The sequence below is a fragment of the Ornithinimicrobium cavernae genome (assembly GCF_003121625.1).
GTDB classification, from domain to species: Bacteria; Actinomycetota; Actinomycetes; order Actinomycetales; family Dermatophilaceae; genus Ornithinicoccus; species Ornithinicoccus cavernae.
In genome coordinates this window covers 55,823-170,477 of record NZ_QDDJ01000002.1, presented here as the reverse complement: position 1 = coordinate 170,477, position 114,655 = coordinate 55,823, and the positions used below count along the sequence as shown (strand labels likewise).

Annotated in this window: 112 protein-coding genes and 1 riboswitch (2 of these 113 cut by a window edge); of the genes, 49 read left to right on the top strand and 63 right to left on the bottom strand. The window is 71.0% G+C overall.

The genetic code is table 11. From position 1 onward, the window contains the following. The 5 genes in view from DA085_RS02580 to DA085_RS02560 are tightly spaced (at most 55 nt apart) and all read right to left on the bottom strand, a layout consistent with a single transcriptional unit that may run on beyond the window. Positions 1-200 carry the 5' portion of a sodium/solute symporter gene (locus DA085_RS02580; RefSeq protein ID WP_109471369.1) on the bottom strand. It extends 1,558 nt beyond the left edge of the window, so the window shows 200 of its 1,758 coding nt (coding positions 1-200); it begins with the start codon at positions 198-200; the stop codon falls past the left edge of the window. Beyond that, the gene (locus DA085_RS02575; RefSeq protein WP_109471368.1) at positions 197-559 is read right to left on the bottom strand and encodes a DUF485 domain-containing protein; all 363 of its coding nucleotides are present in this window, start codon (positions 557-559) and stop codon (positions 197-199) included. The genes DA085_RS02580 and DA085_RS02575 overlap by 4 nt, the downstream gene beginning before the upstream one ends. Beyond that, positions 556-1,281, bottom strand: coding sequence for a LytR/AlgR family response regulator transcription factor (locus tag DA085_RS02570; RefSeq protein ID WP_109471367.1), 726 nt, complete (start codon positions 1,279-1,281; stop codon positions 556-558). The genes DA085_RS02575 and DA085_RS02570 overlap by 4 nt, the downstream gene beginning before the upstream one ends. A gap of 55 nt (positions 1,282-1,336) precedes the next feature. Further along, positions 1,337-2,518 (bottom strand): sensor histidine kinase, encoded by a 1,182-nt coding sequence (locus tag DA085_RS02565; protein ID WP_109471366.1) that lies wholly within the window; start codon positions 2,516-2,518, stop codon positions 1,337-1,339. A gap of 11 nt (positions 2,519-2,529) precedes the next feature. After that, positions 2,530-2,874: a DUF3054 domain-containing protein gene (locus DA085_RS02560; protein ID WP_109471365.1), complete on the bottom strand. Its 345-nt coding sequence runs from the start codon at positions 2,872-2,874 to the stop codon at positions 2,530-2,532. Positions 2,875-3,008: 134 nt separating this feature from the next. Here DA085_RS02560 and DA085_RS02555 point away from each other — a divergent pair, with 134 nt between their 5' ends. The 19 genes from DA085_RS02555 (at position 3,009) to DA085_RS02465 (ending at position 23,373) form a co-directional block, all read left to right on the top strand. Further along, positions 3,009-5,054 carry an MFS transporter gene (locus DA085_RS02555; protein ID WP_109471364.1) on the top strand — a complete coding sequence of 682 codons (2,046 nt, stop codon included), beginning with the start codon at positions 3,009-3,011 and terminating at the stop codon, positions 5,052-5,054. Further along, positions 5,051-5,632: a TetR/AcrR family transcriptional regulator gene (locus DA085_RS02550; RefSeq protein WP_109471363.1), complete on the top strand. Its 582-nt coding sequence runs from the start codon at positions 5,051-5,053 to the stop codon at positions 5,630-5,632. Before DA085_RS02555 ends, DA085_RS02550 begins: the two co-directional genes overlap by 4 nt. A 9-nt stretch (positions 5,633-5,641) precedes the next feature. Next, positions 5,642-7,156: a depupylase/deamidase Dop gene (gene dop, locus DA085_RS02545; protein WP_109471362.1), complete on the top strand. Its 1,515-nt coding sequence runs from the start codon at positions 5,642-5,644 to the stop codon at positions 7,154-7,156. A gap of 40 nt (positions 7,157-7,196) precedes the next feature. After that, positions 7,197-7,391, top strand: coding sequence for a ubiquitin-like protein Pup (locus DA085_RS02540; RefSeq protein WP_109471361.1), 195 nt, complete (start codon positions 7,197-7,199; stop codon positions 7,389-7,391). Beyond that, on the top strand, positions 7,388-8,215 hold the full coding sequence (gene prcB, locus DA085_RS02535) for a proteasome subunit beta (RefSeq protein ID WP_109471360.1): 828 nt from the start codon (positions 7,388-7,390) through the stop codon (positions 8,213-8,215). The genes DA085_RS02540 and prcB overlap by 4 nt, the downstream gene beginning before the upstream one ends. Continuing rightward, positions 8,212-9,051, top strand: coding sequence for a proteasome subunit alpha (gene prcA / locus DA085_RS02530; protein WP_109471359.1), 840 nt, complete (start codon positions 8,212-8,214; stop codon positions 9,049-9,051). The genes prcB and prcA overlap by 4 nt, the downstream gene beginning before the upstream one ends. Continuing rightward, positions 9,052-10,428: a Pup--protein ligase gene (pafA, locus tag DA085_RS02525; protein ID WP_109471358.1), complete on the top strand. Its 1,377-nt coding sequence runs from the start codon at positions 9,052-9,054 to the stop codon at positions 10,426-10,428. A gap of 141 nt (positions 10,429-10,569) precedes the next feature. After that, positions 10,570-11,574 (top strand): FKBP-type peptidyl-prolyl cis-trans isomerase, encoded by a 1,005-nt coding sequence (locus DA085_RS02520; protein WP_161958395.1) that lies wholly within the window; start codon positions 10,570-10,572, stop codon positions 11,572-11,574. Between the two features lie 95 nt (positions 11,575-11,669). Next, complete coding sequence (locus DA085_RS02515) at positions 11,670-12,047, top strand: FKBP-type peptidyl-prolyl cis-trans isomerase (RefSeq protein WP_109471356.1); 378 nt, start codon at positions 11,670-11,672, stop codon at positions 12,045-12,047. An 82-nt stretch (positions 12,048-12,129) separates the two neighbouring features. Beyond that, the gene (locus DA085_RS02510; protein WP_154402077.1) at positions 12,130-12,630 is read left to right on the top strand and encodes a hypothetical protein; all 501 of its coding nucleotides are present in this window, start codon (positions 12,130-12,132) and stop codon (positions 12,628-12,630) included. Positions 12,631-12,683: 53 nt separating this feature from the next. After that, positions 12,684-13,871, top strand: a complete 1,188-nt coding sequence (locus DA085_RS02505; RefSeq protein ID WP_109471354.1) for a DUF3866 family protein — start codon at positions 12,684-12,686, stop codon at positions 13,869-13,871. A gap of 48 nt (positions 13,872-13,919) precedes the next feature. Then, positions 13,920-14,912: a helix-turn-helix transcriptional regulator gene (locus DA085_RS02500; protein WP_109471353.1), complete on the top strand. Its 993-nt coding sequence runs from the start codon at positions 13,920-13,922 to the stop codon at positions 14,910-14,912. Further along, the gene (locus tag DA085_RS02495) at positions 14,912-15,883 is read left to right on the top strand and encodes a helix-turn-helix transcriptional regulator (RefSeq protein WP_109471352.1); all 972 of its coding nucleotides are present in this window, start codon (positions 14,912-14,914) and stop codon (positions 15,881-15,883) included. The genes DA085_RS02500 and DA085_RS02495 overlap by 1 nt, the downstream gene beginning before the upstream one ends. Positions 15,884-15,941: 58 nt before the next feature. Continuing rightward, the gene (gene tatA, locus DA085_RS02490) at positions 15,942-16,232 is read left to right on the top strand and encodes a Sec-independent protein translocase subunit TatA (protein WP_109471351.1); all 291 of its coding nucleotides are present in this window, start codon (positions 15,942-15,944) and stop codon (positions 16,230-16,232) included. Between the two features lie 47 nt (positions 16,233-16,279). Beyond that, the gene (tatC, locus tag DA085_RS02485) at positions 16,280-17,059 is read left to right on the top strand and encodes a twin-arginine translocase subunit TatC (protein WP_109471350.1); all 780 of its coding nucleotides are present in this window, start codon (positions 16,280-16,282) and stop codon (positions 17,057-17,059) included. 43 nt (positions 17,060-17,102) lie between these two features. Further along, on the top strand, positions 17,103-17,984 hold the full coding sequence (locus DA085_RS02480) for a diacylglycerol/lipid kinase family protein (RefSeq protein WP_109471349.1): 882 nt from the start codon (positions 17,103-17,105) through the stop codon (positions 17,982-17,984). 81 nt (positions 17,985-18,065) lie between these two features. Beyond that, complete coding sequence (locus DA085_RS02475; RefSeq protein WP_109471348.1) at positions 18,066-20,975, top strand: DEAD/DEAH box helicase; 2,910 nt, start codon at positions 18,066-18,068, stop codon at positions 20,973-20,975. A gap of 226 nt (positions 20,976-21,201) precedes the next feature. Continuing rightward, a complete protein-coding gene (locus DA085_RS02470; RefSeq protein ID WP_154402076.1) occupies positions 21,202-22,509 on the top strand; it encodes a multidrug effflux MFS transporter in 1,308 nt (435 codons plus the stop codon). 315 nt (positions 22,510-22,824) lie between these two features. Next, positions 22,825-23,373: a PH domain-containing protein gene (locus tag DA085_RS02465; protein ID WP_109471346.1), complete on the top strand. Its 549-nt coding sequence runs from the start codon at positions 22,825-22,827 to the stop codon at positions 23,371-23,373. 3 nt (positions 23,374-23,376) lie between these two features. Here DA085_RS02465 and DA085_RS02460 read toward each other — a convergent pair whose 3' ends face one another. Beyond that, entirely contained in the window at positions 23,377-24,309 is a 933-nt protein-coding gene (locus DA085_RS02460) for a 5'-3' exonuclease (RefSeq protein ID WP_109471345.1), read from the bottom strand. A 21-nt stretch (positions 24,310-24,330) separates the two neighbouring features. On the opposite strand from DA085_RS02460, the gene DA085_RS02455 reads away from it, so the two are divergent. From DA085_RS02455 to DA085_RS02440, 4 genes are all read left to right on the top strand, one after another. Continuing rightward, the gene (locus DA085_RS02455) at positions 24,331-24,783 is read left to right on the top strand and encodes an Lrp/AsnC family transcriptional regulator (RefSeq protein WP_109471344.1); all 453 of its coding nucleotides are present in this window, start codon (positions 24,331-24,333) and stop codon (positions 24,781-24,783) included. Positions 24,784-24,786: 3 nt separating this feature from the next. Then, positions 24,787-25,659, top strand: coding sequence for a hypothetical protein (locus tag DA085_RS02450; protein ID WP_109471343.1), 873 nt, complete (start codon positions 24,787-24,789; stop codon positions 25,657-25,659). Between the two features lie 114 nt (positions 25,660-25,773). Continuing rightward, positions 25,774-26,688, top strand: a complete 915-nt coding sequence (locus tag DA085_RS02445; protein WP_109471342.1) for a sulfite exporter TauE/SafE family protein — start codon at positions 25,774-25,776, stop codon at positions 26,686-26,688. 40 nt (positions 26,689-26,728) lie between these two features. Beyond that, the gene (locus tag DA085_RS02440; protein ID WP_109471341.1) at positions 26,729-27,193 is read left to right on the top strand and encodes an RrF2 family transcriptional regulator; all 465 of its coding nucleotides are present in this window, start codon (positions 26,729-26,731) and stop codon (positions 27,191-27,193) included. A gap of 66 nt (positions 27,194-27,259) precedes the next feature. On the opposite strand, the gene DA085_RS02435 is transcribed toward DA085_RS02440, so the two are convergent. Genes DA085_RS02435 through DA085_RS02425 form a run of 3 tightly spaced genes read right to left on the bottom strand, consistent with a single transcriptional unit; the run spans position 27,260 to position 30,086 of the window. Next, entirely contained in the window at positions 27,260-28,030 is a 771-nt protein-coding gene (locus DA085_RS02435) for a class I SAM-dependent methyltransferase (RefSeq protein WP_109471340.1), read from the bottom strand. A gap of 55 nt (positions 28,031-28,085) precedes the next feature. Continuing rightward, positions 28,086-28,580 carry a Cys-tRNA(Pro) deacylase gene (gene ybaK / locus DA085_RS02430; RefSeq protein WP_109471339.1) on the bottom strand — a complete coding sequence of 165 codons (495 nt, stop codon included), beginning with the start codon at positions 28,578-28,580 and terminating at the stop codon, positions 28,086-28,088. A gap of 51 nt (positions 28,581-28,631) precedes the next feature. After that, positions 28,632-30,086 carry a KamA family radical SAM protein gene (locus DA085_RS02425; protein WP_109471338.1) on the bottom strand — a complete coding sequence of 485 codons (1,455 nt, stop codon included), beginning with the start codon at positions 30,084-30,086 and terminating at the stop codon, positions 28,632-28,634. Positions 30,087-30,168: 82 nt separating this feature from the next. On the opposite strand from DA085_RS02425, the gene kdd reads away from it, so the two are divergent. From kdd to DA085_RS02380, 9 genes are all read left to right on the top strand, one after another. Beyond that, complete coding sequence (gene kdd, locus DA085_RS02420) at positions 30,169-31,257, top strand: L-erythro-3,5-diaminohexanoate dehydrogenase (RefSeq protein ID WP_109471337.1); 1,089 nt, start codon at positions 30,169-30,171, stop codon at positions 31,255-31,257. Then, on the top strand, positions 31,254-32,849 hold the full coding sequence (locus tag DA085_RS02415) for an amidohydrolase (RefSeq protein ID WP_109471336.1): 1,596 nt from the start codon (positions 31,254-31,256) through the stop codon (positions 32,847-32,849). The genes kdd and DA085_RS02415 overlap by 4 nt, the downstream gene beginning before the upstream one ends. Then, positions 32,850-34,439 carry a lysine 5,6-aminomutase subunit alpha gene (gene kamD, locus DA085_RS02410; protein WP_109471335.1) on the top strand — a complete coding sequence of 530 codons (1,590 nt, stop codon included), beginning with the start codon at positions 32,850-32,852 and terminating at the stop codon, positions 34,437-34,439. Further along, positions 34,436-35,281: a lysine 5,6-aminomutase subunit beta gene (gene kamE, locus DA085_RS02405; RefSeq protein ID WP_237565261.1), complete on the top strand. Its 846-nt coding sequence runs from the start codon at positions 34,436-34,438 to the stop codon at positions 35,279-35,281. The genes kamD and kamE overlap by 4 nt, the downstream gene beginning before the upstream one ends. Then, positions 35,278-35,670 carry a 3-aminobutyryl-CoA ammonia lyase gene (kal, locus tag DA085_RS02400; RefSeq protein ID WP_109471334.1) on the top strand — a complete coding sequence of 131 codons (393 nt, stop codon included), beginning with the start codon at positions 35,278-35,280 and terminating at the stop codon, positions 35,668-35,670. Before kamE ends, kal begins: the two co-directional genes overlap by 4 nt. A 781-nt stretch (positions 35,671-36,451) precedes the next feature. Then, complete coding sequence (locus DA085_RS02395; RefSeq protein ID WP_109471333.1) at positions 36,452-37,528, top strand: 3-deoxy-7-phosphoheptulonate synthase; 1,077 nt, start codon at positions 36,452-36,454, stop codon at positions 37,526-37,528. A 30-nt stretch (positions 37,529-37,558) separates the two neighbouring features. Next, positions 37,559-39,103: an apolipoprotein N-acyltransferase gene (gene lnt, locus DA085_RS02390; protein ID WP_237565260.1), complete on the top strand. Its 1,545-nt coding sequence runs from the start codon at positions 37,559-37,561 to the stop codon at positions 39,101-39,103. Between the two features lie 67 nt (positions 39,104-39,170). Then, positions 39,171-39,965: a polyprenol monophosphomannose synthase gene (locus DA085_RS02385; protein ID WP_109471332.1), complete on the top strand. Its 795-nt coding sequence runs from the start codon at positions 39,171-39,173 to the stop codon at positions 39,963-39,965. A 134-nt stretch (positions 39,966-40,099) separates the two neighbouring features. Further along, positions 40,100-40,621, top strand: coding sequence for an FxsA family protein (locus tag DA085_RS02380; protein ID WP_161958394.1), 522 nt, complete (start codon positions 40,100-40,102; stop codon positions 40,619-40,621). A gap of 83 nt (positions 40,622-40,704) precedes the next feature. Here DA085_RS02380 and DA085_RS02375 read toward each other — a convergent pair whose 3' ends face one another. Continuing rightward, entirely contained in the window at positions 40,705-41,064 is a 360-nt protein-coding gene (locus DA085_RS02375) for an RNA polymerase-binding protein RbpA (protein ID WP_109471330.1), read from the bottom strand. Between the two features lie 258 nt (positions 41,065-41,322). Next, on the bottom strand, positions 41,323-42,723 hold the full coding sequence (locus DA085_RS02370) for an MFS transporter (RefSeq protein ID WP_109471329.1): 1,401 nt from the start codon (positions 42,721-42,723) through the stop codon (positions 41,323-41,325). 118 nt (positions 42,724-42,841) lie between these two features. Here DA085_RS02370 and DA085_RS02365 point away from each other — a divergent pair, with 118 nt between their 5' ends. Continuing rightward, entirely contained in the window at positions 42,842-43,027 is a 186-nt protein-coding gene (locus DA085_RS02365; RefSeq protein WP_109471328.1) for a CsbD family protein, read from the top strand. A 109-nt stretch (positions 43,028-43,136) separates the two neighbouring features. Here the strand turns inward: DA085_RS02365 and DA085_RS02360 are convergent, their stop codons facing one another. The 11 genes from DA085_RS02360 to DA085_RS02315 form a co-directional block, all read right to left on the bottom strand. Next, a complete protein-coding gene (locus DA085_RS02360) occupies positions 43,137-44,510 on the bottom strand; it encodes an AI-2E family transporter (protein WP_237565259.1) in 1,374 nt (457 codons plus the stop codon). A 30-nt stretch (positions 44,511-44,540) separates the two neighbouring features. Continuing rightward, positions 44,541-45,380, bottom strand: a complete 840-nt coding sequence (locus DA085_RS02355; protein WP_109471327.1) for a D-hexose-6-phosphate mutarotase — start codon at positions 45,378-45,380, stop codon at positions 44,541-44,543. Beyond that, positions 45,380-45,835, bottom strand: coding sequence for a hypothetical protein (locus DA085_RS02350; protein ID WP_109471326.1), 456 nt, complete (start codon positions 45,833-45,835; stop codon positions 45,380-45,382). The genes DA085_RS02355 and DA085_RS02350 overlap by 1 nt, the downstream gene beginning before the upstream one ends. Before the next feature lie 69 nt (positions 45,836-45,904). Beyond that, positions 45,905-46,207 (bottom strand): hypothetical protein, encoded by a 303-nt coding sequence (locus tag DA085_RS02345; RefSeq protein WP_237565258.1) that lies wholly within the window; start codon positions 46,205-46,207, stop codon positions 45,905-45,907. Continuing rightward, entirely contained in the window at positions 46,204-47,796 is a 1,593-nt protein-coding gene (locus tag DA085_RS02340) for a radical SAM protein (RefSeq protein ID WP_109471325.1), read from the bottom strand. Before DA085_RS02340 ends, DA085_RS02345 begins: the two co-directional genes overlap by 4 nt. After that, entirely contained in the window at positions 47,793-48,662 is an 870-nt protein-coding gene (locus DA085_RS02335) for a prolipoprotein diacylglyceryl transferase (RefSeq protein ID WP_109471324.1), read from the bottom strand. Before DA085_RS02335 ends, DA085_RS02340 begins: the two co-directional genes overlap by 4 nt. 58 nt (positions 48,663-48,720) lie before the next feature. After that, positions 48,721-50,286 (bottom strand): aspartate:alanine exchanger family transporter, encoded by a 1,566-nt coding sequence (locus DA085_RS21785; protein ID WP_109471323.1) that lies wholly within the window; start codon positions 50,284-50,286, stop codon positions 48,721-48,723. 45 nt (positions 50,287-50,331) lie between these two features. Further along, positions 50,332-50,499 carry a hypothetical protein gene (locus DA085_RS20855; RefSeq protein WP_154402075.1) on the bottom strand — a complete coding sequence of 56 codons (168 nt, stop codon included), beginning with the start codon at positions 50,497-50,499 and terminating at the stop codon, positions 50,332-50,334. Next, positions 50,499-51,707: a multidrug effflux MFS transporter gene (locus tag DA085_RS02325; RefSeq protein ID WP_237565257.1), complete on the bottom strand. Its 1,209-nt coding sequence runs from the start codon at positions 51,705-51,707 to the stop codon at positions 50,499-50,501. The genes DA085_RS20855 and DA085_RS02325 overlap by 1 nt, the downstream gene beginning before the upstream one ends. Next, positions 51,704-52,600, bottom strand: coding sequence for a patatin-like phospholipase family protein (locus tag DA085_RS02320; RefSeq protein ID WP_109471321.1), 897 nt, complete (start codon positions 52,598-52,600; stop codon positions 51,704-51,706). Before DA085_RS02320 ends, DA085_RS02325 begins: the two co-directional genes overlap by 4 nt. Positions 52,601-52,641: 41 nt before the next feature. Next, on the bottom strand, positions 52,642-54,090 hold the full coding sequence (locus DA085_RS02315) for a DHA2 family efflux MFS transporter permease subunit (protein WP_109471320.1): 1,449 nt from the start codon (positions 54,088-54,090) through the stop codon (positions 52,642-52,644). A 109-nt stretch (positions 54,091-54,199) separates the two neighbouring features. On the opposite strand from DA085_RS02315, the gene DA085_RS02310 reads away from it, so the two are divergent. From DA085_RS02310 to DA085_RS02300, 3 genes are read left to right on the top strand one after another with little or no spacing between them, the layout of a single operon-like run. Further along, positions 54,200-55,723, top strand: a complete 1,524-nt coding sequence (locus tag DA085_RS02310) for a hypothetical protein (protein WP_109471319.1) — start codon at positions 54,200-54,202, stop codon at positions 55,721-55,723. 55 nt (positions 55,724-55,778) lie between these two features. Then, on the top strand, positions 55,779-56,288 hold the full coding sequence (locus DA085_RS02305) for a hypothetical protein (RefSeq protein WP_154402074.1): 510 nt from the start codon (positions 55,779-55,781) through the stop codon (positions 56,286-56,288). A gap of 56 nt (positions 56,289-56,344) precedes the next feature. Continuing rightward, entirely contained in the window at positions 56,345-56,608 is a 264-nt protein-coding gene (locus DA085_RS02300) for a hypothetical protein (RefSeq protein WP_202619076.1), read from the top strand. Here DA085_RS02300 and DA085_RS02295 read toward each other — a convergent pair. Both DA085_RS02295 and DA085_RS02290 read right to left on the bottom strand, forming a co-directional pair. Next, positions 56,574-57,899 carry an ISL3-like element ISPfr2 family transposase gene (locus DA085_RS02295; RefSeq protein ID WP_026138135.1) on the bottom strand — a complete coding sequence of 442 codons (1,326 nt, stop codon included), beginning with the start codon at positions 57,897-57,899 and terminating at the stop codon, positions 56,574-56,576. The two genes, DA085_RS02300 and DA085_RS02295, sit on opposite strands and share 35 nt — an antisense overlap. Before the next feature lie 990 nt (positions 57,900-58,889). Beyond that, positions 58,890-59,201, bottom strand: a complete 312-nt coding sequence (locus tag DA085_RS02290; protein ID WP_006247389.1) for a putative quinol monooxygenase — start codon at positions 59,199-59,201, stop codon at positions 58,890-58,892. Positions 59,202-59,308: 107 nt separating this feature from the next. Here DA085_RS02290 and DA085_RS02285 point away from each other — a divergent pair, with 107 nt between their 5' ends. From DA085_RS02285 to DA085_RS02275, 3 genes are all read left to right on the top strand, one after another. After that, a complete protein-coding gene (locus DA085_RS02285) occupies positions 59,309-60,250 on the top strand; it encodes a GlxA family transcriptional regulator (protein ID WP_109471317.1) in 942 nt (313 codons plus the stop codon). Between the two features lie 299 nt (positions 60,251-60,549). Then, positions 60,550-60,795 (top strand): MmcQ/YjbR family DNA-binding protein, encoded by a 246-nt coding sequence (locus tag DA085_RS21275; RefSeq protein ID WP_202619075.1) that lies wholly within the window; start codon positions 60,550-60,552, stop codon positions 60,793-60,795. A gap of 111 nt (positions 60,796-60,906) precedes the next feature. After that, on the top strand, positions 60,907-62,508 hold the full coding sequence (locus DA085_RS02275; RefSeq protein WP_109471315.1) for an alkaline phosphatase D family protein: 1,602 nt from the start codon (positions 60,907-60,909) through the stop codon (positions 62,506-62,508). A gap of 58 nt (positions 62,509-62,566) precedes the next feature. Here the strand turns inward: DA085_RS02275 and DA085_RS02270 are convergent, their stop codons facing one another. From DA085_RS02270 to DA085_RS02225, 10 genes are all read right to left on the bottom strand, one after another. After that, entirely contained in the window at positions 62,567-63,151 is a 585-nt protein-coding gene (locus tag DA085_RS02270) for a dihydrofolate reductase family protein (protein WP_109471314.1), read from the bottom strand. Positions 63,152-63,487: 336 nt separating this feature from the next. After that, on the bottom strand, positions 63,488-64,570 hold the full coding sequence (locus DA085_RS02265) for an acyltransferase (protein WP_109471313.1): 1,083 nt from the start codon (positions 64,568-64,570) through the stop codon (positions 63,488-63,490). Next, positions 64,567-65,394: a class I SAM-dependent methyltransferase gene (locus DA085_RS02260; RefSeq protein ID WP_109471312.1), complete on the bottom strand. Its 828-nt coding sequence runs from the start codon at positions 65,392-65,394 to the stop codon at positions 64,567-64,569. The genes DA085_RS02265 and DA085_RS02260 overlap by 4 nt, the downstream gene beginning before the upstream one ends. 4 nt (positions 65,395-65,398) lie before the next feature. Continuing rightward, positions 65,399-65,965 carry a nitroreductase family protein gene (locus tag DA085_RS02255; RefSeq protein ID WP_109471311.1) on the bottom strand — a complete coding sequence of 189 codons (567 nt, stop codon included), beginning with the start codon at positions 65,963-65,965 and terminating at the stop codon, positions 65,399-65,401. 93 nt (positions 65,966-66,058) lie between these two features. After that, entirely contained in the window at positions 66,059-66,388 is a 330-nt protein-coding gene (locus DA085_RS02250) for a hypothetical protein (RefSeq protein ID WP_154402073.1), read from the bottom strand. 235 nt (positions 66,389-66,623) lie between these two features. After that, a complete protein-coding gene (gene glsA / locus DA085_RS02245; RefSeq protein WP_109471309.1) occupies positions 66,624-67,592 on the bottom strand; it encodes a glutaminase A in 969 nt (322 codons plus the stop codon). 57 nt (positions 67,593-67,649) lie between these two features. After that, a complete protein-coding gene (locus tag DA085_RS02240) occupies positions 67,650-68,561 on the bottom strand; it encodes a siderophore-interacting protein (protein WP_109471308.1) in 912 nt (303 codons plus the stop codon). A 15-nt stretch (positions 68,562-68,576) separates the two neighbouring features. Continuing rightward, positions 68,577-70,709: an iron ABC transporter permease gene (locus tag DA085_RS02235; RefSeq protein WP_109471307.1), complete on the bottom strand. Its 2,133-nt coding sequence runs from the start codon at positions 70,707-70,709 to the stop codon at positions 68,577-68,579. Next, positions 70,706-71,755, bottom strand: coding sequence for an ABC transporter substrate-binding protein (locus DA085_RS02230; protein ID WP_202619074.1), 1,050 nt, complete (start codon positions 71,753-71,755; stop codon positions 70,706-70,708). Before DA085_RS02230 ends, DA085_RS02235 begins: the two co-directional genes overlap by 4 nt. Positions 71,756-71,870: 115 nt before the next feature. After that, positions 71,871-72,716: an ABC transporter ATP-binding protein gene (locus tag DA085_RS02225; protein ID WP_109471306.1), complete on the bottom strand. Its 846-nt coding sequence runs from the start codon at positions 72,714-72,716 to the stop codon at positions 71,871-71,873. A gap of 110 nt (positions 72,717-72,826) precedes the next feature. Here DA085_RS02225 and DA085_RS02220 point away from each other — a divergent pair, with 110 nt between their 5' ends. The 3 genes from DA085_RS02220 (at position 72,827) to DA085_RS02210 (ending at position 75,529) form a co-directional block, all read left to right on the top strand. Further along, positions 72,827-74,641 carry an alpha/beta hydrolase gene (locus DA085_RS02220; RefSeq protein WP_109471305.1) on the top strand — a complete coding sequence of 605 codons (1,815 nt, stop codon included), beginning with the start codon at positions 72,827-72,829 and terminating at the stop codon, positions 74,639-74,641. Between the two features lie 102 nt (positions 74,642-74,743). Continuing rightward, positions 74,744-75,100 carry a single-stranded DNA-binding protein gene (locus DA085_RS02215; protein ID WP_109471304.1) on the top strand — a complete coding sequence of 119 codons (357 nt, stop codon included), beginning with the start codon at positions 74,744-74,746 and terminating at the stop codon, positions 75,098-75,100. Positions 75,101-75,109: 9 nt separating this feature from the next. Next, the gene (locus DA085_RS02210; protein WP_202619073.1) at positions 75,110-75,529 is read left to right on the top strand and encodes a GNAT family N-acetyltransferase; all 420 of its coding nucleotides are present in this window, start codon (positions 75,110-75,112) and stop codon (positions 75,527-75,529) included. A 7-nt stretch (positions 75,530-75,536) separates the two neighbouring features. On the opposite strand, the gene DA085_RS02205 is transcribed toward DA085_RS02210, so the two are convergent. Beyond that, a complete protein-coding gene (locus DA085_RS02205; protein ID WP_109471303.1) occupies positions 75,537-76,361 on the bottom strand; it encodes an alpha/beta fold hydrolase in 825 nt (274 codons plus the stop codon). A 34-nt stretch (positions 76,362-76,395) separates the two neighbouring features. On the opposite strand from DA085_RS02205, the gene DA085_RS02200 reads away from it, so the two are divergent. Next, entirely contained in the window at positions 76,396-77,544 is a 1,149-nt protein-coding gene (locus tag DA085_RS02200; protein ID WP_337189756.1) for a methyltransferase domain-containing protein, read from the top strand. Positions 77,545-77,618: 74 nt separating this feature from the next. Continuing rightward, on the top strand, positions 77,619-78,119 hold the full coding sequence (locus DA085_RS02195; RefSeq protein WP_109471302.1) for a hypothetical protein: 501 nt from the start codon (positions 77,619-77,621) through the stop codon (positions 78,117-78,119). A gap of 11 nt (positions 78,120-78,130) precedes the next feature. On the opposite strand, the gene DA085_RS02190 is transcribed toward DA085_RS02195, so the two are convergent. The 12 genes from DA085_RS02190 to DA085_RS02135 form a co-directional block, all read right to left on the bottom strand. Beyond that, positions 78,131-78,721, bottom strand: a complete 591-nt coding sequence (locus DA085_RS02190) for a GNAT family N-acetyltransferase (RefSeq protein ID WP_109471301.1) — start codon at positions 78,719-78,721, stop codon at positions 78,131-78,133. After that, positions 78,714-78,953, bottom strand: a complete 240-nt coding sequence (locus tag DA085_RS02185; protein ID WP_109471300.1) for a MoaD/ThiS family protein — start codon at positions 78,951-78,953, stop codon at positions 78,714-78,716. Before DA085_RS02185 ends, DA085_RS02190 begins: the two co-directional genes overlap by 8 nt. Positions 78,954-78,986: 33 nt before the next feature. After that, positions 78,987-79,640 (bottom strand): molybdenum cofactor guanylyltransferase, encoded by a 654-nt coding sequence (gene mobA, locus DA085_RS02180; RefSeq protein WP_109471299.1) that lies wholly within the window; start codon positions 79,638-79,640, stop codon positions 78,987-78,989. After that, positions 79,640-80,788: a molybdopterin-synthase adenylyltransferase MoeB gene (gene moeB, locus DA085_RS02175; protein ID WP_202619072.1), complete on the bottom strand. Its 1,149-nt coding sequence runs from the start codon at positions 80,786-80,788 to the stop codon at positions 79,640-79,642. The genes mobA and moeB overlap by 1 nt, the downstream gene beginning before the upstream one ends. Next, complete coding sequence (gene narI, locus DA085_RS02170; RefSeq protein ID WP_109471297.1) at positions 80,781-81,518, bottom strand: respiratory nitrate reductase subunit gamma; 738 nt, start codon at positions 81,516-81,518, stop codon at positions 80,781-80,783. The genes moeB and narI overlap by 8 nt, the downstream gene beginning before the upstream one ends. Continuing rightward, positions 81,515-82,291 carry a nitrate reductase molybdenum cofactor assembly chaperone gene (gene narJ, locus DA085_RS02165; protein WP_109471296.1) on the bottom strand — a complete coding sequence of 259 codons (777 nt, stop codon included), beginning with the start codon at positions 82,289-82,291 and terminating at the stop codon, positions 81,515-81,517. The genes narI and narJ overlap by 4 nt, the downstream gene beginning before the upstream one ends. Continuing rightward, positions 82,291-84,042 (bottom strand): nitrate reductase subunit beta, encoded by a 1,752-nt coding sequence (gene narH / locus DA085_RS02160; RefSeq protein WP_109471295.1) that lies wholly within the window; start codon positions 84,040-84,042, stop codon positions 82,291-82,293. Before narH ends, narJ begins: the two co-directional genes overlap by 1 nt. A 41-nt stretch (positions 84,043-84,083) precedes the next feature. Next, on the bottom strand, positions 84,084-87,809 hold the full coding sequence (locus tag DA085_RS02155; protein WP_109471294.1) for a nitrate reductase subunit alpha: 3,726 nt from the start codon (positions 87,807-87,809) through the stop codon (positions 84,084-84,086). Next, on the bottom strand, positions 87,806-88,648 hold the full coding sequence (locus DA085_RS02150; protein WP_161958393.1) for a helix-turn-helix transcriptional regulator: 843 nt from the start codon (positions 88,646-88,648) through the stop codon (positions 87,806-87,808). The genes DA085_RS02155 and DA085_RS02150 overlap by 4 nt, the downstream gene beginning before the upstream one ends. Before the next feature lie 223 nt (positions 88,649-88,871). After that, on the bottom strand, positions 88,872-90,143 hold the full coding sequence (locus DA085_RS02145; RefSeq protein ID WP_109471519.1) for an MFS transporter: 1,272 nt from the start codon (positions 90,141-90,143) through the stop codon (positions 88,872-88,874). A gap of 139 nt (positions 90,144-90,282) precedes the next feature. After that, positions 90,283-91,509 carry an MFS transporter gene (locus tag DA085_RS02140; RefSeq protein ID WP_237565256.1) on the bottom strand — a complete coding sequence of 409 codons (1,227 nt, stop codon included), beginning with the start codon at positions 91,507-91,509 and terminating at the stop codon, positions 90,283-90,285. A 56-nt stretch (positions 91,510-91,565) separates the two neighbouring features. Next, entirely contained in the window at positions 91,566-92,303 is a 738-nt protein-coding gene (locus tag DA085_RS02135) for a helix-turn-helix transcriptional regulator (protein WP_109471292.1), read from the bottom strand. Positions 92,304-92,357: 54 nt separating this feature from the next. On the opposite strand from DA085_RS02135, the gene DA085_RS02130 reads away from it, so the two are divergent. From DA085_RS02130 to DA085_RS02115, 4 genes are read left to right on the top strand one after another with little or no spacing between them, the layout of a single operon-like run. Next, positions 92,358-92,645: a DUF2249 domain-containing protein gene (locus tag DA085_RS02130; RefSeq protein ID WP_109471291.1), complete on the top strand. Its 288-nt coding sequence runs from the start codon at positions 92,358-92,360 to the stop codon at positions 92,643-92,645. A gap of 26 nt (positions 92,646-92,671) precedes the next feature. Continuing rightward, positions 92,672-93,226: a hemerythrin domain-containing protein gene (locus tag DA085_RS02125; RefSeq protein WP_109471290.1), complete on the top strand. Its 555-nt coding sequence runs from the start codon at positions 92,672-92,674 to the stop codon at positions 93,224-93,226. Then, on the top strand, positions 93,223-94,305 hold the full coding sequence (locus tag DA085_RS02120) for a hypothetical protein (RefSeq protein WP_109471289.1): 1,083 nt from the start codon (positions 93,223-93,225) through the stop codon (positions 94,303-94,305). The genes DA085_RS02125 and DA085_RS02120 overlap by 4 nt, the downstream gene beginning before the upstream one ends. Next, on the top strand, positions 94,302-97,019 hold the full coding sequence (locus DA085_RS02115) for a multicopper oxidase domain-containing protein (protein WP_109471288.1): 2,718 nt from the start codon (positions 94,302-94,304) through the stop codon (positions 97,017-97,019). The genes DA085_RS02120 and DA085_RS02115 overlap by 4 nt, the downstream gene beginning before the upstream one ends. Here DA085_RS02115 and DA085_RS02110 read toward each other — a convergent pair. The 8 genes from DA085_RS02110 to DA085_RS02080 all read right to left on the bottom strand — a co-directional run bounded on the left by DA085_RS02110 (position 97,009) and on the right by DA085_RS02080 (position 106,106). Further along, complete coding sequence (locus DA085_RS02110; RefSeq protein WP_109471287.1) at positions 97,009-98,439, bottom strand: hypothetical protein; 1,431 nt, start codon at positions 98,437-98,439, stop codon at positions 97,009-97,011. The two genes, DA085_RS02115 and DA085_RS02110, sit on opposite strands and share 11 nt — an antisense overlap. After that, entirely contained in the window at positions 98,436-99,815 is a 1,380-nt protein-coding gene (locus DA085_RS02105) for a CHAT domain-containing protein (RefSeq protein ID WP_161958392.1), read from the bottom strand. The genes DA085_RS02110 and DA085_RS02105 overlap by 4 nt, the downstream gene beginning before the upstream one ends. Beyond that, entirely contained in the window at positions 99,812-101,128 is a 1,317-nt protein-coding gene (locus DA085_RS21105) for a hypothetical protein (protein WP_161958391.1), read from the bottom strand. The genes DA085_RS02105 and DA085_RS21105 overlap by 4 nt, the downstream gene beginning before the upstream one ends. Before the next feature lie 4 nt (positions 101,129-101,132). Beyond that, entirely contained in the window at positions 101,133-102,392 is a 1,260-nt protein-coding gene (locus tag DA085_RS02100; protein WP_154402072.1) for an alpha/beta fold hydrolase, read from the bottom strand. Positions 102,393-102,705: 313 nt separating this feature from the next. Beyond that, positions 102,706-103,326 (bottom strand): L-threonylcarbamoyladenylate synthase, encoded by a 621-nt coding sequence (locus tag DA085_RS02095; RefSeq protein ID WP_109471284.1) that lies wholly within the window; start codon positions 103,324-103,326, stop codon positions 102,706-102,708. Positions 103,327-103,449: 123 nt separating this feature from the next. Beyond that, positions 103,450-104,382: a GNAT family N-acetyltransferase gene (locus DA085_RS02090; RefSeq protein ID WP_161958390.1), complete on the bottom strand. Its 933-nt coding sequence runs from the start codon at positions 104,380-104,382 to the stop codon at positions 103,450-103,452. A gap of 72 nt (positions 104,383-104,454) precedes the next feature. Next, positions 104,455-105,687, bottom strand: coding sequence for an APC family permease (locus tag DA085_RS02085; RefSeq protein ID WP_272914467.1), 1,233 nt, complete (start codon positions 105,685-105,687; stop codon positions 104,455-104,457). Then, the gene (locus DA085_RS02080) at positions 105,684-106,106 is read right to left on the bottom strand and encodes an OsmC family protein (protein WP_109471282.1); all 423 of its coding nucleotides are present in this window, start codon (positions 106,104-106,106) and stop codon (positions 105,684-105,686) included. The genes DA085_RS02085 and DA085_RS02080 overlap by 4 nt, the downstream gene beginning before the upstream one ends. Positions 106,107-106,124: 18 nt before the next feature. On the opposite strand from DA085_RS02080, the gene DA085_RS02075 reads away from it, so the two are divergent. After that, positions 106,125-106,706 carry a histidine phosphatase family protein gene (locus DA085_RS02075; protein WP_109471281.1) on the top strand — a complete coding sequence of 194 codons (582 nt, stop codon included), beginning with the start codon at positions 106,125-106,127 and terminating at the stop codon, positions 106,704-106,706. Here the strand turns inward: DA085_RS02075 and DA085_RS02070 are convergent. The 8 genes from DA085_RS02070 to DA085_RS02045 form a co-directional block, all read right to left on the bottom strand. Next, the gene (locus DA085_RS02070; RefSeq protein WP_109471280.1) at positions 106,696-108,228 is read right to left on the bottom strand and encodes a glutamate-cysteine ligase family protein; all 1,533 of its coding nucleotides are present in this window, start codon (positions 108,226-108,228) and stop codon (positions 106,696-106,698) included. The genes DA085_RS02075 and DA085_RS02070 overlap by 11 nt on opposite strands. Positions 108,229-108,430: 202 nt before the next feature. Beyond that, complete coding sequence (locus tag DA085_RS20845; protein ID WP_154402071.1) at positions 108,431-108,622, bottom strand: hypothetical protein; 192 nt, start codon at positions 108,620-108,622, stop codon at positions 108,431-108,433. 275 nt (positions 108,623-108,897) lie between these two features. Beyond that, a complete protein-coding gene (locus DA085_RS21985) occupies positions 108,898-109,167 on the bottom strand; it encodes a trypsin-like serine protease (protein WP_419866489.1) in 270 nt (89 codons plus the stop codon). Between the two features lie 139 nt (positions 109,168-109,306). Beyond that, the gene (locus DA085_RS20840; RefSeq protein WP_154402070.1) at positions 109,307-109,717 is read right to left on the bottom strand and encodes a hypothetical protein; all 411 of its coding nucleotides are present in this window, start codon (positions 109,715-109,717) and stop codon (positions 109,307-109,309) included. 223 nt (positions 109,718-109,940) lie between these two features. Next, positions 109,941-112,754 carry an aminomethyl-transferring glycine dehydrogenase gene (gene gcvP / locus DA085_RS02060; protein ID WP_109471278.1) on the bottom strand — a complete coding sequence of 938 codons (2,814 nt, stop codon included), beginning with the start codon at positions 112,752-112,754 and terminating at the stop codon, positions 109,941-109,943. 51 nt (positions 112,755-112,805) lie between these two features. Beyond that, a riboswitch (glycine riboswitch) is annotated at positions 112,806-112,895 on the bottom strand. A gap of 78 nt (positions 112,896-112,973) precedes the next feature. Next, on the bottom strand, positions 112,974-113,528 hold the full coding sequence (locus DA085_RS02055; protein ID WP_337189754.1) for a MerR family transcriptional regulator: 555 nt from the start codon (positions 113,526-113,528) through the stop codon (positions 112,974-112,976). A 139-nt stretch (positions 113,529-113,667) separates the two neighbouring features. Beyond that, the gene (locus DA085_RS02050) at positions 113,668-114,165 is read right to left on the bottom strand and encodes a bifunctional nuclease family protein (RefSeq protein WP_109471276.1); all 498 of its coding nucleotides are present in this window, start codon (positions 114,163-114,165) and stop codon (positions 113,668-113,670) included. 9 nt (positions 114,166-114,174) lie between these two features. Continuing rightward, positions 114,175-114,655 carry the 3' portion of a MerR family transcriptional regulator gene (locus DA085_RS02045; protein WP_237565255.1) on the bottom strand. Its footprint extends 356 nt past the window's final position, so only the last 481 of its 837 coding nucleotides appear in the window; its start codon lies beyond the right edge, outside the window — the gene reads right to left on this strand; the stop codon is at positions 114,175-114,177.

The window sequence follows — 114,655 nt, the reverse complement described above, 5'->3', positions numbered from 1 at the left end:
ACGAGCCCGGCAACACCGAGGAACGAGGCTGCCGAGAGGTACTCGCCACCGATGGCCGACGCGTTCCACCAGGGGGTGACGGTCCGGGAGGCGACGTAGAAGTCGCTGGTGGTGCGCGCCGCGCGCACCCCCACCACCCCGACGAGGATCGTGGCCAGCGCCGTCAGCAGGATGGCGGCCAGCCCGGTGCTCGCGCTCATCGACGGTCGAGGAGGTCCACGAAGTCACGCTCCACCCGCTCGGCGTTGCGGGCATAGAACCAGGCCGCGCCGAGCAGGGCGGGGTAGACGACAGCGCCGAGGACGAGCCAGGGGAGGGTGATCCCGAACACGCTGATGCCGGTGACCTCTGGGAACAGCCGGAAAAAGAGCGGGAGGGCGGCCAGCACGCCCAGGGACACGGCGAGGACGGCCAGGCTGAGGCGCAGCTGCGAGCGGATCAGCGAGGAGAGATAGACCTCACCGAGACCGGTCTGCTGGTCGATCTCACGGGTGAGCGGCGTCGGTCGCATCCGTGGCCGTTGCCGGCTCGGGTGGGTGACCGTGACCCGCTCGGTCATCCGCCGGCCCGCCTCACCAGCAGGTCGCGGAGCTGGCGCGTGTGCCTCCGGCTGACGGCCAGCTCCCGCCCACCGACCACCACCGTGTAGCGCCCGCCGTCCACCCGGATCTCCTCCACGTGCTGCAGCGCAATGAGGTGGCTGCGGTGGATCCGGACGAACCCGGCCTCGGCCCAGCGCTCCTCCAGCGAGGCCAGCGGGGCACGGAGCAGATGGCTCCCCTCGACGGTGTGCAACCGGGCGTAGTCTCCCTGGGCGGTGACATAGCGGATGTCGCTGCGCCGCACGAACCGGGTGACGCCGCCCAGCTCCACCGGGATGGACTCGTCCTGCGGCTCGCTCGGTGCCGCGCCCGGGCCCTCGATGTGCTCCAGGGCACGCCCGAGAGCGGCCTCCAGACGCTCAGGGCGGTAGGGCTTCATGACATAGTCCACCGCCTGCACGTCGAAGGCGTCCACGGCATGGTTCTCGTAGGCGGTGACGAAGACGACGGCCGGCGGGCGCCGGAACCGGGCGAGGACGCGCGCCAGGTCCAGGCCGGACAGCCCCGGCATGCGGATATCGAGAAAGACGATGTCGACCTCCTCCTGCTCCAGCACCAGCAGAGCGCCGGCGCCGTCGGTGGCGGTGAGCACACGTTCGACGCGATCGTCCCGCGACAGCAGGTGCGCGAGCTCGCGCAGGGCTGGCGGTTCGTCGTCGACGGCGAGGACGCACGGCATACGAGGCAGGTTAGTCCCACGGTCAAGAGACGGGGCAGGCCCACGGGGGGATCGCTCAGGTGGCGTGGACACCCGGGGCGTACTTCGGCACGCGCAGGCTGATCCTGGTGCCGGCACCCGGTGCGGTCTCGACCACCAGGCCGTGCTGGTCGCCGAAGACGCTGCGCAGTCGCTCGTCGACGTTGCCGAGCCCGACGTGGTCGCCGCCCTCTCCCAGGAGGTTCTCCAGCACCCGCTCCGGCTCCATGCCGACCCCGTCGTCCTCGATGCTGATGCTGGCCTCGTTGCCCGCGTCCTCGGCGACGATGGTGATCCGGCCCGTGCCCTGACGACCCTCCAGCCCGTGCCGGACGGCGTTCTCCACCAGAGGTTGCAGGCACAGGAAGGGCACCGCGACGGGCAGCACCTCCGGCGACACCCGCAGCGTGACCTGGAGCCGCCCGCCGAAGCGCGCCTGCTCCAGGGTGAGGTAGCGCTCGATGGACCGCAGCTCCTCGGCGAGGGTGGTGAACTCGCCGTGCCGGCGGAAGGAGTAGCGCGTGAAGTCGGCGAACTCCAGCAGGAGCTCGCGCGCGTGCTCGGGGTCGGTGCGCACGTAGGACGCGATCGCGCCGAGGCTGTTGTAGATGAAGTGGGGGGAGATCTGTGCCCGGAGGGCCCGGATCTCGGCCTCGGCCAGCTTGGCCCGGGACCGGTCCAGCTCGGCGAGCTCCAGCTGCCCGGAGACGAACCGGGCCACCTCCTCCACGGCACGCACGAGCCGGGCGGACGGGCGGTTGCCGGTGTAGGCCGTCAGGGCGCCCACGACGTGGTCCTCGGTCGTCAGCGCGGCGGTGATCGCGTGTCGGACGGCGCACTCAGGGTCGGTGCACGCCACCGAGGACGGGCCCAGGACCACGGTCGAGCCGTCCCGCACCACGCTCTGCGCGTGGCTCACGGCGTGCTGCGCGTGGGCATCGTTGCCCGTCCCGTCCCAGGCCAGCACCGACGTGCCGTCAGTGAGTGCCAGGGCGGGTGTGCCGAGGAGGTCACGCAGGTGCCGGGCCGCCCGCTCGGCCCCTGCCTCCAGGCCCGCCCGCAGGGGCGGGGTGGCCAGGCTGCTGATGTGCAGCACCCGGTAGGTCGCCTGGTCCTCGGTGGTCCCCAGCACGAGGCGGGAGCGCACGAACCAGGTGAGCAGGGCGGCACCCGCAGCGACGATGAGCAGGCCGATCGCGACGGCCAGTGCCGTGTCCATGGCCGGTCAGCCTACGGCCCGGGACGACGCAGGAGTATGCCGAGCAGTCGCCAGCCCAGCAGCCCGACGGCCAGCACGACGGTCGCCACGACCAGGAAGGGCAGAGCGGTGCCCTGCCCGGACAGGGCACGCAGCCCCAGGCCCCCCAGAAGGGTGACCAGCCACACCAGTCCGCCGGCGCGGGGGCCGGCCAGGGGCAGCACGAGGGTCCGGACGGCGACCCAGGCCACGACGAGGGCGACCAGGAACGGCCAGAGCGCGTGGAGCGAGCCGAGGGAGGTGACGCCCTCGTCGTGGGTCGCCCGACCGATGAGGACGAAGGCGGTCACGACGAGGAGGTCCAGGACGTACGGCACGGCCCCAGGGTGTCACAGGGAGGGGCTAGACTCACCTACCGGTGAACAGTTGTTCACCGGCCGTGCCCGGGGCCGCTGCCCGCCGGCAGCCACGCACGGTCGTTCGTCATTCACGCACCATCTGCAGGAGCAGCGTGCCCGCCTCCCAGACCACCACCCGTCCCGACACCACTCCCGACGCCGTCAAGGGCGTCGCCACCGGCCTGATCATCACGGTCCTGGGCCTGTGCGGCACCCTGGTGTCCCTGCAGCAGACGCTGGTCCTGCCCCTGCTGCCGGACTTCCCCGAGATCCTCGACACGACGACCGACAACGCGTCCTGGCTGATCACCATCACGCTGCTCACCGGCGCTGTCGGCACACCGATCGTCTCCCGTCTGGCGGACATGTTCGGCAAGCGGCTGATGCTCCTGGTCTGCCTGGGGTCGGTCATCATCGGCTCGGCCCTGGGCGCCGTGAGCGAGACCCTCGCGCCGGTGATCATCGCGCGCGGTCTGACCGGTATCGGCACCAGCCTCGTCCCCGTCGGCATCAGCATCATGCGCGACCACCTGCCGAGTGAGAAGGTCGGCTCCGGCGTCGCCCTCATGAGTGCGACCCTGGGCATCGGCGGCGCGGTCGGGATGCCGGTCGCCGGGGTGATCTACGAGAACCTCGACTGGCAGATGCTGTTCGTGGTCTCCGGTGGCTTCGCCGTGCTCATGTTCGTGCTGGTCCTCCTCGTGGTGCCGGAGTCGACCGTGCGCACCCGCGGCCGCTTCGACTATGTCGGTGCCGTGCTGCTGTCCGGTGCGCTGACCAGCTTCCTGCTGGCCGTGTCCAAGGCCGGGTCCTGGGGCTGGTTCGACCGGCTCACCGTCTCCCTGGTGGTGCTCGCCGGCCTGGTCCTCGCGGCGTGGGTGCCGTGGGAGCTGCGCCAGGGCCAGCCCCTGGTGGACATCCGCACCTCGATGCGGCGGACCGTGCTGCTCACCAACGCGGCCTCGGTCCTCATCGGCCTGGCCATGTTCGCCAACTTCCTGACCAGCGCCCAACAGGTGCAGATGCCTGCGGGGACCGGCTACGGCTTCGGGCTGTCGGTGATCGAGACGGGGCTGGTGCTGCTGCCCCAGGGCATCCTCATGGTGCTCATGTCGCCCGTGGCAGCCTGGCTGATCCGGATCTACGGGCCGAGGGCGATGCTCATCGGCGGTGCCGTGGTCATCGCCATCGGCTTCGTGCTCCGGGCCTTCCTGCACGCCTCGGTCCTGGAGGTGATGATCGCCTCGGGCATCAGCTCCCTGGGGACCGCCCTGGCCTTCGCGGCCATGCCGACCCTGATCATGCGCTCCGTGCCGATCACCGAGACCGCCTCCGCCAACGGCCTCAACACCCTGCTGCGCGCGCTGGGCACCTCGAGCGCGAGCGCCCTGGTTGCGGCGCTCTTCGCGGCCATGGCGATGGAGGGCTCTCCCGCCATCCCGCGCTTCGAGGCCTACCAGCTGGTCTTCTGGATCGGCGCCGCGGCGGCGCTCATGGGTGCCCTGATCGCGGGCTTCATCGTCCGGCCGCAACCGGTCGCCGCGCAGCAGGAGGTGCCCGGCGAGGTCCTGGCCCCCGAGCGCCACGAGGTGAAGCAGCCGGAGGCCGAGAACGAGGTCGTCGTCGGCGGCATCATCACCGACCAGAACGACCGGCCGATCAAGCAGGCTGTCGTGACCGTGCTGCAGCCCGACGGACGCCACGTCGACTGGGGGCGCACCGACAACTCGGGCCGCTACACCCTGGCCCTGCCCCGGGCCGGACGCTACCTCGTGGTGGTCAGCGCCGACGGCTGGGGGCCGATGTCGGGGCTGGAGCACCTCGGCGACGCCGACCTGGACCAGATCCGCATGAACCGGCGCCTGCTCCTCACCGGTCACGTCACCGATGACGGCGAGCCGATGCCCGGCGTGATGCTCTCGCTGATCCGGCACTCGGGCGAGTACGTCGCGACCAAGCACGCTGATGACGAGGGTGCCTACGAGATCGGTCTGCCGCCTCCCGGGCGCTACGTGCTCACGGCGGTCGACCACGACACGGGACGGACGAGGTCCCGGGCGGTCCAGGTCGGCTCCACGTCCAGCACGCTGGACATCGACATCGTGACGGGCATACCCCGAGCCCGGCCCCGCCCCACCCAGGCGGCCCCGGTCCCGTGAGTGACACCCGGGAGCAGGTGCTCCAGGTCGCGCGCCGGCTGTTCGGGGAGCGCGGCTACGCGGCGGTGACGATCCGCGAGATCGCGGCCGCTGCCGGGGTGTCGCCCGCGATGGTGATGAAGGTCGGCGGGTCCAAGGAGCAGCTCCACGCCGACGCGACCCCGTTGGAGCCCGAGCCGCTGGCGCCGGACGTGCCGCTGGAGGGGCTCGGGGAGCTGCTGGTCCGCCGGGTGCTCACCCGCCGCGCCGAGGGGGGCGCCGAGCCGTGGCTGCGCGCGCTCTACCTCATCGCCGACGCACCCGACCCCGTCGCGGCCCGGGCCGACTTCCGCGAGCGCTTCCTCAGCCGGTTCACCGTGCCGGGCGCGGACCGGGCGCTGGCGTCGCACCTGCGGCGGCAGAGCGACCAGCTCGCCTGCCTGATGCTGGGTCTGGCGGCCGGGACCAGGACCATGGACCTGCTCGATCCCGCGGCGACCGACCTGGACGCGGCGGTCAGCGAGTACGGCGACCTCGTCCAGCAGGTCCTCGACCGGATCGCCGACCACCCCGTCGGGCCGGGATCCCGGGGCACCTAGGGTTTGCCCATGACTGTGCGCCGGGTGATGGGGACCGAGACCGAGTACGGCGTGACGCGCCCGGGCGACCCCCGCGCCAACCCGGTGCACCTGTCGGGCCAGGTGGTCCGCGCCTATGCCACGGGGGCCGGGCCGGCGAGGGCGCTGCCCACGGGCTCGGGCTGGGACTACGCCGACGAGACACCGCTGCGCGACGCCCGGGGCTTCGAGATGGCCCGCGCCCTGGCCGACATCAGCCAGCTCACCGACACCGACGACCCCACGACCGCCAACTCGGTCCTCTCCAACGGCGCGCGTCTCTATGTCGACCACGCGCACCCGGAGTACTCCTCGCCCGAGGTGGTGTCCCCGCGGGACGCCGTGCGGTGGGACCGGGCCGGGGACGAGGTGATGCTGCAGTCGCTGGCCACGCTCGCCGCACAGGGCGAGGTCCTGCGGCTCTACAAGAACAACGTGGACGGCAAGGGCGCCTCCTACGGCACGCACGAGAACTACCTGGTGCCGCGCGCGGTGCCGTTCCTGACCATCGCGGCCGGGCTGCTGCCGTTCTTCGTCGCGCGTCAGGTGCTCGTGGGCGCCGGTCGGGTCGGGCTCGGCCAGTTCTCCGAGCGCCCCGGCTTCCAGATCAGCCAGCGGGCGGACTACATCGAGGCCGAGATCGGGCTGGAGACCACGCTCAAGCGCCCCATCGTCAACACCCGTGACGAGCCGCACGCCCTCGGTGAGAAGTACCGCCGCCTGCACATCATCGTGGGCGACGCGACCCTCTGCGACGTCGGCACCCTGCTGCGGCTCGGCACGACGAGCCTCGTGCTGGGCCTCATCGAGGCCGGAGCGGCACCGCCGCTGGAGCTCGCCGACCCGGTCGCCGCCATCCGGGAGATCTCCCACGACCCCGGCCTACGGCATACGGTCGAGCTCGCCGACGGGCGCCGGATGACGGCCCTGGAGATCCTGGCGACCTACCGCCAGGCCGTCCAGGACCACCTGGGCGACGACGTGGACGCGGACACCCGGGAGGTCCTGGACCACTGGGACGGGGTGGCGGCCGACCTGGCGACCGACCCGACCAGGTGCGTCGGTCGGGTGGACTGGGTGACCAAGCTCGCTGTCCTGGAGGGTTACCGGCGCCGTGACGGGCTCGAGTGGGGTGACCCCCGGTTGTCCGCGATCGACATCCAGTGGTCGGATCTCGACCCGGCGCGTGGCCTGGCGGCCCGGATGCGCGCGTCGGGCCGGCTGGTCACCGTGGTCACCCCCGAGGAGGTGGCGGCCGCGGTGGTCGACCCACCGGTGGAGACCCGGGCGTGGTTCCGGGGCCAGTGCGTCAGCCGGTATGCCGGACAGGTGCGGGCCGCGTCCTGGGACTCGGTGGTCTTCGAGCCGGCTCCCGGGCGCCGGGACCTGCGTCGCGTGCAGCTGCCCGAGCCGCTGCGCGGATCCCGGGCCGATATCGGTGAGCTGCTCGACTCGGTCGGCGACGTCGACGACCTGCTTGCCCATCTCGTCACCGGCGAGGACTAGGGTCGTAGGTACCAGTCGTCGACGGTCACAGGAGGCAGCCATGGCCGGCCAGGAGCAGAAGCGCCCACAGCGGCGTGAGGACGAGGACACCCCGCCGCCGGAGGCACCGGTCGCCCAGACGCGCGAGTCCGCGCGCACGGACGACGTGGACGACCTGCTCGACGAGATCGACGGGGTCCTGGAGACCAACGCCGAGGAGTTCGTGCACGGCTTCGTGCAAAAGGGTGGCCAGTGACCGTCGGGCACGGGCGGGGCCTGCCCCCGGAGTTCCTGGCACCGCGGAGCAGCTCATTCAGCGAGTTCCTCGCCCTGCGCGCCCCTGAGCTGCTGCCCGGCGCCCTGGGGCGGGCCGGGGGAGAGGGCACGCTCGAGGCGCCGCACGGCACGACCATCGTCGCGGTGACCTTCGCCGGCGGGGTGCTGCTCGCCGGCGACCGGCGCGCCACGATGGGCACCTTCATCGCCAACCGGGACATGGAGAAGGTCTTCGCGGCGGACGACTACTCCGCGGTGGGCATCGCGGGGTCCGCCGGCACGGCGATCGAGATCGTCAAGCTGTTCCAGGTGGAGCTGGAGCACTACGAGAAGATCGAGGGCACGCTGCTCAGCCTCGAGGGCAAGGCCAACCGGCTCGCGGCGATGATCCGCGGCAACCTGGCCAACGCCCTCCGGGGCCTGACGGTGCTGCCCGTGTTCACCGGCTACGACCCGGACGACGGCACCGGCCGGATCTTCTCCTACGACATGACCGGTGGCTGCTACGAGGAGCAGCGCCACCACAGCGTCGGCTCCGGCTCCCTCTTCGCCCGCGGAGCGCTGAAGAAGCTCTGGCACGAGGGCATGGACGAGGAGCGGGCCCTGTCCGTCGCCGTCGAGGCCCTCTACGACGCCGCCGACGACGACTCCGCCACGGGCGGCCCCGATCTTGGACGCAGCATCTGGCCGACCTGTGCGGTGGTCACCGAGAGCGGAGTCCGCTTCGTCGACGACGGGCGGCTCGAGGAGCTGGCGCGCCAGATCGTCGAGGCGCGCCGCGGCAACCCCGGAGGTGCCCGATGACGATGCCGATGTATGTCTCGCCCGAGCAGCTGATGAAGGACCGGGCGGACTTCGCCCGCAAGGGGATCGCCCGCGGCCGGTCGGTGATCGTGGCCAGCTATGCCACGGGCATCGCCTTCGTCGCCGAGAACCCCTCCCGCACGCTGCACAAGGTCTCCGAGCTCTACGACCGGATCGGGTTCGCCGGGGCGGGGAAGTACAACGAGTTCGAGAACCTGCGGGTCGCCGGCATCCGCTACGCCGACCTGCGTGGCTACTCCTACGACCGCAGCGACGTCACCGCCCGCGGCCTGGCCAACGCCTACACCCAGACCCTGGGGACGATCTTCACCCAGGAGTCCAAGCCCTACGAGGTGGAGATCGCGGTGGCCCAGGTGGGGTCCACCCAGGACACCGACCAGATCTACCGCCTGACCTACGACGGGTCGGTCACCGAGGAGCGCGGCTTCGTCGCCATGGGCGGCACCAGCGAGCCGATCGCCACCGCGCTGCAGCAGCAGTGGTCCGCTGACCTGCCGCTGGCCGCCGTCCTCCGGCTGGCCGTGTCCCTCCTCGAGGGACCCGAGGGTGAGGGGCACCGTGACCTCACGGCCGCCGACCTCGAGGTCGCGGTCCTGGACCGGAGGCGGCCGCGGCGGACCTTCCGCCGGCTGGGCGGGCCGCTGCTGGACGCCCTGCTCGACGAGGCCAGCGCCACCGAGGACGTGCCGACCGAGGACGACTCGCGACCCGGTCTGCACGACACCCTCACCGAGCCCACACCGTCCGAGACCGAGAGGAGCGAGGCCCCCACGGGCCATCCGCACTCCAACCCCCAGACGCAGCGCGAGGACTAGATGGAACGGCGGATCTTCGGGATCGAGACCGAGTTCGGGGTGACCTGCGCCTTCCCGGGCGAGCGCCGGTTGGCCCCCGACGAGGTGGCCCGCTACCTGTTCCGCAAGGTGGTCAGCTGGGGTCGATCCAGCAACGTCTTCCTGCGCAACGGCTCCCGGCTCTACCTCGATGTGGGCTCGCACCCGGAGTACGCCACGGCCGAGTGCGACAGCCTCCTGGACCTGGTCGCCCACGACAAGGCCGGGGAGGCGGTCCTGCACGACCTCGCCCTCGACGCCGAGCACCGGATGGCCGAGGAGGGCATCGAGGCCCGCGTCTATGTCCTGAAGAACAACGTCGACTCCCGGGGCAACTCCTACGGCTGCCACGAGAACTACCTCATCAGCCGGCGCGGCGAGCTGAGCCGGGTCACCGACATCCTCATCCCGTTCCTCATCACCCGGCAGGTGATCAGCGGTGCGGGGCGCCTCAACGTGTCCGGCGGCCAGGCGAGCTTCCAGATCAGTCAGCGCGCCGATCACATCTGGGACGGGCTGAGCTCGGCCACCACCCGGTCCCGGCCGATCATCAACACCCGCGACGAGCCGCACGCCGACGCCGAGCGGTTCCGACGCCTGCACGTCATCGTCGGCGACTCCACGATGAGCCAGACCACCACGCTGCTCAAGGTGGGGGCGACCGACCTGGTCCTGAAGGCCATCGAGGCCGGCGTGACCTTCCCGGACCTCACTCTCCTCAGCCCGATCAGCGCCATCCGCGAGGTCAGCCGCGACCTGACCGCGCGGCACACGGTCACCCTGTCCGACGGGCGCCGGATGACCGCCGCGCAGATGCAGGCCGAGTACCTCCTGCGGGCCCGGCAGCACGCCGAGAGCAGCGGACTTGCCCAGCGGGAGCCCTACCGGCAGGTGCTCGAGCTCTGGGAGCGGACGCTGAAGGCGTTCGAGGCCCAGGACCTGGCCCTCGTGGAGCAGGAGATCGACTGGGTGCTGAAGTGGCGCACCCTGCAGCGGTATGCCGACCGGTCCGGTCTGTCGATGGCCGACCCCCGCCTGCAGCAGCTGGACCTGGCCTGGCACGACATCCATCCCGAGCGGGGGCTGTTCAACATCGTGTCCCGCCGCGGTGGAGCGGCCGAGGTCGTCACCGCCGAGCAGGTGGCTGAGGCCGGGCGCACGCCGCCGCAGACCACCCGGGCCAAGCTGCGCGGAGACTTCGTGGCGGCGGCCCAGGCGCACCACCGTGACTTCAGCGTCGACTGGGTGCACCTCAAGCTCAACGACTCCTCGCAGCGCACAGTGCTGTGCAAGGACCCGTTCGTCAGCGAGGACCCCCGCATCGACGAGCTCATCGCCTCGATGGCGCACGGTCGCTAGCCGGCACACGGTGCCGGGGTCGCTGTCCGTCGTCGGCCCGGGCGGCCCCGTGGGGACCCCTGCGGGTGGACCCAGCAGACACCCAGGTACTGCGGGTTACCCTTGGGTGTCCTACAGCCCTCTCCCAGACAAGGATGGCGCGTGCGCTCTCCCAAGTTCCGCCTGCTCGGCCTCGCCGTGGCCCCCCTCATCTTCCTGTCCGCCTGTGGCTCCGACACCGGCGGCACCGACGAGGCCAGCCAGAGCACTGGCACCGACGACGCGGCCGCGACGTCCATCGCGCCCAACGGCTCCGCCGAGGACGTGACCCTGACCGAGGCGGACGCCGACGGCACCACCGTGCCGGCGCTCGAGCTCACCAAGACCCCGCTGTCGGTCGGTGAGACCTCCGTGCAGGAGATCGAGCCCGGCGAGGGTGAGGGCGCGACCGCCGAGCAGGACGTCGAGCTGAAGTACCTCGCGGTCAACGGGACCACGGGCGAGGAGATCCTGTCGACGTTCCCCACCGACGAGACGGTCAGCATGTCGCTGGCCAACCCCAACCTGCTGCCCGGGTTCCTCAACACCCTCGAGGGGAGCAAGCCGGGCCAGAAGATGATCATCGCCATGTCGCCGGAGGACGGCTTCGGTGAGCAGGGCAACGCCCAGCTGGGCATCGGCCCGACCGACACCGTCGTCTTCTATGTCGAGGTCGTCGGGGCCACCACGCCGCTGACGCAGGCCGAGGGAGAGCCGGTCGAGCCCGTGGAGGGTCTGCCGACCGTCGAGGCTGACGGCACCTCCCCGGCGACCATCACGATCCCGGAGGGGGAGGAGCCGCCGGCCGAGCTCGTCGTGCAGCCCCTGATCAAGGGTGAGGGCAAGGAGATCCAGTCCGGCCAGCAGGTGCGCATGCACTACACCGGCGTGAAGTGGTCGGACGGCGAGCAGTTCGACACCTCCCTGCAGGAGGGGCGGCAGCCGTTCGAGACGGCGATCGGCGCCCAGCAGGTCATCGCCGGCTGGGACGAGGGGCTGGTCGGCCAGACCGTCGGCAGCCGTGTCCTGCTGGTGATCCCGCCGGACAAGGGTTACGGCGCCAGCGAGGGCCACGAGCTCCAGAAGGAGACCCTGGTCTTCGTCGTCGACATCCTGGCCGCCGGCTGACCCACTGAGCCGCCTGAGATGCTCAGCCGACTCAACGCCTGGCCGGGCCCACGGCATACCGATCCAGCAGTTCCCCAACGAGAGGAAAACCGCGCATGAGCGACAAGACCAAGCCTGAGGTCGAGTTCCCGGGCGACACCCCTCCCACCGACCTGGTGATCGAGGACCTCGAGGTCGGTGACGGCGCCGAGGCCACCTCCGGCTCCGTCGTCTCGGCCCACTACGTCGGGGTCGCCTGGTCCACCGGCGAGGAGTTCGACGCCTCCTGGAACCGTGGAGCCCCGCTGGACTTTCAGGTCGGGGTCGGCCAGGTCATCCAGGGCTGGGACCAGGGCCTGCTGGGCATGAGGGTCGGCGGCCGTCGCAAGATCACCATCCCGCCCCACCTGGGCTACGGCGACCGCGGCGCCGGCGGTGCCATCAAGGGTGGCGAGACCCTGATCTTCGTCGTCGACCTCGAGGGCGTGCGCTGACCCGCGCCACCTGACGTCCCGGGAGACCCCGGGCCGGTGCCACACGCACCGGCCCGGGGTCCTTCTGCGCTACGGTTCGGCCATGGTGCGCACAGTGGCGGTCGTGGGGGTTCTGCTGGCGGTGCTGGGGGTCGTGGCGGAGACCCTGGCGTTCCGCTACGTGTTCTCGGGACAGGCGTATGACCTGTGGGGCTCCTGGGGCCGAAACCTGTTCGGCCTCGGGCAGATCACCATCAGCCTGTGTGTGACCGTCGGGGTCGTCCTGCTGGCCGTGGCCCTCGTCATGGCGTTCACCGGCCGGGCACCGGGCTGGGGCACCAGCCCGGCAGCCCTCTGGTCGGGCGTCGGCCTGATCGTGGCCGCGGTGCTCCTGGAGGTCGCGGTGACCCGCGTGCTGCTTCCCGGCCTGAACGGGACCGGGCAGGAGACGCTGTTCCTGGCAGCGCAGAGTTTCTGGGGTGTGGTCCGGATGGTGGGCAGCGTCCTCATCGGTCTCTCGCTGGCCGGCCTGCTGACCGCGACCGCACCGCGGGCCCGCCGGGCTCCGGCGCAGGCACCGCTCGGTCCCAGCCGCCCGTTCTGACCTCCTGTCGGTCTGCCTCCTGCCCGGTCGGTCGTGCCCATTAGGGTCGTGGGGTGATCCGGTGGCGTGAGGGTGAGGTCGTCAGCGAGCGTGCCCGGTGGGGCGACGCCGTCGAGGTCGAGGTGCGACTCACCGCCCGGGAGACCGCTGGCGCAGCAGGGCCTGTGGGAGCGGGTGGCCTGGCCGCGACCTACGACGAGAGGAACCGGCCCGTCGTCCGCGCCCTCGCCTATGTCTCGGTGACCGGTGAGCCCGCGGTCGGTGACCGGGTGCTGCTGAACACCAGTGCCCTCGACAAGGGCCTGGGCACCGGGGGCGTGGCGATCGTCGTGGCGCTCCCCGACAGGCTCCCCGCCGACGCCCCCGACGACGCCTCCCACCCGGAGGGGGCGGGGCACCTGGTCAAGGCGCGGTACACGCCGCTGCAGACGATGGTCTTCGGGGTCGACGAGCAGGACAGCCCGCACCACGGGGTCCTGGCCGAGGCCGACGACCTGGGGGGCCTGCCGATCATCGCCGCCGACCTGCACTCCAGCCTCCCGGCAGTCCTGGCCGGTCTGCGGGAGCACGCCCCGCAGGCCCGGGTCGCCTACCTGATGACCGATGGGGGAGCCCTGCCGGCCGCCTTCTCCCGCACGTGCGTGGCGCTGCGTCAGCACGGCTGGCTGGAGGCGGTGATCAGCTGTGGCCAGGCCTACGGTGGTGACCTCGAGGCGGTCAACACCTACTCCGGTCTGCTGGCCGCCCACCATGTCGTGGGGGCCGAGGCCGTCGTGGTGGCCCAGGGGCCGGGCAACCTCGGCACGGGCACCACCTGGGGTTTCTCCGGGGTCTCGGCCGGCGAGGCCCTCAACGCTGTCGCCGTCCTCGGAGGCCGCGGGGTGGCCGCTCTACGCGTCTCCGGGGCCGACCCCAGGCAGCGGCACCGCGGCATCTCGCACCACAGCCGCACGGCATACGGCCGGGTGCTGGACCGGCCCGCCGACGTGCCGGTCCCCCTGCTGAGCGGGCACCCTGGGGCGGACCGGGCGCTGGCGGAGCAGGTCGCGAGGCAGGCCGACGAGCTGTTCGCGGCGGCCCCACACCTGCGACGGCACGACATCGACCTGACCGGCCTGGAGGCCGTCCTGGCGGACACTCCGGTGCGGCTGTCGACGATGGGCCGAGGCCTGGGGGAGGACCCAGCGGCCTTCCTGGCTGCTGCGGCAGCCGGCCGCTACGCGGCCTCCCTGCTCGGCTGACGTGGCGCCGCGCCGATTTCGCTGGACCCGTCAGGTAGCGTCGCACCCATGGCCCGTCCCAGTCCTGCCGCAGTCAAGACCGAACGGCTGCTCAATCTGGTGATCGCCCTGCTGTACACCCGCCAGCCGATGAGCAAGAGCCGGATCCGGACCGCCGTGCCGCAGTACGCCGCCAGCTCCGACGAGGCCTTCGACCGGATGTTCGAGCGTGACAAGGACGAGCTGCGCGAGCTGGGGATCCCGCTGCGCACCGAGGTCATCGACCCGCTGTTCACCGACGAGACGGGCTATCGCATCGACCGTCGCGAGTACGCCCTGCCGGAGATCTCCTTCGAGCCCGACGAGCTCGCCGTCATCGGCGTGGCCTCGCGGGCCTGGTCCCAGGCGAGCCTGGCCGGCCCTGCCGCGCAGGCGCTGCGCAAGCTCGAGGCGTCCGGCCTGACGAGGGACACGCGGTCCGTGGCGGGGGTGGAGCCCCTGCTGCACACCCGAGAGCCCGCCTTCGACGCGGTCCGGGACGCCGTGCTGAGCCGCCGCGAGGTCACCTTCAGCTACCGCCGGGGTGCCGCTGGCGAGACCACCGAGCGTCACCTGCAGCCCTGGGCCCTGACCTCGTGGCACGGGCGCTGGTACCTCACCGGTCACGACCTGGACCGCGACGCCCCGCGGGTGTTCCGGTTGGACCGCATGGAGGGACCCGTGCGTGCGACCGGCAGGCCGGGCACCTACGACGTCCCGGCCGAGCACGATCCCCGCGCGATGATCACGACCGCCACCGGCGAGGACGGCGACACCAGCGCCCGCGTCGCGCTGCGCACGGGCACCGGCCACCAGCTCCGGCGGCGCGGAACGCTGCTCGAGGAGCGTGGCCCGAACGGCTGGGACGTCATCGAGCTGCGCGTCGGCTCACTCTGGCCACTGATCGAGGAGATCGCCGGTCACGGTCCGGACGCGATCGCCCTGGCCCCGGCGGACCTCGTCTCCGGCGTCCGGCGGGCCCTGGAGTCGGTCCTGGCCGCACACGGCGGGAAGGTGCGCTGATGGCTGCACAGGAGACCGCCACCGAGCGGCTGTCGCGGCTGCTGACGATGGTGCCGTGGCTGATGAACCGCCAGGGCGTCGACATCGCCGAGGCCGCCCGCGAGCTCGGGGTCACCCAGGACCAGATCGTGGAGGACCTCCAGCTGCTCTTCGTGTGCGGGACCCCCGGGCACTACCCGGACGACCTCATCGAGGCCAGCTGGGAGGGCGGTGTGGTGCACGTCGGCAACGCCGACGAGATCGCCCGGCCGCTGCGGCTGGGTCGTGACGAGGCGCTGGCGCTCATCGTCGCCCTGCGGGCGCTGGCCGCGACGCCGGGGATCGCCGCCCAGGACGCCATCGAGCGCGCGCTGGCCAAGCTCGAGGAGGCTGCCGGCGCCGAGGGGCGAGCCGCCGCGCAGGTGAGCGTCAGCCTGGAGGTGGGGGAGACCGAGCAGCAGCGGCTCGAGCAGATCCGGGAGGCCCTCGCGGGGCCCCGGCGCATCCACATCCGGCACTACAACCCGACCCGTGACGAGACGACGGAGCGCGACGTCGACCCGATGCGCGTCGTCTCCCTCGAGGGCCGTTGGTACCTCGAGGGGTGGTGTCACCGCGCCCGGGACGTGCGCATGTTCCGGCTCGACCGGATCGAGGAGCTCGAGGTCCTGGAGCAGGACGGGACACCCCCGAGCGGCGTCAGCCCCCGCGCCACCGGCACGAGCGCGTTCCGCGCCTCACCCGGTGACGTGCTCGTCGAGCTGGAGCTCGCGCCGTCCGCGGCCTGGATCGCCGAGAACTTCCCGATGGAGAGCGTCGCGCGCCGCGACGACGGGTCCCTACGGGTCTCCCTGCTCGCCGCCGACCCGGCCTGGGTGCGCCGGCTCGTGTGGCGGCTGGGCGGCCAGGCCACCGTCGTCAGCCCGGCAGAGCTGGCGGCCGAGACCCGGGACGGTGCCGCACAGGCACTGCAGTCCTACCGCGTACACTGAGAACACCGAGGGACCACACGAGCGTGTGGTCACCACCCGTGCCCGAGAGGAGCCCCGCGTGAGGCCGTCCGCATGGCAGATCATCGCTGTTGTCGTCATCCTCATCCTGCTGTTCGGCTGGAAGAGCCTGCCCAACATGGCGCGCAGCCTGGGGCAGTCGATGCGCATCTTCAAGTCCGAGGTCGACCAGATGAAGGAGCCCAGCGCCGCCAGCAAGGACACCGTGCGCGGCGAGGCCGCCGACGAGGGCGACCAGGGATCCTCCGCCAGCCAGACCGGCACCGCGACGAGCCAGGGCACCGGTGACTCGCGCGCGGACGAGGCGCACCGCGACGAACCCCGCGCCTGACCAGCCGCCCGCGCCCCGTGGCTCGTCGTCGTGACCCTGAGGGGCGGATGTCCCTCGCGCAGCACTTCAGGGAGCTGCGCAACCGCGTCCTGATCGCCCTCCTGGGTGTGCTCGTGTGCGCGGTCGCCGGCTGGTACTTCTACGAGACCCTCATCAACTGGCTGATCGCGCCGCTGCGTGAGGTCCGCGACTCCGAGGGTCGCGAGATCGTCAACATCAACTTCGGCGCCAGCATCACCCAGCCCTTCTCCGTGCAGCTCAAGGTGTCGATGTTCGTCGGCATCGTGCTCTCCAGCCCCGTGTGGATCTGGCAGATCTGGGGCTTCCTCATGCCCGGGCTGAAGAAGAACGAGCGGCGGATCGCGCTGGCCTACTTCTTCGCGGGCGTCCCGCTGTTCCTGGCCGGGGCGGCCCTGGCCGCGTGGGCCATCCCGCGCACGGTCGCGATCCTGTTGTCCTTCACCCCGGACGACGCCGCGAACCTGCAGGACGCGATGACCTACCTCAACTTCATCCTGTACTTCATCCTCGCCTTCGGGCTGGCGTTCCTCATGCCGGTCGCGCTGGTGGGTCTCAACCAGCTGCGGATCCTGCCGGTCAGCCTGATGATCCGTGGCTGGCGCGTCGCGCTGATGGTCATCCTCATCTTCGCGGCGTTCGTCACCCCGGACCCCAGCGCGTGGACGATGATCGCCCTGTCCATCCCCGTCTACATCCTGTACTGGGGTGCGATCGGGGTCTCGGCCATCCTCGAGCGACGCCGCAACAAGCGCGACCCGACCAACCGGTGGAAGGACCTGTCGCCCGACGAGGCGAGTCCGCTGTGAGTCGCGCCGACACCTGCCGGTCGCGCTGGGGCACACTCACCTCATGACCAGGTATGCCGTGCTGCACGGGCCGCGTTCGGGCCGCCGGGGGGCCGGGGCGCTGGGAGCGCACGTCGTCGAGCAGCTGCGGGCCGCGGGTCAGCAGGTGAGTGAGCTGGAGACCGCGACGCTGGACGGGGCCCGCCAGGCGTGCCGGACCGCCGTGGCGGACGGCGTGGACACCCTGGTGGCGGTCGGCGGAGACGGCGTGGTGCAGCTCGTGGCCGACCAGCTCGTCGGCAGCCGCACCGCCCTGGGCATCGTGCCGTCCGGCACGGGCAACGACAACGCCCGCTCGCTGGGCATCCCGCTCAAGCCTGCCGAGGCGGTGTCCACCCTGCTGTCCGGCACGAGGCGGACCATCGACCTGATCCACGTCGGTCCGCTCGACCGGCACGTCGTCGGGTCGGTGCCGTGCGGCCTCGACGCGCTCATCGCGGCCCGGGCGGCGACCCTGCCCGGCTGGCTCGGTTCGCACGCCTACACCGTCTCGGTCCTCCCCGAGATCGTCCGGCTCCGCCCGATGGCCTACCGCCTCGAGCTCGACGACAGGGTGCTGGAGACGGAGGCCCTCGTGGTCGCCGTCTGCAACATGGCGCAGTACGGCGGTGGCATGCGGATCGCTCCCGACGCCGACCCGGCCGACGGCCTCCTCGACGTGGTGATCATCCGGCCGGTCGGTGCCGCCTCCGCGGTCCGGCTCCTGGCCGGCGTGTTCACCGGCAGGCACAGCAACCACCCGGCGGTGCGGATCGAGCAGGCCTCAGCGGTCAGGGTCGCGGGGCCGGACCTCACCGCGCACGGGGACGGCGAGGCCCTCGCGCGGCTGCCCGTCACCTGCACCGCCGTGCCCGGTGCCATCGAGGTCGTGGTCCCGGTCCGCTGACCCGGCCACACGGCATACCGTCTGCTGTGGTGGGCGCGCGCCTGACCTGCCCCGACGGGGCGCACCGCGTAGCCTGACACCATGTCCACTCCCGCCGAGCGGTATGCCGCTGCCCGCAAGCGGACCACGCAGGAACGGGGGGCGGTCGGCCGGTTCGCGGCCGGCTTCGACTTCCCGCTCGACGACTTCCAGCGCGAGGCCATCGCCGCCGTCGACGACGGTCGCGGCGTCCTCGTCGCGGCGCCGACCGGGGCCGGCAAGACCATCGTGGGTGAGTTCGCGGTGGCGCTGGCCCTGGAGACAGGCCGCAAGGCGTTCTACACCACGCCGATCAAGGCCCTGAGCAACCAGAAGTACCACGACCTGGTGGCCCGGCACGGCGCCGACCGGGTCGGCCTGCTGACCGGCGACTCCTCCGTCAACGGGGAGGCGCCGGTGGTGGTGATGACCACCGAGGTGCTGCGCAACATGATGTATGCCGGGTCGCGCACGCTGCAGGGACTCGGGTTCGTGGTGATGGACGAGGTGCACTACCTGGCCGACCGCTTCCGCGGTGCCGTGTGGGAGGAGGTCATCATCCACCTGCCCGAGTCGGTGCAGGTGATCTCCCTGTCGGCGACGGTCAGCAACGCCGAGGAGTTCGGTGACTGGCTGCGGACCGTGCGGGGCAACACCGAGGTGATCGTCTCCGAGGTGCGGCCCGTGCCCCTGTGGCAGCACCTGATGGTGGGCAAGGACCTGCTCGACCTGTTCGTGCACACCGGTGACGGCCTGGTCGCCTACCCGACCGCGCAGTGGCAGCAGGCGCGGATCAACCCCGAGCTGCTCGACCGGATCGGGACCCACGACCGCGAGTCGCGCTGGCGCCGGGAGGACGCGGGAGGCCCCCGAGGTCGCCGCGGCCGGCCGCACGGCCGCGACGACCGGGGTCGCAGGGGTCGGGAGTATGCCGAACGTGCCCGGGACCGCGACGCCGGCCGGTCCGGCGCGGGGCCCGGCAGCCTGCCGGGCGGGACCGCGAGCCGCGCCGAGGTGATCGACCGCCTGGACCGGGAGGGGCTGCTCCCGGCGATCACCTTCATCTTCAGCCGTGCCGGGTGCGAGGGTGCCGTCACCCAGCTGCTCAGCCGCGGCACCCGGCTGGTGCCACCCGAGGAGGGCGCCCGGATCCGCCGCCTCGTGGAGGAGCGCGTGGCCGAGGTCGACGAGCGCGACCTGCCCGTGCTGGGCTACCACGACTTCGTCGAGGGGCTCTCCCGCGGTTTCGCCGCCCACCACGCAGGCATGCTGCCGCTGTTCCGCGAGATCGTGGAGGAGCTGTTCACCGCCGGGAGGATCAAGGCGGTCTTCGCCACCGAGACGCTCGCGCTCGGCATCAACATGCCCGCGCGGACCGTGGTCCTGGAGAAGCTGGTCAAGTTCAACGGCGAGGAGCACGCCCCCGTCACCCCGGCGGAGTACACCCAGCTGACCGGCCGTGCCGGACGACGCGGCATCGACATCGAGGGGCACGCGGTCGTGCTGCACCGGCGCGGTCTGGACCCGGTGGACGTGGCCGGGCTGGCCTCGACGCGCACCTACCCGTTGCGCTCCTCGTTCCGGCCCACCTACAACATGGCCGTCAACCTGGTGGCGCAGTTCGGGCGGTCCGTGGCCCACGAGCTCCTGCAGTCCTCCTTCGCCCAGTTCCAGGCCGACCGGGCCGTCGTCGGCCTGGCCAGCCAGGTCCGGCGCAACGAGGAGGCGCTCGAGGGCTACGCGGAGTCGATGCACTGTGACAGAGGTGACTTCCGGGAGTACGCCCGGCTGCGGCGCCTGCTCAGCGACGCCGAGAAGGACGAGGCCCGCCGCCGCAGCGCCTCACGCCGCGCCGAGATCGCCGTCAGCCTGGAGGAGCTCACGCCCGGTGACGTGGTCAGCCTCCCCGAGGGCCGGCGCAAGGGGATGGCTGTCGTCCTGACGGTCCCGGCGAAGGCCGGGCGTTCGCCCGAGCCGGGCGTGCTCACCTCGGACGGTCAGCTGCGGCGCGTCAGCGCCAGTGACCTCCGCGATCCGCTGGAGCCGGTGGCCCGGCTGCAGATCCCGCGGGGCTTCAACCCGCGCAACGTGCGCTCGCGCAAGGACCTGGCCGCGACGCTCCGGGCCAAGGTGCCCTTCGAGCCGCCCCCCTCGCAGCGCCCCGGCGCCCGACGCGAGGACGCGGCCGACGCCGCGCCGACCGACGCCCCCGGTGCCGGACGGGCGGACGGTGCGGCACGGCATACCGACCCCGACGAGCTGCGCAGGCAGCTGCGCGCGCATCCCTGCCACCAGTGCCCCGAGCGGGAGGACCACGCGCGGTGGGCGGAGCGGTGGTGGCAGCTGAGGCGCGAGACCGACGACCTGCAGCGGCGCGTCAGCGGCCGGACCAACACGGTGGCCAAGACCTTCGACCGGATCTGCACGCTGCTCAGCGAGCTCGGCTACCTCACCGAGGACGGTCAGGAGGTGACTCCAGCGGGGGCCAGCCTGCGCCGCATCTACACCGAGAAGGACCTGGTCGCGGCCCAGTCCCTGACCCAGGGCACCTGGAAACGGCTGGATGCCCCCGCCCTGGCTGCGGTCGTGTCCACCCTGATCCACGAGCCCCGCGGCAGTGACGAGGTCCTCGCCCCTCGTTGGCCGTCCGTGGAGGTCGAGGAGGCGTTCCGGGAGATGGTCGCGATCTGGTCCCAGCTGACCGACCGGGAGGCCGAGCACCGCCTGCCGCTGACCGGCGAGCTGGACCCCGGGATCGCGTGGATGGTGCACCGGTGGGCCTCGGGCCGCTCGCTGGAGGAGGTCCTGAGGGACGGCGAGCTGTCCGCCGGGGACTTCGTGCGTCGCAGCAAGCAGGTGGTCGACCTGCTGGGGCAGATCGCCCAGGCAGCGGACGAGTCCGTCGCGGCCACCGCCCGGCGCGCGTCCGACGCGATGCTGCGCGGCGTCGTGGCGGCGGACCGGCTCGACTGACCAATTTTTGGGGAAGATCGGACCGCCCTCGGCACATTTTTGGGGAAGATCGGACCGCCCTCGGCACATTCTTGGGGAGGGTCGGACCGCCGTCGGCACCTTCCCGGGGAGGTCCGGACCGCCGGCGTCGCCTCTGCTGAGCGGCGCCACGACTCAGGGCCGGTCTGACCGTCGGCCGTCGGCCGGTGCCCCGGAATACCTTGGCGCTGTGGGGCCTTGACCTCTCGTGCCACTGACCCATGAGCCGTCGCGGCTGACCCGGCTGTTGATGTTCGGCGCCCTGGTGGCGATCGGTCCGCTGACCATCGACATCTACCTGGCCGCCTTCCCGACACTGGTCGAGGACCTGGGCACGACCGAGGCCGCCGTCCAGCTGACCCTCACCTCCACCCTCATCGGCCTCGCCATCGGGCAGCTGCTCATCGGCGCGGTCGCGGACGCGGTCGGGCGGCGGCGCCCCCTGCTGATCTCGCTCAGCGCCTACGTGCTCGTCTCGGTGGCGATCGCGCTCTCGGACTCGATGGACGCGCTGCTGGTGCTGCGCTTCCTGCAGGGCCTCACCGCGGCCTCGGGGATGGTCCTGGCCAACGCCATGGTGCGCGACCTCTATGACGGCTCCGAGATGGCCACCTTCATCTCCCGGCTGTTCCTCATCGTCGGGGTGGCTCCGATCCTGGCCCCCACGCTCGGCGCGCAGTTCCTGCACTTCGGCACCTGGCGCACCATCTTCTGGGGCCTGGGCGTGTTCGGCCTGGCACTCGTCGCTGTCGCGCTCTTCCTGGCACCAGAGACGCTCCCGCGCGAGCGTCGCCGCCCGGGTGGGGTCGGGCCCGCTCTGCGGTCCTACGGGGTGCTGCTCAGCGACCGACGGTTCCTCGGGCTGGTGCTCACGGCGTGCACGGCGATGGGCGCCCTGTTCGCCTACATCAGCTCGGCGACCTTCATCTTCCAGGACCTCTACGGCATGAGCACGCAGGAGTACGCCCTGGTCTTCGCCGCCGGCGCCGGCTCGCTGACGATCGCCAGCCAGGCCAACGGCTTCCTCGTGCAGCGCATCCACCCGGTCCGTATCCTGCGCGTCGTCCTGCCCAGCCTGGTCGTCATCTCCACCCTGCTGCTGGTCGCCGCCCTGCTCGACCTCGGCGTCGTCGTCATCATCGTGGGCGTCGTCCTCGTGCTGGCCTGCGCGGGCTTCATCATGCCGAACGCGCCGGTCATCGCGCTGCACGACCACGGTGAGCGGGCGGGAGCCGCAGCGGCCCTGCTCGGCGCCGGCAACTTCGTCTTCGGGGCCCTGATCGCCCCGGTCACCGGCGCCTTCGACGCCGCGTCGGCGGTGCCGATGGCAGCGGTGATGGTCGGTTGCGGGGTCCTCGCGGTCCTCGTGTTCTGGACCCTCGCGCGCCCCGGCGACATCCTCTCCAGTATGTCGTGGGGCCGGGGGAGCGGACCGGCTCGCCCCGGTGACCACGCAGGCCAGCCGGCGCGCCCGGCCGAGGAGCCCCAGGTCGCGGCAGCAGCCCCGGGCGCCTGACACTCGCTCGCGCCGCCTGACTCCCGCTCGCCGCCCGACGGTTCCCACGGCGCGCGACCGCATGACTGCCTGAGCCCCGGCGGCCGACGCGGACGTCTACCCGAGCCCCGGCGGCCGACACGCACTCCTGCCCACGGCGTGTCTTGGAGCACGTACGGGTTCTTGGCGCCGGCACTAGCCGGCTCGAAGAACGATGTCCGGCTCCCAGAGGGACATCCCATGCCTGTTCAGCCCGTGTCTCCGTCGGCGTAGCGAGCGCAGCCGCGCAGCGTGGTTGCCGGACACAACCGCTGGCCAGGTGGCAGGATCAGCCCCATGGGACTCAACAGCAAGCAGCTGGCCGACGGTGAGGAGATCGTCCTCAGCATCCGGACGCACTGGAAGGCCCTGGCTGAGCCGGTGGCGCTCGCGATCTTCCTCCTGGCCCTGCTCTGGGCCGTCTGGTGGTTCACCCGCGACCTGGCCTACGGCGGCTGGATCACCCTGGCCGTGGCGGTCCTGGCGGCCGGGGTGGCGGCGGTCTTCGTGGTCGTGCCCATCCTGCGCTGGTCGACCGAGCGCTACGTGATCACCACCCGGCGGGTCAGCCACCGCTCAGGCATCCTCACCAAGGCCGGGCGTGACATCCCGCTGCACCGCATCAACGACCTGGCGATCGAGAAGCACCTCCTCGACCGGATCCTCGGCTGCGGCACGCTCACCATCTCCGACGCCACCGACAAGGCTGGTATGGAACTGCGCGACGTACCCGGCGTGGAGTCCGTCCAGGTGCAGCTCCAGAACCTCCTGTACTCCTGGGACGACGGGTCCGACGACGGGGAGTGGCCGCCCAACGAGCCGCCCCGCGCACGCGGTCGTCGCTGAGGCTCAGCCGATCCGCAGCGCCTCCATCAGACGCCGCACCGGGCCCGAGATGCCATAGGCCTCGACGAACTGCTGCAGAGTACCCGGGTCGGCCAGCTCACGGGGCAGGGTGAGCGGTCGTTCCGCAAGGGGGGCGTCGCGGGCCACGAGGACCACGCCGGGAGCGACGTCGAGATAGTCGGACGCGGCCTGGAGGTTCTTGCGCCGAGCGCCCTTGATGGCGGGGTCCCCGTCGGCCAGCGCCTGCCGGACCCCGTCGAGCGAGCCGTAGTTCGCGATGAGCGCCGCCGCGGTTTTCTCACCGATGCCGGCGACCCCGGGCAGCCCGTCGCTGGTATCACCACGCATGATCGACATGTCGGCATACGCCTGACCGGACGCCACGGCATACCGCTCCTGCAGTGCCTCCTGGTCGATGACCTCCGCGTCCCGCACCCCGGCGCGGGCGGTGTAGGCCACGGTGATCTGGTGTGCGTCGTCGACCAGCTGGAACAGGTCGCGGTCACCGGTCACGACCGTCACCGGCATGAGGCCCGTGTGCTTGGCGACGAGCGTGCCGATGACGTCGTCGGCCTCGTACCCGGGGGAGCCGAGCACCGGGAACCCGAACGCCTCCAGCGAGGCACGGATCAGCGGCACCTGCACCTGCAGGTCCGCGGGCACCTCCTCCTGGTCCGTGGAGCCCTCGACCAGGCGGTGTGCCTTGTAGGACGGGATGGCTGCCGTGCGGAACGCCGGGCGCCAGTCGTCGTCCCAGCACGCCACCAGGTGGGTCGGCGAGAACCGGTTGATCAGGGTCGCGGTCATGTCGAGCAGTCCGCGCAGGGCGTTGGTCGGTGTGCCGTCCGCTGCCGGCGACGTCTCGCGCATCCCGAAGAAGGCTCGGAAGTAGAGCGACGCGGTGTCGAGCAGGAGCAGGCGCTGGTCGGGGTTCATGGCTCACTAGGCTAGGGCCTCATGGAAGCCGTTGACCGCCAGATCGTCGGACTGCTCGCCGCGGACGGGCGGATGAGTTTCGCCGACCTGGGTCGCGCTGTCGGACTGTCGACATCCGCCGTCCACCAGAGGGTCAAACGGCTGGAGGAGCGCGGGGTGATCACCGGCTACCGTGCCGAGATCGACTTCGAGAAGGTCGGCCTGCCACTGACCGCCCTCATCGCACTCTCCCCGTTTGACCCGGCGGCGCCCGACGACATCCCGGAGCGGCTCGAGCACCTGCCGCAGATCGACTCCTGCTGGTCCGTGGCCGGCCGGGAGAACTACGTGATCCAGGTCCGGCTCGCCAAGCCGTCGGACCTCGAGCAGCTGTTGGCCGACATTAGGTCGGCTGCGAACTGTGCGAGCAGCACCACCGTCGTGCTGTCAACGCCCTGGGAGGGCAAACCGGTCGAGCTGCCGCACGAGGCGTAGTAGGTGCGGGAGGCACTGAGGGCGCTGCTGTGGGTCGGTGTCGCCGCCGGGGTCGCCGTCGCCCTGGTGGGTGGTTACGCCCTGTTCCAGCTCAGCAACCTGTATCCCGACGAGGCGACCGGCGAGCAGGTCGCGGCCGAGGTCGAGGACGCCCTCGCGGCGCACCCCGCCCTCACCCCAGCGGTCACCGCGGACCGTGCCAGCGGTGAGGTGAGCGTCCGTCTCACCGCCGCACGCGGCGAGCTGGCCGAGGCGGACGTGCTCGGTGCCCTTCGCTCTCTCGGTGAGGTCATGGGGGAGCACGAGGGGTCTGGCTGGTCCGTCACCAGCACGATCGAGGGAGAGTGGGCCGGCACACCGGTCCGCATCTCCGGGTGGGACACGGGCCGATGGCCCGAGCTGTCGCCGATCCTGGACCTTCCCGGGGGCCACCGGACCCAGCTCAGCCTCGACCTGGCTGCCCGGGCCGGCGGGATCACCCGCGACCTGGACACCGAGCGCCTGTGCGGGACGGGGGTCGCACCTCGTGAGTTCTTCGGGAACAGCCTCTCCGAGGCCAGCGACGCCGCGACCGAGCTCGGCTGGACCGGACCCGATGACCCGGGCTTCTCGTTCGCGGGCAGTGGCTGCCAGGACCCGCGGCGGGTCTCGGTGCACCTGACCGGGGACGACCGGAGTGAGGTGCTCGCCGACCTGCAGGAGATCGTGGCCACGCTGCCGGATACCTACGTCCTCACCTCGCTCCACGCCGACGCGAACGGCGACCTCCGCCTGGACACACGGACTCCGGTGGGCAGGCAGAGGGTCCCTGAGTCCCTGGAGCGGTGGCCGCACGGCGAGGTCCGTGTCAACGGGGAGCTGCTGTCCTCGAGGTGACTCTCTGACGACGTCCGCGCCGGCCTCGCGGGGTCGCTTGCCGCTGGGACCCGACCGGAGTACTCTTCTAACTCACGTTAGACACTGGTCTTTCATGAGTCCTGAGGAGTCCCGATGCGCAACCTGATCGTGCTGGCCGTCGTGGGCCTGTTCGCCCAACTGGTGGACGGGTCGCTGGGGATGGGCTACGGCGTCACGTCCTCGAGCCTGATGATCGTCGTGGGCATTGCCCCGGCGGCCGCCAGCGCGGCAGTGCACCTCTCTGAGGTGGGCACGACGCTGATCTCCGGCTTCTCCCACTACAAGTTCGGCAACGTGGACTGGCGCATCGTCGGCATCATGGCCGTCCCCGGCGGCCTGGGCGCCTTCGTCGGGGCCAACTTCCTGGTCAGCCTGCCGGCAGACGTCGCCAGGCCGTGGGTCGCCCTGATCCTGTGCCTGCTGGGGGCGTATGTGCTGTGGCGGTTCCTCGCGCTCTCCGGTGCCCGCCCCCAGTTCACGGGCAGACTCCGCGCCGCGTTCCTGGTCCCGGTCGGGCTCGTGGCCGGTGCCCTGGACGCGATCGGTGGTGGCGGCTGGGGACCTGTGGGCACCACCTCCCTGCTCTCGACCGGGCGCCTTGAGCCCCGCACGGTGATCGGTTCGATCTCTGCGACCGAGTTCGTCGTGGCAGTGAGCGCCTCCCTCGGGTTCCTGTTCGCGCTGGGGCGGGAGGGCATCAACTTCGCCTGGGTCGGTGCCCTCCTCGCCGGTGGCATCATCGCCGCTCCGATCGCGGCCTGGCTGGTGCGCCACCTGGCGGCGCCGGTCCTGGGGGTCGCTGCCGGGTCGTTCATCATCCTGACGAACAGCAAGACCATGCTGGAGACGTGGGGGAGGGTCGAGGCCAACTCGACACCGGTCTGGACGACGCTGGCGGTCCTCGCGGTCGGCACCGGCTGGGTGATCACCCGCGCGGTGCGCAAGGACCGTGCCGCCCGGGCCGCAGAGCGTTCTGCCGAGCTCGACGCGGAGCACGTGTTCCTCTGACCCGGCAGCCGTGGCGGCACGCCCTGACACAATCAGTGGCATGCACATCAGCGCCAAGTCCGACTACGCCCTCCGCGCCCTCATCGTCATGGCCCGGACCGCGAAGGAGTCGGACGCGCCGCTGCCCGCCGAGGCCATGGCCACGGCACAGGACATCCCGCAGAACTTCCTCCTGGCGATCCTGGCCGACCTGCGGCGCGCCGGCATCGTGCGCAGCAAGCGTGGCCAGGGCGGTGGGTGGCACCTCGGTCGCGACGCCTCGGAGATCAGCGTCGCCGACGTCATCCGGGCGGTGGACGGCCCACTGGTCAGTGTCCACGGGCTCCGTCCGGAGGCAGTCACCTACCGCGATTTCGCGACCGTCCTCCAGCCTGTCTGGATTGCCGCGCGGAGCGGGCTCCGTGAGGTGCTCGAGTCCGTCAGCCTCGGCGACCTGGCCTCCGGTGAGTTGCCGGACGCCGTTCGAGCACGGACTGCGGCCGAAGATGCCTGGGAGCCTCGCTGACACACGAGGGATCCGGTCGCGGGCACCCCTCGGTTCGAGAGGATGCTCAGCGGCCGTCCAGCACTCTCAGCGCTGCCTCATCCTCCGGCGCACTCCGCCGGCGATGCGCCTGGCCCGCCGTGCGGCGTCCCGGGCGGCTCCCCGGGCCGCGGCGCCGGCGTGTTGTGGCACCCGCAAGGCCCTGGGCTCCGGTGACGAGGTGGCGTCCGGGAGGCGGCTGGCCCACTCCGGGCGTCTGCTGCTGTCGACCAGGGGTGGAAGCACCAGGAAGAACGTGCGGTCGTCGGTCACCCACGGCTGCACCGGCAACAGAGGGCCGTGCCCCGTCTCCAACAGCATGCGCTCGAAGCTCTCGAGGGTCGGCCAGAACGAGTGCTTGTTGCCCCAGGATGACGTGAGGACTCCCGGCTCACGGTAGTAGCGCCCCTCGTAGCCATCACCCTCGACGACCCGTTCGGAGAGTGGGTGCTTGTGGGACCCGTGGTCCAGATGGGTGTCGATGATCATGGGACGTCCGGCCGCACGCCGCAGCAGGTCCAGCTGGTCGGGAAGGGTCAGGTGGTAGAAGAGCCCGAGACAGCAGATGAGGTCGTATCCACTCAGGTCGTGCTCCCTGACATCCTGCTTGACCCAGGTGACCCGGTCGTCCTTCGGCCACCGCTCGGAACGGGCATCGACCGCGGTGACCTCCCAGCCGAGGTCGGCCGCGTGGACCGCGAAGCCCCCGTGTCCCGTGCCGAGGTCGACGAGCTTCCCGGGCGGAAACAGACTCAGGAGGTTGATGAAGATCGGTCGCCGCTTCCAGTGCTGCCGCTGTGCTCCTTCACCAGGGACCATGCGATGACGCTACTCGAACGACGGGGCGCGTGCGTCGCTCCGCGCCGGTGGGGGGCTAGCGGGCGATCGGTGCCACGGACGCACGGGTGAGGTGCACCAGGTCCTCTGGTGCCAGCTCAAGGTCCAGCCCCCGCTTGCCGCCGGAGACCAGGACCGTGGGGAAACCCAGAGCCGTCGCGTCCAGGACGGTCGGGAGCGCCTTCCTCTGCCCGAGCGGGCTGATGCCACCGACCACGTAGCCGGTCGTGCGTTCGGCGACCTTGGGGTCGGCCATGGACGCCTTCTTCGATCCCAGCGCCGCCGCAACGGCCTTCAGGTCGAGCTGTCGGTCCACCGGAACGATGCCGACCCCTGGTCCCGCGTCGGTCATGACGAGCAGCGTCTTGAGCACCCGGGCAGGATCCACCCCGAGCGCCTCGGCCGCCTCCAGCCCGTAGGACTCGGCCGCAGGGTCGTGGTGGTAGCTGCGCGGGGTGAACGGCACGTTCGCGGCCTCGAGCACGACGGTCGCGGGAGTGCCTCCACCGGCCCGGGTTCTCGACTTCGCCATGACCGCACCCTAGGAGACGGGCGCCAGCGCCCGAGACGGCGGGCTGACCAGCTAGTCGAGCTGGGCCACGGACGCCGTGCGGGAGGCGTGCGCGGCAACGGTCGCCGCCTCGTGCGTGGCTGAGGCGTCTCCGTGCTGGTGCCACCAGGCCTGACCCTCGCTGGAGAGGGTGTAGATCGGGTCGTAGTACGCGTACTCGGCGCTGGTGACGTCCACGTCCTCGGTCTCGATCGACGTGCGGTAGTTCTTGCGCCAGTAGGAGATCCCGCGCTCGGTGTCGTAGGAGTCCACCTGGTGCACCCAGCGCTTGCCGACGAACGGGACGTCACACACGATGCGCGGAGTGGCGAACCCCGGCAGATAACCCATGATCGAGTGCTGCAGGTGCTGCGCCTCGGCCAGCGAGGTCCGCCAGTGCTCGGCGAACGGGATCATGTCGCACATGTAGAAGTAGTAGGGCGTGATCGAGGCACCGTCGGCCAGGGCGAAGCACAGATCGAGCAGGTCCTCGCTGGTCGCATTGACACCCCGCATGAGCACACCCTGGTTGCGGACATCGCGGATGCCTGCATCGAGCATCGCGCGGGAGGCCTTGGCCACCAGCGGCGTCACCGACTGGACGGCATTCACGTGGGTGTGGATCGCCAGCCCGACGCCACGGCTGCGGGCCTTGCCGGCAACCCGCGCCACCCCCTCGACCGTGTCGCCGGCCAGCCAGTGCTGCGGGAGACCCATCAGCGCCTTGGTCGCGAGGCGGATGTCACGGATCGTGTCGATGTCAAGCACCCGGTCGAGGAAGGACTCGAGGTTCTTCCACGGCATGTTGGCCACGTCGCCGCCGGAGACAACCACGTCCCGGACCGTCGGTGTGCGCCGGAGGTAGTCGAGGATCGCCTCGTGCCGGTCCATCGGCTTGCCGGCGAGCTTGAGCTTGGTGACCTGGGGCGTGGAGTTGCCGACCAGGTCCATCCGCGTGCAGTGACCGCAGTACTGCGGGCAGGTGGGGAGCAGCTCTGCCAGCACCTTGGTGGGGTAGCGGTGGGTCAGCCCCTCGGCCACCCACATGTCGTGCTCGTGCAGCGAGTCCCGCGAGGAGTAGGGGTGGGAGGGCCAGTCGGTGCGCCGGTCCGAGAAGACCGGCAGCATGTAGTGGCGGACCGCGTCGGCGTAGAAGGCGGCCGTGAACTCCTCGCCCGCGGCCGGCATCCTGCCGTCGGCCCAGGTCATCTCCGAGACCATCGTGTTCATCATCTGCGGCGGGACGAGCATGGACATCGTCGCGCGCTCGGCCTGGTCGCGCTCCAGATCCGCATAGAACGTCTCGCTCAGCAGGTCGCCCATGAGCTCGCGGAGCTGCTTGATGTTCTTGACGCAGTGGGCACGCTGCCACTGCACGTCGGCCCACTGCTCGGTGGTGACGTCGTGCCATCCTGGGAAGCGTGTCCAGTCCGGCTCCACCAGCTCACGCTGCTGGTAGCGGTGGGGCTGCTCGATAAGACTGCTCATACATGGCATGCTACGGATATCTTGCGGCGAAAGCGAGCAACCACCGCAAGGTGTCTTGTCTAATACGCGTTTGGGAGGACGATTGACTGCCACGAGTCCGGTCGGGCTACACCGGGTCCTCGAGCCGGTGGGCCCCGAGCTGACCCTTCCCCAGGCCGCCCGACGGCTCGACACCTCGGCCGCCATCGGACGCGACGAGGTGCGGATCGACGTGGAGGTCCTCAACCTGGATGCGGCGTCCTACCGCCAGCTGGCGGGCAAGCACTCCCGCGAGGACGGCAGCGTGGACGGCGCTGCGCTGCGCTTGGAGGTCCTGGAGATCATCGCGGACCGCGGCAAGATGCAGAACCCGGTGACCGGCTCCGGCGGCATGCTGATCGGCCGGGTGGCTGAGGTCGGGCCCGACAGCCCGCTGGGCCTGCGCGTCGGCGACCACGTCGCCACGCTCGTGTCGCTCTCGCTGACGCCGCTCCGGGTGACGGACGGGCTGCAGCGCTGGGACGGGCTGGGGGAGCGGGTGCCCGCCGAGGGCCATGCGATCCTCTTCGGTCGCTCGATCGCCGCCGTGCTCCCAGAGGACCTGCCCGCCGAGCTCTCCCTCATGGTGATGGACGTCTGTGGCGCCCCGGCCCTGGTCTCCCGGGTCGTGCGGGAGCACCGCGAGCGCACCGGTCGGGCCCCCGTGGTCGCCGTGCTCGGCGGGGCGGGGAAGTCCGGGTCGCTCTCCCTGGCCGCGGCCGGACAGGCCGGCGCGGCGCGCCGGATCGCTGTGGTCCCCGTCCAGCAGGAGGCCGACCTGCTCGAGGGCCGTGGGCTCGCCGAGGCGGTCACGATCGCCGACGCCCGGTCGCCGCTCGGCCTGCTGGAGGCCGTCGAACAGGCCGGGGGCCCGGCCGACGTGACCGTGGTCTGTGTCGACGTGCCCGGGTGCGAGCAGCCCGCCATCCTGGCGACCGCCCAGGGCGGGACGGTCATCTTCTTCTCGATGGCGACCAACTTCGCCGCGGCCGCGCTCGGGGCCGAGGGCCTGGCCGCCGACGTCCGCATGCTGGTCGGCAACGGCTATGTCCCCGGGCACGCGGACTACGCGATGGAGCTGTTGCGGACCACGCCCGGTGTCCGGGACCTGTTCGAGTCCCGCCTCGCGGGGGAGCAGACTGGGGCCCCGTGAGCACCCTCCGAGAGCCCGAGACCGGCCGCACCCCCTCCATCCTCCTGCGCGGCGGCCGCCTGCACGGGCACCCCGACGCCCACGCGATGGTGTCCCGCGGCGGACGCATCGCCTGGATCGGCGAGGACGCGGCGGCCGCGTCCCACCTCGACTCGGTGGACCGGGTCGTCGACCTCGACGGCGCGCTGGTGACCGCCGCGTTCAGTGACGCCCACGTCCACCTGACCATGACCGGGCAGGGGCTGGACGGCATCGACCTGTCCGAGACCAACTCGGTCGGAGAGGCGCTCCGGCTGGTCGAGACGGCCGCGCGGCACCTGCGCGGGCGGCCGGTCTACGCGCACTCGTGGGACGAGACCAAGTGGGTGGAGGGCCGCCCGATCACCGCCCGGGAGCTGGACCGCGCCACCTACGGCGGGGTCGTGTACATGCCGCGTGTCGACGCCCACTCCGCCAGCGTGTCCTCGGCGATGGCCGCGGTCGCGCGGGTCCACGGGCTGGACGGCTGGGACGGCTCGGGTGTGGTGACGCGCGAGGCCTTCGCCGCCGTCACCAACGCGTTCACCTCGGCCATGACCGACGCGGACCGCGAGCACTACCTGGACCTCGCCCTGCGCGCCGCCTCCGAGCGCGGCGTCGGCCTGGTGCACGAGACCGGTGCCGACCACCTGACCTCCTTCGCGGACGTCCACCACGTGCTCGAGGCGGGGCAGCGACCGGCCCGGACGGCAACCGTCGCCTACTGGGGACAGCTGGTCGACGACCACACCGAGGCGCAGGAGCTGGGGCACTACCTCGGCGTGGCCGGCTTCGCCGGGGACCTGTGCGCGGACGGCTCGTTCGGCTCCCGCACGGCCCACGTGCTCGATTCCTACCGCGACGCACCCGGACACGGCTACGGCTACCTGAGCGCCGACCAGATCGCCCAGCACGTGATCGCGTGCACCCGTGCGGGACTGCAGGCCGGCGGGCACGTGATCGGTGACGCCGCCCTGCACACGATGGCCGAGGGGTTCCGACGCGCGTCCGAGGTGGTCGGGACCGAGGCGATGATCGCCGCCCGGCACCGGTGGGAGCACGTCGAGCTGCCCGACGCCGAGGTGCTGGCCACCATGGCCGAGCTCGGCATCTGGGCCAGTGTGCAGCCGGCCTTCGACGGCCTCTGGGGAGGCACCGAGGGCATGTATGCCGCTCGGCTGGGCGAGGAGCGCGCCCTCGCCGTCGTGCCGCTACGCAGCATGCTCGACGCCGGCGTGCGCGTCGCGCTCGGTTCGGACAGTCCCGTCACGCGGATCGACCCGTGGCGTGGCGTGCGCTATGCCGTGTGGCACCACAACGAGGAGCAGCGGTTGACCGTCGCCGAGGCGTTCGAGGCACACACCGTCGGCGGCTACGCGCTGGCCGGCCGCCCCGGCGGCACCCTGGCGCTGGGAGAGCCGGCCTCCTACGTCGTCTGGGACACCCCGGACGGTGACCTGCCGCACACCGAGGACGGTCTGCCCGACCTGGCCGCCGAGCCGGACCTGCCTCTGCCGGTCGCCCGGCTGACCGTCGTCGACGGACACGTGACGTTCGACCGAGAAGGAGTCTGAGTGAACACGCCCAAGGTCCTGGAGCTGGACCGCAGGACCGTCCGCACGGCACGTACCGCGGCCGCCCGGCTGGGCAGGCCGGTCGTCGAGCTGGCCCGGTCACACACCACGGTCTCGGTCGAGCGGGCGACGCTGCGCCTGGCCGGACTCGCCGGCGCCGACCACGAGCGGGTCCCCTGGGTCAACCACCTGGTCGACGCGGTGCGGGACCAGGTCGGCATCGAGCACGGCGTCACCACACCCGTGTGGGACGCGCTGCGCCGCGAGGAGGCACCCGACCTGCTCACGCTCGCCCAGAAGGCCTCCACCGGTGCGGTGACCTTCCAGATCCCGGGGACCAGGGCCGACCTGTCCCGCGCCCGACGGGCCGCCAAGGCCGCGGTGCGCCCCGGCATACGGCGGATCGACCGTCAACGGGCCGCCCGCGAGCGGCAGATCGCCCGGTTGGGTGACCCTCCGCAGCGTCCCTGGATCTATCTCATCGTTGCCACCGGCGACATCTACGAGGACATCCCGCAGGCCCAGGCCGCGGCCCGTGCGGGGGCCGACATCATCGCGGTCATCCGCTCCACCGGGCAGTCGCTGCTGGACTACGTGCCCGAGGGGGCGACCCGCGAGGGCTTCGCCGGCACCTACGCGACCCAGGAGAACTTCCGGCTCATGCGCGCCGCCCTGGACGAGGTCGGCAAGGAGCTGGGCCGCTACATCCGGCTGGTCAACTACGCCTCGGGCCTGTGCATGCCGGAGATCGCGACCCTGGCCGGGTTCGAGCGGCTCGACATGATGCTCAACGACTCGATGTACGGCATCCTGTTCCGCGACATCAACCCCATCCGCACCTTCGTGGACCAGCGGTTCTCCCGGCAGATCCACGCGCGCGCGGGGATCATCATCAACACCGGCGAGGACAACTACCTGACCACCGCCGACGCCGTCGAGGCCGCCCACACGGTGACCGTCTCCCAGCTGATGAACGAGTACTTCGGCAAGGAGGCGGGGCTGCAGGACTGGCAGCTGGGCCTCGGCCACGCCTTCGAGATCAACCCCGAGCTGCCGGAGAGCTTCCGGATGGAGCTGGCGCACGCCCTCCTGGCCCGACACCTGTTCCCGGACGCGCCCCTGAAGTGGATGCCGCCCACCAAGCACATGACGGGTGACATCTTCCAGGGCTACCTGCTGGACGGCTTCTTCAACCTGGTCGGCGCCCTGACCGGGCAGTCGATCCTGCTGGTCGGCATGATGACCGAGGCGGTCGTCACACCCTTCCTGTCCGACCGGGACCTGGCGCTGCAGAACGTCCGTTACGTGCTCAACGCGGCCGGGGGGCTGGTCGAGGACTTCCACCCGCCGCGGGACGGGTTCATCCAGACCCGGGCCAGGCAGGTCCTGGACGAGGCCATCGCCCTGATGCAGCGGATGAGCGCCGAGCCGTCCACGCGCGGCTGGTCACCGCTGCTGGAGGCGATCGCCGACGGCACCTTCGGCCACATGAAGCGCCCCGCCGACCAGGGCAAGGGACTGGACGGCGTGGCGCAGAAGGCCGACGACTACGACAACCCGGCCACCACCTTGCTCGAGGAGGGCGCGTGAGCAGCTCCCGGACCACGGACCCGCAGCCGAGCCAGTCGGCGCCGGACACCCTGGTATCGACCGTCCCGGTGAAGGGCACCCAGGGGTCGGTGATCCGTCCCTACGGGGACATGACCGGCGACGGCATGGTCCAGGTCTCCTTCACCCTGCCCGTCCCGCACGACAAGCGGGCGGAGGGGGCGGCGCTGCAGCTCGCCGCCAAGATGGGGATGGCCCCCGCCCTGCTCGTCCACGCCAAGGCCATCGGGCCCGAGCACACGTTCTTCGTGGTCTACGGCAGCGTCACGCACCTGGTGGAGGTGGACAAGGTCGTCGTGATCGAGCGCGACTTCCCGCTGCTGTCGGCCAAGGAGGTCAACCAGGCGATCAGGAAGAGCCTGCGCCGCCCCCTGGTGGTGGTCGGCGCCTGCATCGGCACCGACGCCCACACGGTCGGCATCGACGCCATCCTCAACATCAAGGGCTTCGCGGGGGAGAAGGGCCTGGAGTACTACTCCGAGATCCGGGTGGTGAACCTGGGCGCCCAGGTGCTCGTCCCCGAGCTGGTGGAACGTGCCCGTGAGGAGCAGGCCGACGCCGTGCTCGTCAGCCAGGTGGTCACCCAGCGAGACGCCCACATCCACAACACCACGGCCATGTCGGCCGCGTTCCGGGAGGCCTACCCCAGTGGGAAGGTGCCCCTCCTGATCGCCGGCGGCCCCCGTTTCGAGGAGGGCTCCGCCGGGGCACTGGGGGTCGACCGGATCTTCGGTAAGGGCACCACGCCCGCAGAGGTCGCGTCCTATCTCGTCCACGCCGTAGGCCAGCGCCACGGCACCCGGTCCTCAGAGGAGCAGCAGTGAGTCCAGCAGCGGTCGGCGACAGCGTCGTCCACTCCCGGTACGTCCCCTACAGCCACGCCCACTACGCGGGCGACCTCGTCGACGGCGCCTACAGCCTGGGGCTGTTCGGTGACGTCGCGACCGAGCTGTGCATCCGCACCGACGGCGACGAGGGACTGTTCGCCTCCTACACCGACGTGCAGTTCCTGGCGCCGGTCCGGGCGGGGGACTGCCTGCAGATCGTGGCCACCCTGGTCCGGGTGGGGACGCGGAGCAGGGAGATGGAGTTCGAGGTGCGCGTCGTCGCGCGCGGCAACACCGACCGCGGTGGCTCCGCTGCTGACGTGCTCGACCCGCCGCTCGTCGCGACGACCGCACGCGGCGTCGTCGTGGTGCCGGCCCGCGCCTGAGCCTAGCGTCGTCCGGGCAGCCCGGTGAGGTCCCGCAGCCAGGGGCCCCCGGTCCGCCCCGGCTCACGACCCCCGCGCGAGTCGGTCCTGCAGGCGACAACGATTCGTCGCGCCGGCGTCCGCCGGGTAAATATCGGGTAAGGACCTCGGCGTGTCGCACGCGACACGCCGAGGTCCGGTTGCCGTTCGTCGACGAGGCAGACCTTCGACGCGCGCCGATGACCTGCGCAAACGTGCATCAGCGCAGGTCAGGAGGGGTTTGACACGAGCGGCGAGAAGGCTATGTTGACCCTCAGGTCCGCTACCGGTTCCAGTGTCCCTGGGACCCGCGACCGTCCCAGACCGCGGTTGGACGTCAGCTCCCCGGAGCCGTGCCAACGGTCGACCGTGGCCCCTGGACGCTCGTGCATGCACGTTGGCGGACAAGCAAGGGCCCGCGATCTCAGTAGACAACGGGACCACCTGCAGCACCCGGCTGCGGTGGGTTCGGCACCAACGGATCGCGGGCCCTGGCTCATGCTCAGGGTGCCGCCGCCTCCTGCCTCCGTGCGTGCAGAACCGGGGGAGGGACGTGCGTCCCGAGTACCCGTGTATCCTCCTGCTATGACGATCGCTCGCCAGTATTGGTTCTTTGGGTCGGCTCCGGCCGGCGCGAAGTCCTGCTGACGCGCGCGACCGGAGCCGACCAGGGCGTGGACCAGACGGTCCGCGCCCTTCGCCATTCACAGGCGGGCGCTCCGGAACGTCTCGGGTGCACCGCCTCCAGACCGGGAGGAACACGATGAGCGCCACGATCGAACGCACCAGCACCAACGACCTGCGGGTCCGGCGGATGGAACCCCTGCCGACACCGACCCAGGTGCTCCAGGAGCAACCTCTGCCCGACCACCTGGCCAGCCTCGTGGACCGCTCGCGCCGGGAGATCCAGGAGGTGCTGCGCGGCGAGGACGACCGGCTGCTGGTCGTGGTGGGCCCCTGCTCGGTGCACGACGCCGATGCGGCCATCGACTACGCCCGCCGGCTGTCGGCGGTCAGCCAGGACCTCGCCGACGACCTGGTCGTGGTGATGCGCGTCTACTTTGAGAAGCCGCGCACCACGACCGGCTGGAAGGGTCTGATCAACGACCCGGACCTGGACGGCAGCTACGACATCCCCCGCGGGCTGCGCCTGGCGCGCACCGTGCTGCTGGGCGTCCTGGACACCGGTCTTCCGGCCGGGTGCGAGTACCTCGAGACGACGACCCCGCAGTACATCGCCGACACGGTGAGCTACGGCGCGATCGGCGCCCGCACCGTGGAGTCGCAGGTGCACCGCCAGCTCGTCTCCGGCCTGTCCATGCCGGTCGGCCTCAAGAACGGCTCCGACGGGAGCATCCAGGTCGCCGTCGACGCCTGTGTGGCCGCGGCCGCGCCCCAGACCTTCCTCGGGGTCGATGAGGAGGGCCGGGCCGCGCTCGTGGAGACCGAGGGCAACCCGGACGGGCACGTGATCCTGCGCGGTGGGCGAGGAGGGCCGAACAGCGACCCCGAGTCCGTGGCGGCGGCCAGGGGGCTGCTGGAGAAGGCGGGCCTGGCACCGCGCCTGGTCATCGACGCGAGCCACGGCAACAGCCGCAAGGACCACGTGCGTCAGGCCGCTGTCGCCGGGGAGATCGGCGCGCAGGTCGCGGCGGGCGACTCCTCCGTGGTCGGCGTGATGCTCGAGAGCTTCCTGCTGGAGGGCCGCCAGGAGCCTGCCCCGGCAGGACTCACCTACGGTCAGTCCGTGACCGACGCCTGCATGTCCTGGGAGACCACCGAGGCGGTCCTCGCCGGTCTGGCGTCCGCGGTGCGCTCACGACGCGCCCTGGCTGCCTGACTTCGGGGGTCGGTCGCCTAGGCTGAGCAGGTGCCCGTCCGCCTGGTCCTGTCCCTTGCTGCCGGGCTCTCCCTCTGGCTCGCCTTCCCCGGCTACAACCTGTGGTGGATGGCCTATATAGGCATCGGTGCCCTGGCGCTGGCCACGGCGCAGGTGGGCGTAGGGCGCGGGCTCGGTCTGGGTCTGGTCGCCGGCATGGCGTACTTCGTGCCGCTGCTCTCCTGGACCGGGATCTTCGTCGGCTCTCTGCCGTGGCTCGCGCTCTCGGTCCTCGAGGCGCTCTACATCGCGGCGTTGGGCGCGGTCTGCGGTTACCTGCAGCGCGAGGGGGTGCGGCCGCTCAGCGTGGCCCTCGCGTGGGTGCTCAGTGAGCTGGCACGGTCGACGACGCCCTTCGGGGGCTTCCCGTGGGGGCGCGTGGCGTTCAGCCAGGCCGATGCCCCGCTGCTCGGGGTCGCGTCCTGGCTGGGCACGCCCGGAGTCACCTTCGTCGCCGCCCTCGTGGGGGCACTGGGGGCCCTGGCCGTCGAGCGGACGCTCCGCCGCCCGGGCTCTCCGGCTCCCGGGGCTCCGCCGCACGACCCTCCCCGCACCCGTCCCGGGTGGTGGGTCGCACCCGTGGCCGCAGCGTCCGCCGTGGGGCTGCTCCTGGCGCCGCTGCTCATTCCCCGGCCCGTCGACGGCGAGCCCCTGCAGGTGCTCGGCATCCAGGGCAACGTCCCGGAGATGACCCTCGAGTTCAACGCGCAGCGCAGGGCGGTCCTGGACAACCACGCAGCCACCACCCTCCACGCGGCACAGCTCGTGGACGACGGCGAGCTCCCGCCGCCGGACGTGGTGCTCTGGCCGGAGAACTCCTCCGACATCGACCCGCTGCGCAACGCCGACGCAGCGGCCGTGATCAACGAGGCGGTCACCGCCGTGGGCGTCCCGCTCATCGTCGGGGCGGTGCTGAGCGAACCCCTCGACCACGTGAGCAACGTCAGCCTTCTCTATCTGCCGGGGGAGGGCGCCGTCGATCGTTATGTCAAGCAGCGCCCGGTGCCGTTCGCCGAGTACATCCCCTACCGCGACTTCTTCCGGATGTTCAGCGACAAGGTCGACCTCGTCGCACGGGACTTCGTGGCCGGTGAGGAGACCGGGGTGATGTCGGTGCCGCTGCCCGGGGGCGACCTGGCCCTGGGCATCGCCATCTGCTTCGAGGTCGTCGTCGATGACCTGATGCGGGAGAACGTGCTGGGTGGGGCCGAGGTGCTCTTCGTGCCCACGAACAACGCGACGTTCGGTTTCACCGACGAGTCCGAACAGCAGCTGGCGGCCTCGCGGGTGAAGGCGGTCGAGCTGAGCCGTCCGGTGGTGCACATCAGCACGGTCGGGGTCAGCGGGCTGGTCATGCCCGACGGGTCCGTGCACGAGGGCACCGAGCTGTTCACCCGGGACATCATCAGCGGGGCCGTGCCACGGCGGACCGAGCTCACGCTGGCCGCCAGGCTGGGACCGTGGCCGGAGCGGGTGGCGCTCCTCGCGCTCGGGGTGAGCCTCCTCGGCACTGTTCTCCGGCGCCGCAACAGTTAGGCTTCTGGGACACGCCGCCTACGGCGCACCACCAGTCGACCACCGGCAAGGCAGGGCCAGTCAGACCATGAGCAGCACCCTCGAGCGGGTCCTCGTCCTCATCCCGACCTACAACGAGAAGGACTCCCTGCCCGGCGTCGTGACCCGGGTCCGCGCCGCCCAGCCGCAGGTCGACGTCCTGGTCCTGGATGACAACAGCCCCGACGGCACCGGCGACGTCGCTGACGCGCTGTCGGCCGAGGACGAGCAGGTGCACGTGCTGCACCGCCCGGGCAAGCAGGGTCTCGGACCGGCCTACCTGGCTGGCTTCGCGTGGGCCACCGAACACGGCTACGACGCGGTGGTCGAGATGGATGCCGACGGCTCGCACCTGCCGGAGCAGCTCGACAGTCTGCTGCTCGCGGCACGTGACGCCGACCTGGTCATCGGGTCCCGCTGGGTCCCTGGCGGCGCGACGCACAACTGGCCGTGGACCCGCAACCTGCTCAGCCGTGGGGCCAATATCTACACCCGGACGGCACTCGGCATCCCGGTGCGGGACGCGACCGCCGGCTACCGGGTGTACCGCACCTCAGCGCTGCGCACGATGGACCTGGACGGCGTGGCCTCGCAGGGTTACTGCTTCCAGGTGGATCTCACGCTTCGGGCGGTTGATCGCGGCCTGCGCGTGGTGGAGGTGCCGATCGACTTCGTGGAGCGTGAGGTCGGCACCTCCAAGATGGACGGCAGCATCGTCCGGGAGGCCCTGGCCAGCGTCACGCTGTGGGGTCTGCGGCGGCGGGGTCTGCAGGCCGGCTCGGCGGTCGGGCGGCTGGGACGACGGGTGGGTTCGGGTGGCACATGGCACCAGCTGACGGACTGAGTGGGCCGGTCCGCCCCACGGGCGGTTCCGGTGGCGGCGGTGGTCGGGGGAGCGGCGCGGGCAGGGGGCCCGGTGGCCGTTCCTCAGGGAGTTACCGAGCAGGCGGCGCACCGCGGCGGCGAGCGCCACGACGGGTGCGCCTCATCGTCGCCGCGTTCCTGCTCCTGGTCCTGCTGGAGATCCTGCTCCTGCTCGCCGTCGGCCGGGCCATCGGTCCCTGGTGGACGATCGGTCTCCTGGTGCTGTTCGTGCTGGCCGGTCTCTACCTGGTCCGCCGGGAGAGCGGGCGCACCTGGAAGGCGCTGCGCCAGGCTGTGGACACCGGGCGGATGCCGGGGCGCGAGCTCGCCGATGCCATGCTCGTTCTGGTGGGCGGACTGTTCCTTCTCCTGCCCGGCTTCCTCAGCGACCTCGTCGGGATCTTCCTCATCCTGCCATTCACCCGGACCCTCAGCCGGCGGGTGCTCGCGGTGTTCATCGGCAGCCGGATGCCCCCGGTGGTGGTGACGGGAGGCCCGGCCAGGTCCGGCCCGGCGAGCGGCTACGGAACCGGCCGGCGGGATCCGGGGGGCACCGGTGCTGCGCCGGGTCCGCGACAGACTGACGACATCATCGAGGGCGAGATCGTCTCCGAGGACCCACCCACCGAGCAGTGACGGTGGGACGCGAGCAGTGACGGTGGGACGACAGAAGGCCCACCCGGTCGGACCGGGTGGGCCTTCTGTCGTCTGTCTGTCGGTCAGGCGGTGCGCTGACGGCGCGGCTTCTCGCCACGCTTCTCGCGGAGCAGCGCCAGACGCTCCTCCAGGAGCTCCTCGAGCTCGGGGACGGTGCGCCGCTCCAGGAGCATGTCCCAGTGCGTGCGCGGGGCCTTGGTCGGCTTGAGCTCCGGCTCGGGGCCGTCGTTGAGCTTGCCGTTGAGACCGCAGCGGCACTCCCAGATCGGCGGGATCTCTGCCTCGACGGAGAACGGCAGCTCCGTCACGTGCCCCTCGGGGCAGGTGTAAGCCACCATCTGGCGCTCAGAGAAGGTCACTCCCTCATCGCTCTCGAAGGACAACCAGGAAAGGTTGGTGCCTCGCAGGGACCTCTCGGCCATATCGATCTCCCATCGTGTTGGTGAACACGGTCATACATGCTGGCGGACTGTTGGTGTCAACGCTCGCGCGGAGCGTGGTGTTCCCACACAGCAGGTGCCGGTCGAGCGCGCGTGAGCACGGCTCGGTCCGACAGGCGGGCCTCGCTGGGACACCTTCAGTGGGGATAGCCCTATATGTTACCGAACCGTCGGCTCCGAGCGCCAATCCGCTGGTCAGGAGTGCACCGGTGACGCGCTACTGCCCGAGCCGGGGAGGGTTCAGACGATGGCGGGCTGGTCGTTGCCGGCTTCCGCGATGCCCCGCCGCATGTCGACCCGGGTCAGCAGCAGGCCGCCCACGACGAAGAAGACGATGAGCGCGATGATGGCCAGCCGGTAGGTGCCGGTGAACTGGTAGATCAGGCCGAACAGCAGGGTCCCGAACCAGCTCGTGCCGCGCTCCATGACCTGGTAGAAGCTGAAGAACTCGTTCTCCTTGCCGCGGGGGACCAGCTGGCTGTAGAGCGAACGGGAGAGCGCCTGGGTGCCGCCCAGGACGATGCCGATGCACACCGCGCAGATCAGCCAGACCGTGTAGGCCCCGGCCGGGACGAAGAAGGCGAAGGCCACCACGACGGTCCACAGGACGATGCCCCCCAGGACGACCCGCTTGGCGCCGTAGCTGCCGGCCAGTCGGCCGAAGAGCAGAGCGCCCCCGAACGCGACGAACTGCACCAGCAGGATCGTGATGATCATCTGGCTGCTGTCGAAACCGAGTGCCTCCGTGCCGTAGAGGCTGGAGGAGGCGATCACGGTCTGGATACCGTCGTTGAAGAAGAGGTAGGCCAGCAGGAAGGTGAGCGTCTGCGGGTAGTGACGCAGCTCACCGAACGTGGATCGCAGCTGGCTGAGGGTCCCGCCGACCACGCCCGCGGCCTTGTCGACCAGGGGAGCGGTGGTGCCGCGGATCCGGCGCAGGCCGAGGACCGGGATGAGCGTGAAGACCGCCCACCACAGGCCCGCGGAGAACAGCGAGATCCGGATCGCCAGGCCGTAGCTGACGCCGACCTGCTCGTAGAAGGTGAGGAGCCCGAGGTTGCCCAGGAGGAGCACGCCCCCACCCAGGTAGCCCAGGGCCCAGCCGCGGGAGGAGACCCGGTCCCGGTCGTCCGGGTCGGCCACCCGCACCAGGAGTGCGTCGTAGACCACGGTCGAGGCGCCGAGGCACAGGTTGCCGATGACCAGCAGCAGCACCCCGAGCTGCCAGTTAGTGCCGGCCAGGAAGAACATGCCCATCGCGGCCAGCGAGCCGACCCACGCGAAGCCACCCAGCAGCCAGGTCGGTCGCGTCGTCCGGTCGGCGATCGCCCCGACGAACAGCAGCACCAGGGCAGAGACGATGGTCGCCAGGGTGATCGTGTAGGACGACAACGAACCCACCGCGATCGGGATGCCGAGCACGCTGAGCATCTCGGTGCACCGCGCCCCCTCTGCCAGGTCGGGACAGACCGACTCCCGGGCGATGGCCGTGAGGTACGGAGAGATGAGCACCGTGCCGGTCGTCGTGACGTAGGCCGAGTTCGCCCAGTCGTACCAGCCCCAGGCGCGCTGGTGCCCGCGGGTGCGCTCGTGGGACAGGTCGCGGACCACCGCGTCGGCAGCCATCGGGGCGTCGGTCATGGGCGGATGATGCCACAGACCGGTGAACCGAGGGGGGTGATCGCCCAACTTGCGGCGCGTCCGCTCCCGGGTCACGGTGGATCCGTTCGAGTTTCCATCGACACCAGGAGGTTGCGGTATGGGTATCGGCGACAAGATGAAGAACGCTGCCGAGGAGGCCAAGGGCAAGGCCAAGGAGGCTGCGGGCGACGCCACGGACGACCGCGACCTGCAGGCCGAGGGCCAGGTCGACCAGGCCAAGGCGAACGTCAAGCAGGCGGGCGAGGACGCCAAGGACGCCTGGAAGGACGCCACCGACGGCTGAGCCGGCACAGCGCAGGAGGGCCGCACCGACCGAGGTCGGTGCGGCCCTCCTGTCTGCGGTGCCGCTCACGGGCCAGGGCCCGGCAGCACCGCCGACGCACCGCTAGCAGCTAGCCCTGCCGACGCACCCTGCTGCGCAACCTACCCAGGACCGGCGAGCCCGTGCGGCGCCGCGTCTCAGGGATCTCGTCGGAGGCGACCACGTCCCCCGGCTCGGCGCCGGGCTCGTGCAGCAGGCGGCGGTTGCGCTCACCGGCGCGCTCGCCGTCCCGGGCCGTGATGGCGCCCTCGGGCGTGGCCAGGGTCAGGTCCTCCGGATGCAGGTCGCCGGTGCGCAGGTCGACCTGCTCCGAGAGGTAGCGCAGGGCCACCACGACCGTCGCGGCGACCGGGACGGCCAGGAACGCTCCCGGGATCCCGAACAGCGTGCCTCCCGCAGCGACCGACAGCAGGATGATCACGGGGTGCATCTGCATGCTGCGGCTCTGCAGCAGCGGCTGCAGGACGTTGCCCTCCACCTGCTGCACCAGCAGGACGATGCCGAGCACCCACAGCGCGGTGACCCACCCGTTGGACACCAGGGCGACCAGGACCGCGAGGGTGCCGGCCACGAAGGCACCGACGATCGGGATGAACCCGGCCATGAAGGTGAGGACCGCCAGGGCGGGCGCCAGCGGCACCCCGAGGATGACCAGGCCCAGGCCGATGAAGAAGGCGTCGACGGCACTGACCACCGCCTGGGTGCGGATGAAGCCACCCAGGGTGCGCCACGCACGGGTCAGGATCTCGGTCAGGTGCTGCCCTGCAGTGTGGCCGGACACCCGCCGGAGCCAGGGCAGGAAGCCCGGCCCGTCCTTGATGAAGAAGAACGTCAGGACGAGCACGAGCGCGAGCGTGACCAGGGCGGAGGTGACCGCCGAGACGCCGGTGAAGACGCCGGAGGCGATGTCGCTGGAGCGCTCCTGCAACCAGTTCGTGGCCTCCTTGATCGCGTTGTCCAGCTGCTCGTTGTCCAGGTTGACCGGTGGCCCGGCGAGCCATTCGCGCACGGTGACGATGCCCTGGCTGGCGCGGTCGACGACATCACCGGTCTGGGCGATGATCGACGGCGCGATCGCCGCGAGGGTGCCCAGCACGAGGAGCACGGCGAGGACCAGGGTGAGACCGGCGGCCAGGGCGGAGGGGACACCGCGGCGCCGCATCCAGCCCACGGGTCCGGCGAGCACCGTCGAGACGATGAGGGCCAGCATCACGGGGAAGATGCCGACCCACAGACGCGACAGCAGCCAGAGCAGGATCGCCACGGCGACGCTGACGATGATGAACCGCCAGGCCCAGCGGGCTGTCACGGCCATGGCGCCGCCGATCACGACCCCCCGGTCCAGCTCATCCTCGCCCCGTGGGGACGGTGTGCCGAGTCCGGCGGTCTGGACCGGGTCGTCGGACGGCTCTCGGTGCCTGCGGCCGCGCGCGTCATCCCTCACTGGTGCCTCCGTGGTGTCGTGTGGCTGTCATCATGACCCATGCAGGGGCCCGACCCGGACCGTCGTGGACAGGGTGTGCTCGGCACCGGGCTCCAGCCGGACTGCTCCGTCACCCACCGCCGCGGCCTCCACGCAGACCATCTCCGTCCACTCCCGGTCGCCGAAGTCCTCCATCGCCGCAGCCTTCTCGGCCCACGGGTTCCACACGACCGTGTGCGGGGAGGAGGCCTTCTCCACCGTCAGCGTCCGCCCCAGGACGGGGTCGTGCACGGCCACCGGCCCGTCCGAGGTGTGCACCCGGTCGGTCTCGCCGGTGCACACGAGGTCACCGTGCTGCGTGGCCCCGGCGCGCAACACCTTGTCGAAGTAGTGGGCACCGTCCAGCCCGGTCAACCGGACCCTGCGGATGTCGCCGACGTGCAGGTAGGTGTGCAGCGCGGCCTCGTAGTCGAAGGCCGCGGAGTCCTCGTTGCGCACGGTGAGCGACACCGTCGCACGGTCGGTGACGCGCACCTCGACCCGCGCCCGGAAGGTGTGGGGGAAGCGCTCGGTGCCCGACCGCCCCGCTGTGTCCGCGGAGCTCAGCTCCCAGGCCAGGCGGACCCCTGCGTCGTCGACGACCTCGTCGACGAGCCGCCAGGGGGCGGTCCGGGCGAACCCGTGCGCCGGACTCAGGTCACCGCTCCGGCCGGGTCCGAACCAGGGCCAGCACACCGGCACTCCTCCCCGGATCGGCTGCCCCTCGGCATACCTGGCAAGGGCGCTCACCCAGATCACGGGCACGCCCCCGACCCGCCACTCGGTCAGCTGGGCACCCTGGTCGTGGGCACGTACGGTGCCGGTGCCTGTCCGGTGCGTCCGGGCCTCCATCAGGTCCCTCCCTGTGAGTAGGACGCGATGAGGACGATGCAGACGCCCGCGAAGATGATCAGCCCGACCGGCACGCTGAGCAGCGCCCCGATGACCAGGCCCAGCCCCCAACGGCGCGTCGCCGGCACGATGAGTAGCACGGCCACCGCGACGGCCGCGGGGAGGATGATCCACTGGGCCACGTCCGGGACCGACAGGCTGAGCCAGAACAGCCCGCCGGTCAGGAGCAGCCCGAGCAGCGCCCCGAGCCAGAGCGGTCGGGAGGACCGGCGCGGCGGTGGCTCGTAGGGGGTGCCGTAGGCGGGGTACTGGCCAGGGCCCTGCGGGTAGGCGTGGTGGTAGCCCTGGGGCGGTCCGCCCTGGCCCGGGGGAGGCGGCTGACCGTAGGGCTGCTGGCCCGGGGGAGGCGGCCGGTAGGGGTCGAACGGCTCGTCCGGTGGCTGGCCCTCAGACACGCGTGGACTCCCTCCGGTCGGTGCGGATGATCGGGCGGTATGCGGTGTGGCCGCCTCGGGCGGACCGGCTCACGAGGTCACCTGCCACCAGATGCCGGCGCCGCCGGCCAGGACGAGGAGGCCGAGATAGGCCAGGACCAGGCGGGTGTCGCGCAGCAGGCACTGGGACCGGGTCAGGCCCGCCCGGCGCGCCCGCCAGTAGCCCGCGAAGCCGAGCGCGGCGAACACCAGCAGGGCGAACGGGCCGGCCAGCCAGCCCAGCAGCGCGACGGTGGCGAAGATGCACAGGCGCAGCGGGTCGAACGGGGCGGCCTCCGGGGACGGGGCGGGGGAGCCGGGCCTGCCCACGGGCGGTCGGGGGGTGGCGGTCACGGAGACACCTCCAGCAGGTTGCGGCGGCCACCGGTCGCGGTCGAGAGCCGGGTCCGCGACAGCGGTGCCCAGGCCTGCACCGCGCAGAACGGCGCGCACTGGTGGGAACGGTCCTGCTCGTTGACCGTGGCGACGTGCACGCAGCACTGCGTGAGGCGCTCCTCGATCATCGTGTTGATGTCCATGAACGGTTTCACCGTCACCCGGAGCACCCGCTCGCCCAGCATCGCGCGCAGCCGGGCGTGCCCGCCGGGGAGCCGGGCGGTGGCCAGCCTGCTGAGGGTGCCGATCCCGATGTCGCAGTTGGTGCAGATGTCGCGCCAGATCGAGCCGATGCCGGGGTGGGACAGCGAGGACTGCTCACTGAGCAGGTCGAGCAGGCTGTCCTTGACGACACGCCGCAGCTGGGCGGGCAGCTCCTGGTCGGCGATCCGGTTGGCCAGGACGTCGGGCTCCAGGTCGAGCAGCTCCTTGAGCCGGTCCGGCCCGATGAGCTGCACGAGGGACTGCCACCGACCGGCGTCGTCGCGCAGCAGGTAGCCGACCGAGCAGCAGTGCGGGTGGGAGCAGGGCAGGGCGGTCAGGTCGCGCCAGGTGACCCGCCCGTCGGTCTGGGGCCCCAGCCGGCTCAGCACACCGGTGTGGGTCAGCCGCTCCATCGGGTCGACCCCGGCGGAGCGACCGGAGCCGAAGACGGGCTGGATGGTGACGCCCCCGACATACGGCGTGGCCAGCCCGAGGTCCAGGACGGCACCGATCTCCTCGTCATTGACCCCGAGCGCGGCGGTCATCGTCAGCGTGGTGAAGATGCCGTTCTCGGAGAGTCGGGCGATCGCGCGCTCCTTGAACCGACGCAGGTCCGCGCCGCGGTGGTGCCGCGAGGCGTCCGCGGTGAGCCCGTCGAACTGGAGGTAGATCTCGACCCGCTCCCGGTGCCTGCGCAGCAGCGCCAGCAGGGCGTCGTCCCGGGCGATCCGCAGGCCGTTGGTGTTGACCAGGATGCGCACGATCGGCCGGGCCACCGCTGCCTCGAGGATCTCCTCGAACTGCGGGTGCAGGGTCGGCTCGCCACCGGAGATCATCAGCACGTCCAGCCGGTTGTTCTCCCGGGAGAGCCGGGTGTCGATCGAGGCGAGGACCTCCTCCAGCGGTGCGGTCGCCGCCAGCTGCGGCGCCGACTCCGCGAAGCAGGTGGGGCACTTCAGGTTGCAGTGGTCGGTGATGTCCTCGAGCAGGATGCAGGTGTGCTGGGTCTGCATCTGCGGCAGACCGTCGGCGTATGCCGAGGGGACCGGTTTGAAGTTGCCCGTCACGTCCGCGGTGTGCTCCTTGGTGGGAGCGGTCCACTGCTCGAGGTAGCGCAGGATCTCGGCGGACTCGTCGTAGAGGGTGCGGACGAAGCCGTGGTCGGGGCAACCGCGCTCCAGGAAGACGCGGCCGTCGCGCTCGGCGAGCCAGCCGGAGAGACGACGCACGTCCTCCAGGGGCCGGTCGGGATCCTCCTCGTGGCAGTGCGGGCAGAAGGCGTTGACGTAGCGGTGGACGCGGAAGTCACGCAGCGCCGCCCCGCTCCCGACGCGCACGCTCACGGCGCCGTCCCCTCGGCGGTGGACGCCCGCACCGGCGACCGCTCGTCGGTGCGCCCGGCACCGTTCTGGTCCAGGACCACGTTCCCTGCCTCCTGTCGTGAGTAGACCCCGCGGCGAGCCTGCCACGCGATCCTGGCCAGCACGAGCGGAACCAGCACCAGCAGGAACAGCTGCGGCCGGCTCAGCCCCATCCAGACCACCTCGTTGCCGCGCACGAACTCCACGAGGAGCCGGAACACGGCGTAGGAGGCGATGTAGAGCACAAACGTCTCGCCCTGGGGCAGGCGCCGTCGGGACAGGCTCCAGCAGATCACGGCGAACGCGACCGTGTGGAAGGCGGCCTCATAGAGCAGGCTCGGGTGCAGCGGCACCCCCGCGATCCCGCCCAGCCGCTCCGCCGTGGCGGAGTCGAGCACCGGCCCCAGACCGAGCCGGCTCGGGGTGCCGGGCAGCTCGGTCAGGTGACAGCCCCAGCGCCCCACTGCCATCCCCAGCGCGACGGCGGGGACGAAGAGGTCACCCGTCCGGGTGCGGTAGCCGGACAGCCGCTTGGCCAGGTGGACGCCGAGCCAGGCGCCGACCAGGCCCCCGAGGATGCTCCGGTTGCCGTAGAGCCACTGCTCGACCAGCGTCGCGTTCTGCCGGAGGTCGGTGTCCTGCAGCCACGTGCCCAGCCGCATGAACACGGCACCGCCGACCAGCGCACCCGCCACGATGTAGAGCATCCGCTCGTCCCGGCCCGCCCCGGTGCGCCACAGCCGGACCCCCAGCACGGCGAGGGCGGCGAGCACGCCGAGGGCCACGAAGAACTCGTGGGTGCCGATCGGCAGATCGGTCCCGAGGAGATCCCCCAACGTCGGGTACATGTCGCCCAACCTAGTGCCCTCGACCGCTCCGCGGTGTGAGGCTGGGCGACCGGGTCGGTCAGCCGGCGATGACCTGCACCAGCAGGATCTTGAGGATGATGCCGAGCGCGAACAGCGCGGCGTAGCCGGACTCGATCCGCTCGTCGGTGAGCCGCCCGTTGGCGTAGGCCAGGATCGCCGGCTGACCGACGAACCCGGCCAGTCCGCCGGCGGCGCGGGCGGTGCTCACGCCGACCAGCCTGGCCGCGACGACGAACAGGACCCCACCGGCCACGCTCAGCACCGCGGCGGCGAGGACGACCCGCAGGCCGGTGCCCGTCAGGGCCTGGTCGGCGAAGGCCTGACCCGAGGCCAGGCCGGTCGCGCCCAGGAAGAGCAGGAGCCCGAGCTGGCGGATCGTCAGGTTGGCCGGCAGCGGCAGCACCCAGACCAGGGGGCCGGTGCGCTCGAGCCGGCCGAGCAGCATACCGACGACCAGCGGCCCCGCGGCGGAGCCGAGGGCGAAGGTCAACCCGCCGGGGAGCGGGAGGGCGACCAGCCCCACGGCCAGACCCACCGCGAGGCCGACGCCGAGGGACAGGGCATCCACCTCGCTCACCCGGCGCTCGGAGTCCCCGAAGAGCCGGCTGACCTCCCGCATCCGGCCGCGCGGCACGATCACCCGGACCCGGTCACCGAGCTCGAGGGTGCTGTCGTCGGAGGCGAGCATGTCGAGGTCACCGCGCCGCACCCGGGTGACGATGCCCCCGAACCGGCCGGGCACGTCGAGCTCCCCGATGGTGCGGCCGGCGAGGCGGGGGTCGGAGACCAGGAACCGGCGGTAGTCCACCTCGCGGCGGTCGTGGGCCAGGTGCTCGTCGACGCGCCGCCCCAGGTGGTCGCGCGCCCGGCGGACCGCGGCCTCGGGGCCGACGACCACCACCCGGTCCCCGACCTGCAGGTCCTCGTCCGGGGCGACGACCCGCATGCGGCCACCCCGGGCGAGGTAGGACAGCCGGACCGCCTCCGTGGCGACGCCAGGCACCTCCGACAGACGCCCGGGTCGCTCGACCTCCACGGAGATGTCCACCAGCCCCAGGCCGGCCGTGGAGTCCGGGTCCCGGCGGGCCGTCCACGGGCGGGAGAGCACGACCGCCATCACGACGATGGTGAGGACCACGCCGACGGGGTAGGCCAGCGAGTAGCCGACCGCCGGCTCGTCGGTGCCGGCGACCTCCGTCGCCGCGGCGAGTGCGGGCGTGGAGGTCAGCGCCCCGCTGAAGGTGCCCGCGCGCAGTGCGGGTGTCAGGTGCAGGGCCTCGCCGACCACGACGGTGAGCCCGGCCAGGACCGCGAGGACCAGCGCGGCACCGGCCATGAGGGGGAGCTGGCGCCGCAGGTCACGGAAGAAGCCGGCGCCGGCGGCGATCCCGACCGTGTAGACGAACAGGGCCAGGCCCAGGGTCTGGACCAGGCCCAGCCCCTCACCCAGGCGCGGGTCGAGGGCCCCGATGCCCAGCCCCACGAACAGCGCGCCCGCGGGACCGAACCGCAACGGCCCGAACGGGATCGCCCCGATGAGGGTCCCCGCAGCGACGACGACCATCATCGTGAGCAGCGGGGAGGAGGCCAGCACGTCCACCATGCGGTCAGCCTCTCACCCGGAGCCTCGTGCACCACACGGTCCTGGTCACCGCCGCGGACGCACCAGCCAGAGGGTGAGGGCGACCCCGACGACCAGGCCCAGACCGAAGGCGGGAACCAGGTAGTTCATCCGCCACCAGAGCACACGCAACCCCCACCAGGCGAGCAGCAGCACCACCGCGCCCAGGACCAGAGTCCATCCCGTGCGGCCCATCAGGACCGCCCGAGGTGTCGGTGCACCAACCAGAAGCCCGCCCCGACGACCGCGAAGAGGGTGCTCGACAGGGCCAGCGCGAAGAGCGACCCGGTGACCAGGGGCGAGATGGCACCAGCGAGCAGGGCGTTGAAGACCAGGCTGGCGAAGGTCGCCAGCGACGCGGCCGCGCCCCGGTGGTGCGGGAAGAGATCCAGCATGGACAGCTGCAGGACCGGGAACGCGATGGCCACGGCGAACGCGATGAGCGCCGGGCCCAGCACGGCATAGGGCAGGCGGGGGAGGGTCACCATCAGGGCGAGGTTGAGGGTGGCGGCCAGCAGGGCGACCGCGATGGCCCGGTCGACCAGGTGGGAGCTGTCGATCCGCCCGGCCAGCCGCCCGGAGAGGGCGGCGCCGACCACCATGCCGGCAATGAGGGGGACGAAGAGCATCCAGAAGTCCTGCTCGCCCTTGCCGAGCAGGTCGACGACCATGATCGGCGCCGAGACGATGTAGACGAACTGGGCGGCGAAGACGAAGGTGGTGGCGAGGGCGAGCCGCGCGAACGCCGCGTGCCGGCCGACCTCGAGGATCCCGGCGATCACGGAGCCCAGGCGCAACGGGTGCCGGTCCTCCGGTGGCAGCGTCTCCGGCAGGACCACGACCGTCGTGACGGCGATCGCCACGCCGTAGCCGGCGATGGCCCAGAAGATGACCGGCCACGGACCCCACGCCAGGAGCAGGCCACCGGCGACGGGTGCGATGGCCGGGGCGATGCTGAAGATCATCATCACCTGGCTCATCAGGCGGTGCGCCTCGGGACCGCTGTAGAGGTCGCGGATCACCGCGCGGCTGACGATCGTGGCGGCCCCGGCCGAGGCACCCTGCAGGGCACGGCACGCCAGCAGCACCGGCAGGCTGGGTGAGAGGGCGCAGCCGATGGTGGCCAGCACATAGATCGCCAGGCCGCCGAGCATGACCGGCTTGCGCCCCAGTGCGTCGGAGATCGGACCGTGGAGCACACTCATCACGGCGAAGGAGATGAGGTAGACGCTCGTGACCTGCTGCATCGCGGCGCTGCCGGCGCCGAAGTCGCGGCCCATGGCCTCGAAGCCGGGGAAGACGGTGTCGATGGTGAACGGGCCGATCATCGCCAGGCCCGCCAGGACCGCCGTGATGAGAAGACCAGCGCGCCGTGCCTCGCCTCCCCGCGGTGCCGGCGTCACGACGCGGCCAGGCCGAGGAACTGGCGGATGGCCGGCAGCTCGCGCCGCGCCTGGGCCAGCCCGGCGGCGTGGCTGGCCCGGAGCCGCCCGACACTGCGCTCTCCGTTGCCGACCGGCATCTGCTCGGGCACGAACAGATACGCACTGCCTTCGCGCTCGAGGGCGAACAGCTCCTCCCGCGTCGCGTTGTAGCGGGCCGGTCGGGCCATCAGCGCCTCGGCGACGGCCGGGTAACGGCGGAAGTGTCGGCGGAAGAACCACTCGCCACCCTGCGGCGGTTTGACGTAGCCCCGGTCCCGGGTCAGGACCGCCAGGAACCGGCCGTAACCGTCAGCGCGTGCGGCGTCCAGCGGGAGGCCACCGGCCGGCCCGAGCGCACCGTCGACGTAGACCTGGCCGTCGATGGTCACCGGCGGCATCAGCACCGGCATCGTGGAGGAGGCCTGGACCCGGACCATCAGGTCGTGGAGGTCGGCCATGTCCTCCCGTCCCCAATGGACCTGCTCACCGGTCGTCGCGTTGAGGGCACCGATGCGGACCCGTGCCGGGTTGGCCGCGAACGTCTCCCAGTCGAAGGCGAGGGCCTGGCCGGGGAGGCCGGCCTCCTGATAGATGTAGCGCGAGTTGAACAGTCCCTCGCCCCGCACGAAGGTCCGGACGTTGCCGAACCGCGGGTCGGCCGCGAAGTCGGTGAACGAGCGGCGCGCCCGGTCGGGATCGCGCGACAGGTAGTTGGCGGCGTTGCTGGACCCCGCGGAGATGCCACCGACCCAGTCCAGGTGGATGCCGGCCTCCAGCAGCGCCACCACGAGGCCGGAGGTGTAGCTCGCGCGCATGCCACCGCCCTCGAACAGGAGCGCGGTGTCGGTGACGTTGGAGGAGAGGCCGGGCACCCCGCATACGGTAGCCGGTGGGGGAGTGGCGCGGGACGGGCTCAGCGGCGCACGAGATGACGCGGCCGCTCGAAGAACAGTGCCGCGACGGCCCCGAGCAGGATCACACCCATGGGCAGGTAGAGCGACTCCGCCAGGGCCCGCGACAGTCCGTCGGCTCCGTCGGCTCCGGCCGCGCCGCCGGTGCCCAGGTGGGCGCTGATGCGAGCCTGCATGAGGACCGCGATCGCGGCGCTGCCCAGGACGGCGCCCAGCTGGCGGGTCGTGTTGTAGACGCCGGCACCGGCGCCGGCACTGGCCATCGGCAGGTTGCGGGTCGCCGTGGTCGACAGGGGTCCCCAGATGAGCGGGTTGGCGACCCCCAGGACACCGGCGGCCGCCAGGGCACGCCACAACGGTGCGGTGGGCGTCATGGCCACGGTGAGCAGCCACAGGCCGGTGGCCAGCAGGACGGTCCCGGTGCCCACCAGGAACCGCGGGTGGACCCGGTCGGTCAAGCGTCCGGCGGTGCGGGCCAGCAGGAAGGACAGGACGGAGGAGGGAGCCATCACCAGGGCGGCCTCCGTGGGTGACAGCCCGCGCACCGACTGGGCCCAGACGTAGAACGGGAAGATCAGCGCCGTGACGGTGAAGCCCATCGTGGTGATGCCGACGTTGGCCAGCGAGAAGTTGCGGTCGGTGAACAGCCGCAACGGCACCAGTGGCTCGCCGCGCTGCCGGGCCTGCCACCAGACGAACAGCAGGAGCGCGGCCACGCCGACGCCGATCAGCAGCGGCACCGACACCCAGCCCCAGATGCGGCCCCAGCCGTAGGCCTGACCCTCCTGGAGGCCGAAGACGAGGCAGAACAGCGCCACCGCGCTCAGGGCGACGCCGAGCACGTCGAACCGGTGGGTGTGCGTGGGCAGGCGGGGCACGAGCCGCCACGCCAGGACCCACCCGATCACCCCGACCGGCAGGTTGACGAAGAAGATCCACTCCCAGCCCAGGGAGTCCAGGAGCACGCCGCCCAGGAGGGGGCCGGCGAGGGTGGCGATGCCGGCGGTGGCGCCCCACAGGGCCATCGCGGTGCCGCGGCGCTCCGCCGGGAAGGTGCGGGTGATGACGGTCATCGTCTGCGGCGTCATCATCGAGGCACCGAGCCCCTGCACGACCCGGGCCGCGACGAGGCCGGCGAGTCCGAGCCCGAGCTCGCCGGACAGCCCGCACCACAGCGAGGCGAGGGTGAAGACCGCCAGCCCGGTCAGGTAGACGGGTCGGGGACCGAAGCGGTCTCCCAGCCTTCCGGTGACCAGGAGGGGCACGGCATACGCCAGGAGGTAGGCCGAGGAGACCCAGAGGACACCGTCGACGTCGGTGTCGAAGGTCTCCATGAGGGTGGGGACGGCAACCGCCACGATGGTCGAGTCGACGAGGATCATGAAGAAGCCGATGACCAGGGCCCACAGCGCGGGCCAGGGGCTCGGACGGTCCTCGGGTCCGGTGCTCACGGTGCCGCGCAGACGCCCGCGCGGTCAGCGGAGGGTCGCGTCGAGTCGTCCATGGCCACCATGATGCCGTCGACTACGGTGGGCCCACGACCTGACGGGAGGAGACCGTATGCGGGGGAGGTCCTTGCGCCCGGACGCCGAGGCGGTGAGGCGCCAGGCGCTCAAGGAGCTGAGCGCCCGCGAGAGGTTGCTGCTGCCGGGCTACAAGCTGTGGGGCTACAAGAACCACTTCGCCAAGGGCTTCCTGGTCACCGACGGAGACACCGACTACATCCCGCGGGAGGGGTGGGAGCGGCTGTCACTGGGGCCCTGGCGCGTGCAGGTCGACCCACTCCTGCCGCACCAGCTGGTCGAGCAGGGGGAGGTGGGCGTCCTCGTCCTCGGCTACGCGTTCGACGACCGGGGCCCGCAGGGCCGGGAGCACGTGCCGGCCCATCTCCTGCGGGTCCTGACGCGGCATCCTGAGCCCGCCGCCGGCCGGCGCGCCCTCGACGAGGTCATCGCGTGGCTCTCTGGGCGCTATCTAGTGCTCGTGCGTCGCGGTGCCGAGCTCGACGTGTACGGCGACCCGATGGCCACGCGAACCTGCTACTGGCACAAGGGGAGTCAGGGCGTCGCGCTGGCCTCGCACACCGGCGTCCTGGCCGAGCTGGCCGGCGGGCTGCCCAGCACACGGATGGACTGGGTCCTGGGCCACCCCGACTACAAGTCGCCCTTCGGCCGCTGGCTCCCCGGCCTGATCACCCCGCACGACGGGGTCGGCCAAGTCTACGCCAACGGGCGTCTCACCATCCGGGGGAGTGAGGTGCGGCACGAGCGCTTCTTCCCGCTCTCGGCGCGCTCGGAGATGTCGCCGGGGCAGGCCAGTGAGGGGTTCCTGGCCGAGCTCCGCCAGCAGGTGAGCAACTGGATCTCCGTGGCGCCCCTCACCGTCCTGGCCCTGACGGCCGGACGCGACTCCCGGGCCGTCCTCGAGGCGGGTCTGGTCCAGCTCCAGCAGGCCGGGGCGATGGCCCTGACCTACCACCCGTTCCACATCCCGGGCAAGAGCACCTACGCGGACCTGGCCACTGCCAACCGTCGTGCGGCCTCCGCCCAGATCCCGCACCTGGTCCTCGATGTGTCACCGACCAGGCTGAACAAGCAGATGCGCGGCCTCTACACCAGGACGTTCCCGACCTGGCAGCGCTACGCCAACCTCGCGAGCGCGCTGTATCTCGCGGCGCCGGCGCGGGCCGCGACGATGTTCGGTGTCGGGGGCGGCATTATCACCGGCATGATCCGCGACCGGTCTGACCCCGAGATCTCGCCGGAGCTGCTGGCCCGCAAGTACGCCTACTCACGCTTCTCCGAGGACCCCGGGCTGCATGCGGTGTTCGAGGCCTGGCTGGAGCACACCGACTTCTCGGTCGGGTCGCTGAAGGGCTACAACTTCTACGACTTCTTCCACTGGGAGCACCGGATGAGCAAGTGGGGGGCCAGCGGCTACTCCGAGTACGACCTGGCAACGATCCCGGCGCCGGTCCTGAACTCACGCAGGCTCCTGACGACGGCGCTGTCCCTGCCGGAACCGGCCCGGGAGGCCAATGTGCTCTACCGTTACATCTCGGAGGGCGGCTCCGTCGACTTCTGAGGTGCCGGCGATCGTGGGAGCGCCGAACCCGTCGGCCACCCGCGTGGGGAGTCAGATGATCCGCGACAGACGCGACCTGGACCTGGACCCGCTGTGCCGGGTGCTGGCGACGCTGGGCCAACCCCCGGGGTGCCGCTCGGACCGGGACCGCCGTGCCTGGTTGGAGGAGCACGATGCCGAGGTCTCCTGGGTCTTCGACCAGGCCCCGGTGTCCGTCGCCCCGACCGGGAACGTGGTCGCCCACCTACAGATCCTTGCGCCGCCGACCGCGGAGAACCGGCTCGTGGAGGCCGTCGGGCTGCCGTCCGAGGACGTCCTGGTGATCGGCAAGCTGTTCGTCGGAGCAGTTGGTCACGAGGACGGCATCCGCAGGTTCCTGCTCAGGGAGGCGGTCCGGGTGATCCGGGACCGCGGCGCCGTGCCGGTGCTGGACCTGTCGGCCAACCCCGGACTGTCACAGTCCCTGTGCGAGAAGCGCGGGTTTGTGCGGGTCGCCTCAGCCGAGCCAGGCACACTTCCCATGGTTCACCGCGAGAGCAGGGGGACTCGCTCCGGAGTGCAGTGATCGCCTGACGACCGTGAGCCTGCCGGAGTGTCGGCCGGTCGGTGCAGACTACTGCTGTGGCAGAACGACCCGAGGTGCCGGCGGAGTGGATCCGGAGGCTCGACCAGCTGTGCGGTGCGCTGCCCGAGTGCCACCGACAGCGAGCGTGGGTCGGCACGCGGTGGCAGGTCGGGCGGGCGACCGTGGCACACGTCTTCGGCGGTGAGGACCAGCTGTTCCGCATCGTCTTCCGCGCGGAGCTGGCGGAGGTGATGGCGTTCGAGCACCTTGGGCCGCCCTACTGGCTCATCCCAATCGGGGGTGTAGAAGTTGGGGTCTGAAGCCGCCGGTCTCGAGCAGGCTTCGGGCGATGTAGTTGGTCAGGTTGCGGAACCCGAGTGCGGAGCCGCGCAGGTGTTCGAGCCGTCCGTTGAGCGCCTCGGTCGGCCCGTTGCTGGTGCCGGGTCGTTCGAAGTAGGCGAGCACGTCAGCGGCTCGCTTCTTCAGGGTCCGGCCCAGGGTGGTGAGCTCGGTGAGCACCTTGGGGACGCCGGCGCTGAGGTCGGTGATCAGCTTCTCCATGAGCTCGCGGCCACGTTGCCGGTCCTCGTGGCGATAGGCGGCGATCATGCGCTGGTAGACACCCCAGGTCGCCTCGACCTCGACGTGAGCGTCATCAACGAACAGCGCGCGTAGCCTGTCGCTCTGCTTGTCGGTGAGCAGGTCCGCGCCGGTGTGCAGCGTGCGCCGCGACTTGTAGAGCGGGTCGTCCCTGAACCCACGGTGCCCGTGGATCGCGAGTTGGACCCGGCGCCGGCACCTGTCGAGGGCGTCACCGGCCAAGCGCACGACGTGGAAGGGATCCATCACCGTGACCGCGTCCGGGATCTCCTCTGCAGCGGCGGTCTTGAACCCGGTGAAGCCGTCCATCGCGACCACCTCGACCGCGTCACGGAAGGCGTCGTCGCGGTCGGCGAGCCAGGTCTTGAACGCCGCCTTCGACCGGCCCTCGACCATGTCCAGCAGCCTTGCTGGGCCGGCGCCATCGCGGACCGGGGTGAGGTCGATGATCACGGTGACGTACTTGTCGCCACGCCTGGTGTGGCGCCAGACGTGCTCATCGACGCCAATGACCTTCACGCCCTCGAACCGCGTGGGGTCGTTGATCAGCAGCCGCTTGCCTTCGGCCAGGACCGCGTTGTTGGCGGTGTCCCACGCGACCCCGAGTCCCTCGGCGACACGGGCGACGGTGAGGTGTGCGACCACGATCCCTTCCAGCGCCCACCGCAGCCCGGTGCGCGAGAGCTTCGCGCGTGGCTCCGCCGCGGCGCTGGTGTCTTGGCGCCACACGTGTCCGCAGTCGGCACAGCGGTAGCGGCGCACTACAACTTCCAGCACGGTCGGTCGCCAGCCCAGCGGCTCGTGGGCCAACCGCCGGATCACGGTGTCACGAGCAGCGCCTTCGCTGCCGCACCGTCGGCACCACTGATCTGGTTCCACCACGCGGCACGCGAGGACCGCACGATCCGGTTCAAGTCGTTGCCCGGTCACGCTCAGACCGAGGCCGTCGAGTCGAGCGAAGGCGGTCAGGTCAGGGCGGCCGAAGCCGGCCGGCGGGGTAGCGTCGGACACGTCGAGGTCTTTCGGATGGATGGCGTAGGAACCTCCGTCGTCGGGAGACCTCGACGTCTATCTGCGGACCGACGCGCCCGGCCGACCTACACCGTCATCTGGGAAGACCCCTGAAACGTCTTCGACGACGACGGGACCGGCTAGGAGGAGGGCGCGGTGAGCTAAAAGAATGGAGCTTGCTCGGCTTCGACGCCGCCGCAAGCTCCGGTGAAACGGTCGGTACTGGTCGGTCGTCGTCGGTCACCACCGGATGGCGGCGCCCCCACTCTCGGCGTTTGCGCAGGTCAGCGGCTCGTTCGCCCAGTGGGCGCATCAAGCGATAGACGCAAAGCCGACGTGATTAGGTCGTCGGTTCGATTCCGACAGGCGGCTCTGGCGAACAGCCCCTGACCTGCGGAAACGCAGGGCAGGGGCGGTTCGGTTTTGGTGGTCGCGCGATGCGCTGGCCTCACGGCTCTGCCCGACACCGACGTCGCTCTCCTCTGCGACGGACCCCTCGCCGGCTGAGCGCTCGCGGCCGGCATCCTGTCCGTGTGCCGATAGGCCTCGCTCCGCTCGGCAACGCGGCGTGGCGTTGTGTCGCGACCTGGACGTGCGAGGTGTCAACGGTGCGTCGGCGCAGCGATCGTTGTGTGCGCAGCGAGATGTTCCATGCCGCACGGGCGACGCGCACGAACGCAACGCCCGGAACGCCAACGACCCGTCATCGCTGCGACGCGCAACGCGTCTCCCGTCACGGCAACGGATCGCAACCAAGACCCGCCCACGGCGCCTAGCGGGACGGAGGGCAAGTTGACACAGTTGCGCTGCCATGGAACCGCGCTGGCTCTCTCGATGACCACCGGTGAACCAGTGCCGCTCCAGGCTTGCGCCTGGTGTTGCCTGGCCCCCCTCGTGATCGGCCCGTCGGGGATCGTCAACGTGGTGCGGGTGTCGAGGCGGTCGGGTCCGACGGCTCGGCGGGGCGCGATCGTCTCGTGCGTTGGCGGACTACGGGAGCTTGGACGCGAGGACGTCGGCCGCCAGGATCTCGGGTGCTGCGCCGAGGAGGTGCTGGTTGGCCATCAGGGCTGCGACGATGGCGCCGTTGGCGTGGGCGTCGCGAGCGGCCTCGTCGGGGAATGCATCGAAGATCCAAAAGGTGTCGGCGTGGGTTCTAGCCGCGAACCAGACAATCGTTCCCACTTCTTCGTTGGCGAGTGCGACAGCGCCGGCGAGCAGATCGGCGAGCGCGTCGTGCTGTCCATCGGCCGCGACGATCTTGGCGACGAAGGCATACGGAAGTGATGCGGGTGTGGACATGAGGGGTTCTCCTTGAAGTCGGGGTTCTTCGTGGGGCGAGTTCAGCGTATGACGAGCGAGGGCCGATGGGGAGTGGCGTATACGACAGTATTGCTATTGTTCGCGCCATGCGTATCGGACTGATCGCGATCGACGGCTGCTTCGGTTCGGCTGTCGCGTCGGTCATCGACATCGTGCGGGTGGCCGACGGAGCCCGCGGCGATATCGACCCGCGGATCGACCCGATCGAACTCGCCATCCTCGGACCGAAACGGCGAGTGACCACGACGGCATCGATGACCCTGTCGGTTGACCACCCGCTGTCGGAGTCCGGAGAGTTCGACGTGGTCGTCGTCCCTGCGCTTGGAACCCTCACGGCCGCCGCTACCAACGACGCCCTCCAGAGCCGAGATGCTCGTTCGGTCATCGCCTCGCTCGGGCGCCTCGACGACGCGACCACCCGGATCGCCGCGGCGTGCACCGGCGTGTTCGCCGTCGCCGAGACCGGACGGATGCATCTTCGGCGGGCGACGACCAGCTGGTTCCTGGGGCCGGAGTTCCTGAAGCGCTATCCGACCGTCGCCCTCGATCTCGACACCATGGTCGTCGTGGACGGGAACCTCGTCACCGCCGGCGCCGCGTTCGCCCACATCGACCTCGCGCTCTCACTCGTGCGATCGATCAGCCCCGACCTGGCCCAACATGTCGCCAAGCTCCTCATCATCGACGAGCGTCCGTCGCAGGCGGCCTTCGTCGCCTACGAACATCTCCGGCACGAGGACCCGATCGTCGTCGAGTTCGAACGCTTCGTGCGCGCCCGCCTGGACGAACCGTTCAACGTCGCCTTCGTCGCGCAGTCGCTCGGCACCAGCCGGCGCACCCTCGAACGACGAGTCCGTGCGGCGCTCAACCTCACTCCGCTCGGCTTCGTCCAACGGCTTCGCATCGAACGAGCTCGGCACCTCTCAGCAACCACGGACCTCACCTCCGCCGAGATCGCGCTACGGGTCGGCTACGCGAACGCCGAGACTCTGCGCTCCCTCCTGCGCAGGGAGCGACGCCGTTCCTGACCTATCGCCATGCCTGTAGCCGGTGTCCTAGCGCCCGGTTGGAACCACCTCTCAGCACGTCGCGTCGACGCTCCTGCGTCGCCCCTGGACGACCCACTCGACACGCCCGCAGCACAGGCCATGTGACGTGCCCCGGCTTCCCGGCCGGTCGGGGTTGGGTGGCTGTGATGTCGCTGCGTTCTCGTCGAGGGGGTCAGCAGACCCGATCAGGGTCGATTGGGATGAGACGCGAAGGCGGTCAGGTCAGGGCGGCCGAGGCCGGCCGGCGGGGTAGCGTCGGTCACGTCGAGGTCTTTCGGATGGATGGCGTAGGAACCTCCATCGTCGGGAGACCTCGACGTCTATCTGCGGACCGACGCGCCCGGCCGACCTACACCCTCATCTGGGAAGAGCCGCCCTACTTCAAGGCCGGTTGGGGGCAGAACGTGGTCGGCATCGTGCTCGACGACGACACCGACTGGGAGGACCTGGGGGAGATGCTCACCGACTCCTACTGCCTGCAGGCCCCGGCCACGCTGGCCGCACAGGTGCGCGACGTGTCCTGAGGCCACGTTCACCGTGCGGTTGTCGGTCGGACACCCTGTGGTCGGGGCGGCGACTCCTGCGGTCGGTATCACTGGTCGAGCATCCAGACCTTCGAGGGAGAGGCCCGCCCCATGACGACCGACCTGACCCGCCGCGGACTGATCAAGGTGGTGGGCGCCACTGCGGCAACCGCCGCCATCGGCCTGCCGCTGCGGGCCTCCGCCAGCGAGCCGGTGTCCTTCGCCTTCGCCAGCGACCCCTTCACGGTCGGGGTGGCCTCCGGCGATCCGACCCCGCGCAGTGTCGTCCTCTGGACCCGACTGGCACCGCTGCCCTTCCACGCGGACAGCGGGATGGGAGGCGCGCCGGAGGTGGTCGAGGTGGCCTGGAACATTACTCGTCGGGTGCCGGGGGAGCGGGTGGAGCACCGACGCTACTCGGGGGTCGTGGGCGCACGTGCCGACGAGGGCTACACGGTGCACCTCGATGTGGAGGCCGCGGACGGTGGCGGCCGTCTGGAACCCGGCGGTGAGTACCAGTACGAGTTCTCCGTGCCTCGCGAGGGCGGGGGAGTGTGGACCAGTGTGGGGTTCACCCGGACGGCGCCGAACCCCGAGGCCAGCGTCGAGGCAACCTTCGTCCTGATGGCCTGTCAGAGCATGGGTCGGGGCCAGCAGTTCTTCCCCATCGGTCAGCACCACCAGCGCCAGCGCACCGCTGGTGTCATCGACGCCGGCCCGTTGCCGCAGTTCGGTGTGTTCGTGGGGGACTACATGTACGAGTTCGCGAGCTCGTGGTCGGTGGGTGACGAGGCGCGTGCCCTGGACAAGGTGTGCAACAACGTGACCGCCTACCGTCAGCGTTACGCGTGGTACCGCTCTCGTCCCGACCTGCAGGACTTCCACCGCAACTACCCGTTCTTCGGTGTGCCGGACGACCACGAGTGGTGGAACGACGTCTACGGCGGCACGATCGCTCCGGGGCGCTACCGGAGGTTCAACGCGGCCCTGCAGGCCTACTGGGAGAACATCCCGATGCGGGCCCGGCCCGTCGGCACCATGGTGGACGGTCAGGTCAACAACGAGAGCAAGGGCACGCTCGAGCTGCATCGCCAGGTGCGGTGGGGACGCCATCTGAACCTGGTGCTTGCGGACGTCCGGCAGCACCGCCGGATCGACGGCAGCAGCCTGCTCGGGCAGGACCAGGCCGAGCAGGTGCTGGGCTGGGTGGGGGAGAGCCAGGCGACGTGGACCGCGCTGGCCAGTGGGGTGCCCATGGCGGTGTTCGGAGAGCGCGGCATCGAGTGGTGCTCCACGCCGGCTGACCGCGAGGCCATGACGGCAGTACTGGCACAGCGGCCCAACCGCATCAGCCTCGCCGGTGACCTGCACTGTGGCATGGTCAACGGTGTGCGTCGTCACGACGACTACACGAGTGACTTCGTGGCGACGGAGTTCATCTGCCCACCGGTCAGCTCGGGCGGCGACCCGAAGTGGGCCGACCTCATCGAGACGGGCTCACGGACGGACGCCACCGGCACCACTATCGAGCGTGCCACCTTTGTGACGGACGGCGCGCCGCAGCGTGGCTACCTGCAGTGCACCGTGAACCGCACGGAGTGGGTCAGCGAGTTCTTCGTCGGCGACGACGTCACGCGTGCGGATGCGCCGGTGTGGTCCGCGGGCAGGTTCCGGGTCGAGTCGGGTCAGGTGGGTGCCCACCGGGTCAGCTGATCCGACGGAACTGTCTTGGTTGAGTCCTAGACAGTGCGTCGGCAATCTGGCCTGGCCGTCACGGGGTCGGCTGGTGCAGGGCGGGCCGGTAGGTGAGCTCCTGGATGTCATGGTCCAGGGTTCTGCTGTCCAGCAGCTCCAGGTCGAAGTCTGCGGCACCTGCGAAGATCGAGTCCGAGCCGGTCTGTCCCGTCAGGACGGGGAAGATCGTCACCTGCAGGCGGTCAACCAGGCCGGCAGCCATCAGGGCCCGGTTGAGCGACAGGCTGCCGTGAGATCGCAGCGGCACGTCGGATTCCTCCTTCAGCCGTGTGACGACGGCTACCGCGTCGCCCCGGGCCACGGTGGCGTCCGGCCAGTCGAGCGGCTCATCGAGCGTCGAGGACACCACGGTTGCCGGCGACCGCACCATCTTGGTCACCCAGGGGTCCCGCACGTCGGAGTCCGGAGTGCTGGACGCCAGCATGGAGACAAACTGTCGAAAGGTGGTCGCGCCGAAGACCATGTGCACGTCGTCATACAGGTCGAGTCGGTGGGCGAGCAGCTCCGGTCCCTGTTTGCCCCAGTAGCCGCCCCAGTCCTCGGTCGCGGAGCCGTATCCGTCGAGGCTGGCGAAGATGTCGAAGGTGTACATAGCGGTCATGACGCGCTCCTGGTCTGGGGTCTCGTGTGTGAGGACTGACCCGCGCTACCCGCAAACCTCATCGGCCTGGCTGATGCTTGTCCAGGCTTCGCCAGGTGGGTGCACTGAGGTCATGACCACGGTGAACGTTGGACAGGCCAAGACCGAGCTCGCTCATCGCCCAGGCGAGGAGCGAACGCCTGATTATCGTCACGGCTGACGCACGCTTCCGCGCCTACGAAGTCCGGGTGCTGGAGGTGTAGCGGAACGTGCCCCTGACTGAGTCGGTTTAGTGCCGATAAGGCACATTATGTCAAGTTGCCTGGAAAGGGTAGGCGGCAAGACACTGGCGCTCCATTACATGACCCTTCGGACCACGGGCACCCGCCGCATGAGCAGCACCACCGCGGTAGTGACCAGACTGACTACGCCGAAGCGTAGGAGAAGCACCGGCCAGGTTGTCTCGGGCGTTCCGAGGAATCCCTGGGTCGTCCCCACGATCAGCACCAGGAAGTGCAGGGCGAAGATCCCCATCGTGGCCTCACCCAGCGGTGTGGCCCAGTGCATCGCACAAGGTGCCGTGAGCGCCCTCAGTGCTCCGTCCGGGCGGATCAGCGTCTGCGTGAGCAGCACGATGAGGATGGACAGGACCGCTACGACCGGGCTGTAGTAGTGCGCCCCGAGCCAGCTCGTGACCCACTCAGGCGCCGCCGGGTTGTTCCACTCCCAGGTGAGTAGCGCCATCAGGCAGACCACGGCCAGGACGGCGGGCAGGATCAACACCGTGGGCACCAGGACCCCGCGCAGGGCCCAGCCCATGAGGTAGGCCCCCAGGTAGGGAATCCACCACGTCCACGCCGACTCGTCGACGCCCAGCTGCCCGCCTCTAGGCAGGAGCGGCCACATCGAGAGGACCGGCACTGACCAGGCGACGACAGCTGCTGTCACGCAGGCCCGGCGTGACGCCTTCGCCACCCACGGGATCAGGGCCGGGGTGATCACGGAGAGTCCGAGCACGATCCAGAAGAAGTACAGGTGTGGCGCGACTCCCCCGACCAGTACGAGACCGAGCGCGTCTCGCCAGTTTTCACCCCAATTCGGCTGTGTGGCAATGAGATAGGCGAGGTATACGACGTTCCAGAACACGATGGCCGGCACCAACCGCCAGACGCGCTTGCGCAGATAGGCGCCGGTCCCCCGAAATCGCTGGGGGTCAAGCGCCAGCGCCCCGGACAGCATGACGAACACCGGCACCGCCCACATCAGCGAGAAATCCAGGGCCCGGGCGACCCAACCGTCCACGGTGGTCGTCGACCCGGGACCAGCGGCCGTCGATCCCACCGTGTGGATCATCACGACCGCATAGATCGCCACGATGCGCAGCCAGGTCACCCAGGCGAGCGGTCCGCCACTCCCCTGGCCCGCCGGGTCAGGACTCACCTGATCCGGGCGAGCAGTTCACCGTTGGGGATCATGAACCACGCGTCCGGGGCACTGGCCCAGGCGCGCCACCCTGCGGCGATCCGCTCGAGGTCCTCGGCCGTGCCACCCTGTCGCGCCGCCTGCTCGGCAAAGGTCGCGCCCGCATACCGGTCTGCCTGGCTGTTCCCCCACCACCGGCACGCCTCGGTGTCGGCGTAGTTCCACGCCGACACCGTGAGGCTCACCTCCTCCAACCCGGCCGCCAGGGCCCACGCGCGCAGCCGCCGCGCGGCGTCGGGCTCGGCGCCGTTCGCCCGGGCCACGGCGCGATAGAGCGTGCGCCACTCCTCGAGCTCTGGCAGCTCCGGGTGCCAGGCCATGGCCGCGTAGTCGGCATCACGAACGGCGACCCACCCACCGGGTCGGCACACGCGCGCCATCTCCTGCAGCGCACGCACCGGCTCGGACAGGTGTTGCAATACCTGGTGGGCGTGGACGACATCGAAGGAGTCGTCATCGAACGGCAGGTCCAGCGCTTCACCGGTCCGGAACTGGGTTCGCGCGTCGCCACGCGCTTGCGCGGCGGACCGCGCCGCGACCAGCGGGGCCTCGACGTTCTCGAGACCGACCACCTGCCCCGGAGCCAGGATCTCGGCCAGATCGAGGGTGATGGTCCCTGGTCCGCAGCCGACGTCGAGCAACCGCATGCCGCGTTCCAGGACGGGCAGGAGATAGGCCGCCGAGTTCGCCGCCGTCCGCCTGCCGTGCGAGGCCAGGGTGGCCACCTCGTGCCCGTGGGTGTAACGCGTCGGGCGCGCCGTCGTCGAGTCGCCGGTGTCCATGTCGTCAGCCTGCCCGACGAGGGGCGTCAGGCGCTGCGGAGGTGCCGTACCGACCCCAGCTGGCGATCTCCTCGATCGGCTTGCGTCCCGACAGCTGCGGCGAGGCCTGGGCCTGGGACGTGTCCGTGTAGCCCAGGCCGATCGCGGACCACGGCTCCAGGTGTGCCGGGATCCCCAGCAGCTCGCGGACCTGCTGGCGCGTCTCGGGGCTGCTGAACCAGGCGGTGCCGCTGCCGATGCCCAGAGCGTCGGCGGCCAGCATGACGCGCTCCTGCAGCCGGCCGTCGTCGTAGGCCACCGAACGGCCCTCCCCCTCGACGGCCACGACGATCGAGGCGGCCACACCCTCGAGGAAGGCGGTGAAGTCGCCGTATCCGGCGAGCGCCGCGTTGGTCTCCCGGTCGGTCACGACGACCAGGTGCCAGGGCTGGGTGTTCTTTGCGCTGCCCGTCCAGCGGGCCACCTCCAGCAGCTGCACCAGGTCGTCCTGCGGGACCGGCGTCGGGAGGAACCTGCGCGACTGGCGCAGGTTCCGCAGGGCGGCGAGGGGGTCCGGTGCAGGAGAGGCCATCGACCCATCATGCCCTGCGGGCACCACGCACTCCCCTTCCGTGAGCGCCGCTGGATTGGGCGCGGGCCCGCTCACCCCACTGAGGGTGCTCTCTCAGGAACGCACCCGTGGATCGGCAAGTGCCGCCGCGACAGCCGCCTCGAGGGCCGTGTCGCACAGGTCCGGAGCAGTGACCATCAGGACCTCACGGTCCTCCCAGTCGACCTGCTCGATACCTGGTTGGGCGGCCAGGGCGTCGTCCAGCTGGAGCGGCGCGTCGTCGTCGTGGTGCAGCAGCGCCTCGTCCCCGACCCACACCATGAAATGGACGTCCTGTTCGTCGGTCAAGGGCGTGACGGTGATGGCCTCCATCTCCACCAGCTCACCAAAGGTGACCGGTTCGGGGGTCGGCCCCTCGTCGCTCCACGAAGTCGACGGGGCCACGATCTGCCGGCGCCAGGACCGGTCGTGGGGCCCCGGGCAGCTGCACGCCGCCTCACTCGACCCTGCTGTCTCGGTGCGTCCCTCCCCGGCGGGCCCGACACCGGACCGGGTGAACTTCCGGCGCGCCCTGAACGGCCACATAGCCACAACGTGGTGCGCCGGTCGGCGAAGCAAAAGGGTGCCGGCGAGCACGGCCGCCCCGGCACCACGGTCAGGGTCAGGTTCGGCGCACAGGTCACACGCTCCCCCGGCCGTCGTCACCGGCCTGGCTGAGCGGTTCACGGTGGCGCAGGACGTGCAGGTCCCAACGGTCGCTCAGCCGGCGGAACAGCTCCACGCCGCGGATGGAGTTGCCGTGACTGTCCAGTCTGGGCGACCAGGTCGCCAGACCCAGCGCTCCCGGGACGACGCCGAGCATCGCCCCGGAGACTCCGCTCTTGGCAGGGATGCCGACCTGGGTGACCCACCGCCCGCTCGCGTTGTACATCCCGCAGGTCAGCATCACCGACAGGGTCTGCTGCACCACCCGCTCGTCGAAGATCCGCTCCCCCGTCACCGGGTTGCGACCCCCGCCGGCGAAGGTCGCGCCCATCACCGCCAGCTGCGTGGTCGTCACCTCGACGGAGCACTGCCGCAGATATCCCTGGACCACCTCGTGCGGGTCGTAGGTCAGCCTCCCGGACGAGGCCAGCATGTGGGCGAGGGCGAAGTTACGATCCGCCCGGACCTGCTCGGCGCGCAGCACCTCCTCGCTCACCGTCAACCGCTCCCCCGCCAGCGCCGAGTAGCGGTCCAGCAGAAGCTCCTCGCGCGCCTCGAGGGTGTCCCCGGGGACCAGCGCCTGGGCCATGATCGCACCGGCGTTGATGAGCGGGTTGAAGGGCCTGCCGTCCTCGTGCTGGGACAGCTCGTTGAAGGCCTCACCCGACGGCTCCACCCCCACGTGGTCCAGCACCCGGTCCAGTCCACACTCCTGCAAGGCGACGGCATAGGTGAACGCCTTGGAGACCGACTGCAGTGCCAGCGGCCGGTCGTGGTCTCCCACGCCCACCACCTCGCCCTCGGTGCTGCACACCGCGGCGGCCAGCGCGTCCAGATCGAGCCGCTGGACGTCCCGCAGGTAGTCGGCCGGCTCGCCCCAGCCGATCCCGCGGGCCTCCTCGAGGATCTGGGCGAGGTCCTCCTGCACGTGCTGGTCGATCATGGGCCCACTGTGTCAGGAAGGACCAGCACTCGTTGCTGCACCCGCCCTCTCGCAGACTCAGCCCTCAGCGCGTCCCTCGCGCCAGTAGCCCATGAAGGAGACCGACCGCCGGTCGATGCCCAGGTCCCGGACCAGGTGGCGGCGCAGCGTCTTGATGACACCGGCCTCCCCCGCGAACCAGGCGTAGAGCTCATCCGGTGACGCGGCCTCCGGAGCGGCCAGCTCCCAGAGGATGTCCTCGTCGACATTGACGTCCTCGGGCTCCTGTCCTGACGCCTGCGGCGCCCGGGTCATGGCGCCCGCGGCCCCCTGCACCGCGGGCACCAGGAGCTCCCCGTGCCGGCGACCGCCGCGGGCCAGCCAGGTCACCGAGACACCGTCTGGGGCGGCCACCTCCCACCGGTCCTCGGTCTCGGGCACCTCGAGGAAGGCAGCACCGGTGGTGTGGGCCGGGAGCTGGGACAGGATGGTGGTGATGGCCGGCACAGCGGTCTCGTCGCCGGCCAGCAGCACCTGCCGACCGGGCGCGGGCAGCCGGAACTCCACGCCGCCGTGCGGGCCCTCGGCACGGGCATTGGGGCCCATCAGGACCAGCGGCCACCCCACCTGCACCTGGGAGGCCCAGCGCGAGGCGGGACCGGCGTCCCCGTGCAGCACGACGTCGACATCGACCTCGCGGACCTCCTGTCGGACCGCGCGCGTGGTGTAGGTACGGATCGGGTTGCGGTGCTCCTCGGGCAGCGCGCGCCACCGCAGGTACCAGTCCTCGCCACGGGGTAGGTGGACGTGACCGTCGGCGATGGGCAGGATCAGCTTGGTCCGGGCGTCGTAACCGAGGTCGGCGTAGTCGTCCAGGTGCGGACCGGTGAGGGTGACCCGGAGGAAGCTGGGCGACAGCCGCACCAGGCGGGCGACCGTGACGTCGAAGTGTCGCCAGGTGGTGGTCGCTGGGGCGGTGGTCTGGGTCATCAGATGTCCTCTCGCTCAGGTGTCGCGGCCGCGGCTGCGCCACAGCAGGTAGATGAAGTAGGGGGTGCCCAGCAGTGCGGTGCCCACGCCGGCCGGGACCTGCACCGGCGCCAGGACCCATCGGCCCAACGTGTCCGCCCCGGAGACCAGGATGGCGCCGAGCAGGATCGCGACCGGGATGACCCGGGAGTGGCGGGCACCGACGAGCGCTCGCGCCGCGTGGGGGGCGACCAGCCCGACGAATGCCACCACACCGGTGGCGACCACGGCTGCCGCCGTGAGCAGCGCCGCAGTGCCCAGGAGCACCAGACGCATGCGGTCAAGGGGCACCCCGAGGAGTCGAGGAGTGTCCTCGTCCAGCGCCACGACGTCCAGCTCCCGACGGACCAGCACCGCGACCGGGGTGATGACCAGGAGGGCGAGGGCGACCGGGACCAGCTGCTCCATCGTGCGGCCGTAGGTCGAGCCCGCCAACCAGGTCAGCGCCAGGTTCACCTCCCACGGCCTCGTGGCGACGATGAGCAGGGTGATCAGGGCCATCACGCCGGCCTGCATCCCGACCCCGATCAGCACCAGGCGCGTCGAGCTCAACCCGCCGCGGTGGGCCAGCGCGAACACCAGCGCCGTGATGGCCAGGGCGCCCACGACAGCGGCCGCGGACATCGGCCACAGACCGATCCCGGGCACCAGCAGGAGGGCACCGACCGCGCCCAGACCGGCCCCGGAGGTGACGCCGAGCAGCCCGGGCTCGGCCAGCGGGTTGCGGCACACCGCCTGGACGATCGTGCCGGCCAGGGCCAGCGCCGCACCGGCCAGCAGCGCCGCCAGGACACGTGGGACCCGTCGACCCAGCTCCAGGGTGACTTCCCGCCCCGAGATCCCGTTCACCCAGTTGGCGACGTCACCGAGAAGGATCAGCCGGTCGCCCAGCAGTACCGCCGCGAGCAGCGCCCCGACCAGGGCGACGGACAGGGAGACCGCCACCACGGCATACGTCCGGCCCGTCCGCGGCCGTCCCGGCTGGCCAGAGGTCTCCAGCCCGATCCCCTTGTCCGGCAGCCGGCGGGCGAACCACACCAGCAGGGCGGCGCCGAGCACGCTCGTGACGACCCCGGTGGGCACCGACGTGGTCCGCGCCGTCGGGATGAACAGCCGCAGCCCGACGTCGGCCCCGAGCACCACCACGATCCCGAGGAGCGCGGCGAAGGGCAGGAGCAGGGCGTGCCGCCCCAGACCCGGGACCCGGCGGGCCACCATGCGGGCGATGAGCGGGGCTGCCAGGCCGACGAAGCCGATCGGGCCGGCCACGGTGACCGCCAGGGCCGCGAGCAGGACCGCCACCAGGATCGAGAACACCCGGGCCCGGCGGGCCGAGATACCCAGCACCGTGGCCGCGTCGTCGCCCAGCGCCAGCAGGTCCATCCGGCGGGAGAGCAGCAGGGCAGCGCCCACGCCGACCACGAGCACGGGAAGAGCCAGCGTGAGGGTCTGGGTGCCGGACTGCACGATGGAGCCGCTCCCCCAGGCGAACAGGCCCATGGACTCCTGCTCGAAGAGCACAAGCAGCATGGTGACCAGGGAGTGCAGCGCCAGGGTGATGGCCGAACCCGCCAGGATGAGGCGGGTGGGCCCGTCCGCGCCACCCCGGGACAGGCCCATCACCAGGACCGCGGCCGCCAGACCCCCGGCGAAGGCGATGGTGCCCTGCAGGTAGAACGGCACGGAGACGCCGAAGACCGCGACAACGACCACGGTCAGATAGGCCCCGGCGTTCACCGCGAGCGTGTCCGGGGAGGCCAGTGCGTTGCGGGCCACCGACTGCAGGAGAGCTCCGGCGACGCCCAGGGCGATCCCGACCAGCACCCCCGCCAGCAGGCGCGGGACGCGTGAGGCCAGCAGCACCGCCGCCGTCTCGTCGACGGCCTGGCCTCCCGTCACCCAGCGCCACAGGTCGCCGGCCCCGACCTGGGCGGTGCCCTGGGTCAGGTGCACAGCGGCCACGAGCAGGCCCAGCCCGACCACGACCAGGAAGGCGGTGGTGATTCCGGTGAACGAGACGCGTGGGCGGCGGGGCGCCCGCTCGGGCGCGCCGGAGCGCCCCGTCTGTGGGACGAGGTCGGTCACAGGTCGCGTGCTGGTGCTGCTCACCCCTCGGAGGTCAGGGTGTCCACGGTGGCGTCGATGAACGCCTCACCCGACAGGGGGCCGCCGAACATCCAGATGCCGTCGGGGATGCGGTGCACGTTGCCACTGGTGACGAACGGGAGCTGCTGCCAGATCGCGTTGTCGGCCAGTCCCTCGGTGAACGGATCGGGCTCTGAGTCGTTCGCGGCGTAGATGAAGTGCAGGTCCTCCAGGGCGGTGAGACCCTCGACGTCGGTCTGCGCGAGCCCGTAGTCCGGGTCGCCGCCCTCGGTCCAGGCGTTCACCAGGCCCAGCTCCTCGCCGAGAGCACCGAAGTAGGAGCCGGGGGTGAACATCCGGACCGACACGACGCCGTTGCTCAGCCAGCCGTCGGCCATGACGAACTCCTCGCCCTCCAGGCCGGCGTCGGCGATCGCGGCGCGCCCCTCCTCCAGGGCGGTGTCGAAGTCGTTGAGCACGACCTCGGCCTCCTCCTCGGTGCCGGTCGCCGTGCTCAGCAGCTCGACCGTGGAGCGCATGTAGCCGATGGGGTCCGCGCTGTCCGAGCCACGGACGGTCAGGACCGGGGCGATGTCCTCGAGCTGGGCAATGACGTTCTCGGGGATGTCGGTCGTCGTGACGATCAGATCTGGCTCGAGCGCGGTGATGTCCGAGAGGCTTGGCTCGCCCCGGGTCCCGACCTCGGTGACACCCTCCGGGTCCAGTGGCGCGACCGTGTCCCACGTGTTGTAGCCCTCGATGTCGGCCTGGCCGACCGGGACGACCCCGAGGGCCAGGAGGTTCTCCGTGAGCCCCCACTCCAGGGAGACGACCTCGTCCGCCGGCTCGTCCAGCGTGTGCTCGCCGCGCTCGTCGGTGTAGGTGACCGCTCCCGCTGCGTCGCCGCCGGACGTGGCGGCCGCGGAGTCCCCGGCCTCGTCGGTGTCCGCCTGGTCGGCGGTGCCCCCCTCCGGCTCGGGAGCGACCTCCTCGGTGGTGCCGCAGGCGGTCAGGGTGAGGGCCGTCACGAGCAGGGTGCTGGCGGCGAGGGTGTGGCGGGGCAGGCGCATGCTGATGAGTTCCTTCGTCGGTATGCCGTCCGCTGGGCGGGCGGTGAATGGTGCGGTGTGCGGGGGGCGGGTTCGGCGCGACGGACCCGGCAGGAGTGGCCCGGCGCGCGCCGGGTCAGACGGCGACCGGCTGCGGGACCTCGTGGCGGTCGGCGTGCCGGCTCCGCGCCTCACACACCAGGCGACAGGTCACCGGGTGTGTGTAGACATCGACGTGCAGGCCGTAGACCTCGGTCAGCAGCTCGGTCGTCAGCACCTCGGCCGGCAGACCGGCCGCACGGACCACACCGTGCTCCAGCAGGACCACCTGGTCGGCGACCGTGGCGGCCTGGTTGAGGTCGTGCAGCACCACGCCGATGGCCACGCCGTGGCCGGTCGCCAGGTCCCGGACCAGGTCGAGCAGGTCCATCTGGTAGCGCAGGTCGAGGTGGTTGGTCGGCTCGTCGAGGAGCAGGACACCGGTGTCCTGCGCCAGGCACGTTGCCAGCCAGACGCGTTGCAGCTCTCCGCCCGACAGCTCGTCGACGCCGCGCTCGGCCATGTCGCTGACGCCGGTGATCTCCATCGCGTGCTCCACCGTGCGCGGACCGTCGGGGTCGGCCGTGCGGAAGCGACCGCGGTAGGGGTGGCGCCCGAAGGTGACGACATCACGCACCGTGACGCCGCCCGGTGTGGGGCGGCTCTGGGAGAGCATGGTGACCCGTCGGGCGAAGCCCTTGGGGTGCAGGGCGAGGGCGTCAGGGACGTCGTCGAGGGCGACGGTGCCTGAGTCCGGACGGTGCAACCGGGCCAGGGACCGCAGCACCGTGGACTTGCCGGAGCCGTTGGGGCCGATCAGGGCGGTGACCCGTCCCCTCGTGAGGGACAGCTCGACCCCGTGGACCACCTTGTGGCTGCCGTAGGATAGGTGCAGCCCGTCCCCCTGCAGGGCGGGAGCGATTGCCGAACCGTGAACTGTCATAAGGTTAGGCTATCCATACTTAGGGTGTCCTCACCACACTTTCCCGGGGTGAGCGTGGTCACACGACGCACGTCCGGGACGCGTGGCATCAGACCACTACGCTTCCGGGTGTGACCGAGGCACGCAGGGCCGGGGGCGCCACGGCGATCAACCCGCGAGCGGTGGGGGCACGCCTGACCAGGCCCTCGCCCTACAACCCGCTGCGGCTGCCCGTCAGGGGAACACCCCACTCCGTCTACCCCGAGCCGCCGGAGAAGCAGTCCGGTCACGTCCTGCGCCACCTCTCGGTCCCCGGACTCACCCTGGGACTCATCACGCTGTGGGTGGCCCTCTCGCCCAGCCTCCTGCCCCGGGCCTGGTGGATGACCGCCGTGAACGTCGGCGTGAGTCTCGCCTACGGCTACGCCCTCGGCAGCGTGCTCGGTCGGTTCGCGTCATGGCTCGCGCGCCGCACGGACCTGAGGGTCGAGGTCAACGCCCGGTCCGACTGGACCTTCCGCACGCTCTGGCTGGTGTTCCTCGTGGTGGTCAGCGGCATCGTCTGGATCCGGAGCCTGCACCAGCAGGAGCAGATCTCGATCATGGCCGGCGTCCCACGCGGTGGTGCGCTGAGCCAGTTCGTCGGGGTGCTTGCCGGGGTGCTGCTCTTCGGGTTGATCCTGCTCATCGGGCGGGGAGTCGCCCGGCTCTGGCACGGCGTCCGGCGCCTGGTGCGCCCGGTCCTGCCACCGCTGGTCGCGCCCGTGGCCGCCGCCGTCATCGTGGCGCTGCTCCTGGTGCTGGTCAGCAACCAGGTCATCTACCAGCGCGGCATGAACTGGGCCCTGGGTAGGGCCACGCAGGTCAACGACAGCACCCCCGAGGGCCGCTCCCGTCCGACCGAGCCCCAGCGGACCGGCAGCCCGCGGTCCCACGAGTCCTGGGAGAGCCTCGGTCGCGAGGGCCAGATGTTCGTGTCCGACGGACCGCGGGCCGCGGATATCGAGCGGACCACGGGAGAGCCCGCGCTCGAGCCGATCCGCGCCTACGCCGGCAAGGCCGCGCACGACGATGTCGAGGACGCTGCCGAGGCCGCGGTGGCTGAGCTCGTCCGGGCGGGAGGACTCGAACGGTCGGTCATCAACGTGGCGACCACCACCGGCACCGGATTCGTCCAGGAGTGGTCGGTGCAGGCCCTGGAGTTCCTGACCGGAGGCGACGTGGCCACCGTGTCGATGCAGTACAGCTACTTCCCCAGCGGGCTGGCCTACCTCTCGGACCGGGAGACGCCTCCCCGTGCCGGCCGGGCGCTGTTCGAGGCGGTCGAGGCGGAGGTGAAGGCGCTTCCCGAGGACGAGCGCCCACGGCTCTACGTCAGCGGTGAGTCCCTCGGCTCCTTCGGGGGGCAGGGCGCCTTCGACGACGCCGAGGACCTGCTGGCGCGGGTCGACGGTGCGCTCTGGGCGGGCACACCACGGTTCACGCCGTTGTGGAGCTCACTGACCGCCGGCCGGCGTCAGGGGAGCCCCGAGATCGCACCGGTCATCGACAACGGACGACACATCAGGTTCGCCACCCGCCCGCGGGAGCTGACCGAGGACTTCTACGGCGCACCGTTCGTGGAGTGGGAGGAGCCGCGCGTGGTCTACGCGCAGCACGCCTCCGACCCGGTGGTGTGGTGGTCCTGGGACCTCCTGTGGCAGGAGCCGGACTGGCTCCGGGAGAAGGTCGGCCGGGACGTCTCACCCGACCTCAGCTGGTCGGCATACGTGACGTTCTGGCAGATCGCGAGTGACATGCCGCTCTCCGTCGACGTGCCCGCCGGCCACGGGCACGAGTACCGGGACGAGATGGTCCCGCTCTGGGCCGGTGTGCTGGGGCTCGACCCACTGGCCGACTACTCCCACCTCGTCGCCGCCATCGACGCCCTCGTGCTGGAGCGCTGAGCTGCCCGAGGTCCGTCCACAGCCTTCCGCGTCCGTGACTGCCGTCCACAGACTCAGACCTGTCGACACCGCCGGGGTCCCGCACCGGCCAGGGTGAGCAGCATGAGCCCGCAGCCCAGCACGAACGCCCCATCGGTCGAGAGCGTGAACACCATCCACCTGGTGGGTCGCGTGAGCTGGGGACCGGAGGCTCGCACCCTGCCCAGCGGTGACGAGGTCGTCCAGTTACGGATCGTCATCCCCCGTCGGTCGCCGCGGGGTCGGGGCGGGCGGACTCAGGTCGACGCCATCGAGGTCGCCTGCTGGAGCGCCCGCACCCGGGCGGCAGCCCTGCGGCTGGCGGTCGACGACGTCGCGGACGTCGAGGGCAGCCTGCACCGGCGCTTCTACGCCGCCGGTGAGGGCAGGGTGTCCCGCTACGAGGTGGAGGCGAGGAGGTTGCGCCGCGTCCGACCGTAGGCTCACGGTGTGCCTCCCGTCGAGTACCTCACCGAGAACCAACGCGTCACGCCGGACATGATCTCCGGCTTCTTCGTCGGGTGGCCGAGCCCGCCCACCCCGGAGCAGCTGATCGAGGTCATGGCCGGCAGCTACCGGCGGGTGTGGGCGATCCGCGACGGCAGGGTGGTGGGCTACGTCAACGCCCTCTCCGACGGTGTGCTCAACGCCTTCATCCCGTGGTTGGAGGTGCATCCGGACCACCAGGGCGAGGGCATCGGCGCCGAGCTGGTGCGGCGCGTCGTCGCCGAGCTCGAGGGGATGTACGCCATCGACCTGTGCTGCGACCCGGAGCTCTTCCCGTACTACGAGCGGCTCGGCTTCACCACGTTCGGCGGCGCCGGCCTGCGGTTCCCGGAGGCGATCCGCGCCCTCCGTGCCAACGGCTGACCTGCACCTACTCCGCGGAGAGGAAGGTGCGCAGCGCGGATACGAACGCCTCCGGCTTCTCCGAGTGCACCCAGTGCCCCGCCCCCTTGACCGTGACCAGCACGGTGCGCGGGAACAGGGCGCGCATCGTCGGCTCGGACTCCGGACCGATGTAGCGTGACCGCTCCCCCGCCACCCACAGGACCGGCCGGTCAAACGGGTCACCCGAGGGGACGTAGTCGCCGATGACCGGCAGGTCGCGCAGCAGCAGGTCGAGGTTCGCCTGCCAGCGCCAGCCGTCGCCGTCCGAGCGGAGGTTCTGCAGCAGGAAGCCCCGCGTGGCCCGGTTGGGGATCAGCTCCGTGAGGCGGGCGTCGGCCTCGGTCCGACTGGGCAGGTCGGTCAGGTCGAGCGTGGCCAGCGCCCCGAGCAGGTGCCGGAACTCGCCCATGTCGGCGCTGGCGATCGGTGCGATGTCGACGACCACGAGACGATCGATCAGGTCCGGGTGACGCAGGGTGAGGGCCATCGCGACCTTGCCGCCCATGGAGTGGCCCACCAGGTGCACGGGACCGTCGGCGGCGAACCCGCGACGGAGCTGCTGGGCCACCGTGTCGGCCATCCGCTCGAAGTCGACCTGTGTGGTCCAGTCGGAGCGACCGTGGTTGGGCAGGTCCACCAGCAGCGAGGCGAACGCGGGTTGGAGGGCCTTGGCGATGCTCGTGAAGTTCTTGCCCTGGCCGAACAGTCCGTGGAGGAAGACGATCCGGCGCGACGCACCACCGAACCCGGCCTCGGGCGCGGCGCCGACCGGTGTGGTGTGGATCGAGGGGCTCTCGGCAGCAACAGACACAGCCCAACCCTACGGTGGCCACTACCCTGGCCTCGTGCCAGTCGCCCAGATCATGCAGTGCGACTACTTCGATGCCGGGGAGTGCCGGTCGTGCGCGCTGATGGGCAGTACGTATCGCGAGCAGCTGGCCGACAAGCAGCGGCGTTGCACAGAGGCCCTCCGGCTGTTTGCCCCGGACCTGGTGTGGGAGGAGCCGTTCCCCAGCCGGACGGAGGGGTTCCGCAACAAGGCCAAGCTGGTGGTGGGCGGCACCCGCGAGGATCCGACGGTGGGCATCCTCGACCGGGACGGTGCCGGTGTCGACCTGCGGCACTGCGGGCTCTACGAGGCCGGCCTGGCCGGTGTGGTGGCTCAGGTGCCCGACCTCATCGGCCGCCTCGGTCTGGTGCCGTATGACGTAGCCCGCCGCAGCGGCGAACTCAAGCACGTGCTGGTCACCCACTCCCCGGACCGGGAGCTGATGCTGCGGTTCGTGCTCCGCTCCCCCGGGCAGGTGGGACGCATCCGGCGTGGCCTGCCCGAGCTGCTGGAGCGGTTGCCCGGTCTGCGCGTCGTCTCGGTCAACCTGCAGCCCGTGCACGCCGCCGTGCTCGAGGGTGCGGAGGAGATCGTGCTGTCGGAGTCGCAGGAGCTGCCGATGCAGGTCAACGACGTACGTCTCCGGTTGCGGACCCGCTCGTTCTTCCAGACCAACACCTCGGTGGCCGCGGGGTTGTACCGGCAGGCGCGCGCCTGGATCGACGAGGTGGACCCCGCGTCCCTGTGGGACCTGTACTGCGGGGTCGGCGGGTTCGCCCTGCACAGTGTGCTCCGGCCCGATGGGTCGACGCGGGACGTGCTGGGCATCGAGATCTCCGCAGAGGCCGTGGAGAGCGCGCGGTCGGCGGCCGCCGAGCTGCCGGGGGCAGCGCGCTTCGAGACCGGCGACGCGACGACTCACCTGCGCGGGGCACCTCCCGGCCTCGTGGTGGTCAACCCGCCACGGCGCGGGCTCGGCGCGGACCTGGCCGGTTGGCTCGAGGCGTCGGGGACCGAGCACGTGCTCTACTCCAGCTGCAACGTCGACTCCCTGGCGCGCGACCTCGCGGCCATGCCCTCCCTGGTCCCCGTGCACAGCCGGCTCTTCGACATGTTCCCCCAGACCCCGCACCTGGAGGTGCTCACCCTCCTGCACCGGGCCTGAGCACCGCCCCGACAGGGGCGCTGCCGGGTCCGTCACGACATGCGACCGGCGACCACGCGCCATACGGTGGGGTGATGGTCAAGAAGGGACTGCCCACTGCCAGCATGCTCCTCGATCTGGTGCGGAGCGTGCTGGATGGTGAGTGGCCAGTCACCCAGGGGGCCATCGACGCCTTCCTGGACCGGCTCGAGCTCGCTCGGGGCGAGGTCGCGCCGGGCCACACCGGTCAGGCGTTCCGGCTGACCGGTGAGCGGGACGTGGCCGCCGACTACCTGATCGTCCACGAGTTCCAGGACGCACTGGTCGGGTTCCACGCCCTCGGGATCGGGCGGGCGGAGGACGTCCAACGCGTCTACGGCGAGGCGGTGGACGAGCTCGCCGCCGTCCACGGAGCGCCAGAGAAGGCCTACGACCGCAGACGGCCACCGAGCGAGGTCTCCCACTGGGTGGTCGGCCCCGCACGGGTCAGCATCTTCTGCCACGCGGACCACCGAGCCCCCACCCAGACCATCCAGCTGGCCATCGAACACATCGAACGGAGCGCCCAGGCCGACGACCAGGCGGACACGGGCTAGGTCGACGCGGGTCAGCCCCCGGTGCGACCTGCTGGTGGGACCGTGGCGCGCTCCCAGCCCATCAGTGCCGCCCGGTGGGCAGTGCCCGCGTAGGCGAAGTCCGGCACCAGATCGCGGAAGCCCAGTCGTCGGTAGAGCACCCGGGCACGGCCCTCGGGGTCGGCCGTCAACAGTGCGCGGCGATGGGGCATCTCCACGAGCTGCCGCGTGAGCAGCGCGGTGCCGACGCCTCGGCCCTGGGCAGCAGGGTGCACCTGGAGCTCCACGAGCTCGAAGGCGTCGCTGAGCCACCCGCCGTGCCCGGCAGCGCGCAGCGGTCCCGCGACCTCCTGGGGCCACCAGTGCTGCAGCTGCAGGTCGTAGCCGTACAGGAACCCGACGATCTGCCCCTCCCCTCCCCCGGACACGGCCGCCAGGACCGTCGCGCCGTCGTACGTCTGGATGCAGGTGCGGAACGTGGCCGCAAAGTGCTCCGACGGCTCCGCCCGCGCCCCGAGCGCCAGACCATAGATCTCAGCGAGGCGTCCAGAGTTCTCGAGCGCCTCGGCAGGCCCGCACCGGCGCAGGACCACCGCCCCGCTCAGCTGCGCCCGGTCAGCCACCGGCGAACGGCGGCAGCACGTCGACGACCGCGTCGGTCGCCAGGGCCGTGGTGTGGTCGGAGACGTAACGGCCCTCGTACAGCAGCGAGCTGCGCCGCAGCACGTCCGCCAGGACCTCACCGTGCCGCTCGACCAGTCCGGTGACCAGCGCACCGACATCGGTCGCGGTCACCTGCTCCTGATCCATCCCAGCTGCCTCGGCCGCTGCGGCGAAGTATCGAACCGTGGCCACGTGTCCTCCTCCTGGCTCTCGGCTCCCAGTCTCTCAGAGACCCTCGCGCTCGCGGACGTGTGCCTGCCAGGTGGCATGGTCCTCCCAGGTGTCGATGTCGCCCACATGGGTGCTGGGCCCGGCGGCGACCGACCTCAACCCGGAGACCAGGTGGCGCACGGACGTGCCGTGGCCGGTGCCGACGTCGCGCAGGGCCGCCGTGAGTGCCGGGGTGCGATAGGCCGCCAGCAGCCACTGCGGGTGCCCCGACCCGTCCACGGGGCACACCAGGTCGACGTCAGGTCCGACCGTCGCCGCTGCAGACAGCAGCCCCGGCACCGCCAGGGCCGCCTCGGGCTGGTCGACCGCGAGCAGGACGGTCCACGGCGCCGGTCCCCCGGTGCCCGGCCCTCGGCCGGTCTCCGGTGCGCGCGTCAGGACCCTCATCCCGGCCACGATCCCCGCCACCGGCCCGCCGCCGGGCGGGTCCTCCACGGTCTGCAGGACACCCTCCGGGACCACGACAGGCCCCACCACGACTACGAGGCGGGCACCCTTCGTCGCATCCAGGGCGCGGTCCAGCAACCGGCGTCCGCCGACGACCAGCCCGGCCTTGTCCACACCTCCGAGGCGGGAGCCCGCGCCTCCGGCCAGGACAAGGAGGTCGTGCTCCGGCACGGTCGAGGGCGCTGCGGTCTGCCCGATCATCAGTATCTCGGCAGGCTCTGGTCGATGTGGTCGATCCAGCCGAGGATCCCGCCGGCCATGACCCGGACGTCGGGATGCCCCAGGTGCACGAGGTGGCGGGCGGCCCGACCCGCCCGCGGGCCGGTCTTGCAGTAGAACACCACCGGGCCGTCGCCGACCGCGGAGCGGTCCTCCCAGCTGAGCACCTCGCCCACCGGGAGCGTGCGGGCACCCGGCAGCGTGCCGAGAGCGTGCTCACCGGGCTCGCGCACGTCGATCACCTGGAGCTCGCCGAGGTGGGCCCGCACCTGCTCTGGGCGCATCTCACGGATCGCGACGACTCCGCGGCTCTCCCCCGTCTCGGGCAGCCAGCCTCGGGGGGCGGCCCCCGCGTCCGAGCCGGCCGGCCGGAGCGCGATCTCGCGGGTGCGTTGTGTCAGGGCGTCGAGGAGCAGGACGCGACCGACGAGTGGTTCGCCGGTGCCGGTGATCAGCTTGACTGCCTCGGCCGCCATGATCGACCCGACCTGGCCGACCATCGCTCCGAGGACGCCGGCCTCCGCACAGCTGGGGACGTCGTCGGGTCGCGGCGGGACCGGGAACAGGTCGCGTAGCTGCACGGCCGCGTCGCCGGCGAGCTGGCGCGGCAGGAAGGTCGTGACCTGGGCATCGAAGCGCAGGACGGCAGCCCAGACGAGTGGGAGCCCGAGCGCGACCGCGGCGTCGTTGACCACGTAGCGGGTCGCGAAGTTGTCGCTGCCGTCGAGGACGACGTGGTGGCCGGCGAGCTGGCCGCGCACGTTGTGCTCATCGAGGTGCTCGCGAACCGTCGTCACAGTGACCAGGGGGTTGAGGTCGTGCACGGCACGGGCCGCGCTGTCGACCTTGGCGGTGCCGATGTCGCTGTCCCGGTGGATCACCTGACGCTGCAGGTTGGTCAGGTCCACCTCGTCGTCGTCGATCACGGTGAGGTGGCCGACACCCGCCGCGGCGAGGTAGAGCAGCGCCGGGGACCCCAACCCGCCCGCCCCGACCACCGCCACCCGCGCGTTGACAAGGCGCTTCTGCCCCTCGATCCCGATCCCGGGCAGCAGCAGGTGCCGTGAGTAGCGGGTCAGCTGCTCCGGCGAGAGCTCACCGACGGGCGGGACGGGCAGCAGGTCAGCCAACCTTCTCCCATCCGCGCTTCGGTGCCCGCGTCCCGGTCGCCGCCCCCGGGCGGCTGTCGCGGCTCCGGTAGACGATATAGGGCCTGGTGAAGTAGCCGATCGGCGCGCTGAAGACGTGCACCAGGCGGGTGAACGGCCACATCGCGAACAGCACGAAGGCGAGGAACGCGTGCAGCTGGAACCCCAACGGTGCGCCCTCCATCAGTGACGCGTCGGGCTGGAACCAGAAGATCTGGCGGAACCACGGCGAGACGCCGTCGCGGTAGTTGTACTCGCCCCCGATCGTGAGCAGGCTGCCGGCGATGGTGTTCCACATGCCCAGGAAGATCACCAAGGCCAGCACGGCATACATCACCTTGTCGTTGACCGTCGTCGCCGAGAACACCGGGCCGACGGTGCGCCTGCGGTAGACGAGGATCGCCAGGCCGACGACGGCCGCGATGCCGGCCGGAATGCCCCCGGCCAGCGCGATGATGTGGTAGGCCTCGTGACTCAGCCCGAGCCGGTCGGTGAGGCTCTGCGGGATGACCAGGCCGAGGAAGTGGCCGGCGACCACGCCGAGCATCCCGAAGTGGAACAGCGGGCTGCCGATCCGCAACAGCTTGCTCTCATAGAGCTGGGAGCTGCGCGTGGTCCACCCGAACTTGTCGTACTGGTAGCGCCACACGTGCCCGACGACGAAGATCGCCAGGCAGATGTAGGGGAAGATCACCCAGAGGAAGGTGCTCATTGTGGGGCTCCTACGGGGATGGTCGGGCCGAGAGTATGCCGTGTGTCGGCGGGGTCGGTACCGTCGCCGCATCCGCCGGCCGGCGGGGTGCGGAGCTCGTCGAGGGCCGGGTCGATCGCGTACGGCGCGTTGAGCGCGGCGTCGTCCAGGCCGACCATCTCCTGCGGCGGCCCCTCGGCGATCAGCCGTGCCAGGGCCTCGGTGTCGTCGCCCTGCAGCTCGGGCAGGGTCGCCCGCACCGCCTGGACAACGTCGGCCCAGGGCGAGTCCCGGTGCAACAGTGCCCTCCGGAGCAGTTCGATGCCCACCCGGTGGTCGTTGAGCACCTTCCAGGCCGCGTCCGGGGCGACTGCGGCGCCGAACTCCAGGACGACTGCCAGGTGGTCGGGCAGCTCGGCGTCGTTGTCGGAGAGCTCGACGCCGTGCTGACGATAGAGCTGCTTGAACTGGACCAGGGCGACCCCGCGGTTGCGGGTGTCACCGTGCAGGAAGTAGGTCAGGTGCAGCGCACACTTGCGCGTGACGTCAAAGGTGTCGACATAATCCTGTTGCAGCACACCAAGGTCGGTGGAGGCTACGTGGTCCAGGAACCGCCCCAGCGGCTCAGCAGTCTGCGAGGACAGGGCGGCTGCCGCTTCCCGGAGCACCGGCAGGCGCTCCACGAGGGCCGGCTCCGGATAGTCCAGGAGCAGCGAGCACAGCTGCCAGGTGTCGGCCTGGACCCGCGGCTCGAGCCGGGAGGCGGTGCGCCGGTGGCGCCGCCAGGGCAGCATCAGGTCACCTTCCCGTCCGAGCCGGCGGTGTTGTCGGGGCGGGCGTGCGGTCCGTCGAGCTGGGCGGGTCCGTCCACCGTCGCGACGGAGGCATCCTTCTCGCTGTCCGGGAACATCCCGGCCGGCACCCCCTTGCCGTCCCAGTTGAGCAGGTTGACCCGACCCCGCTTGGCCCCACCGGCGACCAGGGTGTCGGAGGTCTGCCGGGTCTGCAGCATCCGGAAGTTCTCGACCGCGACGGGGGTGGCAGAACCGCGGCCGGACCCCTCGCCGAACGGTCCGGAGAGCTCCATCAGCTCGTCGTCATAGTCGCTCACCGGACAGTCGGTGGCGGTCTCCTCCAGGGCGTGCGCCTCCTCGCCGTGCGCCGACGGGATGACGTAGCGCTCGTCGTACTTCGCGATCGCCAACAGCCGGAACATCTCATACATCTGCTCCTCGGTCATGCCGACCGCCTCGGGGATGTGCGCCTGGGGGTCGCGTCCCAGGTTGATGTCACGCATGTAGGAGCGCATCGCGGCCAGCTTGCGCAGGACGAGGTCGACCGGGGCCGGGTCACCGGCGGTGAAGAGGTTGGCGAGGTACTCCACCGGGATCCGCAGGGCGTCGATGGCGGCGAACAGGTTGCCGTGGTCCTCGGCGTCGTAGCCGGTGTCCTTGATGACGTCCACGACCGGCGACAGCGGCGGGATGTACCAGACCATCGGCATGGTGCGGTACTCCGGGTGGAGGGGCAGTGCGACCTTGTACTCGCTGATCAGCTTCCACACCGGGGACTTCTTCGCCGCCTCGATCCAGTCACCGGGGATCCCTGCTGCCTCGGCCTCGCGCTGCACCACGGGGTCGTGGGGGTCGAGGAAGACCGCGCGCTGAGCCTCGTAGAGATCGTGGTCGTCCTCGACCGAGGCGGCGTCAAGTACCTTGTCGGCGTCGTAGAGCATGAGCCCGATGTAGCGCAGCCGGCCGACGCAGGTCTCGGCACACACGGTGGGGATGCCGACCTCGATGCGCGGATAGCAGAAGGTGCACTTCTCGGCCTTGCCGGTCTTGTGGTTGAAGTACACCTTCTTGTAGGGGCAGCCCGTCACGCACATGCGCCAGCCGCGACACTTGTCCTGGTCGACCAGGACGATGCCGTCCTCCTCGCGCTTGTAGATCGCACCGGAGGGGCAGGCGGCCGCGCAGCTGGGGTTCAGGCAGTGCTCGCAGATCCGCGGCAGGTAGAACATGAAGGTCTCGTCGAACTCCATCTTCACCTTGTCCTCGATGCCCTTGAGCATCGGGTCCTTGGCCGCGTGCTGTCGGCTGCCACCGAGGTCGTCGTCCCAGTTGGCCGACCACTCGACGTTCATCTGCTTGCCGGAGATCAGCGAGTGCGGCACGGCCACCGGGAAGTTCTCCTGGGCCGGGGCGTTGAGCAGCGTCTCGTAGTCATAGGTCCAGGGCTCGTAGTAGTCCTGGATGGAGGGCATCTTGGGGTTGGAGAAGATGTTGAGCAGCCTGTTGAGCCGGCCCCCCGACCGGAGCTTGAGCCGCCCCGCGGGCGTGCGCACCCAGCCGCCCTTCCACTCCTCCTGGTCCTCGTAGGACCGGGGGTAACCCAGGCCGGGCCGGGTCTCGACGTTGTTGAACCAGACGTACTCCATGCCGCTGCGGTTGGTCCAGGCCTGCTTGCAGGTGACCGAGCAGGTGTGGCACCCGATGCACTTGTCCAGGTTCATGACCATGGCCATCTGTGCCATGACTCTCATGTGTTGCTCCTCTTCCTGGTATGACGTGTGGTCGGGTGGTCTCAGTAGGTCACGGGCGCGGTGCGCTTGCGGATGGTGGTCACCTCGTCGCGGTTGTTGCCGGTCGGGCCGATGTAGTTGAAGAAGTAGGACAGCTGGGCGTAGCCGCCGATCAGGTGGCTGGGCTTCATCAGGATCCGGGTCAGGCTGTTGTGGATGCCGCCGCGCTTGCCGTCGGTCTCGGTCAGCGGCACGTCGATCAGCCGGTCCTGCGCGTGGTGCATGAACACCGTGCCCTCGGGCATCCGGTGGCTGACGATCGCGCGGGCCGCGACGACGCCGTTGCGGTTGACCGCCTCGATCCAGTCGTTGTCGAGGACGCCGATCTTCTCCGCGTCGAGGTCGGACATCCAGATCGTCTGGCCGCCGCGGGAGAGGGAGAGCATGAACAGGTTGTCCTGGTACTCGCTGTGGATCGACCACTTGTTGTGCGGGGTCAGGTAGCGCACCGACACCCCGAGATCGCCCTGGGCGCCGATCTCCGGCTCGCCGAACAGCTTGGTCATGTTCAGCGGCGGGCGGTAGGTCGGCAGCCCCTCCCCCATCGCCAGCATCCAGTCGTGGTCCACATAGAACTGCTGGCGCCCGGTCAGCGTGTGGAACGGCTTGGAGCGCTCGATGTTGATCGTGAACGGGGCGTAGCGTCGCCCGCCGCTCTCCGAACCGGACCACTCCGGTGACGTGATCACCGGCACGGGCGCGGCCTGGGTGTCGGCGAAGCTGATGATCTTGCCCTCGTGTTCGGCGGACAGGTCGTGCAGCTGGACGCCGGTCCGTTTCTCCAGGTCCCTGAACCCCTGGGTCGCCAGGTGGCCGTTGGTGGTGCCGGCCAGGTGCATGATCGCCTCGGCGACGTGCACATCGGTCTCGAGCCGGGGTTGGCCGTCGGCGACGCCGCCCTGCACGGTCCCGTTGATGGTGCGAAGCTTCTCCACGAAGTCGGTCGGGTCGTACTTCACCCCCTTGGTCACCATGCCGACCTGCTCCAGCAACGGACCGATCGCGGTCATCTTGGCGTAGACCTCGGTGTAGTCACGCTCGACCGGCACGAGCACGGGCATCGTCTTGCCCGGGATAGGCTCGACCTCACCGGTCTTCCAGTCCCGCACGACCCCGTGCACGGTGGCCATCGCCTCCGGGGTGTCGTGCCACAACGGCTTGGCCACCACGTCGGTGCGGGTGCCGAGGTGGTCCTGTGCGAGCTCGGAGAAGCGCCGGGCGATCTCCTTCCACGCATCCCAGTCGTTCTTGCTCTGCCAGGGCGGGGCGATGGCCGGATTGAACGAGTTGATGTAGGGGTGCATGTCCGTGGTGTTGATGTCGTGCTTCTCGTACCAGGTGGCGGCTGGCAGGACCACGTCGGAGAGCAGCGTCGAGCTGGTCATCCGGAAGTCGATGGTCATCAGCAGGTCGAGTTTGCCCTCGGGCGCCTCGTCGGCCCACACGACCTCCCGGGGCCGCTGCTCGGGGGCGGCCTCGGTGGCCTTGACCGCGTTGGTGGTCCCGAGCAGGTGTTTGAGGAAGTACTCGTTGCCCTTGGCCGAGGAACCGAACAGGTTGGCCCGCCACAGGGTGAGCACGCGGGGCCAGTTCTGCTCGGCCTCCGGGTCCTCGATCGCAAACCGCAGCGCGCCCTCCCTGAGCTGCTGCACGACATACTCCTTGACGTCCTGCCCGAGCTCGGCCGCCTCGTCGGCCAGCACCAGACTGGACCGGTCGAACTGCGGGTAGGACGGCGTCCAGCCCAGCCGCACCGACTGAGCGAGGACGTCCATCGTCGAGCGCCCCTGGAAGGCGCCGGCGCCGGCGCCGAGGTCGTCGGTGCTGAAGGTGTCGTAGCGGTACTGGCTGGTGTTGACATACCAGTAGGCGGTCTGGTTCATGTGCCGCGGTGGCCGGACCCAGTCCAGGGCGAAGGCCATGTGCTGGAAGCCCATCAGCGGGCGGACCTTCTCCTGACCCACGTAGTGCGCCCAACCGCCACCGTTGCGGCCCTGACAGCCGGTGATCGTGGTGAGCACCAGCATCGCGCGGTAGATCTGGTCGGAGTGGTACCAGTGGTTGGTGCCGGCACCCATCAGGATCATGCCGCGCCCGGTCGTGTCGATGGCGTTCTGCGCGAACTCGCGCCCGAGCCGCTCGATCTGGTGGGCCGGCACCGAGGTGAGCTCCTCGGCCCAGGCCGGGGTGGCCGGCACCGACGGGTCGTCGTAGCCCTCCGGCCAGGTGCCGGGCAGGCCCGGCCGACCGACGCCGTAGTGGGCCAGCATGAGGTCGAGGACAGTGGTCACCAGGTGGCCGCCGATCCGCCGGACCGGCACCCCGCGCCGCTCCATCGCGACCGTGTCGCCCAGGTCGAAGCGCGGAAGGGCCACCTCGACGGACTCCTCGGTGACGCCGTGCAGGGAGAGAACGGGGTCGATGTCACCCAGCTCGAGGTTCCACTTCCCCTCCCCCTCGGGACCGAACCGGTGCCCGATGGAGCCCTGCGGGATGGCCACCTCGTCCGTGCTCCGGTCCAGGACCGCCGGCTTCCACATGGCGTTCTCGGCCTGCGCCTGCGGGTGACCCTCGAGGTCACCGGCCACCAGGAACTTGCCCGGACGCCAGTGCCCGTCCCCGTCCTCCTGCAGGCTCACCAGGTAGGGCAGGTCGGTGAAGCGCTTGGTGTAGTCGGCGAAGAACTCGGTCTCCCGGTCGACGAAGAACTCCTTGAGGATGACGTGGCCCATCCCCATCGCCAGCGCCGCGTCCGTGCCGGGAGCGGGAGCGACCCACTCATCGGCGAACTTGACGTTCTCGGCATAGTCGGGCGCCACTGCCACGACCTTCTGGCCGCGGTAGCGCGCCTCGGTCATCCAGTGTGCGTCGGGAGTGCGGGTCAGCGGGACGTTGGAGCCCCACATGATCAGGTATGCCGCGTCCCACCAGTCGCCGGACTCCGGCACGTCGGTCTGGTCGCCCCACATCTGCGGCGAGGCCATGGGCAGGTCGGCATACCAGTCGTAGAAGGAGAGCATCGGCGCACCGATGAGCTCGTTGAACCGCGCCCCGGAGACGTAGCTGACCTGTGACATGGCCGGGATCGGGGAGAACCCGGCGATCCGGTCCGGACCCCAGCGCTTGATCGTGTAGACGTGGGCGGCCGCGATCATCTCGACGGACTCCTCCCAGGTCGAGCGGACCAGCCCGCCCTTGCCCCGCCCGGCCTTGTAGCGCCGGGACTTCTCCTCGTCCTGGACGATGCTCGCCCACGCGACGACGGGGTCACCGAACTCCTGCTTGGCCTGGCGGTACATCTCCAGCAGGGTGCCGCGGACGTAGGGATAACGGACCCGGGTGGGGCTGTAGGTGTACCAGGAGAAGGCGGCGCCGCGCGGACAACCGCGCGGCTCGTACTCCGGACGGTCTCCGCCGGTGGAGGGGTAGTCGGTCTGCTGGGCCTCCCAGGTGATGATCCCGTCCTTGACGTAGACCTTCCACGAGCACGAGCCGGTGCAGTTGACGCCATGCGTGGACCGGACCACCTTGTCGTGGCTCCACCGGTCCCGATAGAACGAGTCGCCCTCGCGACCGCCCTCCAGCGACAGGGTGCGCTGGTCCTGGGAGACCTTGCCCCGGGTGAAGAACCGTCGGGTCCCCACCAGGGCCGCGGACAGGGGACCGTCGAAGCCCACCTCCTGACCGGTCTCGGTGCGGGTCTCGGGCCGTGCTGCGGTGTCAGTCATCTCTGCTCTCCACGGTCGGGGAACGGGGTGTTCACGGTCAGGTGTGCTCGGCAGGTGCGCTGGTCGGTCAGGGGTTGCAGGTCGAGGTCGGCGCTCTCCTCACCCAGGGCGTCCAGGGCCCCGCGCAGGAGCCCTCGGTGGACCCCGCAGACCATCTGGGGGTTGTCCATGGCGAGCGCCAGGAACGGACAGTCCCGCATCAGGATGTCGACCTCACGCCCGCCGGAGGCGGTCCGCACCTCGGGCGCGTGACCCCAGCCCACCAGCAGGTCCAGGACGGCGCCGACCTTGCCCAGCCACGCTCCGGGCGTGGTGGCCGGGGACGGCTCGCCGACCCGGACGGCGAGGCGGTCGACATGGTCGCGCGCCCAGTCGCGTCCGGCCTGCTCGAGGGCCGCTGGCGTGTGCTCCGAGGTGGTCTGCTGCACCGGGCCCTGGCCCCCGAGTCGGTCGTCGGGGGCGTCCACGGTCGTGCCGGACCTGCCGACGATCTCCGACAGCATGGCGAAGGCCTGCAGCGCGTCGCGCTCGGTGGGCGCCTCCAGCCGGACGCCGGGAACCGCATAGAGCTTGCGGGGCCGGCCAGCGCCGGAGGGTCGGGCCTGGACGGCGATCAGCAGTCCTGCCGCGACCAGCTGGTCGAGGTGGAACCGGACCGTCGTCAGGTGCAGCCCCACGAGGTCCGCGAGCTCCTGGGCACTGAGCCCGGGCTGCCGTCGGCGCAGCGTCGCCGCGTCCTCGGTGGACTCGGCCGGCAGGGCGGACAGGTGGGTGTAGAGCCGGCGGCGCACGTCCGAACGCAGCAGGTCCAGCCCCTCACCCGCCTGATCCCTGGCCACCGGACGCCTTTCCGTCTGTATTTAGCGGAACGCTGACTCAGTCACCATAGCGCGTTGCCGGACCCGGAGATAGGCGGATCGCACATGTCGTGACCTGCACTTTCATCACCTGGGAGGATGCGCAATAGGAGACACTGTCGTGCCCTAAATCCCATCACCCGAGAGACTTTAGGAGCATTTAGAGGAATTCCTCGACGGCAGATCCGCCCGCTCGCCGGGTCGGTCAGGGTTGCGGGTCGCGGGCGTCGTAGGCCGCAAAGCCCGGTTGCAGGCGCGCGAGCACCAGCATCGCCACCATGCAGGCGACCCCGCCGAGCACGAGGGCTCCCCACTCCGACCACGCGGCCGCGACGGTCCCGGAGACCAGCTCCCCCAGCCGCGGCCCCCCGGCGACGACCACGATGAAGATGCCCTGGAGCCGACCGCGCAAGTGGTCGGGGGTCGCGGCCTGCAGGATGGTGTTGCGGAAGACGGAGGACACGGAGTCGGCGGCCCCGGCCGCGGCCAGGCCGAGGCACGCGAGGACGATTGCGGTGCCCGGCCCGAAGAGGCGACCGGACCCGAGCACCGCCAGCCCGACCAGGACGATGCAGGCGCCCCACGCCACCACCGCCCAGGTCACGGCCCGTCCCTGGTGGATCACCTGACCGACCGGCCCGGAGAAGAGCATGGCCAAGACGGCACCGACGGCCAGGGCCGCAGCGAGGACGCCGACGGTCGCCTCGCCACCGGCCAGGGCCACGACCGCGATGGCCGGGAACAGGGCGCGCGGTTGCGCCAGGATCATGGCGCAGAAGTCGGCCAGGAAGGTCATCCGCACGTTCGGTCGCGCGCCGAGGAAGCGCACGCCGTCGACCACGCTGGACAGGCCGGGAGCCCTCGCGCGGCCGCGCCCTCCCGGTCGGATCCTCGGCAGGCTCGACAGCCCCCACATCGCGGCCGTGAAGAGCGCCACGTCCAGGGAGTACGCCATGACGTAGCCCCCGAACTGCACGATCACACCCGCGAGCAGTGGCCCGAGCATCATCGAGATGTTCATGGAGGCGACGTTGAGCGCGTTGGCCGCGGGGAGCTGCTCGTTCGGGAGCAACCGTGGATAGATCGAGGACCGGGCGGGACTCATGATCGCGAAACCCGCGCTGTGCAGTGCGACGAGGGCATAGAGCACCCCGACGTGGGTGTTCCCGAGCACTGCCTGGAGCACATTGAGACCGCCGGTGACCCACAGGGCCACCCCCCCGACCAGCGCGATGCTGCGCCGGTCGTGCGTGTCGAGCACGGCGCCGCCGTAGAGGCCCAGCACGACGATGGGCACCAGGGCATACAGCCCCACCAGTCCCACGGAGAAGGAGGAGCCGGTCAGCTCATAGATCTGCAGCGCGATGGCTGTCGTGGCCAGCTGGGCCCCGACGCCCGAGGTGACCGTGCCGAGATACAGGTAGCGGTAGGGACGCGACTGCCGCAGGGGAGTGATGTCGAGCAGGACGCGGCGCACCGGCACATGCTGCCACCACGCAGACACCCGGGGTGCGCCCGGGACATACCTGCCTTCCCGCAGCATGCTGGGGACGGCAGGTGTGCTCCGGCCCAGGAGCCGCTGGGGAGCGCGGACCGGACGCTCCGCGGGGCAGGGTTCAGGCCGGTGCGGCCTGCTTCCTCCTGACGACGGTGATGGTCAGGATGAGCGCCACCACGGCGGTGGCTGCCAGGAGCAGCAGACCCCAGGCGTAGGAGTCGGTCCGGCCGTAGATGTAGCCCATCAGCAGCGGCGGCAGGAACCCACCGAGGCCGCCGGCAGCGCCGACGATGCCTGTCACGCCGCCCACCCGGGCCGGCTCGGTGACCTTGGCGATGAGGGCGAAGGTGGCCCCGCTCCCGGCACCCAGAGCGGCGGCCATCCCGAGGAAGGAGAAGGTGCCCACGTGCTCCAGGATGGGGGTGAAGGAGGCGAACGTCGCTCCCACCGCGACGATCACGAAGCACCCGGCGAGCACCGCGATGGCCCCGAGCCGGTCAGCGAGCCAGCCACCGACGGGACGGCAGATGACGGCAATCACCACGAAGCCCGCCATCCGGTTGGAGGCGTCACCCGGGTCGAGGTCGTAGGCAACCTTCAGGTAGGACGGGAGATAGACCGAGAAGGCGACGTAGCCACCGAAGGCGACGGCATACAGGAACGACAGCAGCCAGGTGATGGAGAGCCTGGAGTTGGCAACGACCCGCGAGACGAGACTCCCCGCGGGCGCGGTGTGTCCGGGCGCATCGCGCATGACCAGCCACGCTGCGACGGCGTAGGCGCCCAGGGCCACGGCAGTCAGCACAAAGGGCAGACTGTGGCTGGTCTCGTACAACGGCACCGTGGTCAGCGCACTGATCGCCGTGCCGCCCATGCCGGCCCCGAAGACACCGATGGCCAGGCCTCGCTGGCTCGGCGGGAACCATGCATTGACGAACGGCACGCCGATGGCGAACGTGGTGCCGCCGATGCCGAGGAAGAAGCCGGTGATGAGCAGCGCGAGCAGCGAGCTCTGGGCCCAGAAGCCGATCACCAGGACGGGCACGATCGTGGCGAGCGAGACGAGCGGGAACATGATGCGGCCGCCGTACTTGTCGGTGAGCGCACCCACGACGATCCGGCCGAGCGAGCCGACCACCACCGGCACGGCCACGAGCAGTGCGACATCACCCTCCGTGAGGTCACCGAGACTGCCGTCGTCCCGCCAGAGCGGTCCCAGGGGGCTCAGCAGCGCCCAGGCCCAGAAGTTCAGGGCGAAGCCCACGGTGGCCATGATGAGCATGAGCCAGGCCCGGGCTGGAGGTGCCTGCGTGGTGGTGGTCGTGGTGCCCGCGTGGTCGGACATCGTGCTCCTCGGTAGTCGTGATCCAGGATGAAGTTGTGCCGGTGTGTCGCCGTTCCTCAGACGGTGGCGCCCGGCCCTGCCGTGTCCGACTCCGGTGTCGTGGCGTCTCGCAGGTGGAGCCGACATGCGCCGGGCTCGACGAACGGCAGGAGCTCGACCGCCGTATGTCCTGCACCGTACTGGTCCAGCGCCCCCTCGACCAGTCCCTGGTGCACCCGGCAGATCACCTCGGGCATCTCCTCGGCGAGCTCGAGCAGGGGGCAGGTCCGCAGAGCGATGCCCTCCCCGGGTGCCTTGTCCGGGGCCGGCACCGGGGTGAAGCCGAGGCGCGCCAGCAGGCGCACCACGAGCGCGGTCGGATCGTCCCCGCCCTCCTCGCCCGCGGCGAGCTGCCGCCCCCAGGCGTGCCCGACCTCGCGCGCGTCGTCCGACGGGTCGTCCGACCGGGAGGCGAGGTAGGTCGCGAAGGCCGTGGTGAGGCCGCGGTACTCCGCGAACGCGGGGTCGTTCACTCGCGGAACGGCGCGTCCCCGCTCAGTGATCGTGTAGCGGTGGGCCGGTCTGCCCCGCCCTGCGGGCGGCACCGTCTCCTGGCTCACCAGCCCCGTGGCCGTCAGCTCGTGCAGGTGTGCCCGGACGGTGTTGGGGTGCAGCCCCACCACCTCGACCAGCTCTGCGGTGGTGACCGGACCGACCTGTTCCCCGAGGGCCGCCAGCACCCGCTCGGCGGGCGCCTGGTCGGCCTCACCGGAGGGGTGCCAGGGCTGCGGCCCGAGCCGGTTACATTTCTTCACAGGCCGAGTGTAATAATACGTTCATCTGATCCGCAAACCCGAGGAGAACCCACGATGACCAGCGAGATTCCCGTCAAAGACGTGTCCGGCTGTGCCTGCGGCGAGCACGATGTGGCCGTGCCCGAGCTCGACGTCCGTGCCATCCCGCACGCCATCCGGCACGCCACGGTGTTCGGCGCCCTGTCCGCCGTCAAGGTCGGGGGTGCGATGGATCTCGTGGCACCCCACGACCCCAAGCCGTTGCTCGCCCAGATCGCGGACCGCGAGGCCGGCGCCATCGATGTCGACTACCTTGTGTCCGGTCCTGACTCCTGGACGCTGCGCCTGACCCGGACCCGCTGAGTCACCCACGCCGAGAAGGATCCCCCGTGTGCTCGTACTGCGGCTGCCAGTCCATCACCGTCGTCGGTCGCTTCATGGCCGAGCACGACGAGATCATCAATTCCACCGGCGAGCTCGTCCGCGCGGCCAGCACCGGAGATGCTGAGCGGGTGCGCGAGACCGCACGTGTGGTGGCGGGGCTGCTGCACCCGCACACGCACGCCGAGGAGGTCGGCCTGTTCAGCGTGCTGCGCGAGCAGGAGGAGTTCACCGACCACATCGACGTGCTGTGCGGGGAGCACAGCAGCCTGGACGAGCTGCTGGAGGCCGTGGCGGCGGGTGCCCACGACCGGGCCCCTGCGTTCGAGAAGGCCCTGCGCACCCATATTGACAAGGAGGACAACGGGCTCTTCCCGGCGGCCGCCATGTCGCTGGACGGGACCGAGTGGGAGCGGGTGGACGCCACCACCCCGCAGGCGGCGGCACCCCTCACCGACGGGCGCGGTCACCTGCTGTCCCAGACCGACCACGTACACGATCATCACCATGACCACGAGCACGAGCACGAGCACGGCTCGAGCCAATCCCACCCGCACCCGTGAGACCCCCGGTAAGGTGGCTGCTCCTCTCGGGCGGTGGTGTCTCGCTGCTCGCCGGGCTCGACGCCAGCCTCCTTCTCCTCGGCCTCCCGGCACCGGTGACCGCCTCCCGGCTGGCTGACGTGCACGGCATCCTCATGGTGCTCGGCTTCCTGGGCACGGTGATCGCCCTCGAGCGCGCCGTGGCCCTGCGGCGCCCCTGGGCGCTCACGGCACCGGCGCTCCTCGGTGCGGGTGGCATCGCCCTGCTGACGCCGGCGCCACGGGTCGTCGGCCAGCTCCTGCTGGTGCTGGGCGCGCTCGTGCTCACGGCTGTCTACACCGCCCTCTGGCGACGGTCGCGCGAGGTCACGGTCCTGGTGCAGCTGCTCGGCAGCGTCCTCGCCGCCTGCGGCGCCGCCCTGTGGGGACGCACCGACGTGGCGGTGGTGCTGCCGTGGCTCGTGGCGTTCCTGGTCCTGACCATCGCCGCCGAGCGCGCCGAGCTGGCCCGGGTGTCCATGCCTCACGGGGCCGGTGAGCAGCTCCTCGGCCTGGCCGTGCTCCTCACGACGAGCGTGGTGGTGAGCCTGCTGTGGCCCGTCGTCGGGGGTCCGGTGTTCGGACTCACTCTGCTCGCGGTGACCGCCTGGCTCGCCCGGCACGACGTGGCGCGGACCCTCATCCGCTCCGGAGGCCTGCCGCGCTTCAGCTCGGCGGCCCTGCTGTGCGGCTACGGCTGGCTGGCGCTGGCCGGGAGCCTCTGGGCGCTCGGCGCCGTCCCCGGTGCGGGCGGCGGACCCCTGGGCAACCACCCCTCGGCCTACGACACCGTCATCCACGCCACCTTCCTGGGTTTCGCGATCTCCATGGTGATGGCCCACGCCCCGGTGATCCTGCCGGCGGTGCTGGCGGTCCGGCTGCCCTACCGGCCGATCCTCTGGGCGCCCCTGGTGGTGCTGCACACCGGCCTGCTCCTGCGCGTGGCCGGCAACCTGCTCGGCGGCGACAACCCACTCCCCTATCAGGCCGGCGCCGTCCTGACTATCGTCGCGGTGCTGCTCCTCGCGGTCACCGCCGTCCTCCTGGTGGCCACCTCATGAGTCCGACCGCGCCCTCGCCCCGACGTTCCCGCGGCAGCCAGGCCCGGGGAGAGTGGGCGCTGCGCGACCGTCCGGCGCTGCTCTGGATGGTCCTGGCCGTCGTCGTGGCCGTGCTCCACCAGTGGGTGCCGGACGCGACGTGGCTCATGGTGCACCTGGTGCTGCTCGGTGCGCTGACCCACTCGATCCTCGTGTGGAGCACGCACTTCGCCCAGGCCCTGCTCAAGACACCGGAGGCACTGGACACCCGCGCGCACCAGAGTCGGCGTCTGGCTCTGCTGCTCGCCGGGACCGCGACCGTCCTGGCCGGTGTCCCGACCGCCCGGTGGTGGGTCGTGGCCCTCGGGGCCGCCCTGGTCTCGACAGCGGTCGTGTGGCACGGCCTGATGCTCTGGCGGCGTCTCCGCCACGCGCTGCCCGGCCGGTTCCGGATCACGATCCGCTACTACCTGCTCGCCGCGGCCTGTCTGCCCGTCGGCGCGGCGTTCGGGGCCGCGCTGGCCCTCGGGCTGGACCAGACGTGGCACGACCGGCTGCTGGTGGCCCATATGATGACCAACCTGCTCGGCTGGGTGGGGCTGACCGTGACCGGCACCCTGGTCACCCTCTGGCCGACGATGCTGCGCACTCCGATGGACACCCGCGCGGAGGCATTCGCCCGTCAGGCCCTACCCCTCCTGGCCGTGGGCCTGGTCATCGTCGACACCGGCGCCGTCTCCGGCCTCGGGTCGCTGACCGTCTCCGGACTGGTGCTGTATGCCGCCGGGTTGGCCTGGTGGGGCCGCGCACTGTGGGCTCCGGCCAGGCGCCGGCCACCCCGGGAGTTCGCGACCGTGTCGGTGGCGGCCGCCCTGCTCTCGGCGGTGGTCGGGATCGGCATGACCGTCTACCTTGTCGCCAACGAACAGGTGACCGAGTCGGTCGGGACGCTGGCCGGTGTGTTCGTCGTCGGGTTCGCGGCCCAGCTCCTGACCGGTGCGCTGTCCTACCTGATGCCAACCGTGCTGGGCGGCGGACCGGCGGTCGTGCGCGCCGGCCAGGCCGTCTTCAACCGGCTGGCCGCCCTGCGGCTCGTCCTCATCAACGTGGGGCTGGCGATCTGTCTCGCGCCGGTCCCCAGCCTGGTGCGGGTCACCGTGTCCGTCCTGGTGCTCCTCGCGCTGGCCGCCTTCCTGCCGATCATGATCGGCGGCATCATCAGCTCGGTGCGGGCCCGGCGGGCACTCGGTGACGGCCTGCCCCCGCTCGATCCCGGAGCCCGGGTCGAGCGCCCGGCCCCGGCCCTCACCCTGGGCCAGACCGTCGCCGCGGTCAGTGCCCTGCTCGTGGCGGTCAGCGTCGGGGTGGGACTGGACCCGGTGGCCGCCGGCCTGGGCGGGACAGGCACGCCGGGACCGACGGCGACGGTCGTGGCGACCGGCGAGACGACCCGCGTGGAGGTCTCCGCCCGGGGCATGACGTTCACGCCGGACACCGTGACCGTGCCCCTCGGCAACCGACTGGTCATCGACCTCGTCAACGACGACCCCTCCACCACCCACGACCTGACCGTCGCGGGGCAGAAGACACCGCGTCTGGCGCACGGGGAGCACGCCGAGATCGTCATCGACATCGTCTCCAGCCCACTGGAGGGCTGGTGCACGATCGTCGGCCACCGACAGTCGGGGATGACCTTCTCCGTGCTGACCACGAGCGCTCGCCCGTCGGCCGGCGAGGCTGGCACGGTGACGGCGCCGGACGGCCCCGTGGCGGGCGAGCCTTCAGCGGCCCCTGACCACGACGCTGTGCCGCTGCTGACCGATGACCCGCCCCCCGTCATACGACCGGTCGACCCCGTCCTCGCACCTGCACCGCCCGCCACGACCCACCGGGTCACGCTGCGCGCCGAGGAGGTCCCCCTGGAGGTGGCGCCCGGGCTCTGGCAGCGGCGATGGACGTTCAACGGCCAGGCGCCCGGCCCCACCCTCCGCGGGAAGGTCGGCGACGTCTTCGAGGTCACCCTGGTGAACGACGGCACGATGGGCCACTCGCTCGACTTCCACGCCGGTGCCCTCGCGCCGGACGAGCCAATGCGCACGATCCCGCCGGGCGAGTCCCTGGTCTACCGGTTCACTGCCGAGCGTTCAGGCATCTGGATGTATCACTGCGCGACGATGCCGATGTCCTCCCACATCGCTGCCGGCATGACCGGCGCGGTGGTGATCGACCCGCCGGACCTGCCGGAGGTCGACCGCGAGTACCTCCTGGTCCAGTCGGAGGTGTACCTGTCCGACGTCGCCACCACACCGCAGGCCGCCACCGAGGTCAGCGCCGACAAGATCCTGTCCGAGGATCCCGACCTGGTCGTCTTCAACGGCATCGCCGACCAGTACGACGAGCACGCCCTCCGGGCGCAGGTCGGTGACCGGGTGCGGATCTGGGTGCTCGACGCCGGGCCCAACCGGCCCACCAGCTTCCACGTGGTCGGCGGCCAGTTCGACACCGTCTACCAGGAGGGCCGCTGGCTCCTGGGCGGTCCGGGCGTCGGGTCCGACCCCGGGGCCACCGTCCCCGACGGTGCAGGGACCGGGGGCAGCCAGGTGCTCGGGCTCCTTCCCGCCCAGGGCGGCTTCGTCGAGCTGGTGCTCCCGCAGGCCGGCCACTACCCGCTGGTGTCACACCTGATGGTCGACGCCGAGCGCGGCGCGCACGCCGTCCTGGAGGTCACGGGGTGACCGGCAGCGGGATCGCGACCGTCGGGTCGCCGAGGAGCACCGTGCTGGCGCGGTCGTAGGCCGTGGCCTTACTGTAGGTCGCCAGGTCCAACGCCTGGTCGGACCCGGCGTTGAACTGGGTGAGCGCCCGGCCGTGGCTGACCAGCAGGGAGCCGATCGCGTCGTAGTAGGCCGACAGTGCCATCCCGACCGGCTGACCGCCACAGACGCCCTCGTAGACCATCCGACGGAGACTGGCCGTGAGGTCCTGCCGGTTCGGCGGGAAGGACATCGTCCAGTTGAAGGTGGGCTCCACCTGACCGATGAACGCCCGCAGGGGCGTGGCCGCCCCCAGGAGCGCGCGCGGGGTCGGTGCCGTCTGCGCGCCGAGCCGGGCGACCTCGGTGAGGACCCGCCCGACCGCTCCCGTAGCAGCAAACAGCCCCTCGTAGGCCGACGGCTGGTCCGCGCCGGCTGAGCAGCAGGCCTGGGCCAACCAGACCGCCCCCTGCGGCGACCACGCCGCCGTGAGGGTCGACGGGTCGACGACCCGCTGCTCGCTGTCGACGAGCAGGCCGAGGTCCCTGGCCATCGCGGCCGGGTCGGTCAGCGGGCCGGTCCTGCCGTGACTCGTCGTCACGATCACCAGCGGCTGCTGCGCGACCAGCGCCGCCGTGAGGCTGGCGCCCGTGGCGGCCTCCACCGAGCCGTCGATGAACCGGGCAGCCGGCATGTCACTGTCCGCCGCGAACGCACGGTGCAGCCCGGCGCCGACCAGCTCGCGCATCAGGGAGGTGATGTCCCCTCCGCCGTGGTCCACCGACCAGACCAGCGGAGCCGCATACCGTGCGGTGGAGTCGGCCCATCCGCCGAGCAGGGCAGTCACGTAGTTGGACAGCCCCTCCCCGGTCAGGTCCAGGCGGCCGACGTACCGGACCGGGTTCAGGGCGTACTGCACCTGCCACGGCACCTGTGCCGGTGACGCGGCGATGAGCAGGTAGAGCGGCAGCTCCTTGGGTCCGGTGCCCTGGGGTGAGGCAGCGGTGAACAGGTCGCCACCGCCGGCGTAGTCGCGCAGCACCCACTGCGAGGACGAGGTCCCGGGACGGTAGCGGAGCACCTTGCCGCCGCGGTGGCTCACCAGCTCACGGATCGGCTCTGGCGCGTCGTCGGCCGTCGCGAGCGCGGCCGGGTCCAGGCCCTCCGGCTCCGGGAGGATGACGCCCCAGCCGACCCGAGGGTCCTTCCAGTCAGCCGGATCCGCCGCGCTCGGGACCAGGTGGGGCACGCCGAGGTCGAGCGCCCCGACGGTCCACCGGCCGAGCGTGGGGGCGAAGCTCCCGGTGGCCGGTCCGTCCTCGGTGAACGCGTTGGCCCGCACCTCCAGGTCCCGGAGAGGTGTGGCGTGCGCGTCGCCCGGCGGCAGGGTTCCCTGACTCATGCTGATCGCTGCTCCAACCTCGTCCGCAGACTCGCGAGCTCCTGGTCGATGTCGGCGAGCATCTGCGGGTCCCCGGCCCGCTCCACCTGAGCCCGGAGCCCGGCGAGGGCCTCGATGCTCAGCAGGAGGGAGCGGGTCGTCTCCCCGTCGGTCGCCCGCGCGCCGTCCGGTGACACCGCCTCCGTCTGCCGCGCCGCGACCTGCAGCACGAACTCGGTGGGCCTGGTGTAGACGACCGGCAGGGTCCACTCCTTGTGGGTGCCCCGGTTCGCGGCCAGCGGCTCGTACTGGTCGGCGATCCGTGCTCGGGCGCTGACGACCAGGCGTGTCCAGTCCACCTCCTGGTCTCCCCCGGCGCCGAGCAGCTGTTTGACCGTGGGGAGCAGCTCGTCGTAGAAGGCCCGGGTGAACAGGGTCGCGTCGTCGGAGCGGACCGGCTCGCGCATCCCGACGACCGCGGGCACGCCGAACTCGTAGATGAGGTCGAGCGCCACCGACCGCGCCTCCTCCTGGCCCGTCACCGCCGCCGTCTCACAGCTGTTCAGCACCACGAGCCAGGGAAGACCCTCCACGGGCGGGTTGAAGCCGCGGATGTCGCGGGCCTCCACCATCAGGCTGCTGGCGGCCCCGGTCAGCCAGTCCGAGCGCACCGCGACCTGCAGGTGCGGACTCGTCTCGGTGGAGAGCCCGTGACAGAACAGGTGCAGCACGTGGGCGTTGAACTCCTGCAGCCGCACCGAGAGGTCGTGGACCGTGGCGGGCACGAACTCCACGGTGACCCTGTCGACCGCGGCGGCCCTGATCTCCTCCACGAGTGCCTCCTCGCTGGCGAGCACCAGCAGCTCCACCGGCAGGTCCACGGCGGCGCAGGCCGCTCGCAGTGCGTTCCACTCGTCCGCCGCAGGCACCCCGAGGCAGGAGAGGACCGCTGCGAGCCGCAGCGGCGGCTCGAGGCGCCAGCTGCCGGGCAGGGGGCTCACTGTCTCGACGATGCGCCCCACCGCCCAGCGCTCGTCGAGGCCCAGGAACGCGCCGTCCTCGGTGCACAGGGCCTCCCACGGGAAGGACTCGGCGCCGCTGGTGGTCAGCTCCACGAACACGGGGCAGCGCTGTGGCGGCTGGACCAGCAGCGCGGCCTCCAGGTGTTTGCGCAGGTCGGGGTTGTCCCTGACCAGGGAGTCGAAGAGCAGCCGGCCCGCCTGCCGGACGGCGTTCTCGGGCGGCACGCCCCGCAGGGCCTGGAACTCCGGCGCGGTCGGGGCGACCGCCAGCTCCACGGCCTGTCTGCCGAAGGTCGCTGGCTCCCTCAGCTGGATGCCGAGGATGGGCCCCTGCGCGGACTGCAGGCCCACCACACTGAAGACGAGGCGGCTCACTTCTCCTCCCGGAACCGGGCCGCACGGCGCTCCACCAGGTCCGACACCCGCTTCAGCGCCGTCACGGCGTCCTCGTCGAGGGAGCCCTGCCCGGGCGTGATCCAGGTCGCCTGGAGCGACTCGAGGTAGCGGGTGCCGGAGGCGACGGAGGCGGGTGTGTCGGGTCCGGCGAGCACCTCCCGCGTGGCCTGCCGCACCATCGCGGAGTGGCCGGTCCGGGTGATCAGGTCCTCCTCGGGGTACTCCACGAACTTCGGGTGCGCCCAGCAGGAGATGCCCGGCAGCGGCGAGGTGACCGAGTTCTGCCCACCGAAGACCAGCTCGAGCACGCGGGTCAGCTGCTCCACGTCCGGGTCGAGGGCCAGGTCGTGCGCGATGCTGATCCCGGGGCTGTTGAGGGCGAGCGCGTCGGCCACCTCACGCAGTCCGGCCCCCGAGAAGTTGTCCGGAGGGCCGCTGACCACGAACGTCCATGCTCCACGTCCGGCGACGAAGGCGGAGAGCTGGGCCGCCCCGACGAACTCCGCGTGGCTGCCCACCCGGCTGGTCGGGTCGGCGGCCAGCGCCACAGAGCCCCGTCCACCGGCCAGATAGCCGTAACCGACGAGGTGCACGACCTCCACCGCGCGGCCCTCCAGCGCCGTGCCGATCCAGTCCAGCCACGGGTTGCTCAGCACCGACCTGCGGGGCGCCAGGTCCTGCCAGCCGGTCGGGTCGGTCAGCTCGACCCCGTCCAGCCCGGCCACCAGCTCGCTCAGGTGACCGTGTGCCCACGCATCGCAGAACAGGTGCACCCTGGTCTGCTTGCCCGGAGCGCTCAGCCACATCCGGGCCAGTCGGGCGAGGGTGGTGGCGGGGTCGAACTCCCCGTTCGCGAACGCCGAGCTGGCGCAGAGGGCGATCTCCAGCGTCTCCGACTGCGCTGCCGGGCGCACGGTGTAGTTGGGCAGCCGGACCAGGGGCCGGCCCAGCGGGGCGAGCAGTCGCTCCCACGGCACGAGGTGCAGGTAGCCGCGTGGGCTCACCAGCTCCAGCCACAGGGCGTTGTCCGGGGGCGACGCGGACGGTCCCAGCGTCGGGACCATCCGGGACAGCCGGTAGAGCACGTCCGAGGGGAGGCTGAACTGGTCGTCGCCGGCCCGGTCGGCGTCGCGGAAGTCCAGCGGCCCGAGCTCGGAGGCGCCGCAGAGCGCGACCAGCTCCGGCTCCCCCGCACCACGCAGCACCCAGAAGCACACCTCGGACCGTCCCCCGTCCCGGTACGCGATCCGCAGTGAGGGCAGGTCGTTCTCGGCACGCACCCGCATCGCCACGGGGTCACTCCATGACCTGGCACAGCAGCGCCCAGGCCGTCGCCGGGTTCTGCACGTCACCGTGCCCGCTGATGACCTCGTCGGACCGGACCGCCAGCAGCCTGGTGTCGGGCAGGTCATAGCGCTGCGGGGCCGTGAGGGCGTCCACCACCGTCACCGAGGAGGTGTCCTGGGGGCCGAAGCCGCCGAGCGCCGCATACTCCGACAGGCCCCCCGCGATCACGGCCTCGCGCGTGTCCGAGGCGCGCCGGGCCGCGAAGTGGAACAGCTTGGTCAGGGGCACGTCGTGGCTGCTGAAGGTCGTCATGAGCGGTTGTCTCGTGCGGTCGAGCGCGGGCCGGTAGCCTCCGGCAGGCTTGCCGTCGCCGGGGTCGGCAAAACACTTGGCCGACGTCGCCGGCTGCAGCAGGAGCACGGACTCGACCGGTCGGGCCGGCGCGGCACCGTGGGCAAGGGCCGAGAGGACCACCTTGCCGCCGTAGCTGTGCCCGACGAGGTGCACGCGGGAGTCGGTCGCCGCCCCGAGTATGCCGTGCAGCATGGTCCGCACGCCGGCTCCGCCGACGCGTCCGGCCCGGTCCTTCATCAGCAGCACCGTGGCACTGCGGATGATGTTGCGCGGGTTGAGCCGGTCGAGCAGGCCCGCAGTCTCCGGGGTCTGCTGCCCGCCCGGTGCGTCGGGAACGAAGCCGCCACGCTCACCCGGTGCCGGCTCCTCGGCCGGGGGCATGGCGGCCCAGAGGCGGACCAGCTCCTCGGGGTCGGGCACGGAGTCGGGACCGTCACCGCCGGGCACCTCGTCGTCGTGGCCGGCCAGGGCGGGTGCGATCAGCACGGCGAGCTCCGTGGCCTCGCTGAGACTGATCTCCGGGCGGTCGGCCAGGTCGTAGACCCTGGCGGCACCGTCGGCGTCCAGGTGCTGGGCCAGCAGGTCGACGCGCAGCTCCTCGACGCCCCCGGCGACGTCGGCCTCCGGCTCGCCGGCGATCCTCGGGCCACGCTCGGAGGGGAGCACCAGCGACGTGCTCGGCCAGTGGACGCCCACCAGCACCGGACGGTAGTCCCGTCCCGGTGGGTGCCACTGCGCCGCATACTGCTGGTTGAACTCGTCGATGAAGCGCGTGTAGTTGCGGGTCGCAGCCGCCCAGTCGTTGTTCCAACCGTGGCTGAACAGGAAGACGTCGGTCGCCTCGCGCGAGGCGTCCAGGAGGTGCGCCAGGCTGGCGGGACTGGAGCACACGCCCTGGGGGTCGAACCTGATCATGTAGAAGGGCGCCGTCCCACCACCGGGACCCGCCACCGTCGTCCATGGTCCTGTGATCGCGGCCATCGCCACGGCCCTCTCAGGAGAAAGACCAGTGAGCGTGGACGCTGCCCGGCCGCCGGCCGGTGCGTCCGACGCCTCGACGAGACCCTGGGCTCACGTCACCCGGGCACGCACCTGAGTGCTGGGACCGAGCGTACTCAGGGCGGGGGCGGCCGTCTAGAGTCGTCTCGCCGGGTCGCCCTGCCGCTCAGGCCGGCCCGGAGCCGGCAGCGGACCGGGCCCGCGCCGAGATCCGTCGCGACCGTTCGGGCTAGGCGAAGGGTGCGCTGTCCCCCGCGCCCTCGCGCACGACCTGCGGGTAGCCCTCCGAGAAGTCGATCACGGTCGTCGGCTCGTTGCCGGTCTCGTCCCCGTCGATCACGATGTCCACCTGGTTGTCCAGGCGCTCCTTGATCTCCCACCCCGTCCCCAGCGGCTCCGCCTCACCCGGGAGCAGCAGGGTGCTGGACAGCATCGGCTCCCCCAGCTCGGCCAGGATCGCCTGCGTGATGCGGTGCTCGGGGATGCGGACACCCACCGTCTTCTTCTTGGGGTGGAGCAGCTTCTTGGGCACCTCCGGTGTCGCCGGGAGGATGAAGGTGAACGGTCCGGGGGTGGCCGCCTTCACCGCCCGGAACACCGCGTTGTCCAGCTGCACGAACTGACCGAGCTGCGCGAAGTCGGCGCAGACGAGCGTGAAGTGGTGCTTGTCGTCCAGCTTGCGGATGCTGATTATCCGTTCCTTGGCCGCCTGGTTGCCCAACTGCGCACCGAGTGCGTAGCAGGCATCGGTCGGGTAGGCGACCAGCCCACCGTCGCGGAGGGTGTCCACCACCCTGCTCACCAGGCGGGGCTGCGGATCCACGGGATGGATGTCGAGGAAGGTAGCCATGCGTCACCCTAACCACGCGGTCGCCCCGAACTCGACCGAGCGCGCCGTGACGCGGCTTTCCGGGCCACCGAGCGCGTGGTGGCTCGACGTTCCGGGCCACCGAGCGCACCGACGAGGAGCTCCTCAGCTGCTCCGCGCCTCACGCTGGTAGGAGGCCGTCACCTTCGCCAGCTCGAACCCGGCCTTCTCGTAGAGCCGCGTCGCGCCGGTCGGGCTCGCCGAGTCCACATCCAGCGCGACGTAGTCGAACCCCTCGGCCCGACTGATCGTGCGCAACAGCGCGGCATGGGCCAGTCCCCGCCCCCTGGCGTCCGGCACCGTCCCGACCAGGTTGACGTAGGCCTCCTCGGGCACCCACTGGCCGACCAGCACGTAGGCGAGGACACGTCCCTGCTCATCCAGCGCGAGCGTGGAGACCGACATGCGGTTGGACCGGGCGGTCCAGGTGTCTGCCCAGGCCTCCGCGGACTGCGGTCCGGATCCCCAGTGGTCGCGGAACGCCTCGTTGTGGGCGAGGCGGGTGGCCTCCCGGTGCTCGTCCGTCGGCGAGACCAGGACGGCGTCGACCTCGGGCACGGCCACCGGCTCACCGTTCAGTGGCCGCTTCATCTCGTTCCAGTAGCGCACGACCTCATAGCCGCGGTGCGCCAGCAGGGCGCGCACCGAGGCGCCCTCCAGCCCCCCGGAGACACGCCACAGCTGACGGGAGCCGGGGTGCCGCTGGCCGGCCAGCTCGACCGCCCTCGTCTCCATCCGCCCCAACAGCTCGCGACCCAGGCCGCGACCCCGGTGGTCGGGGTGGATGCCACCACCCAGGTGTGCCAAGGCCCTGCCGTCGTGGTCGAGCCGCAGACGCAGCTGTCCGTAGCCGACCAGCGACCCCTCCTCCCACACCGCCCAGGAGTCCAGCTCCGGGGAGAAGCCGTGCTCGGTGAGCTCCTCGGCCAGGTCCTCGGGCTCGTAGAACTCCTCGGTCTGGTCGACCGTCGCGAGCAGGTTGGTCAGCTCGGCCCAGGCCGGCACGTCCTCCGCGCGGAGGTGTCCCCAGATGGTCATGAGGTGGAGTGTCCTTGGTCGGACTCCGTGGCGCCACTGCATTTCTCCACGACCGGGAGGTCCGGGGTTCCCTCAGGTGACGCGCCGGCGGCGGGTCAGCAGGAACGCCACGATGCCCACGGCGAGGACGAGCACGCCGCCCGCGACCGACTGCCAGGGCAGGGTCCAGGCCAGCACCAGACAGCCGACCAGCCCGAGCAGCGGCACGGCCGGCGCCCCGCGCCACTCACCGCGCAGCGTCCAGGCGCTGGCGTTGGCCACGGCGTAGTAGGTCAGCACCCCGAAGCTGGAGAACCCGATCGCCCCGCGGAGGTCCACGACAAGCACCAGGAGCAGGACGATCACCCCGACGGCCAGCTCGGCGTTCCGCGGGACCTGGCGGGCGTCGACGCGCGCGATGGCCGCGGGCAGGTAGCCGTTCCGTGCCATCGCCAGCGAGGTCCGGGAGATCCCGAGCACGAGGTTGAGCAGGGCACCGAGGGCCGCCAGTGCGGCCACCGCCCGGACGGCCCAGACCCACGGCTCCCCCAGCACGGCGGCGGTCGCGAGGGCGACGGGGTCACTCGCCCCGGCCAACCGGTCAGGACCCAGTATGCCGAGGGTCAGGACGGCGATGACCGCGTAGACCCCGAGCACGGCCACCACGGTGATCGCCACCGCCCGCGGGATGGTGCGGGCGGGGTCGCGGACCTCCTCGGCGAGCGTGGCGATCCGTGCATACCCGGCGAAGGCGAAGAACAGCAGCCCGGCCCCCTGCAGGACGCCGTAGGCGCTGGCGTGGTCGGCAAAGAGCTCGGGTCGGACGCTGCCCTCGCCGCCGGCCAGGCCGGCGACCACGACCCCGCCGAGCACGGCCAGGACGATGGTGACGATCACCCGGGACATGCCCGCCGAACGCTGCACACCGCTGATGTTCAGGACCGTGACCACCACGACCGCGACCGCGGCGGCGATCCGCTCCCGGCCGGGTGCGACATACGCGGCGATGGCCATCGCCATCGCCGCGCAGGAGGCGATCTTGCCGACCACGAAGGACCAGCCGGCGAGGTAGCCGGCGAAGTCTCCCAGGCGTTCCCGCCCGTAGAAGTAGGTGCCCCCCGCGGAGGGGTAGCGGGCGGCCAGGGCGGCCGACGACCAGGCGTTGCACGCGGCGACGACCGCCGCCAGCACCAGGCTGAGCAGCAGCCACGACCCGGCAGCCCGGGCCGCCGGTCCCCAGACGACGAAGGCGCCGGCACCGATCATCGACCCCAGTCCGATGGCGACCGCGTCGCCGGGTCCCAGCCGGCGCGCGAGCTCGGTCACTCTGTCACGTAGCTGACAGGCGTGGGCAGCTGCACGGTGCGCGAGACGGTGCAGAGCCGGTCCCTGGACTTTGCGACCGCGTCGGGCAACCGGGTGCGCGCCGCCTCACCCTCCTCGCCCTCCGGGAAGCGCACGGTGAAGGTGATCGTGACCTCACCGAGGTGGTTGCCCTCCTCGTCCCGCAGCTTCTCCGCCTCTGCCGCGACGGTGAACCCGGTGGGCTCGGCGAGGCGGGTGGTGAGGTAGTCCACGTCGATCGCCGAGCAGCCGGCCATGGCGGTCAGGAGCAGCTCGACGGGCGTGAAGTCGGTGCTGCTGCCGTCACCGAAGGACAGCCGACCCCCGCGGGGGTTCTCGGCCTCGTAGGCGCCGGTGGCGTGTCGGGTCAGGGAGATGCTGCGCAGGGAGTCGGAGGTCATGGGGTCTAGCCTGCCAGAGTGACCCAACGACTCATCCTGGTGCGCCACGGAGCGACCGAGTGGTCCGAGTCGGGCCAGCACACCGGCCTGACCGACCTGCCGCTGCTGCCGTCCGGGGAGGAGGGCGCGCGTGCGCTCCGCCCGCTCCTGCAACGGTTCGACATCACCCACGTCCGGTCCTCACCCCTGCAGCGGGCCCACCGCACCGCGCAGCTGGCGGGGCTCGAGGTCGACACGATCGACCCGGATCTCCTCGAGTGGGACTACGGCGCCTACGAGGGTCTCAGCACGGCGCAGGTGCGCGCGGAGACCGGCACGTCCTGGAGCGTGTGGACCCACGGCGTGAAGCCAGGGGCGACACCGGGTGAGACCGTCGAGGAGGTCGCTGCCCGGGCCAGCCGGGTGCTCGCGACCGTCGCGGGCATCGACGGCGACGTGGTGCTGTTCGGGCACGGTCAGGCGTTGCGCATCCTCGCCGCCGTGTTCCTCCGGACCGAGCCCCGCTTCGGAGCCAACCTGACCTTCGACACCGGAGCACTCGGCATACTGGGCCACCACCGGGAGGACCCGGTCATCGTGGGGTGGAACGTCACGGCCTGACCCGGGCCGCCTCACCGGGCGCCACGGTGCTCGCCGTCGGGACCTCCCAGGTGTGCACCGGCTGGTTGTCCTCGCTGTGCTCGATGTAGAGCGCCAGCATCTTGTGCAGGGCGGTGGGACGGTCATCGCCCTGGGCCTCGAAGTGCTCGGTGCACGCCACCTGCCAGGAGGCGCCGTTCTGACCGGACCGGCAGCGCTCGGCGATGACGTCCAGGTAGTGGCTGCGGACCTCGCGCCGCAGCCCCAGCCCGGCCAGGCCCTCGTCCGCCAGCGGGAGCAGGTGCTCGGCCACCAGCTCGGTCACCGGCACCTTCCCGAAGCCGGGCCAGGCGAGCACCGAGGTGATGCCGTGGCGGGCGGCCTCCTCGAAGTTCTGGTCGGCGTCCTCGAACGGCATCTTCGTCCAGATCGGCCGGCCGCTGCTGGTGAACTTCTCCAGCAGCCCGTAGTAGAAGCAGGCGTTGGCGACCATGTCGATGACGGTCGGCCCACCCGGCAGCACGCGGTTCTCGACCCGCAGGTGCGGCACGCCGCGCACATTGTCGTAGATGGGGCGGTTCCACCGGTAGACGGTGCCGTTGTGCAGCCGCAGCTCACCGAGCTCGGGGACCTCCCCGGCCTTGTAGACAGCCACCGGGTCCTCGTCGGACTGCTCGGGCAGCAGCGCCGGGAAGCACCGGACGTTCTCCTCGAAGAGGTCGAAGATCGAGGTGATCCACCGGTTGCCGAAGTAGGCCCGCGGCCGCACCCCCTGGGCCTTGTGCTCCACCGACCGGGTGTCCACCATCTGGCTGAACAGCGGGATCCGGGTCTCGGCCCACAGCCGGCGCCCGAACAGGTAGGGCGAGTTGGCCGCCAGCGCCACCTGCACGCCGGTGATCGCCGAGGCGGCGTTCCAGTAGAGCGGGAAGTCCTGGGGTGTGACCTGCTGGTGCAGCTGGACGGAGGTGCAGCCGGAGAGCGGCCCGATCGTCTCGAAGTAGCCCGAGACCCGCTCGCCGGTCGGGCCCTCGATGTCCAGTTCGAGCCCCTCGCCCCGCTCGGTGAGGATGGCGTTGTTCAGCGCGGTGTAGCGCACCCCGAGGCTCAACCAGTCACCATCGAACAGGTCCTGCATCAGGGTCGGGAGTATGCCGACAGCAACCACCTGCGCCCCGTGGCCCCGGGCCGCGTCCCCGGCCCGGCGCAGGGACTCGTTGAGCCAGCGCTCGAGGCGCACCGCCTGGTCGCCGGCCATCGGGCGCGGCGGCACGTTCATCTCGATGTTGTAGCGCCCGACCTCGGCCTGGAAGTCGAACTCGCTGCTCTGCAGCTCCTCCAGCACGGTCTCGTTGATCAGGGCCGGGTCCAGGTTGCCGTCGACCAGGTTGAGCTCGATCTCCAGGCCCATCTGGGGCCGCGTGAAGTCGAACCTGCTCTGCTCAAGCATGTGCTCGAACACATCGAGAGACTGCAGGACCTTGTGACGGTAGGCCTGCCGGTCCTCACGGCTGAACGCGGCAGAGCTGACTTCCTGACCCATGTGGCGCCTCCTGACGTTGTCGACAGCCTAGTCAGGCCAGCGCCACGACGGGCGGTCGACACAGGACCAGTGCGCGACTCCACCACCGCGTCGCGACCGTATCGGCGCTCACGAGAGGCCGATCAGGCTCGTCGGGGACGACCTGTCCACGGGGCTCGGGCGGACAACTCCCGCTGACCAGCCGTGTCTGCTCCGCCATCGGTCATGGCTGTGGGGCGAAGACGAAGACGATGGTTCCGCCGAGACAATCATAGTCGTCCTCGGGGTAGCCAGGATCGTCCGGGCCCATCCACATGCCGGGGACGAACACGTCCTCGTCGCCCAGCACCAGCTCTCGACCATCAGGCAGGCGCGCTCCGCCCTCGATGGGCTCGGTGCCCGGGGGCAATGACAAGACTCCAGGCTCCTCATCGAGACCCTGGAGCCCAAGGCACCCCTCAACCTCCACGACCGTGCCCCCGACACCACCCGCCAGGCCACTGGGCTCCCGCTCGGCTGTGATGGCCAACTGCGGGCCGTTGCTGGTCGGATCGGACTGGCTCGGCATTTGGGAGGGGTCGGGGATCCCGCCCTCATCGTTGGAGCATCCTGAGCCGACGAGGATGATTGCAGCACCCCCCATGAGAGCCGCCCACGATCGCAGGCGAGAGCTCAAGCACGCTGAGGGTGTCATTGGGTCAGGACCCTCCAGCCTCGGGGCGGAAAGATCCCCACCCGGGTGAAGCTGTTCGTCCCGCCGGTCTCGGTGCACCAACGGGACGTGACACCGTACGCGTGAGTCGACGTGAACCAAGGACCACCGCTGTCCCCGCTCGTAATCTTATCTCGATCCATGATCGTTAGTGCATGAGTCATTCCGTTATCCGCACCACCGGAGCACGACCTTGAAAATACCGAGACGATCGCTGACTTCCGCGCCCTCGTGGCCCACCCGAACACACTGAGGATTTGCCCATACCCAAGTGAGCCGGGTCCGGCCTATATTGGATGTCCTCCTTGACGCCGTACTCGATGAGAAACGCCGGATCAGTTGCTGTAGCTGCCCTGACTTCTGAGGCGCTCAGCGACGCACTCGTTGTCACCGAGAGTTGGCTCCACGTGGATCTATGTCGACGAAAACAACGCGATCATCATCCACACCAGAGGAGAGCTCTGCCAGCACAGCAGCAGATGCTGCTTCCAGCTCAGCCAGATCAAAATTCGAGGTGTACACCTGTACGGCTGGATACCGAGCAGCCGCCAGCTTTGAAGCAACATCACCAGGAACTTCCCCCTCCCAGATCACATACGGAACGGACCCCTCAAAGCCCCACCCGGCATATCCTGGTCGGCTCTCCCACGTCGCCGCCAGCCCACCCAGATCGTCCGCGTCCGTGCCTCGTTCCAGCACCTCCTCCACCGTGAGTCCAAGGTCATAGGCCGCGAACACTGTGTCCTCAAGCTCGGCGACTGACAAGCCACCAAAGGAGAGGTCAGGGTCATAGGTCACATCAGACCCCTCGGGGGCGCTCGCGCGGGCTATCAACTCAGTGTGGACGGACTCACTAGACCGAGCACCAAGAGCGTCGCGACCGCGAGGCTCCCCGCCGACGACGCGTCACGACTCCACTCACCATCATGCCTCCCCGAAGTTTGCCTGAGCCTAGGGCAAACTTCGACCAGCGACGAGAGTCCTCCTGACCCACCGGATGATGTCGATCCACGTGACGGGTTCAGCTCTCGAAGGCCTCCGGCGGCGGGCACGAGCAGACCAGGTTGCGGTCGCCGAAGGCACCGTCGATCCGTTTGACCGGCGGCCAGTACTTCGCGGCCGCACCGCCGGGGAACGCCGCCGCCATGCGCTCGTAGGGGTGGTCCCACTCCCCCGCCAGCTCGACTGCCGTGTGCGGGGCGTTGGCGAGCATGGCGCGGGAGGCCTCGTCCTCCATCTCGGCACGGATCGCGATCATGGCCTCGATGAACCGGTCCAGCTCGCCGAGGTCCTCGCTCTCGGTGGGCTCCACCATCAGGGTGCCGGCGACGGGGAAGCTCATGGTCGGCGAGTGGAAGCCGTAGTCGATGAGCCGCTTGGCGACGTCGTCGACGGTGACACCCGTGTCCTTGGTCAGACCGCGCAGGTCGAGGATGCACTCGTGCGCGACGAGGCCGTTCTCACCGGCGTAGAGCACCGGGTAGTGCTCCCCCAGCCGCTTGGCGACGTAGTTGGCGTTGAGCACGGCGACCTCGGCGGAGCGGGTCAGGCCGGCACCGCCCATGAGGCGCACGTAGGCCCAGGAGATCGGGAGAATGCCCGCCGACCCGTAGGGCGCTGCAGAGATGGCGCCCACGCCGGACTCCGGTCCTGCCTCGGGGTCGAGGGGGTGGTTGGGCAGGTGCGGGGCCAGGTGCTCCCGGACGGCGACGGGGCCTACCCCGGGGCCGCCTCCGCCGTGTGGGATGCAGAACGTCTTGTGGAGGTTGAGGTGCGACACGTCGCCCCCGAACTCGCCCGGCTTGGCCAGGCCCATGATGGCGTTGAGGTTGGCACCGTCGACGTAGACCTGCCCTCCGGCCTCGTGGACGAGCTCGCAGAGCTCGCTGATGGTCTCCTCGAAGACCCCGTGCGTCGAGGGGTAGGTGACCATGATGGCCGCCAACTCCGCGCGGTGCTTGTCGATCTTGGCGCGCAGGTCATCCATGTCGATATCGCCACCCGGCGCGGTCTTGACGACGACGACCTTGAGGCCGGCCATCACCGCGCTGGCCGCGTTGGTGCCGTGCGCGCTGGCGGGGATCAGGCAGACCGTGCGGTCGTTGTCACCGTTGGCCAGGTGGTAGGACCGGATCGCGAGCAGTCCGGCGAACTCGCCTTGGGAGCCGGCGTTCGGCTGCAGGCTGACCGAGTGGTAGCCGGTGATCTCGGCCAGCCACGCGGACAGCTCGCTCACGATCCGGCGGGAGCCGACGGTCTGGTCGAGCGGCGCGAACGGGTGCAGCCCGGCGAACTCGGGCCAGGTGATCGCCTCCATCTCCGTGGTGGCGTTGAGCTTCATCGTGCACGAGCCCAGCGGGATCATGCCCCGGTCGAGGGCGAAGTCCTTGTCACCGAGGGACTTGATGTAGCGCAGCATCTGGGTCTCGCTGCGGTGGGTGTTGAAGACCTCGTGCGTCAGGTAGTCACTGGTCCGGCCGTGCACTTCGTCCCAGGCGGGCCCGGCGGGCACCTCGACCGGGTCGACACCGAAGGCGCGGAGCACGACGTCCAGGTCCGCGGTCGTCAGGACCTCGTCGGTGCTCAGCAGGACGTGCTCGGCGTCCACGGCCCACAGGTTGACGCCTCCCTCGAGGGCCGCGGCCAGCACCGCGGCCGAGTCGGCCCGCACCGTGAGTGTGTCGAAGTAGCTGCCCGTGACGACCTCGACGCCACCGGCGGCCAGCGCCTCGCGCACGTAGCGGGCCTTGGCGTGGACGTCCTCCGCGATCCGGCGCAGACCGTCCGGCCCGTGCCACACGGCATACATGCTGGCCATCACGGCGAGGAGCACCTGGGAGGTGCAGATGTTGGAGGTGGCGCGCTCGCGCCGGATGTGCTGCTCGCGGGTCTGCAGGGCGAGCCGGTAGGCCGTGCCGCCGGCCGCGTCCTTGCTGACCCCGACGAGCCGGCCGGGAAGGGTCCGCTCCAGGCCTTCGCGGACGCTCATATAGCCGGCGTGGGGGCCGCCGAAGGCCATCGGCACACCGAGCCGCTGGGTGCTGCCGACCGCCACGTCGGCGCCCCAGGCGGCGGGCTCGCGGAGCAGGGTGAGGGCGAGCAGGTCCGCGGCGGCGGTGACCAGTCCCCCGGCGGCGTGCACCCACTCCGCCATGGCGGCCCAGTCCCGGATCTCGCCGTCGGCGCCGGGGTACTGCACGACCACGCCGAAGACCGGACGCCCGCCGGCAAGGGCTTCGGGGTCGGACAGGTCACCGGTCACGAGCTCGATGCCCAACGAACGGGCACGGGTCGCCAGAACGGCTGCGCTCTGGGGCAGGAGGTGCTCGTCGACCAGCATGACCGCGTCGTCGGCGACCTTGCTGGCGCGACGCATCAGCGTCATGGCCTCGGCCACTGCGGTGCCCTCGTCCAGCAGGGAGGCTCCGGCGGTGGGCAGGCCCGTGAGGTCGGAGACGACGGTCTGGAAGTTGAGCAGCGCCTCCAACCGACCCTGCGAGATCTCCGGCTGGTAGGGCGTGTACGCGGTGTACCAGGCCGGGTTCTCCAGGATGTTGCGCCGGACCACCGGGGGCGTCTGGGTGCCGTAGTAGCCGAGCCCGATCATCGAGGTGACCACGGTGTTCTCGGCGGCCACCCCCCGCAGCTCCTCGATCACGGCCCGCTCGGAGGCAGCCGCCTCGATGTCCAGGGCCGCGGCGCTGCGGATCCGCTGGGGCACGGCCGCATCGACCAGCGCCTCGAGCGAGTCGTAGCCGACGGTCTGCAGCATGGTGGCGATGTCCGCCTCGCGCGGGCCGATGTGGCGGCCGGCGAACTCGGGCAGCGGTGACATGAGGGCTCCTTGAGTCTCGCCCCCTCTGTCCGGGTGTCCGTTCAGAGTTGCCTGTCCCGCGCGTTCCTGGCGCCTGAGAGCTTGGCGGGGAGATTGCCCCTTCGGCGCCTCACCACGTGAGGACTCTCACGCGCGGTGTCAACAGCGGGGCCAGTCTAGCCAGTCGCGCGGCACAGTTCACGTTGCGTGCCGGCGACAGGCCGGGAGTATGCCGTGGGGTCAGCTGGTCTTGCGGGCGCGGCGGCGCTTGGACAGCTCGTCGTCGCCCGTCCCGGGCTCCTCGGCGCGCTCGCTCGGCATCGAGGCGAGGGTGCCCTCCACCTCGCGCCACACGCTGCCGACCGCGATCCCGAAGACGCCCTGCCCGCCCCGCACCAGGTCGATGACCTGGTCGTCGGAGGTGCACTCGTAGACGCTGGCGCCGTCGCTCATCAGCGTGATGTTGGCCAGGTCCTGGACCCCGCGCTCGCGCAGCTGGGTGATCGCCACCCGGATCTGCTGCAGGGAGACGCCCGTGTCGAGCAGGCGCTTGATGATCTTGAGGACCAGGATGTCGCGGAAGCTGTAGAGCCGCTGCGTGCCGGACCCCGAGGGGTTGCGCACCGAGGGCTCCAGCAGGCCGGTCCGCGCCCAGTAGTCCAGCTGGCGGTAGGTGACCCCGGCGGCGCCGCAGGCAGTGGGTCCGCGGTAGCCGACGCCCTCCTGGAGGGCCGGCACATCGGAGGTGAACAGCAGACCCTGCTCGGGCGTCGCCGCATCCTGCGGTCCGCGCACTTCGGCTCCAGTGCCCACTGGCACCCCTCCTAGACTACGTTGGTGTGATTCGACGGTAAGCCTTCCGGGGCCCCGGGTCAATGACCGCCACGCGGTCACGCGCCGTCATCACTGCGCCGGATGTTCCTCTCGTGCCCGGTCAGTCCCGTGGTTGCTCCGGTGGGTCCTCCCCGCCGGACTCGAAGTCCTCCGCCGAGACCTGGTCGAGGAACTCGCGGAAGCGCTCCACCTCGTCCTCGTCCTCGACCGCCATGGCCACGCCTGCGGCGTCGAGGACGTCCTCGGCGACCAGGATCGGCGTGGCGGCGCGCAGCGCGAGGGCGATCGCGTCGGACGGGCGCGCGGAGATCTCGATCTTGCCGTCCAGGACGAGGACGGCGTAGAAGATGTTGTCCTCCATCTTGGTGATGCGGACCTCGTCCAGGCGGTGACCGAGGTCCTGGATGAGGGTGACCATCAGGTCGTGCGTCAACGGTCGCGGTGGCTGCACCCCCTGCTGCGCGTAGGCGATCGCCGTGGCCTCCGGGGCGGCGATCCAGATGGGGAGATAGCGCTGCCCCTCGCGCTCGCGCAGCAGCACGATCGGGTTGTTGGTGGGCATCTCGACCCGCACACCCAGGACATCCAGCTCCTTCACCCCTCCAGGCTACTGCGTCTGCCCCAGTCCTGCCCTCACGAGGGCTACGTGCAGGGCCAGGGTGCGTGCCACGATCTCGGTCTCGAGCTGCTCGGGGTCGGCGTCGGCCGCTCCCCGGGCGCGGCGCCGGCGCACCGGCTCGAGGATCTGCTGGGCCAGGCCGATCTCCCGGTCGGCCGCGACCCGGAACAGGCGCAGGTGCCGTGGCTCCAGGCCGTAGGCCGCCAGGGCCGCGCACTCGCGGGCGACGTCGAGGTCATCGGCGGGGTGCCGCCCGGCGGAGTCGGTACGGATCAGGCCGAAGGCCTTCAGCTGGGTGTAGGCAGCGACATCCAGACCGGTGTGCTCGCGCAGCTCGGTGGGGCTCAGCCGGATCGTGCGGCGACGACGCAGCTGACCCGCGGTGGGCAGCCGCACGGCCTGCGCGCCGTCCGGTCCCGGCGAGGCGGGAGCCTCGCCTCCTTCTCCCGTGCCCGCCGGGGCCGGGACG

Excerpts from the sequence above, each read along its gene's own strand:
- DA085_RS02575 (WP_109471368.1), bottom strand. The coding sequence starts at position 559 with ATGACCGAGCGGGTCACGGTCACCCACCCGAGCCGGCAACGGCCACGG.
- DA085_RS02570 (WP_109471367.1), bottom strand. The coding sequence starts at position 1,281 with ATGCCGTGCGTCCTCGCCGTCGACGACGAACCGCCAGCCCTGCGCGAG.
- DA085_RS02565 (WP_109471366.1), bottom strand. The coding sequence starts at position 2,518 with ATGGACACGGCACTGGCCGTCGCGATCGGCCTGCTCATCGTCGCTGCG.
- dop (WP_109471362.1), top strand. The coding sequence starts at position 5,642 with ATGACTGTGCGCCGGGTGATGGGGACCGAGACCGAGTACGGCGTGACG.
- DA085_RS02540 (WP_109471361.1), top strand. The coding sequence starts at position 7,197 with ATGGCCGGCCAGGAGCAGAAGCGCCCACAGCGGCGTGAGGACGAGGAC.
- prcA (WP_109471359.1), top strand. The coding sequence starts at position 8,212 with ATGACGATGCCGATGTATGTCTCGCCCGAGCAGCTGATGAAGGACCGG.
- pafA (WP_109471358.1), top strand. The coding sequence starts at position 9,052 with ATGGAACGGCGGATCTTCGGGATCGAGACCGAGTTCGGGGTGACCTGC.
- DA085_RS02515 (WP_109471356.1), top strand. The coding sequence starts at position 11,670 with ATGAGCGACAAGACCAAGCCTGAGGTCGAGTTCCCGGGCGACACCCCT.
- DA085_RS02510 (WP_154402077.1), top strand. The coding sequence starts at position 12,130 with ATGGTGCGCACAGTGGCGGTCGTGGGGGTTCTGCTGGCGGTGCTGGGG.
- DA085_RS02500 (WP_109471353.1), top strand. The coding sequence starts at position 13,920 with ATGGCCCGTCCCAGTCCTGCCGCAGTCAAGACCGAACGGCTGCTCAAT.
- DA085_RS02495 (WP_109471352.1), top strand. The coding sequence starts at position 14,912 with ATGGCTGCACAGGAGACCGCCACCGAGCGGCTGTCGCGGCTGCTGACG.
- tatC (WP_109471350.1), top strand. The coding sequence starts at position 16,280 with ATGTCCCTCGCGCAGCACTTCAGGGAGCTGCGCAACCGCGTCCTGATC.
- DA085_RS02480 (WP_109471349.1), top strand. The coding sequence starts at position 17,103 with ATGACCAGGTATGCCGTGCTGCACGGGCCGCGTTCGGGCCGCCGGGGG.
- DA085_RS02475 (WP_109471348.1), top strand. The coding sequence starts at position 18,066 with ATGTCCACTCCCGCCGAGCGGTATGCCGCTGCCCGCAAGCGGACCACG.
- DA085_RS02465 (WP_109471346.1), top strand. The coding sequence starts at position 22,825 with ATGGGACTCAACAGCAAGCAGCTGGCCGACGGTGAGGAGATCGTCCTC.
- DA085_RS02460 (WP_109471345.1), bottom strand. The coding sequence starts at position 24,309 with ATGAACCCCGACCAGCGCCTGCTCCTGCTCGACACCGCGTCGCTCTAC.
- DA085_RS02455 (WP_109471344.1), top strand. The coding sequence starts at position 24,331 with ATGGAAGCCGTTGACCGCCAGATCGTCGGACTGCTCGCCGCGGACGGG.
- DA085_RS02445 (WP_109471342.1), top strand. The coding sequence starts at position 25,774 with ATGCGCAACCTGATCGTGCTGGCCGTCGTGGGCCTGTTCGCCCAACTG.
- DA085_RS02440 (WP_109471341.1), top strand. The coding sequence starts at position 26,729 with ATGCACATCAGCGCCAAGTCCGACTACGCCCTCCGCGCCCTCATCGTC.
- DA085_RS02435 (WP_109471340.1), bottom strand. The coding sequence starts at position 28,030 with ATGGTCCCTGGTGAAGGAGCACAGCGGCAGCACTGGAAGCGGCGACCG.
- ybaK (WP_109471339.1), bottom strand. The coding sequence starts at position 28,580 with ATGGCGAAGTCGAGAACCCGGGCCGGTGGAGGCACTCCCGCGACCGTC.
- DA085_RS02425 (WP_109471338.1), bottom strand. The coding sequence starts at position 30,086 with ATGAGCAGTCTTATCGAGCAGCCCCACCGCTACCAGCAGCGTGAGCTG.
- DA085_RS02395 (WP_109471333.1), top strand. The coding sequence starts at position 36,452 with ATGAGCGCCACGATCGAACGCACCAGCACCAACGACCTGCGGGTCCGG.
- DA085_RS02385 (WP_109471332.1), top strand. The coding sequence starts at position 39,171 with ATGAGCAGCACCCTCGAGCGGGTCCTCGTCCTCATCCCGACCTACAAC.
- DA085_RS02375 (WP_109471330.1), bottom strand. The coding sequence starts at position 41,064 with ATGGCCGAGAGGTCCCTGCGAGGCACCAACCTTTCCTGGTTGTCCTTC.
- DA085_RS02370 (WP_109471329.1), bottom strand. The coding sequence starts at position 42,723 with ATGACCGACGCCCCGATGGCTGCCGACGCGGTGGTCCGCGACCTGTCC.
- DA085_RS02365 (WP_109471328.1), top strand. The coding sequence starts at position 42,842 with ATGGGTATCGGCGACAAGATGAAGAACGCTGCCGAGGAGGCCAAGGGC.
- DA085_RS02355 (WP_109471327.1), bottom strand. The coding sequence starts at position 45,380 with ATGGAGGCCCGGACGCACCGGACAGGCACCGGCACCGTACGTGCCCAC.
- DA085_RS02335 (WP_109471324.1), bottom strand. The coding sequence starts at position 48,662 with ATGTACCCGACGTTGGGGGATCTCCTCGGGACCGATCTGCCGATCGGC.
- DA085_RS21785 (WP_109471323.1), bottom strand. The coding sequence starts at position 50,286 with ATGGTGGACGTGCTGGCCTCCTCCCCGCTGCTCACGATGATGGTCGTC.
- DA085_RS20855 (WP_154402075.1), bottom strand. The coding sequence starts at position 50,499 with ATGGGCCGCACGGGATGGACTCTGGTCCTGGGCGCGGTGGTGCTGCTG.
- DA085_RS02310 (WP_109471319.1), top strand. The coding sequence starts at position 54,200 with ATGCGGGGGAGGTCCTTGCGCCCGGACGCCGAGGCGGTGAGGCGCCAG.
- DA085_RS02305 (WP_154402074.1), top strand. The coding sequence starts at position 55,779 with ATGATCCGCGACAGACGCGACCTGGACCTGGACCCGCTGTGCCGGGTG.
- DA085_RS02290 (WP_006247389.1), bottom strand. The coding sequence starts at position 59,201 with ATGTCCACACCCGCATCACTTCCGTATGCCTTCGTCGCCAAGATCGTC.
- DA085_RS02285 (WP_109471317.1), top strand. The coding sequence starts at position 59,309 with ATGCGTATCGGACTGATCGCGATCGACGGCTGCTTCGGTTCGGCTGTC.
- DA085_RS21275 (WP_202619075.1), top strand. The coding sequence starts at position 60,550 with ATGGATGGCGTAGGAACCTCCATCGTCGGGAGACCTCGACGTCTATCT.
- DA085_RS02275 (WP_109471315.1), top strand. The coding sequence starts at position 60,907 with ATGACGACCGACCTGACCCGCCGCGGACTGATCAAGGTGGTGGGCGCC.
- DA085_RS02270 (WP_109471314.1), bottom strand. The coding sequence starts at position 63,151 with ATGACCGCTATGTACACCTTCGACATCTTCGCCAGCCTCGACGGATAC.
- DA085_RS02260 (WP_109471312.1), bottom strand. The coding sequence starts at position 65,394 with ATGGACACCGGCGACTCGACGACGGCGCGCCCGACGCGTTACACCCAC.
- DA085_RS02255 (WP_109471311.1), bottom strand. The coding sequence starts at position 65,965 with ATGGCCTCTCCTGCACCGGACCCCCTCGCCGCCCTGCGGAACCTGCGC.
- glsA (WP_109471309.1), bottom strand. The coding sequence starts at position 67,592 with ATGATCGACCAGCACGTGCAGGAGGACCTCGCCCAGATCCTCGAGGAG.
- DA085_RS02240 (WP_109471308.1), bottom strand. The coding sequence starts at position 68,561 with ATGACCCAGACCACCGCCCCAGCGACCACCACCTGGCGACACTTCGAC.
- DA085_RS02230 (WP_202619074.1), bottom strand. The coding sequence starts at position 71,755 with ATGCGCCTGCCCCGCCACACCCTCGCCGCCAGCACCCTGCTCGTGACG.
- DA085_RS02225 (WP_109471306.1), bottom strand. The coding sequence starts at position 72,716 with ATGACAGTTCACGGTTCGGCAATCGCTCCCGCCCTGCAGGGGGACGGG.
- DA085_RS02215 (WP_109471304.1), top strand. The coding sequence starts at position 74,744 with ATGAGCCCGCAGCCCAGCACGAACGCCCCATCGGTCGAGAGCGTGAAC.
- DA085_RS02195 (WP_109471302.1), top strand. The coding sequence starts at position 77,619 with ATGGTCAAGAAGGGACTGCCCACTGCCAGCATGCTCCTCGATCTGGTG.
- mobA (WP_109471299.1), bottom strand. The coding sequence starts at position 79,640 with ATGATCGGGCAGACCGCAGCGCCCTCGACCGTGCCGGAGCACGACCTC.
- narI (WP_109471297.1), bottom strand. The coding sequence starts at position 81,518 with ATGAGCACCTTCCTCTGGGTGATCTTCCCCTACATCTGCCTGGCGATC.
- narJ (WP_109471296.1), bottom strand. The coding sequence starts at position 82,291 with ATGCTGCCCTGGCGGCGCCACCGGCGCACCGCCTCCCGGCTCGAGCCG.
- narH (WP_109471295.1), bottom strand. The coding sequence starts at position 84,042 with ATGAGAGTCATGGCACAGATGGCCATGGTCATGAACCTGGACAAGTGC.
- DA085_RS02155 (WP_109471294.1), bottom strand. The coding sequence starts at position 87,809 with ATGACTGACACCGCAGCACGGCCCGAGACCCGCACCGAGACCGGTCAG.
- DA085_RS02140 (WP_237565256.1), bottom strand. The coding sequence starts at position 91,509 with ATGTCCGACCACGCGGGCACCACGACCACCACCACGCAGGCACCTCCA.
- DA085_RS02130 (WP_109471291.1), top strand. The coding sequence starts at position 92,358 with ATGACCAGCGAGATTCCCGTCAAAGACGTGTCCGGCTGTGCCTGCGGC.
- DA085_RS02115 (WP_109471288.1), top strand. The coding sequence starts at position 94,302 with ATGAGTCCGACCGCGCCCTCGCCCCGACGTTCCCGCGGCAGCCAGGCC.
- DA085_RS02110 (WP_109471287.1), bottom strand. The coding sequence starts at position 98,439 with ATGAGTCAGGGAACCCTGCCGCCGGGCGACGCGCACGCCACACCTCTC.
- DA085_RS02100 (WP_154402072.1), bottom strand. The coding sequence starts at position 102,392 with ATGATCAGGTTCGACCCCCAGGGCGTGTGCTCCAGTCCCGCCAGCCTG.
- DA085_RS02095 (WP_109471284.1), bottom strand. The coding sequence starts at position 103,326 with ATGGCTACCTTCCTCGACATCCATCCCGTGGATCCGCAGCCCCGCCTG.
- DA085_RS02090 (WP_161958390.1), bottom strand. The coding sequence starts at position 104,382 with ATGACCATCTGGGGACACCTCCGCGCGGAGGACGTGCCGGCCTGGGCC.
- DA085_RS02080 (WP_109471282.1), bottom strand. The coding sequence starts at position 106,106 with ATGACCTCCGACTCCCTGCGCAGCATCTCCCTGACCCGACACGCCACC.
- DA085_RS02070 (WP_109471280.1), bottom strand. The coding sequence starts at position 108,228 with ATGGGTCAGGAAGTCAGCTCTGCCGCGTTCAGCCGTGAGGACCGGCAG.
- gcvP (WP_109471278.1), bottom strand. The coding sequence starts at position 112,754 with ATGTCACCGCTGCCCGAGTTCGCCGGCCGCCACATCGGCCCGCGCGAG.